Below are 115,343 nucleotides of genomic sequence, written 5' to 3'. Positions count from 1 at the left end.
GCCAGCCGCAGCCGGGCTTGAAGGGCAGCTGGCGGATCTCGAAGATCTGCTGCAGGTACCACTCGGAGTTGAACGTTGGTCGACTGGTGTCGGCCTCGACATTGTGTTTGTCCAGCAACTCGCCGGCCGCGCGGTTGATGAAAAACCCGGCATTGCCGCGGCTGACCAGCAGGCCCTGGGCGACCAGGCGGTCGTAGGCCTCGACCACGGTGAAGGTACTCACCGAGTAGGTCGCGGCAAAGGCGCGGATAGACGGGACCTTGGCCCCAGGCTTGAGCGTCTGGTTGTCGATCAGCTCGCGCAAGCCGTCGATGATCTGGTTGACCAACGGAGTGGGGGCGTCTGGGTGTAATTCGAACATTCGAGGGCCTTTCAGGGTGCGTAGCGTCAGGTGCCTGCAGGGTGTACTGCATTGGCAACCTGTACAGTGCAGTGCGAGATTCATGCCACTGTGCATGGCTCTCTGCGTCGGACATTTTTACATTAGGTGTCGGATATCGCCACATAAAGCATGTTCAGTTCGCTCGAAGGGCAAACCTTCGGGCGCGTCAGCAGGCCGCCATGGATGGCCTGCGTGTGTTTGCTCACACCATCCTGCCCGCATTAGCACTGATGTACAGGTGAGGCCGCTAGCCATCGGGGTCTCACAGTTTTCCTTGGATAAAAAGAAGCACGGGGTACACAACTGATGGACGCAACATCCACAACCACCACCGCGAAAGGCGGGCACGAGAGCAAGCTCAGTGCCTCCCTCAAGTCGCGCCACCTGACGATGATGTCGATCGCCGGGGTTATCGGCGGCGCCTTGTTCGTCGGTTCCGGCAGCGTGATTCACAGCGCCGGCCCGGCCGCTGTCCTGGCCTACTTGGCAGGGGGCATCCTGGTGGTGCTGATCATGCGCATGCTCGGCGAAATGGCGACGTCCTCGCCTGACACCGGCTCGTTCTCCACCTACGCCGACCGTGCCATTGGCCGTTGGGCAGGTTTCACCATCGGCTGGCTGTACTGGTGGTACTGGGTCATCCTCATGGCGTGGGAAGCCTATGTGGCGGGCAAGATCCTGCATGGCTTCTTCCCTGACGTCAGTGTCAACGTGTTCGTGCTGGCCACGACCCTGCTGCTGATCACCGTCAACTTCTTCAACGTCAAGCATTACGGCGAGTTCGAGTTCTGGTTTGCCTTGATCAAGGTGATCGCCATCGTCTGCTTCCTGGTGGTGTGCACCGCAGCGGTGATGAACGTCTGGCAGTTCGGTGAAGTGCGTGGCATCAGCCACCTGACCGCAGAAGGCTTCATGCCCAACGGCATCACCACGGTGATTGGTGCGTTGCTCGGGGTGATGTTCGCCTTCCTCGGCGCAGAGATCGTCACCATCGCCGCGTCCGAAGCCAAAGACCCGGCCGCGCAGATCGTCAAGGCCACCAACTCGGTGGTGTGGCGTGTGTGCTTGTTCTACGTTGGCTCGATCTTCCTGATCGTCTGCCTGGTACCGTGGAACGACCCGCACCTGGGCGTCTCGGGCTATGGCGCCTACCGCCGTACCCTGGAGCTGCTGGGCGTGCCGTATGCCGAGTTGCTGATGAACTTCGTGGTCCTGACCTCGGTGAGCAGCTGCCTGATCTCCGGTCACTACACTGCTTCGCGCATGCTGTTCTCGCTGTCCCAGCGTGGCGACGCGCCGTCGTTCTTCAAGATCACCCGCGCCGGCACCGGCGTACCGGTGTACGCAATCATGGGCTCGTGCGCCGTGGCGGTGGTGTGTGCGCTGATCAACTTCAGCGAAACCCTGCGCCCGAAAGACGTGCTGGACACCCTGATGAACACCACCGGCATGATCGCGCTGCTGGTGTACCTGGTGATCGCCTTCTCGCAACTGCGCATGCGCCGCAAGCTGATTGCCGAAGGCAAGGAAGTGCGCCTGAAGATGTGGCTGTTCCCGTGGCTGACCTACCTGGTAATCGCGTTTATCGTGGCTGCCCTGGTGACCATGGCGTTCATGCCTGACTACCAGATCCTGGTGATCTCCACCGGTATTGCTGCCGCAGTCGTGGTAGCCATGGGTGTGGTGCATCAGGTCCGTAGCGCCAAACGCCACTAAGCTTCAGTTGTGGTTCGAAACGGCCGGCTCCCTTGGGGACCCGGCCGTTTCGCGTTGTTGGGCCGGGTGTTTGTCCGGCGGCATGTGGAAACGCTGGTTCATCCACGGCGAGCCGAGGAGGGCGGCAGCGGCGATCAGGGCCAGTATGGCGAGGGCCAGGAATGTTTTCATGGGCAGGCGCATATAAGGACTGACTTCAAGGATAGACGCTCGGTTCCGGCCCGCGAATAGACCCTAAGTGCCACTACTTGGCTTATGCTGGGCACATTGCCCGCCCAAAGGAGCCGCACATGGCCTGGTCCGCCACCCAGTATTCCCTGTTCGAAAACGAGCGCACCCGCGCCGTACGCGACCTGCTGACCGCCGTGCCACCGCGACCGGTCCGCCATGCCACCGACCTGGGCTGCGGCCCGGGCAACTCGACCGAGGTGCTGCTGCAGCGCTACCCCGATGCCCAGGTGACGGCGTTGGACAGCGACCCGGACATGGTCGAAAAGGCCCGGGAGCGCAAAAGACTGTGTGTACCACGCGTGCGCTGCGCCATTGCCGACATCGCCCAGTGGGCGGCGCCAGAGCCGCAAGACCTGATCCTAGCCAATGCCTCGCTGCAATGGGTGCCGGACCACGCTTCGCTGTATCCGCACCTGCTCAGCCAGCTGAGCGAGGGCGGCAGCCTGGCGGTGCAAACCCCTGACAACCTTGACGAGCCAGCGCACCGGCAACTGCGCGAAATCGCCAGCAAAGGCCCCTGGGCCGCTAAATTCGCCGATTTCCAGCTACCGCCCAGGCACAACGCCGCGTTCTATTACGACCTGCTCAGCCCGCGGAGTGCGCGGGTGGATGTATGGCGTACTACGTACCATCATGCGTTGGAGGGTGGCGCCGAAGCGGTGGTTGAGTGGTTCAAGGGCTCGGCTTTGCGGCCTTACCTGGCCAGGCTGGACGAACAAGAGCAAGCCGCCTTCCTGCAGATGTACCTGCAGGCGATGCAACACGACTACCCACCGGCCACCGATGGTAAGGTGCTGTTGCCGTTCCCGCGCTTGTTCGTGATCGCTACGCGGTAGGGCGGCGCCGGCGCCCGAGCACGTAGCCGTAGATGGCCAGGTTGGCCAGTAGGACGATGGCGCCCAGCAGCCATTGGATCTGCGGCGTCAGCCCGGCCGGATAGATCAGCGGCCAGATGTAATGTTCGACGAAACCGCCGTGGTAGCCCGCGTCGCCAGCGGCGAAGCGCATGCGGTTTTCCCAGTCGGTCAGCGGGCATTCCAGGTGCAACCCTTCTACCGCCAAGCCCCAGGCCAGGGCGGGCAGGTGGACGAGCAGGGCGGGGCGCCACTTGAGTACCATCAGCCCACCGAACAGCACCCACAAGATGAAGGCCAGGTGCAACAGCACCAGCGCGTCGGCGGCAAATCGAAAGAGCATGGGGCGTGATCCTCGCGACCTTCGTGATCCTCGCGATCCTTGTAGGAGCAGCCTTGTGCTGCGAAGAGGCCGGTACAGGCACCATACATCAATGCTGCCTGCACCGGCCTCTTCGCAGCACAAGGCTGCTGCTACCAAGCAAACATTGGGGATGCAGCTTTACAGCCCTTCCTCAACCATTTGCAAGAACGTCGCCACCACCCGCCGCGTACGTTGCTCGCTGAGGCACACCAGCGTCTCGGTCAAATGCCGCTGACAGTCGACAATCGGCAACGCACACACCCGCGCATCCGCGCCAAACTCCGCCGCCGACACAACCCCCACGCCAATCCCCACCACCACCGCTTCGCGCGCCGCCTCCCGGCCTTCCACCTGGATCGCCGGCCGAATCCGCAGCCCGGCGCGCTGCATTTCTTCTTCCAGCGTCTGCCGCGTCACCGACCCAGGCTCCCTCAGCACCAGCGGGGTGTCATCCAGGTCCGCCAGGCTGATCGAGCCCCGGCTGGCCCAAGGGTGATGGTGGCTGACGAAGGCAACCATTGGGTCGCGGCGCAGCGGCAGGCAGTGCAGGCGCTCATCGTCGACGTCCCGTCCCAGCAGTGCCAGGTCCGCCTGGTAGCTGAACAGCCGGGCCAACGATTCATCGGTGTTGCCGGTTTCGATCTTCACCTGGATGCCCGGGTAACGCTGGCAGAACCGCGCAATCTGCGGCAGCACGTGCACCGGCGCGTCCACCGCCAACACCAGGCTGCCGGTGTGCAGGGCGCGTGAGTCCTGCAGCAACTCGTGGGCTTCGGCTTCGCAGGCGAACAGGCGTTGGCTGATGCCCAGCAGGCGCTCGCCCAGGTCAGTCAGTTGCACCGAACGCTTGTTGCGGTGGAACAGCAGCACGCCAAAGCGCTCTTCCAACTTGCGCACCTGGTCGGAGACAGCCGGCTGGGTCAGAAACAGTTTTTGCGCGGCACGGGTGAAGCTGCCGTGCACCGCCACCGCGTGAAAGGCCTTGAGTTGAGCGTGGGACACCGACATGACGACTCCAGTAACAAGCTGGGCTTATGAGTGAAATACGATAAATCGATTTTATTTATCAGTCACCAGCTGTTTCCATACCTCCCAGCCCCGCCGCAGCCACAAGCGCCGGTCGGGGCCATGGTGCTGATACAGCGCCATCTGACCCGATGACGGGCCCCCGCCATCGCTGTGCGTAACACAAGAACAAGACAGGCGTTTCTTCACATTCTGCCGGCACACTTGAGCAAGAGGTCAGACTCACATGAACCATTCCCTAGCCACGTTCAAACGCTGGCGTATGCAGGTTTTCGCAATCACCTGGCTGGCCTACGCCGCCTTCTACTTCACCCGCAAGGCGTTCTCGGTCGCCAAGCTGGGCATCGCCGAAGACCCAAGCTTCATGCTCGACAAGGCGGCCATGGCCAACCTTGACGCGATCTACCTGGCCGCCTATGCCGTGGGCCAGTTCACCTGGGGCATGCTTGCCGACCGCTTCGGCCCACGTGTGGTGGTGCTTGGCGGCTTGCTGATCTCGGCTGCGGCGGCGGTGGTGATGGGTAGCTACGCCACCTTCCCGATCTTCGCCACCTGCATGTTGATCCAAGGCCTGGCGCAGTCCACCGGCTGGGCCGGTTTGTGCAAGAACATCGGCAGCTTCTTCCCTGCCGCGCAGCGCGGGCGGGTACTGGGGTTGTGGAGCTCGTGCTATGCCTTTGGCGGCCTGGTGGCCTCGCCGTTTGCCGGCTGGTGGGCTTACACCCTGGTCGGCACCTGGCACGCCGCGTTTTTCTCCAGTGCCGTGGTGGTCGCCCTGGTGGCTGTGCTGTTTTTCTTCCTGCAGCGCAACAAGCCAGAAGACGTCGGCTTGCCTGCCGTAGAGCCCGAGCCACAGAGCATGGCACCGGGCGCGAACCTGTGCAGCGTCTGGGCGCCGTTGCGCGAGATCCTGCGTAACCGCACGGTGTTGACCCTGGGCCTGGCCTACTTCCTGCTCAAACCGGCGCGCTACGCCATTCTGCTGTGGGGGCCAGTGATCGTCTTCGAGCAAATGCCGTCGGTGGGCAAGGTCGGCGCGGCGATCATCCCCACGGCCTTCGAACTGGCTGGGCTGCTGGGGCCGATCATGATTGGCCTGGCCTCCGACAAACTGTTCGGCGCACGGCGCATGCCGGCGTGCGTGATCAGCTTGGTGCTGTTGACGGTGACGCTAGCCGCGTTCATGGCGGCCATGCACACCGGCAGCGTGATGCTGGTGGTGGGCCTGCTGTTCGTCATGGGCCTGACCTTGTATGGCCCTGACTCGATGATCAGCGGCGCTGCGGCCATCGACTTCGGCACCGCCAAGGCAGGTGCCACCGCAGCAGGCTTCGTCAACGGCTGCGGCTCGGTGGGCGCCGTGCTTGGCGGGCTGCTGCCGGGTTATTTCGACGGCGTCACGGTGTTCATCGTGTTCGCCGGTTGCGCACTGTTCTCGGCGCTGGTGCTGCTGCCGCACTGGAACAGCCGCCCGGCCACCGCGGTGCAGCGCAACGACGTGGCACCAAACACCAGCATGGCAATCAAGCCACTGCGTACCTAAAGGAAAGTGAGCGAATGAGACCCTTCTGGCTGCAACAGGCCCTGGATTCGGCGCAGGAAGCGGCGTGCCCGCCGCTGCAAGGCGACAGCCGTTGCGATGTGTGCATTGTCGGCGGCGGCTACACCGGCCTGTGGACTGCGTTGATGCTCAAGGAGGCGGTGCCGGCGCTGGATGTCGTGCTGATCGAGGCCGACATCTGCGGCGCTGGCGCCAGTGGTCGCAATGGCGGTTGTGCGCTGTCGTGGTCGGCCAAGTACTTCACCCTCGAGCGCCTGTTTGGGGCGGCCGAAGCGGTGCGCCTGGTACACGAGTCGGAACGCAGCATCGGTGCCATCGGCGCGTTTTGCGCGGTCAATGGCATCGACTGTGACTACCGCCTGGACGGCACGCTGTACACCGCCACCAACTCGGCCCAGGTCGGTGCCACCGATGCGGTGATCGCCGCGCTGGAGCAGCAGGGGGTGAATTCGTTCCAGCGGCTGCCGCTGGACCAGGTGCAACGCCTGGCGGGGTCGGCGCGACACCTGGAAGGCTGGTTCTCCCCGGCCGCCGCCACCGTGCAGCCCGGGCAGTTGGTGCGCGGCCTGCGGCGGGTGGCGTTGCAGCGTGGCGTGCGCATTCACGAAGGCACGGCCATGACGGGCCTGGCGCACGGTGCGCCGGTACAGGTGCGCACGGCCCACGGCACGGTGCACGCCGACCGTGTAGTGTTGGGCCTCAATGCCTGGATGGCGCGGGCGTTCCCCCAGTTCGAGCGCAGTGTAGCGATTGTGTCCAGCGACATGATTATCACCGAGCCGTGCCCGGAACTGTTGCGCGAAATCGGCCTGGACAGCGGCGTCAGCGTGCTCGATTCGCGCATTTTCGTGCATTACTACCACAACACCTCCGATGGCCGACTGATGCTCGGCAAGGGCGGCAATACCTTCGCCTATGGCGGGCGCATGCTGCCGGTATTCGACCAGCCCTCACCCTACCGGCCGCTGCTGCGTGAAAGCCTGGGCGAGTTTTTTCCGGCGTTGGCGGACGTGCCCTTGGCGGCCAGCTGGAACGGCCCGTCGGACCGCTCTGTCACGGGCTTGCCGTTCTTTGGCCGGTTAGACGGGCAGGGCAACGTGTTCTATGGCTTTGGCTATTCCGGCAGCGGCGTCGGGCCGTGCCACATGGGGGGGCAAATCCTGTCGTCGCTGGCGCTGGGGCTGGACAACCCCTGGACCCGCTCGCCATTGGTCCAGGGGCCGCTGGGGCTGTTTCCGCCAGAGCCGATTCGCTACCTGGGGTCGCTGATGGTGCGCAATGCCATTCGCCGCAAGGAGCGCGCCGAGGACCGCGGGCTGCGGCCACGGCACCTCGATGTACGCCTGGCACGTTTTGCGGCGGCGGCGGGGAAGGCCGACAAAGCATGAGATTTCTTGTCGATCACATGCCCGAGGGCGTATAAACTGCACCCACTTTTGGCCGGTCGCTTCCTGAACTGGCCGTTGAAACAAGAGAGTCGACATGGGCGCACAGTGGAAAGCCAAACATAGAGAAACAGCGGCCAATGCCAAAGGCAAGATCATGGGCAAGCTGTCCAAAGAGATCCAGATCGCTGCCAAATCGGGCGCAGATCCCGACATGAACCCGCGCCTGCGCCTGGCGATCGTGCAGGCCAAAAAGGCCTCGATGACCCGCGAGACCCTGGACCGGGCAATCCGTAAAGGTGCTGGCCTGGACGGTGATGCCGTGCAGTACCACGCGGTCAGCTACGAAGGTTTCGCGCCGCACCAGGTGCCGCTGATCGTCGAGTGCCTGACAGACAACATCAACCGTACCGTCGCGCAGATCCGCGTGCTGTTCCGCAAGGGCCAGTTGGGTGCGAGCGGTTCGGTAGCCTGGGACTTCAACCATGTCGGCCTGATCGAAGCCACCCCGACCGAAGGTGCCGACCCGGAAATGGCCGCCATCGAAGCCGGTGCCCAGGACTTCGAGGAAGGGGAAGAGGAGGGTTCGACCCTGTTCATCACCGACACCACCGACCTGGACGCGGTGCAAAAGGCCCTGCCGGAGCATGGCTTTACCGTGACATCGGCAAAGATCGGCTACACCCCGAAGAACCCGGTAAGTGCTGCCAGCCTGAGCGCTGAGGCATTGGCCGAGGTCGAGGCGTTCCTCGAGGCGATCGATGAGAACGATGACGTGCAGAACGTCTATGTCGGCCTGACCGACTAAAAGCCGGGGCCGCTTTGCGGCCCATTCGCGGGGCAAGCCCGCTCCCACAGGCCTCCGCTAACCTCAAACACGGCGGGGCTCTGTGGGAGCGGGCTTGTCCCGCGAATGGGCCGGTGAATTTGAAGGGGAGCCTGCATGAACTCAACTTTTGCCTCCCTGAGTCTCGCCCATCTACGCACCCTCGACTGCCTCCTGCAGCTCAAGAACCTCAGCCACGCCGCCGAGCGCCTGGGTGTCAGCCAATCTGCCCTGAGCCGTCAACTGGCCCACCTGCGCGAAGCATTCGACGACCCGCTGCTGGTGCGCCAAGGCCGTGGTTACGTGCTCAGCGAGCATGCCGAAGCCCTGGTCGAGCCACTGCGCCAGGTCCTAGAAGAGCTGCACGCCCTGCGCCAACCGGCTGTGTTCGACCCCGCTCGCTGCGAGCGCCGTTTCTGCCTGGCGGCCTCGGACTACGTCGCCGAGCATATGCTGCCGCTGCTGGTGGCGGCGCTGGAGCACGAAGCGCCCGGCGTGTCCCTCGAATACCGCACCTGGCAGGCTGGCCAGTACGCGTTGCTGGCCAGTGGCGAGATCGACCTGGCCACCACCTTGTTCGACGAGTCGCCGCCCAACCTGCATGGTCGTCTGCTCGGCGAGGACCGCGCGGTGTGCCTGATGCGCCGCGACCACCCGTTGACCGCCCATGAAACGCTCAGCCAGGCAGCGTATCTGGCGCACAAGCATGTGCGCATTTCCGGGGGTGGCGACAAGGACAGCTTCATCGACCGCCACCTGCGCGCCCAGGGCCTGCAGCGGCGGGTCAGCCTGGAAGTGCCGTTTTTTTCGGCCACCGTGCAGGTGATCGGCAATAGCCAGGCGGTGGCCACGGTCCCGGAGCACATCGCCCGGCAACTGTGCCGTTTGCATGACCTGGCCTGGCGACCGTTGGGCTTCATCGATCACAGCCAGCGTTACTGGGTGGTCTGGCACCAGCGCCTGCAGGCCTCGGCCGAGCACCGCTGGTTGCGCAACCGGGTATTCGAGCTCTGGCGCCAGTCCCAGTTCGGCGTGCAAGGGGGGCATGCGCCAACGCCATAGGAGGTATGCACGAAGCGGGGTTCTTTGCAGGGCGGGTGGCACCTAGACTGATGGGCCTGTATTGCCAGTGCCCAATGGAGACCGCCCGTGACCCCAGAACAATTCCGCCAGTACGGCCACCAATTGATCGACCTGATCGCCGACTACCGCCAAACCGTGGGCGAACGCCCGGTCATGGCCCAAGTCGAACCGGGCTACCTGAAAGCGGCCCTGCCGGCAGGCGCCCCGCAGCAGGGCGAACCTTTCGAGGCGATTCTCGACGACGTCAACAACCTGGTCATGCCAGGTCTGTCGCACTGGCAGCACCCGGATTTCTACGGTTACTTCCCGTCCAACGGCACGTTGTCATCGGTGCTGGGCGATTTTCTCAGTACCGGCCTGGGTGTATTGGGCCTGTCCTGGCAGTCCAGCCCAGCCTTGAGCGAGCTGGAAGAAACCACCCTCGACTGGCTGCGCCAGTTGCTCGGCCTTTCAGGGCAATGGAGCGGGGTGATCCAGGACACCGCCTCGACCAGCACCCTGGTGGCGCTGATCTGCGCCCGCGAACGGGCCAGCGATTACGCGTTGGTCCGCGGTGGCCTGCAGGCCCAGGCCAAGCCGCTGATCGTTTACGTCAGCGCCCACGCCCACAGCTCGGTGGACAAGGCCGCACTGCTGGCCGGTTTTGGCCGTGACAACATTCGCCTGATCCCCACCGACGCGCAGTTCGCCCTGCAGCCAGACGCGCTGCGGGCGGCGATAGAGCAGGACCTGGCGGCAGGTAATCAGCCTTGTGCGGTCGTCGCGACCACCGGCACCACCGCCACCACGGCACTCGACCCACTGCGCCCGATTGGTGAAATCACCCAGGCCCATGGCCTGTGGTTGCACGTTGACTCGGCCATGGCGGGGTCGGCGATGATTCTGCCCGAGTGCCGCTGGATGTGGGACGGCATCGAGCTGGCCGACTCGGTGGTGGTCAACGCGCACAAATGGCTGGGTGTGGCCTTTGATTGTTCGATCTATTACGTGCGCGACCCGCAGCACCTGATCCGGGTGATGAGCACCAACCCCAGCTACCTGCAGTCGGCGGTGGATGGGGAGGTCAAGAACCTGCGTGATTGGGGTATTCCACTGGGCCGGCGGTTCCGCGCTTTGAAACTGTGGTTCATGTTGCGCAGCGAAGGCGTCGAAGCGCTGCAGGCGCGCTTGCGCCGTGATTTGGATAACGCTCAGTGGCTTGCTGGGCAGGTCGAGGCGACACCGGGTTGGACGCTATTGGCACCCGTGCAGTTGCAGACGCTGTGCATCCAGCATCGGCCGGCGGGGCTGGAAGGGGAGGCGCTGGATGCGCATACCAAGGCTTGGGCCGAGCGGCTCAATGGTTCTGGGGAGGCGTATGTAACGCCGGCTACCCTTGATGGGCGGTGGATGGTGCGGGTGTCGATTGGCGCATTGCCGACCGAGCGGGAGCATGTTGAAAGTCTGTGGCAGCGGCTGCAGGAAGTGATCAAGGGCTGAAAACGCTGGGGCCGCTTTGCGGCCCGTTCGCGACGCAAGGCCGCTCCTACAGGGATTTGCGCACACCTGTGGGAGCGGCCTTGCGCCGCGAATGGGCTGCGCAGCAGCCCCCTGCGATCGATCAGTGGCTTGCAGTCTGCAAGCTGCCTTTACGGCTGGCTTCGTACGCGGCCTTTTCCATCGGCTTGGCTTGCGGGTTGCCGAGGTCTTCCATCGACAGGCGATGGGTTTCCGGTGCGATGTACGCCGCCAGGGCGCAGATGCAGGTGATGAAGAACGCCATGCCACCCACGACCAGTGGAATGTTGTCCGAGCCCGGTGGCGCCACCAGGGCGAACAGCGCCGGCAGCATGGCCGTCAGCATGGTGCCGATGTTCTGCGCAATGGCCATGGCCGAAACACGGTAGCGGGTCTGGAACAGCTCAGGGTAGAAGCTTGGGAACACCGCGTTGTAGCCCTGGTAGACCATGCCCCACATCACGATCGAGGCAGCGAAGGCCAGCGGTACGTTCTGGATGCTGATCGCATACAGGTAGACGAAGGCCAGCAGGCCCGAACCCAGGCACCCGGCGATCATGGTCGGGCGACGGCCGATCTTGTCGGAAAGGTTGCCGACGAATGGAATCACCAACACCGCGACGATGTTGCCGACCACCGGAATCCACAGGTACACGCTCTTGTCGAAGCCGATGCCATAGGCCGGCTGCACCGCGTAGGCCGCACCGAAAATGGTCGCGACGACCGGGATCACGTTCATCAGGGCCATGAACATCACCAGCACCATGTGTTTCCAGCTGTGGCGGAAGGCCTCGCTGACTGGCGATTTGGCAACTTTATCCTGCTTCTCTTCCTTCACGAAGGCAGGCGTTTCGTGCACTTCTTTACGGATGATGAAACCGGCGATCAGCACCACGGCGCTCATCAGGAACGGAATCCTCCAGCCCCAATCGTTGAAGGCTTCACTTGGCATGAAGTAGGCCAGTGGCAGGAACACCGCCGCCGCCAAGACCTGGCCGGCTTGTACGCCCTGCAGGGTAAAGCTCGCGTAGTAGCCTCGTCGGCCGAACGGCGCGTGCTCCATGATCATCGAACTGGCACCGGAGATCTCGCCGGCTACCGCGAAGCCCTGGACCAGGCGCAGCAGCACCAGCAAGGCGGGGGCGAGGATACCGATGTCGTGGTACGTCGGCAGCAGGCCGACAGCCATGGTCGACACACCCATCAGGAACATGCACAGCAGCAGTACGTTCTTGCGCCCGCGGGTATCACCCCAGTGGCCGAGCACGATGGCGCCGACCGGGCGGGCCAGGTAGCCGACACCGTAAGTGGCCAGCGAGGCGATGATCGCCATTTTCGGGTCGGTGTTAGGGAAGAAGATTTGCGGGAAAATCAGGGCCGCAGCCTGTGCATAGATGAAAAAGTCGTAGTACTCGAGTGCCGAGCCTATCCATCCACTGGCGGTCGCTTTCTTGGCTTGAGAGCTGGAGTGAGCCATCGGTGTCTCCGTTGTTCTTGTTGGTTCCCGCACGGCGCAAGGCGAGCGTGGGGTTATCTCGGGAGTGGGGTCAAACGTGAAGTGCGGGCGTATTCCGCGCCAAGGCTGTGACAGGCAGCCAGGAGACAGGTGCGGATCGCAAGGCGAGAGCAGTGTTCATAGGTCGGTACCCGGTTTTATTGAACTTATTATGTTGTGGCGTTGGGCTTGGTAGCGCAGGTTCTGCCGAACGACCGTCTGGCAAGAAGGCGGCGGTCGGTGTGCCTGCGTCTGGTTTCATGTTGACCACGGGGTGGCGGTCTAGCAATTCGCGAAATCCGGTTTTGTTCGGTAATCGAACACAAAACTAACCATTCCGTACAAAGAGATTGATGAGGCGACTTTACCTGCGAATAATCCATCATGCCAGGCACCGTTACCGTGGTTTTCCTGCGCCGTCGTCCCCTAACAACAAGGAACTCCCGCCATGCAGCGTTCGATTGCCACCGTGTCCTTGAGCGGCACTCTGCCGGAAAAGCTCGAAGCCATCGCCGCCGCCGGTTTCGACGGCGTCGAGATTTTCGAAAACGACTTGCTCTATTATGCCGGCAGCCCGCGTCAGGTTCGCCAGATGTGCGCGGACCTGGGCATCGCCATCACCCTGTTCCAGCCGTTCCGCGACTTTGAAGGCTGCCGCCGCGACCGGCTGCAGCGCAACGTCGACCGCGCCGAGCGTAAGTTCGACCTGATGCAAGAGCTGGGCACCGACCTGGTGCTGGTGTGCAGCAACGTCCAGGCCGATGCCCTGGGCGACGAGCAACTGCTGGTGGACGACCTGCGCCTGCTGGCCGAGCATGCCGGCAAGCGTGGCCTGCGCATCGGTTATGAAGCGTTGGCCTGGGGGCGTCACGTCAATACCTACCAGCAGGTCTGGAACCTGGTGCGCCAGGCCGACCATCCGTCGCTTGGGGTGATCCTCGACAGTTTCCATACCTTGTCGCTCAAGGGTGACCCGAGCGCGATCCGTGACATCCCGGGCGACAAGATTTTCTTCGTGCAGATGGCCGACGCACCGATCCTGGCCATGGACGTGCTGGAGTGGAGCCGGCATTTCCGCTGCTTCCCGGGGCAGGGCGAAATGGACCTGGCCGGCTTCCTCGCGCCGATCCTCGCCACCGGCTACCGCGGCCCGCTGTCCCTGGAAATCTTCAACGACGGCTTCCGCGCCGCACCGCCGCGGCAGAATGCCGCCGACGGCTTGCGCTCGCTCCTGTACCTCGAAGAGCAGACCCGCCTGCGCCTGGAGCAAGAGGCCGTGGCGGTGGAGCCGGGCGTACTGTTCAACCCGCCGGCGGCCAGTGCCTATGATGGCGTGGAGTTCCTCGAATTCGCCGTCGACGAGGCGGTGGGTGCGCGCTTGAGCAACTGGCTGAAACGCCTGGGCTTCGCCGATGCCGGCAAGCACCGCAGCAAGGACGTGCAACTGTTGCGTCAGGGCGACATCAACATCGTCCTCAATGCCGAACCTTATTCGTTTGGCCACAACTTCTTCGAGGCGCATGGCCCGTCGTTGTGCGCCACGGCGTTGCGGGTCAAGGACCAGCAAGCTGCCTTGAAGCGCGCTACGGCCTTCCGTGGCCAGCCGTTCCGTGGCCTGGTCGGCCCCAACGAGTGCGAAGTACCCGCCGTGCGCGCGCCCGATGGCAGCCTGTTGTACCTGGTAGAACAGGGCACTGCTGGCCAGACCCTGTACGACACCGACTTCAGCCTGGACAAAACCGCCACTGCCAGCGGTGGCCTGCGCCGTATCGACCACATGGCCCTGGCACTGCCGGCCGAGTCGCTGGACAGCTGGGTGCTGTTCTACAAGAGCTTGTTCGACTTCGCCGCCGACGACGAAGTGGTGCTGCCCGACCCGTACGGCCTGGTCAAGAGCCGTGCGTTGCGCAGCCAGTGCGGCACCTTGCGCCTGCCGCTGAACATTTCCGAGAACCGCAACACCGCCATTGCCCACGCATTGTCCAGTTACCGCGGCTCGGGTGTGCATCACATCGCCTTCGATTGTGATGACATCTTCCGTGAAGTGGCGCGTGCCAAGTTGGCTGGCGTGCCGCTGCTGGAAATCCCGCTCAACTATTATGACGACCTGGCGGCGCGCTTCGACTTCGACGACGAATTCCTCAGTGAACTGGCGTATTACAACGTGTTGTATGACCGCGATGCCCAAGGCGGCGAACTGTTCCACGTGTACACCGAGCCGTTTGAGGAGCGCTTCTTCTTCGAGATCATCCAGCGCAAGGGCGGCTATGCCGGGTATGGCGCAGCGAACGTCGCAGTGCGCCTGGCAGCCATGGCCAAGGCCCGCAGCGGGGCAGCGCGCAAGCCGGTGCTGTAAGCGTCTCAAGTGGCAGTCGCGTTCTGTGATTGTCACAACCCTGTGGGAGCGGGCTTGTCCCGCGAATGGGGCTACGCGGTTTATGGCACCGGCTTTGCCGGTGTTCGCGGGGCGAGCCCGCTCCCACAAGGGGCGGCAACTCGCTTGCAATGCCACACAGGGTTCACCGCCCTTCGGCCACCATCAACAACGCCTGCGGCACCGCACTTTGCGGGTGCTGCGGCTCCTGCAGGCTGACCAGGCGCAGCCCGGCCATGTCCAATGCATTCAGCCAACTGGCCAAAGTGCGGAAGTACCAAGGCATCGGCCGCCAGTCCCCGGCAAACCCTGCGAATGACTCTTCCCGCCAGCCATCCTGATAATCCCCCGCAGCCACACTCCAGGGGTGCAACGTCTGGATCACCACTGCACCACCCGGAGCCAGCAGCCCATTCATCGCCGCCAACAAGGGGATGACGTCCTGCTGCAACAACGCAAAATTGGCACAAACCAAATCGTAGTCACGGCCAACGCTGACGTCGCCCTCGGCCAGCTGTGCGTAACTGGCAAGGTGTACCTCGGCGGAGCCTGCCGCACGGGCCGCCTCCACCAGGGTGTTGTCGCCATCCACGCCGACCGCCTCGATGCCGCGATCGGCCAGCGCCCGCAGCAACCAGCCTTCACCACACCCAAGGTCGAGCACGCGCTCGGGTTGCCGGCTGAGAATGGCCAGCAGGATAGCCTGGTCGGTCACCTGCCGACGGCTCTCGATGGCGCCACTGCGCACCGCGTCGATCCAGGCTTGGGCGTTGTGCTGCCAGCTGTTGAGCAGGTGCGTTTCGGCGTCGAGCATGGGTAGTCCCTCATCGCTGGGCTCGCTGTCTAACATCACTGTGCCCCCGCCAAGAGGTGTGTTGCAAGGCCCGCCATTGCGCAGGCAATCAGTACGCTGATCACTCCGCGCCTGAAGCGGAACAACGCGACTGCCGCGGACACTGCAATTACCGCTGAAGGCCAGTCGAAAGGCCCGCTGAATCCTGCAGGCCAGAGTACGTGGTAGCCGAAGAACAAGGCTAGGTTCAGGATGACACCCACGACGGCGGCAGTGATGGCGGTCAGTGGCGCTGTAAACTTCATCTCGTTATGAGTCGACTCCACCAGTGGGCCGCCTGCGAGAATGAACAGAAACGAGGGTAAAAAAGTGAACCAGGTGACCAGGCACGCCGCTGCCGCACCCGCCATGAATGCATGCTCGGCCCCCCACATGGGGTGCTGGTAGCCGCCGACGAACCCTACGAAGGCGACTACCATGATCAGCGGCCCAGGCGTGGTTTCACCTAATGCCAGGCCATCGATCATCTGTGTGGGTGAGAGCCAGCCGTAGCTGCCGATTGCACCTTGGTAGACGTAGGGTAATACGGCGTAGGCGCCGCCGAATGTCAGTAGCGCCGCTTTGGTGAAAAACCAGGCCATCTGCGTCAGCGTTCCATGCCAGCCAAACACCGCAGCCAACATGCCCATGGGCAGTAGCCACAGGGCGCCACCTATCAGCAGTAGGCCCAGCAGGCGTTTCCAGTTGAAACGTGCATGTTCGGGAGGGGGCGTGCCATCGTCGATCAAGGCAGCGCCGTGGTGCGCAGTGGCAGCGCTGTGGCCCCCGCCGAGCACGAATGCATTCGGCATAAGGCGCCCGCCGATGTAACCCAGCAATGCAGCCAACAAAACGATGAGCGGGAACGGCACGTTCAGCGCGAAAATAGCCACGAAGGCGGCCGCTGCGATTGCCCACAACCAACCGTTTTTCAGCGCTCGCGCTCCGATACGGTGGGCCGCGTGGACAACGATGGCGGTCACTGCCGGTTTGATGCCATAGAAAATGCCCGCCACCACCGGCACTTCACCGTAGGCGATGTAAACCCACGAAAGGCCTATCAGGATGAATAGCGACGGCAGCACGAACAATGTGCCGGCAATCACCCCGCCCCAGGTCCGATGCATCAGCCAGCCGATGTACGTCGCCAATTGCTGGGCCTCGGGGCCGGGCAGCAGCATGCAATAGTTGAGCGCATGCAAAAAGCGCCGTTCGCTGATCCAGCGGCGTCGCTCGACCAATTCCTGATGCATGATCGAAATTTGCCCTGCTGGGCCGCCGAAGCTGATGAAGCCCAGCTTCAGCCAGAACAGTAAGGCTTCAAACATACTGACGGGTGGAGCAGAAGCGGTGTCGACAGACTCAGGACTGCGCTCAGCCATCGTGTTTCCCCCACTCACTGAGTATTCGTCGTATCACTGCAGGCCAATGTCATGGCTTGCCAGGTTTGCGCATCGGCGGGTATCAAGTGCTCGATGCGCAGCGATGCCACTGTTATATCCTGAGACATGCCAAACGTCGTGAACGTCGAGAGAAATTTCAACTCGTCTTGGCTCGAGCGCAGCCGAGTCAGCACCACGGGCGACGACGATACGAATGCGGTACCCGCTTCGGGTGTCGGCAGTTGCGCCAATAGGCTCGCCAGCGCCGCGTTGCCGGCGGCTTCGCGTGAGGCACGTTGCCAAGCGATTGTGCGGACTTCCTCCGTGTTGACCAAGGTATGCCCGTTCGAAAGGACGATCGTAGTTACGGGTTGCCCCTTTTTTGCTGCTCACGGCTGTGTTTGTGTCCGTGGGGCCGCTTCTGTACATCGTGTTTGAAGGCTTTGGCAGGCGCTCGGCACATCATGCTCACGAGGGGCGTGATGCACGATGCCCTGTCTGTCTATGCGGTCTGTGTGGTCGTGCTGTTCCTGAAGATGCTGGCGATCTCATGCTACCAAGGCTATTACCGCCTGCGTTACAAGGCCTTAAGCGCCACCAACAATCTCAAGCTTAAACAAAGCCAGAGCAGGTCAGTTACTCACCATCAACTCCGGCCCAAGGTAATTGTTGACCAGCTCGATATCGTCGTCCCCCAGGCTGCCCACCGATGACGCCAGGCGCAGGCGTGACATCAGGTAGTTCAACTTGGCCTCGAACAGGTCATGCCGTGCGTCGAACAGCAATTCCTCCGCATTAAGCACATCCGAGTTGGTACTGGTACCGCCCTCCTTGAAGCCTTTGCGTGTTGAAGTCAGCGAACGTTCGTTGGACGCGACGGCCTTTTCCAGCGCATGGATACGCATGGCGCCACTCTGCACACCTCGGTACTCACGGGTGGTGCCGGAGATGACTTCCTGGCGGGTGGCGTCGAGCTCGTCCAGCGCTTTCGAACTGTTGGCGCTGGCCTGGCGGGTCAGCGCGCTGGTGCTGCCGCCGCTGTACAACGGGATGTTCAGTTCCAAGCCGATCGAGCTGTACTGGTTGCGCTGGTTCAGCTCTGAAATCGATTGGCTGCTGCCCGCGGTGTAACCGGCAACGAAGTCCAGGGTCGGCCAGTGCCCGGCCTTGGCCCGGTTCACCTCTTCTTCTGCCAGTTCGTAGCTGTGCCGGCGGGCGTGAATCAGCGGGCTGTCGGTTTGTGCTTTGACCAGCCAGTCCTGCAGGTTGCCCGGTAGCAGCGGCGGGGTGGTGAAGCCTGGCTGCAAGGTGGTCAGCGATGCCGGGGTTTCACCGATGTACTCCTCGAGCTTGCGGCGGGCGTTGACCAGGTTGTCCTGCGCCTCGATCAGGTCGGCTTCTGCCAGGTCGCGGCGAGCGACCGATTCGTCGATGTCGGTCACCGTGCCGGCGCCCAGCTCCATGCGCCGTTTCGCTGACGCAAGCTGCTCCTCGAAAGCGTTCAGCTTGGCCCTGGCCAGGGTGATGGTTTCGCTGGCCAACAGCACATCGAAATAACTGTCTGCCAGGCGCACCGCGGCATCCTGGCTCTTGGCATCGAACACCGCGACGCTGTAGTCGGCACGCTGTTGGCCCTGGCGGTATTCGGCCATCTTCTGCTTGTTGAACAGCGGTTGGCGCAGGCGCACGCTGGCGCCTTTGGAGTCGTAGTTCAGGTCGTTGTCCTGGCCGCTCTGACGCTGCGAGCCATTGACCTTATTGTAATAGGCCGTGGCATTGATCTGCGGCAGCAGGCCGGCTTGGCCGATGGCCCGGTTTTCCAGGCCTGCTTGTTTCTCATGCTCGGCGGCATGGTAGATGGGCCCTTGGTACTGCAGCAGGTCCCAGGCTTGCTTCAGGTCCATGGCACTGGCTGGTAAGGACAACCCCAACAGGCACAACATCAGGCAGTGGCGGTTCATCTCATTGCTCCTTGAACGCGCTGTCGACGCGTTCGAGCATGGGTTTGAGCAGGTAGCTGAGCAGGTTGCGCTCGCCGGTCTTGATGGTGACGGTGGCCGGCATACCGGGGCGTATGTGGTTGCTGCCCAGCAAGCTCATGCCGGCGGGTGAAACGTCCACCTGCGCCAGGTAGAACGGCTGCTTGCTTTCTTCATCGAGCAGGCGGTCGGCAGAGATGGTTTTCACACGGCCGGGGATGTTTGGGGTCTGAGCGTGGTTGAAGGCCGGGAAGGCGATGTCCACGGCAAGCCCTGGGACCATTTTGTCGATGGCCTGCACCGGGATCATCGCGTCGACCTGCAACGGCTCGTCGAGCGGGACGATTTCCATCAGCTTGGCGCCAGGCTGGATAACCCCGCCGACCGTGGCGATGCCCAGCGCCTGGACCATGCCATCGATGGGTGAGCGGATCACCGTGTGAGTCACTTCGTAGTCCAATGCACGCAAGCGGTCGGCCAGGGTGGTGTTTTCCTTGGCGGTGTCGGTCAGTTGCGACTCGACCTCTTTCAAGTAATCGTGCTGGCGCTGAAGCATGCGTAGCTTGATCTCGGTGGCCTGGCTGCGCACCCGGGCGATGTTGTTGAGGTTCTCGGCCTGGCCGGCGGAGAGGTCGGCGTTGCTGCGCTCCAGTTCCAGCAGGCGGTTGCGCGGCACATAACCTTCGGCGGCCAGCACGCGGGTCCCTTGCAGCTCCTGGCCGAGGAAGTTGATCTGCGAGGCGCGGGCGCCGTACACCTGCTGCAGGCCTTTGAGCTGCACGGCCGATGCCGCCAGGTTCTCTTCGAGGATGCTGAGCTCGCCCGCCAGGCCGGCGCGGCGGGTGTCCAGCAAGCGCTGCTGCAAGTCCATGGCAGCCAGCAGGCGTGGGTCTGCGCTGAAGCGCTTGAGCAGCGCGGGGTCGAAGGTTACCGAGTCGCGGTTGTCGCGCTCGGCTTCGAGGCGGTTTTCCACGGTCTTGCTGACAATGTACTGGGCGCTGACTGCGCCCTGTTCGGCCACGGCTCGCAGGGCATCGAGGCGAACCAGTTCCTGGTCCTTTTTCACCACGTCGCCTTCGCGCACCAGGATCGCCTCCACGGTGCCGCCGCTCAAGTGCTGCACGGCCTTGCGATTGCTGGTGACCTTGACCGTGCCGGTGGCCACCACGCCGGCATCCAGCGGCGCCAGCCAGGCCCACAGCAAAAAGCCGCCGAAGCCGGCCAGCACCAGCCACAGGCCCCAGCGCACCGGCTTGCCGGCATCCAGGTCGATCAGGCGCTTAGCCTCGGCAGGGATCAACTCGGTCGGTTGGCTCATGTGCATGATCGGTTACTCCCGTACTTTTACCGAAGCCAGCGGCGCTGCTGCGGCCGCCGGTATCACGCTTGCCTTGCGCAGGGCGGCAAAGACTTCGTCGCGCGTGCCCAGCATCTGCACGCCGCCGTCACGCAGCATCAGCACCTTGTCGACGGCGCACAGCACGTTGGGCCGGTGAGAAACCAGCACCACCGTGGCGCCACGGCCTTTGAGTTCGCCCAGGGCATCGACCAGGGCCTTTTCCCCAACATCGTCAAGGTTGGCGTTGGGCTCATCCAGCACCACCAGGTTAGGTTCGCCATACAACGCACGGGCCAGGGCAATACGCTGTTTCTGGCCACCGGAAAGCGGGCTGCCATCGGTGCCCAGGCGGGTGTCGTAGCCCTGCGGGAAGCGCAGGATCATCTCGTGCACGCCGGTGCTCTTGGCTGCGCGGATGACCGCATCGCTGTCCACCTCGGCAAACCGCGCGATGTTGTCGGCGATGGTCCCTTCGAACAGTTCGACGTCTTGCGGCAGGTAGCCGAGCCACGGGCCCAGTTCGCCTTTGTTCCAGGTGAACATGTCGGCGCCGTCCAGGCGCACCTTGCCGGCCTGGGTCGGCCAGACGCCAACCAGCAGGCGGGCGAGGGTGGACTTGCCCGAGGCGGAGGGGCCGATGATGCCGAGGCTTTCGCCCGGCGCCAGGCTGAAGCTCACCCCGCGCAGAATGGTGGTGTTGGTGCCGGGGGCGCCAGCAAACACGTTCTCCACGGCGAGCATGCCCAGGGGCCGTTGCAGCGACATGCTCGGTGGGCGGCGTGGGTAGTCCTGCAGCAGCTCGGTCAGCCGCCCCCAGGCTGAGCGGCAGCCAAGCAGTTGCTTCCACGAGGCGATGACTTGTTCCACCGGCCCCAGTGCGCGACCGGTGAGGATCGAGCAGGCGATCATCATGCCCGGGGTGATCTTGCCTTCGATCGCCAGCAGCGCACCGGTGCCGAGGATCAGCGATTGCAGGGTGATGCGCACGAAGCGCCCGGTGCTGCTGATCAAGGCCGCACGGTCGGACGCCAGCGTCTGCATCTGCAGGATGCGCAGATGGCTCTGGTACCAACGCTTGCTGATCGACGGCAGCATGCCCATGGCCTCGATGACTTCGGCATTGCGCAGGTTGTTGTTGGCGTAGTTGGCAGACGACAGCGCCGCGTGGTTGGCCTCGGCCAACGGCTTGTGGGTGGCCTTTTCGGTGAGGTACGCCAGGCCGGCGAGGATCATCGAGCCGATCATCGTGACCAGCCCCAGCAGCGGGTGGATCAGGTAGCACACCAGCAGGTAGATGGGCGTCCACGGTGCATCGAAGAAGGCGAACAGGCCATTGCCGGTCAAGAACTGGCGGACCTGTGCCAGGTCTTGCAGGGCCTGGGCCGGGTTGCCACCGGCGCGGTTCAGATTGCGCTCGAAGGCGGCGCTGAAGATGCGCCGGTTGAGGTCCATGTCCAGGCAGTTGCCGACCCGGATCAACACGCGGGTGCGGATCATTTCCAGGGCGGACATCAGCAGGAACAGCCCGACCACCAGCACGGTGAGCATCGTCAATGTGGTGACGTTACGGCTGACCAGGGCGCGGTCGTAGACCTGGAGCATGTAGACAGCTGGCGTCAACATCATGACGTTTATCACGCCGCTGAAGCCTGCCAGTGAGTAGAAGCTGCGGCGCAGGCGAAAGAGCGCCTCGGCCAGCTCGGAACGGGTGCGCGGCTGCTTGTGCATCTGGGGCCTCCCTCTGTACCAAACCGGAGGCCGTTGCGGCGCTCTGGACTGCTCTAGATGTGGCTTCTGGACGGCACGCAGGCGGGTCGCTCTGTAGGCGAATCATCCGAAAACGCTGCGGTGCCCCACAAGCACGAGCGTAGGTTGCAACGAAATATCTTGTAATATCATTTCGCTCTATAAATTCTTTGAACTTTTTATAAGTCAAGTAAAAACAGCGAGTTGCAACGCATTATCATCGAGAGTCATTTTTTCGACGGCTTATTGACAAGGTTTGAACCTACGACTTTAGTCTTGATTATTCGGGCCGCTCCAACGGGCCGCGCTTGACCAGAAGTCATCGCACCACCGATCCCGGAAAACCGAACCACGAACTGCGCACGTCAGCACTGACTGGGCGCGGGATGGACCCTGTTGCCCTGTGTCTTTCTCCCGATAGATCGAGGGCAATCTAAATGGCTAATTTCAGCAAGTCGGACCTGGAGTTCATCCTCAAGCAGATCTTCATCGCCGAAGCCCACGCCAAGGGCGCCAATCTCATCGATCTGCTGCCCAACAGCCAGGTGCCGTTTGGCTTGCGCACCGTGGACGGCAGCTACAACAACCTGGTGGCCGGGCAAAGTGAGTTCGGTGCCGCCGACAATTCCTTCCTGCGTTTGCTTGATGCGTCCTACCGCGCGGCCTATGCCGGCACCGGCACGGTGGTCGACGGGCAGCCGCGCACCATCAGCAACCTGATCGTCGACCAGACGCCGAACAACCCCGCCGCCGTAGAAGCCAATGGCGGCGCGGCGCCGGTGATGAGCCCTGGCCTCGATGGGGTGTTCGGCACGGCTGACGACAAGCCCGTGTTCTTCATCCCCAACCAGTCTGCAGACGCGGGCCTGACGGCCGGTTTCAACGCCTGGATGACTTTCTTCGGCCAGTTCTTCGATCACGGCCTGGACTTGGTGACCAAGAGTACCACCGACATCGTGTTCATCCCGTTGCAGCCGGACGACCCGTTGTACGTGCCCAACAGCCCGACCAACTTCATGGTGCTGCCACGTGCCGTGCGCACGGCCGGCGCGGATGGTGTGCTGGGCACGGCCGACGATGGCCAGCCCAACACCACCTCGCCGTTCGTGGACCAGAGCCAGACCTACAGCTCGCACCCCTCGCACCAGGTGTTCCTGCGCGAATACATGCTCAACGCCGCGGGCGACCCGATTGCCACTGGGCGGCTGATCACCAACCGCGATCTCGGCGCCGACGGCAAGTTCGGCACGGCCGACGATGGCAATGGCGAAAATGGCGGCATGGCCACCTGGGCCGTGGTCAAAGCCCAGGCCCGCGACCTGCTCGGTATCAACCTGACCGATGCCGACGTACACAGCGTGCCGCTGCTGGCGACCGATGCCTATGGCAACTTCCTGCGCGGGCCCAATGGCATGCCGCAGGTGGTGATGCGCGTCAGCAATGGCGCTGATGGGGTTGCCGGCACGGCCGATGACGTAACCCAACTGGTCGAGGGCAATCGCGCCGCGCCGATCAGCCTGGCCAATGCCGTCAGCACCGGGCACGGCTTCCTCGACGATATCGCCCACAACGCCGCGCCCGTCGTGGTCGGCGGCGTGCTGCAGGCCGACGGCGACACCGCGGTGGGCAACGCGCAGCTGGTGGGCCCAGGTGGCAACAACCTGACCTACGACAACGAACTGCTCGACGCCCACTACATCGCCGGCGACGGCCGGGTGAACGAGAACATCGGCCTGACCGCCGTGCACCACGTGTTCCACTCCGAGCACAACCGCTTGGTCCAGCAATCCAAGGACACCATCCTCGCCGCAGGCGACCTGGCCTTCCTCAACGAATGGCTGGTGGATGACGTTGCCGTGCTGCCGACCACACCTGCCGCCATCGCCGCGCTGGTGTGGGATGGCGAACGCCTGTTCCAGGCCGCCAAGTTCGGCACCGAGATGCAGTACCAGCACCTGGTGTTCGAGGAGTTCGCCCGCACCATCCAGCCGCAGATCGACGAGTTTCTGGCGCCTAACGGTTATGACACCTCGATCAACCCGGCCATCCTCGCCGAGTTCGCCCACGTGGTGTACCGCTTCGGCCACTCGATGCTGACCGAGACCGTCGATCGCTTCGACCCCGAGTTCAACCCCGTCCTTACCGACCCCAACAACCCCGACCAGCAGCTTGGCCTGATCGCTGCCTTCCTCAACCCGCTGGCATTCGCTGGCAGCGGGGCGACGGCCGATGAAGCGGCAGGGGCAATCATTCGCGGCGTGACGCGCCAGGTCGGCAACGAGATCGATGAGTTCGTCACTGAAGCCCTGCGCAACAACCTGCTGGGCCTGCCGCTCGACCTGCCGGCGCTGAACCTTGCCCGTGGGCGCGACACCGGCATCCCCTCGCTGAACGAGGCGCGCCGTGAGTTCTATGCCGCGACCGGCGACAGCCAACTCAAGGCCTACATCAGTTGGGTCGACTTTGCCGACCACCTCAAGCACCCGGCATCGCTGGTCAACTTCATCGCCGCCTATGGCACCCATGCGACGATCACCGGGGCGACCACGCTGGCCGACAAACGTGCCGCCGCTGTGGCCTTGGTGTTCGGGGGCGATGACGCGCCGCTCGACCGCCTGGACTTCCTCAACGGCACCGGCGCCTGGGCCAACGTGACCCGGGCCGGCAAAGACGGCGTGCTGGGCACTGCGGACGACGTGAGCGGGGTGACCATCACCGGTGTCGACACCATCGACTTCTGGGTCGGTGGCCTGGCCGAGCAGAAGATGCCGTTCGGCGGCATGCTGGGTTCGAGCTTCAACTTCGTCTTCGAAACCCAGTTGGAGGCGCTGCAGAACGGCGACCGCTTCTACTACTTGTCGCGTACAGCGGGCCTGAACTTCGGCACGGAGCTTGAAAACAACTCCTTTGCCAAGCTGATCATGCTCAACTCCGACGTCACGCACCTGTCCAACACGGTGTTCCTGACGCCGACGTTCACCCTCGAAGTGAACCAGGCCAACCAGTTCACCGGGCTGGGTGCCGACGGCAAGGCCGACCCTACCGGCGGCATCATGATCTACGGCCAGGAAATCGTCCCGCTGGTGATCCGCGACAACCCGGATACCGTGGGCCCCGACAGCAACTACCTGCATTACACCGGCCTGGACCATGTGGTTCTGGGGGGCACTGCGGGCAATGACATCATCATCTCCAGCGAGGGTGACGACACGCTCTACGGCGACGGCGGCGATGACCGCCTCGAAGGGGGCGCCGGCAATGATGCGGTGCTGGGTGGCGCGGGCGATGACATCATCACCGATTCGTTCGGCGACAACCGCCTGGAAGGCAACGCCGGCAACGATGTCATCGTCGCCGGCAGCATGGGCGTTGCCGGCAACCTGATCCTGGGCGGCGATGGCCAAGACTTCATCATCACCACCGAAGACATCAGCACCACGTTCGGCGGCCAGGGCGACGACTTCATCCTCGGCGCCAAGACCAACCTGCCGCCCACCGGCAACGAAGGCGATGACTGGATCGAGAAGGGCACCCAGGACGGTGCGCCCGGCGACAACTTCGCGCCGCTGCTGGGTGACGAAGTGGTCGGCAACGACATCTTCGTCGGGGGTGGTGGCTTCGACGAGATGATCGGCGAAGGTGGCGATGACATCTTTGTCGGCAGCGATGCCCAGGACAAGATGGACGGCATGTCCGGTTTCGACTGGGTCACCTACAAGAATGACCAGGTCGGCGTCACTGTCGACCTGAGCCTGGCCGCGCTGGCGCAGCCCCATGGCAACGCGCCGAACCAGAACGCCGGCGTGTTCAACCCGGTCGGCGCCTCGCCGGCCTCGATCCTCGACCGCTTTGCCGAAGTCGAAGGGTTGTCCGGTTCCAAGTTTGGCGATGTGCTCAAGGGTGACGACGTCGATGCAGTCACCATCCTCAACCACGGCGGTGCCACTGGCAGTGCGCTGACCAACGTGGCGCTGATCCACGGGCTGCAGCAGTTCCTGGCTGACGCGGGTTTGCCCACCACCGGCTTTGCCACCGGCAACATCATCCTCGGTGGCAATGGCAGCGACCTGATCGAGGGCCGAGGCGGCGATGACCTGATCGACGGCGACAAGTGGATCAACGTGCGCATCGCGGTGTATGCCGCCGGCGACGTCAACCATACCGGGCCGGAAATCGCCAGCTTCGACAGCATGGTCGACATGATCCCGTTCATGCTCGACCGCACCTATAACCCAGGCCAGCTCAAGGCCGTGCGGGAAATCCTGCCGGGCACTTCGACGGGCGGCTCGGCGTTCGATACCGCTGTATTCTCCGGTGTTCAGGCCGACTACGTGGTTACCCAGAACAACCGTGGCACAGCCGATGTGTCGGACGATGTGTGGACGGTGACCGACACCGTTGCCGGGCGTGACGGCGTCGACACCCTGCTGCATATTGAGCGCCTGCAATTTGCCGATGGCCAGCGCGTGCTGGTGACTGGGGTGAATGCGCAGCCAACCGGCAGCCCGACTGTCACCGACAACAACGCTGGCGCGATCACCGTGGGCGACATGCTGACCGTGAGCATGGCCGGGGTGCGCGATGGCGACAATGTGTCGCTGACCAATCCGCAAGGCGTGCTCAACAACACCTCGGTGTCCTACTACTGGCAGTTCGAAGCGGACCCGGGCAGCGGTGTGTTCGAGGACATCATCCTGCTGCCGGCCGGCGACCTGGCGTTCCAGAGCGCCGATGGCACGGCGTTCAAGGTCTCGCCAGACCTTGCCGGGCTGTCACTGCGGGTGAAGGCGATCTACCAGGATGCGCACGGCACCACTGAAGTGCTGTTCTCGCAACCCACGGCCGTGGTCGAGGCGGGCGCCCCCGTGGTGCCGACCGCGCCGACGCCGGTGGTTGACGCCAGCGAAGGTGGCGCGGGCCTGCACATGGTCCGTTCCGACCTCAACTTCATTCTCGCGCAAATCAAGATCGCCGAGGCTGATGCTGCCGGGCAGGACATCCTCTCGCTGATACCGAACATCCGTGCACCCCTGGGGCTGCGAGCAGTCGACGGTTCGAACAACAACCTGATGAACCTCAACGGCATCAACAACACCCAGTTCGGGGCGGCCGATAATGTCTTCCCACGCCTCACCGACCCGGTGTTCAACCCCGCTGAAGGCGCGCCAGCCGGCTTCTTCGGCCCAGGCTCGCCGGCCATTCCAGGGTCGTCCTACCAACAAACCAGCGGCGCAGTGTTCGACTCACAGCCGCGTACCATCAGCAACCTGATCGTCGACCAGACCTCGAACAACCCGGCTGCCTATGCCACGGCCTATGACCCTGGCGCCGATGGCGTGCTCAACTTCGGCACGCCGGGTAACGACGATGTGCTCAAGGATGGCGTGCGGGTCGTCGCCAGCCCCGGCCTGGACGGGCAGTTCGGCACCAATGACGACCACGACGTGTACCTGTTCGAGAACACCACGGCGGATGCCGGGCTGTCTGCGCCGTTCAACGCCTGGATGACCTTCTTTGGCCAGTTCTTCGACCATGGCCTGGACCTGGTCACCAAGGGCGGTTCGGGTACCGTGTACATTCCGCTGCAACCGGATGACCCGCTGTATGTGCCGGGTGGCCACACCAACTTCATGGTGCTGACCCGTGCCACCAATCAGCCAGGGCCGGATGGCATTCTCGGCAACGCCGACGATATCCATGAGCACAGCAACACCACCACGCCGTTCGTGGACCAGAACCAGACCTACAGCTCGCACCCGTCGCACCAGGTGTTCCTGCGTGGCTATCAGATGACAGACCATGGCCCCGTCGCCACGGGCCGGTTGATCACCAACCGCGACCTGGGCGCTGATGGCAAGTTCGGCAGTGCCGACGACAGCGAAATCGGCGGCATGGCGACCTGGAAAGTGGTCAAGGCGCAGGCCAATGACCTGCTCGGCATTCACCTCACCGATGCCGACGTCAACAACGTGCCGCTGCTGGCGACCGATGCCTACGGCAACTTCATCAAAGGGCCAAATGGCTACCCGATGGTGGTCATGAAGGGCGCCGATGGCCTGGGCGGCACGGCGGACGACGTGCTGGTCGAAGGCAACCCGTTGGCGCCGATCGACCTGACCAACGCCGTGCGCACGGGGCACGAGTTCCTCGCCGACATCGCCCACAATGCAGTGCCCGTGTTCAACGGCGGTGTGTTGGCACCCGATGCCGGTATCCAGGTCGGCAACGCCGTCCCGGTCAACCCGCAGACCGGCGCCAACCTGGCCTACGACAACGAGTTGCTGGATGCGCACTACATCGCGGGCGACGGCCGGGTTAATGAAAACATCGGCCTGACCGCCGTGCACGCGATCTTCCACGCCGAGCACAACCGGCTGGTGGCGCAGACCAAGGACACCGTGCTCGACTCGGGCGACGTGGCCTTCCTCAACGAGTGGCTGCTCAACCCTGTCAACGCACTGCCGGCCAGCCAGGCCGAGATCGATGCACTGGTGTGGAATGGCGAGCGGTTGTTCCAGGCAGCCAAGTTCGGTACCGAGATGCAGTACCAGCACCTGGTGTTCGAGGAGTTTGCCCGCACCATCCAACCGCGTGTCGACCTGTTCTTCGCCCCGACCCAGGTGTACGACGTCGACCTCGACGCCTCGATCGTCGCCGAGTTCGCGCACACCGTGTACCGCTTCGGCCACTCGATGCTGACCGAGACCGTCGACCGTTTCGACATCGACTTCAACGTGGTCAAAGACCCCTCCAGCGCCGACCCCGACCAGCAGTTGGGCCTGATCGCCGCGTTCCTCAACCCGCTGGCGTACGCCGCCAGTGGCGTCACCCCCGAGGATGCGACCAGTGCCATCGTGCGCGGGGTTACCCGCCAGGCCGGTAACGAAATCGACGAGTTCGTCACCGAGGCGCTGCGCAACAACCTGCTCGGGCTGCCGCTCGACCTGCCGGCGATCAACATCGCCCGTGGCCGCGATGTCGGTATCCCTTCGCTCAACGCCGTACGCCGCGACATCTATGGGCAAACCGGCGATACCCAACTCAAGCCGTACACCAGTTGGGTCGATCTGGTGCAACACCTCAAGCATCCGGAGTCGTTGATCAACTTCATCGCCGCCTATGGCACGCACAGCACCATCACCGGGGCAACCACCCTGGTGGACAAGCGTGCGGCGGCGATGGCGCTGGTGTTCGGTGGCGACGGTTCGCCGCTTGACCGGCTCGACTTCCTCAACGGCACCGGGGCCTGGGCCAACGTGACACGGCCCGGCAAGGACGGCGTGCTGGGCACGGCCGATGACCTGAAGGGCGTCACGGTGACCGGTGTCGACGCCATCGACCTGTGGATCGGCGGCCTGGCCGAGGCAAAAACCCCGTTCGGCGGCATGCTCGGTTCAACGTTCAACTTCGTGTTCGAGAACCAGCTGGAAAAACTCCAGGACGGCGACCGCTTCTACTACCTGGAGCGCACCGCTGGCCTGTCGATGAACGCGGAACTGGAAAGCAACTCGTTCGCCAAGCTGATCATGGCCAACACCTCGGCCACCCACTTGCCAGGGCTGGTGTTCTCGGACCCGGCGTTCTACCTCGAAGTGGACCGCAGCAAGCAGTACAACGATGGCCTGGGCAATGCCGACCCGCTGGGCGAGAACGGCCAGCAGGTGGTGTTCCGCGACAGCCCGCTGACCGCAGGGCCGGACAGCAACTACATCCGCTATGCCGGTGACGAGCACATTGTGCTGGGTGGCACCAACGGCGCCGATGTGCTCGTCTCCGGCGGGGGGGACGACACGGTCTGGGGCGATGCCGGCAATGACCGCATCGAAGGCGGCAACGGCAACGACCAACTGCGCGGCGGTGCTGGCGACGACATCATCAGCGACATGGGCGGTGACGACAATATCCAGGGCGGCGACGGCAACGACGTGCTGCACGGCGGTAATGGCATCAACCTGATCATAGGCGGTTTCGGCAACGACTTCATCGTCACCGGTGAAGACGCCTCCGAGGCCATCGGCGGCCAGGGCAATGACTTTATCCTGGGCAGCAAGGCCAACGAACAGGACATGGGCAACGAAGGGGACGACTGGATCGAGAAGGGCACCTCGGACGGTGCCCCTGGCGACAACTTCGACCCGCTCGGCAACGACCCGATCATCGGCAACGATGTGTTTGTCGGTGGTAACGAGAACGACAAGTTCAACGGCGAAGGGGGCGACGACATCATGGTCGGCAGCCTCGGCTTCGGTGACCGCTATATCGGCGGCTCCGGCTACGATTGGGCGACCTTCAAGGGGCTCGCCCAAGGCGTGACCATCGACTACAGCGACCGCTTCTTCGATGTGCCGCCGGTACCGGGTTCGGGGGCATCGGCGCTGGTGCGTTTCGACATCATGGAGGGCCTGTCAGGCTCGGCGCACGGTGACTTCCTGCGCGGCGACAACGAAGATGCCGCCTCGCTGCCCACCGCCGGTGCCAATGGCAGCGTGCTGACCAACATCAGCCTGATCAACGGCCTGGCCGATCTGCTGGCCGCTGGCGCGACGTTCTACGACGGCGGCAACATCATCCTTGGCGGCAGCGGCAGCGACCTGATCGAAGGCCGCGGCGGTGACGATATCCTCGACGGTGACAAGTGGCTCAACGTGCGCATCAGCGTACGCGCCAACAGCGATGGCACCGGCCCGGAAATCGCCTCGTTCGACAGCATGGAACCGATGGTGCCGTTCATGCTCAACGGCACCTACAACCCTGGGCAACTGGTGATCACGCGGGAGATCCTGAAAGGCACTGACAACTTCGACACTGCGCTGTTCTCAGGCGTGGCGACGGACTACAACGTTGTGGTCGACGGCAATACCGTGATTGTCACTGACCTGGTAGCAGGGCGTGACGGCGTCGATCGGCTGACCGGCATCGAGCGGCTGCAGTTCTCCGACCGGGCCATCGCCTCCGGTGTCGGCACGGCCGCCAACGCAGGCCCGTCGGGCCACTTGGTGATCCTCGACGATGCCACCGGCGTACGCGATGACACACCGGTGGCTGGCCAGCTGCTGCGGGTCACTGACCTGGCCGTGCACGATGCGGACAACACCAGTGCAAGCAACCCGACCGGCGCGGTCAACGGCCCAGTGGCTTACTACTGGCAGGTTGAGCAATTGCCGGGTTCTGGGGTGTATGAGGACATCACCTTCGTCGCGGCCGGCGAAGTGTCGCGGGCCATCGGCAGCACCTACCGGGTGACCGACGATGTGGCGGGGCTGAGCATTCGGGTGCGGGCGGTGTATCAGGATGCCAAGGGCACCCTGGAAATCGTCGACTCGGCGCCCAACAGCGCGCCGAGCGCCGGGCCGGCCGTGACCGGCTTGCTGATACAGAACCAGACGCTGACGGCCAACCCGGCCACCATTGTCGATGCCGACGGCCTGAGCAACCCGCAGTTCACCTTCCAGTGGCAATCGAACCGGGGCGTTGGCTGGGTCAACATTGCCGGTGCCATTAACAGCACCTTCGTCCTGACCCAGGCGCAGGTGGGGCAGAACATGCGGGTGGTGGTCAGCTACGTGGATGACTTCGGCGTGCACGAAAGTGTTGCCTCCGACATCCTCGACCCGGTGGCCAACGTCAACGATGCACCGACAGGCGCGGTGCTGATCAGCGACACCACACCGGACCGCGGCCAGGTGCTGACCGCGCTCACCGCTGGCATTGCCGACCTCGACGGGCTGGGTGCGTTCAGCTTCCAGTGGCAGCAAGGCAGCGGCAGCAGCTTCAGCAACATCGTCGGCGCAACGGCGGCCACCTTCACCCCGGGCTTTGCCCAGGGTAACCAGCAACTGCGGGTGATCGTGCGCTACACCGACGGCTTCGGCACGCTGGAGACGTTGACGTCGGCAGCAACCGCGCCCGTGGTAGTGCCGCCCGGTGTGACCCTGGTCGGTACCAACGCGGCCAACACCCTGACCGGTGCGGCGGGTAACGACGTGATCTCGGGCCTGGGCGGTAACGATACCCTCAACGGATTGGGCGGTGCGGACCAGCTGTTCGGCGGCCTGGGTAATGACGTGCTCAACGGCGGTGACGACCCCGACATCCTCAACGGCGACGATGGCAACGACACCCTCAACGGCGGGCTTGGTGCGGACGCCATGAACGGTGGTGCCGGCAACGACACGTTCGTGGTCGACAACGCCGGTGACACGGTGACCGAGGCGCTGAACGGCGGGACCGACCTGGTGCAGACCAGCCTGGCAAGCTACACGCTGACGGCGAATGTCGAGAACCTGACCTACACCGGCAGCAGCAGCTTCACCGGCACCGGCAACGCTTTGGCCAACACCCTCACTGGGGGGGCAGCCAACGATGTGCTCAATGGCGGTGCGGGGGCCGACCGCCTGGTCGGTGGCGTCGGCAATGACACCTACGTGGTCGACAATGCCAACGATGTGGTGGTCGAAGCGTCGGGTGCCGGTACCGATACCGTGCAGACCTCGCTGGGTACCTACACCCTGGCCGGCAACGTCGAGAACCTGACCTTTACCGGGGTGGGCAACTTCACCGCCACGGGTAATGGGCTGGCCAACCTCATCAACGGCGGGGCAGGTAATGACACGCTCAATGGTGACGGCGGCAACGACATCCTCAATGGCAACGCGGGCAACGACACGCTCAACGGTGATGCCGGCAACGACCAGCTGTTTGGTGGGCTGGGCATCGATACCTTGAACGGCGGCGGTGGCGATGACAGCCTCGATGGCGGTGATGGCAATGACTCACTGCTGGGGGGCGCTGGCAACGACACGCTGCTGGGTGGCCTGGGCAACGACACCCTGGACGGTGGTGTCGGCGTCGATTTGCTGCAGGGTGGCGATGGCAACGACACGCTGTTTGGTGACGTCGGCAACGACACCTTGCTGGGCGGGGCCGGCAACGACTTCATCAACGGTGCCGCTGGCAACGATACGGTCACAGGTGGGGCGGGCAACGACACGATGATTGCCACTGACGGCAATGATGTCTTCCAGTTCGCTGCAGGCTTTGGCAACGACCTGATCATCAACTTCGATGCCATCGCGTCGGGCGGCCAGGACCGGCTGGACATCACCGCGCTCAATATCACGGCTGCCACCTTCGCTGCCAGCGTCACCATCGCCGATGTCGGCGCTGATACGCTGGTCAGCATCGGCGCTGCCGACTCGATCCGCCTGGTGGGGGTGGCCGACGCCACGACGGTGACGGCGGCAGACTTCATTCTGGCGGGGTGAGTGGCTGAGCGTTCGTGCTCTCAGGATTGACGCGTTCCCGTGTAGGAGCAGCCTTGTGCTGCGAAGAGGCCGGTAACAGCACAGCGTATTTTTGCTGCTGTCACCGGCCTCTTCGCAGCACAAGGCTGCTCCTACCGGGTTCGCGCATGACGAAGGGGTATGGAAGCGACCGCGGTTCACTCACGGCTCAATGCGGCATGCAGTTTCAGCTCTTCATCGATAAAGGCCGCAATCATCGCCCGGTACACCCGTTCCACCACGTCGGGCGACGCCCCGGTATCGCTGGCAATTGCACGCACCTTGGCAATCACCTGCTCGACCCGCGCCGGTGCGCGCACATCGTCGCTGGTCTTCTTGAAGGTGGCTGCCTGGGCGACCAGTTGGCCGCGTTGGGCGAGCAGCGCGACCAGGTTCTGGTCGATGTGGTCGATGCGCGAGCGAACGTCCTCGATCGATGTGCAACGTACGTCCATGTAGGGGGCTCCATGTTGATGGGCAAGCAAGTCGACCGACATTAGCACAGGCGCAGCTCAATGCCCCACCAGCTCACCCAGCAACCGCTGCTTGTACGCGTGCAGCACCGCACTGTCGCGCTCACGCGGGTGCGGCAGGTCGATGTGCAGGTCCTCTCGGATTCTGCCAGGGTGGGCATCCATCACGATCACCCGGTCACCCAGGTACAGCGCCTCCTCGATGTCATGGGTGACCATGATCACGGTGCACCGCTCCTGCACCCAGATGCGCTGCAGCTCTTGCTGCAGCCTCACCCGGGTCAGGGCATCGAGGGCGCCGAGCGGCTCGTCGAGCAGCAGCACCTTGGGTTTGTTCACCAGCGCCCGGGCAATGGCCGCGCGTTGGGCCATGCCCCCGGAGAGCTGGTGCGGGTAGGCGTGTTCGTAACCGCTCAGGCCCACCAGCTCGATATGCTCAGCCACCAGGCGGGCCTTGTGCGTGGCTGGCATGGTGTGGTTTTTCAGGGCCAGGGCGATGTTCTGCTGCAAGGTCATCCATGGGAACAGGCGGTGGTCCTGGAACACGATGCCGCGTTCCAGGCCCGGCCCGCGTACGGGTTGCTGGTCGAGCAGGATCTGCCCGTGATAGTCCTGGTCGAGGCCGACGATCAGCCGCAGCAGCGTGGACTTGCCACAGCCGCTGGCGCCGACAATGCTGACGAATTCGCCAGGTTGGATGTTCAGCTCGATGTCCTTGAGCACTTGCATCGGCTTGCCCTTGAGGGCGTAGGTTTTGCTCAGGCCACGAAGGGTCAGTGCGCCGTGGGTGGCGGTGGTGGGTAGAGCATGGGCGATGGCGTTCATGGTCGGGCCTTTCAACGGGTCGGGCGCCAGCGCAGCAGGCGGCGGGAGAGGAGGGTGCAGAGCCAGGACATCAGGTACCCGCACAGGCCGATGCACAGCACGCAGACCACGATGATCTCCATGCGCGCGCCGGCTTCGGCGGTCATCATCAGGCTGCCGAGGCCGGCACCGGAAGACAGGAAAAGCTCGCTGCCGACCGAGGTCACCCAGGCGAATGCCAGTGCCTGCAGCACGCCAGCGGCGATGCCCGGCAAGGCGGCAGGCAGCAGGATCAGGCGCAGCTGCTGGGCGCGGCTGAGCATCAGCACGCGGGCGGCTTCACGGTGCTGGCCCTCGACCTGGCGCAGGCTTTCGAAGGTGTTGATCACCATGGGGTACAAAGCCGCAAGGCTGACGATCAGCAGCTTGGCGCTTTCGCCGTTGCCCAGCCACAGGGCGATCAACGGGATCCAGCCCAGCATCGGCACCTGGCGCAGGGCATGGAACAGCGGCGCGATCAGGCGGTTGGCAGGGGCGGACAGGGCCATCAGCGCGCCCAGCCCGATGCCACCGACAATGCCCACCGCCAGGCCGGTGCAGGTGCGCACCAGGCTTGCCCACAGGTTGATCAGCAGCTCGCCGCTGCCCAGCAGTTCGACCCATGCCAACCCCACCTGCGCCAGTGGCACGAAGGCGTAGGCGCCGGCGGCGTCCTGGCGCGAGGCGTATTCCCAGGCGCCGAGCAGCAGCAATGGCAGCACCAGGCCTCGGGTGTTGTGTAGCTTCATTACTGCCTCCTCAGCGGCTTTGCCAGCCAGACAAGCGCCGCTCCACGCGGCGCAGGGCAAAATCCAGGGTGAAGCCGATCACACCGGTGATCACCACCCCGACCATCACGACATCGATACGCAGCATCTGCCGGCCCATTTCGATCATCTGCCCCAGCCCGCTGTCGGCGGCCAGCAGCTCGCAGGCCACCAGTACCACCCAGGCGCGGGTCAACGCCACGCGCAGGCCGGTGACGATCGCGGGCACGGCAGCGGGCAGGGCAATACGGCCGACCAACGTGGTCCAGCGCAGGCGGTACACCGCTGCGACCTCGAAGTGACTGCGCGGGATCGCGCGTACCCCTTCACAGGTGGCCAAGGCCACGGGGAAGAACGCGGTCTTGGCGACGATGACGATCTTGAAGGTTTCATCGACGCCAAACAGCAGCACGAACATCGGGATCAAGGCGATGCTGGGCACTTGGCGAAGCGTGTGAAACAGCGGTGCGCAGTAGGCCTCCACGGTGTATGACAAGGCCAGTGCCGTGCCGAATGCCAGGCCGCCGAGCGCGCCGCCGACAAAGCCCAGGGCCAGACGCGAAAGGCTGCCGGATAGGTGCTCCTGCAGCTCGCCGGTGGCCAGCAGTTCGGTGAAGCTGTGCCAGACCTCCAGCGGTGGCACCAGCAGGTTGACAGGGAACAGCCCAGCGTTGGCCAGCACGGCCCAGAGTGCGAGCAGGGCTGCAGGTGAGATCAACCAGGAGAGGGGCGAGAGCAAGCGCATGGCGGGCCTTGGGGGAGCAGACGATACAAAGGGCTATCGCAAGAGCTGTGCCAGGCGCTGAAGGCCCGGAAATACGGGGGATGAAAAGGAGGTGATGCTGGAGCAGCACAGGGCTGCTGCTCCAGCAGCAGGTCGTCAGCACTACGTTCTGGCTTCTTCGCGGGCAAGCCCGCTCCCACAAGTACGCAGAGTACAAAGATCGCAAGCGAGTTGCTGACCCTGTGAGAGCAACTGTCTTGTGGTGCTTGTTCTGGCCTCATCGCTGGCAAGCCAGCTCCCACAGGTGCGGCGCTAGCTTTGGAGGCTACACGGTTCGGGTGGGAGCGGGCTTGCCCGCGAAGATGCCAGCGCGGTCGCTGATCAGAAATCGTAACTGACGCTGGTGTAGTAGAACGCCCCCTGCGCTCCCTCGGGGCTGGTGATGGAATACTTCGGCACCCCATACAGCTGCGCGCCTTCGAGCTTGTCTGGGTGGCTGTCGAACAGGTTGATCGCGCCCGCCGACAAGGTCAGTCCCAGGTCGAAGCGGTACGACACATCCAGGTCGGTCACCCACTGCGCCGCAAACGTCTGGTCCAGCGCCGGGTTGGCGGCGTTGCGGCTCTGCCATTCGCCATAACGGCGTTGGGCCACGGTGACGCTCCAGCCGTCATACAGCCAGTTGGCGCTCAGGGTCAGTTTGTCCTTGGGCGTACCGTCCTCGATCAGGCCTTGGGTGTTGCGGCCGATGATCTGGTTGCCGGGGATGCTGCCCACGTCGTCCAGCCCGGTGATACGGGTGTTGTTGCGCGCATAGCCGCCGTTGAAGTCCAGCCGGCCCCAACCGCCCAGCTCTAGCTGGTAGTGGCCGGCCAGCTCGAAGCCATCCGTGCGGGTGTCGGCGATGTTGGTGTAGAACGCCGCACTCTGGATATTGGCGTAGGGCGTGCCGGCAAAAATCGGCGTGACCACTGACGACGGCAACTGGTCGGACAAGGTGATGCGGTTGTCGATGTCGATGCGGTAGGCATCCAGCGTCACCGAAGCGTTGGGCAGCGGGCGCCAGACCAGGCCCACGGAGAAGTTGGTCGACTCTTCGGGCTTGAGCGACTTGCCACCCAACAGCGCCGCTTCCGGGCTGTCGGCTCGCAGGGTGCGCTGTTGCACCTCGACCCAGTTGCCACTGCCCGGCGGTTGCTCCACCACCTGCACGCTGAACGAGGACAACCCGCTCTGCACCAGTGAAGGCGCGCGGTAGCCGGTGCTGGCGCTGGCCCGGGCGGCGATTTCGGGTGTGAAGTCATAGCGCAGCGACAGTTTGCCGTTGGTGGTGTCGCCAAAGTCCGAGTAGTGCTCGCTACGTACCGCCACGCCGGCCTGGAATTTCTCGGTGAACTGGGCTTCGACATCCAAGTAGGCGCCGATCACCCGGCGGTCGAGCGAGACGGCATCGACCTGGGTGATGCCCGAGTAATAACCGGGAATACGCCGGCCAGAAACCGGGTCGACGGTGTTGAACAGCGGCCCGTTGGACCAGCCGGCGGCGTCACCCTCGGTCAGGTCGAAGTTCTCCTGGCGCCAGGCCAGCCCTGCTGAAACGGTCAGTGGCTTGAACAGCCAGTCGTTGGCGAAGTCGCGTGTCCAGTCCAGGGTCAGGTTGGTCTGGTCGGCTTCGCGCCGGCCGGTGTAGATGGTCGAGGGGCTGGCGGTGCCCCAGCTGGGGTTGATGGCGTCGCGGTCGGTGGAGTCGACGCGGTTGTTGCCGTAGTTCAGCGCCAGGTCGAAATTGCCCAGTGCTTCATTCTCCAGGCGCAGGCCACTGGTGACGGCGAAGTCTTCCAGGCCATAGCGGGTTATTGGCAAGCGGCCGTCGGGGTAGCGCGCCAGCGCCACGCTGCCGTAGTTGTTACGCAGGGTGGTGGGCGGGTCGAAAAAGTTCTCGGCGTCGGTGTTCTTGTGCGCGTAGGTGGCGAAGCCATAAGCGCTAAGGCCCTCGCTCAGGCCCATCTCGGCGTTGGCGGTGAAGTTGTACTGGTCCGAGACGTTGCCCGAGCCCCAGCGCCAGTTGCGGTAGCGGTTGTTCTGCTCACGCGGGGTGTCGATGCTGGTCGAGCCGGGATAGAACAGGCGGTTGTCGTCGCGCGTGTCGCTGGCTGGGTCCTGGCTGCCAGCGTCGAAGGCCAGGGTAAGGAAGCCGTCGTTGGGCAGGGTAAAGCCTTTCCAGCCACTGAGCTTGCGTTGCAGGCCATCGCCTTTCTTGTAGCCGCCGAAGCGGTAGCCGGCGTTGCCGCCGTCGTCGCGTTCCTTGAGGACGATGTTGATCACCCCGGCGATGGCGTCCGAACCGTATTGGGCGGCGGCGCCATCGCGCAGGATCTCTACCCGCTCGATGGCCGACAGCGGGATCAAGCTGAGGTCCACTGCCGCCGCGCCGCGGGCGTTGACCAGGCCTTGGCGGGTAACGTTGGCGCTGGTGTGGCGGCGTTTGCCGTTGACCAGCACCAGCACCTGGTCGGAAGCCAGGCCGCGCAGCGAGGCGCCCTGGGCGATGGAGCCGGCAAAGGCGCCTTGTGGCGATTGCGGGAAGCTGAACGACGGTGACAAGGCCGTGAGCGCGGCGGACAGGTCGCTGGCGCCGGTTTCCTGCAGTTTTTCGCCACTCAGGACGTCGACGGGCGCAGCGCTTTGCAGGGCGGTGACGTCGCTGCGGTGGGTGCCGACCACGACCACGGTGTCGAGGTTGGTGGCGGGTTCGGCGGCGAATGCGGGCACGGCAAGGCTGCCGATGGCCAGGGCGATGGCGCTGGCCAAGGGGGTGTGGTGGGGCATGGGGATGTCCTTTTAGAAGGCGTGGGTGCCTTGGGGCTGCACAGCAGCCCCAAAGGCAGAAAAATCAGAAGCGGCTGGTGACACTCAGCCCGACCGTGCGTGGGTCGCCATAGGTGATCACGTACTGCCCGGCAGTCCCGTTAGGCCGGCCATGCACCTGGTAGCGGCGGTCGGTGAGGTTGTTGACGAAGCCGGTCACGCTCAGCTTGTCGTCGGGGCTGAACCAGGTCAGGCGGGCGTTGGCCAGGGTGTAGTGGGGCTGGCTGAGGGTTTCGTCAGCGCTGCTCTGGCGGTCGGCAAGGAAGTATTCCTTGTCGCGGAAACTCACGTCGCCGCCGGCTACCAGCTTGCCGCCGACCTGCAACGGAAAGGTGTAGTCGGCACCCAGCGACACCACGTTGCGTGGCGAGCGCACGAAGCTGTTGCCGCTGTAGTCGCCGGTCACCGCGCCAGTGGTGGGGTTGGTGTTCTTGAAGTCGGTGTATTCGGTGTCGAGGAAGGACACCGCCGCACGCACGTGCAGGCGGTCGGTCGGCTGGCCTTCGATCTCCAGCTCCGCCCCTTTTACCTTGCCCTTGGCGCCGTTGGTCAAGGCGGTGGTGAGCACGCCGTTGTTGACCGTCAGCAGGTTCACCTGAATGTCCTTGTAGTCGTAGTAGAAGACGTTGGCGTTAACCGTCAGGCGGCGGTCGAACCACTCGGATTTCAGGCCCAACTCGTAGGCATCCAGCTCTTCCGGGTCCACCGTGGTCAGCTGTGCAAGGCTGGTCGATAGCCCTGTGTTGAAGCCACCAGAGCGGAAGCCATGGGCATAGCGGAAGAACACCCGCAGGTTGTCGTTGATGCGGTACTCGGGGGTCAGGTCGTAAGTCCAGGCTTCCCAAGTCTTGTCTTCCTGGCGATTGCCGTTGGTGCCCACGCCTGCCAGCGGGATCAGCGGGCCGTTGGCGGTGGTGCGGGTCAACTGGGTCAGGTCCAGGTCGATGTCTTTTTTCTCCTGGGTCCAGCGCAGGCCACCCGTCACGCTGAAGTCATCGGTGAAGTCGTAGGTGAGGTTGCCAAACAGCGCGTAGCTGTCGGTGCGGTGGTCATAGCCCAGGTCGCGGAACGCGGTGGTGCCGACCTGGTTCGAACCGGTGCCGTTGGGTGTCGGGCCCGGGGTGACGATGCGCTGGGCCGCGCTGTCGAGGTCCTCATGGAAGTAGTGCGCGCCTGCCAGCCAGTGCAGCGGGCGGTCTTCCGGCGATGCCAGGCGCAGCTCCTGCGACCACTGGCGGTAGCTGTTGTCGGTGATCGACGCGCCGTTGACCTCGTATGGGGTGTAGTCGGCGTCGCTGGTCGAGCGGTTGCGGATGTAGTCGTAGGCGCTGATCGAGGTCAGGGTGTAGTCGCCCAGGTACCAGTTGAAGGTCAGCGACGCGCCGTCGTGGTCGAGGCGGTAGTCCTCGTTGACGTTGAGCGAAATGTCGCGGCCATTGGGGCGCTCGTAACCGACGTTGTAGTAGCGGCCCACCGGCAGCGAGCCGTTGCTGCCATCGCCCTTGAACTGGCGGCTGTGCAGCTTCAGCAAGGCGTCCAGGTCGGGGTTGAGCTGGGCGAGGAACTGCAGGCGGATGGCTTTCTTGTTGACGTCGCCATAGGTGTTGCCGTCGAAGTCGTTGTGCTGGAAGCCATCGCGTTCTTCGGAGTACAGCGACACCCGGCCGGCCAGTTTTTCGTCCACCAGCGCGCCGCCGATGGCACCGGTGAGGATCCGTTCGTTCTTGCTGCCGACGCCGACTGTGCCGTAGCCGTCGGTGTCGAAGGTCGGCTTCTTCGAGATCACGTTGACCGCGCCCGCCGTGGTGTTCTTGCCATACAGGGTGCCCTGCGGCCCGCGCAGGATCTCGATGCGTTCGAGGTCGAACAGCGGGCCGCCGCCGGCGATCGGTGCATTGAGGTAGACGTCGTCGGCGTAGATGCCCACTGGGTAGACCGTCGCGGCGCCGGTGTCACCGGTGCCCAGGCCACGGATGTACCACCGCGGCCGGCCATCGCCGTCGGGGTTCTTGGCCGAGGCGTTGGGCACGAAGGTGGTGATGTCGCCCATCGAGCGCACGCCGTCGGCAGTGATGCTGGTGCCCTTGATCGCCGACACGGCGACCGGGACTTCCTGCAGGGTCTGCTCGCGGTGCTGGGCCGTGACGGTGACGGTTTCCAGGGCGGGCTCGGTCTTGGCGTCTTCGTTGGCGGCGACGGCCTGGCCGCCGGTGCCGGCCAGCAGCAGCGCGAGGCTGATCTGGCGGGCCAGTGGGTGGAGCTGGTGCATGGTGAATCTCCCCGTATGTAAAGCGTTGTTGGGGAGAGCTAGAGCAGGGACTGTGCCATGTTTGTAAGTTTTTGAATTATATGAATTTAATTGGTTTTTTAGGGGGCTGTTGCCGGTAGGGCAGCAGTGGGGTGCTTGGCGGGTGCTGCTGGGGCAGCAGCGTTTGGTTGAGCGTGTTGGGGCCGCGTTGCGGCCCTATCGCCGGCAAGCCGGCTCCCACCCGAACTGTGTAGCCTCCAAGGCTAGCGCCGCACCTGTGGGAGCGGGCTGGTCCCGCGAATGGGGCGCATAGCGCCCCCAGGGTCACACAGCCAACCGCGAAGTCGAGCCGATCACACGCTCCAGCACGCTGAAGTCGATCCACTCCCGCACATCGAACCGGCGCGGTATGAACCCCCACCTGAACAGGAACTCGGTAAAGTCCTGCAGCGCATCGATCGAGCGGCTGTCCAGGGTCGTGCGCAAGCGCCGGTGGGCATCGTCGCCATAAGCCGCGGCCACCCAGTACTCGCTGGTGTTCAGCTCACGGGCAAGGAAGCGCCGGGTCTCTTCCGGGTTGGCCCACGCCCACTGCTCGGTGCGCAACACCGTGTCGACCAGTGTACGGCTGGCATCGAAGTGCTCTTCCAGCAAATGCCGGTCCACGGTCAAGGTGCGCGGTGTGCCGTTGTTGCTGCGGATCAGCGGGTCGGGGTGGCTGCCGGTATCGACGACTACACGCAGGCCAAACTCGTGGGCCAGGTGCACCGCATGGGCGCCCTTGAGGAAGATCGCGTCGATGTCGCCGCGCAGCAGGCCGATCAGTTCGTTGTTGCGGCGGCTGAAACGGCTGGTGTCCAGGCTCACTTCGGCGCCATACAGGTGCTGCTTGGCGTCGTCGCTGTAGGTACCGCCGTAGGGGTAGTCGACCAGTTCGACATCCGCCACGCTCAAGCCTTCGAGCTTCAGCGCGTTTTCCAGCCCGCGCAGGGCCTGGGCGCGGGTGAAATCGATCTGCACGTTGGCCCACTTGGGCAAGCCGAAGCGGCGGTTTTTCAGGTCGCGGATACTGCGCACACCGCTTTCTTCGGTGGTCAGGATCAGTTGCACTTCATCGCTCCACGACAACCCCAGCACGCGGGTCTCGACACCACTGGCGTAGGCCCAGATTGCTGGGATGTTGCCGCCGTGGCGTACTGAGTTCTGCAGGTGGTGGTCGTAGTGGGCTTCGCGCACTTCCCGTTCGCTGGATTCGCGCAATGACTGGATGTTGGTGCCGAACGGCGCAAAGGCCTCGGCCAGGCGCCCGGATTGCACGGCGATGCCGAGCCCGGTGGGCACAGGGCTGTGGGTGTACCAGAGCGTTTCCAATGGCTTGGTCATGGGGTAACGGGCTTCCTGTCCAGGGGAGTGGGGGCCAGCAAGTGGTCCAGGGGTTGGCGGGCGATCCAGTCACGTACCTCGAACCGGTTGGGGATGAAGCGCCAGCGTTTGAGAAATTCGACAAAATCCTGCAGGGCGTCGATAGCCTGGTCATCCAGGCGGGTGCTTAGGCGCAGGTGGGCATCGGCGCCGTACGCGACCGTGACCCAGTATTCGCTGCTGTTGGTTTCACGGGCCAGGTAGCGGCGGGTTTCGTCCGGGTGTTGATGGGCCCAGCGTTCGGCGCGCAGTACGGACGAGAGCAGGGTGCGCACCACCTGCGGGTGTTGCGCCAACAGGTGGCTGTCCACGGCGAGGGTGCGCGGCGTGCCGTTGTTGCTGCGGATCAACGGGTCGGGGTGGCTGCCGGTGTCTATGACCGTGTGCAGGGCAAAGGCATGGGCCAGTTGCACGGCGCTCGCGCCCTTGAGAAAGATCGCATCGACCTCGCCGCGCAACAGCCCGGCCAACTCCAGGTTGCGGCCTTCGCTTTGCGTGCTGGACACCGGTGTACCCGCCACATTGCGCACTGGGCGGTCGCTGAAGGTGCCGTCGTAGCGGTAGTTGACCAGCGCGACGTCGCCCACTTGCAGGCCTTCGAGTTTCAGGGCGTTTTCCAGCCCGCGCAGGGCTTGTGCGCGGGTGAAGTCGATCTGCGCCGAGGCCCAGTCGGGCAGGCCGAAGCGCCGGCCCTTGAGGTCCTTGACCGTGTGGATGCCGCTGTCCGGGCGGGTCAGGATCAACTGCGCTTCATCGGCCCACGACAGGCCGATCACACGGGTTTCGCGGCCTTGCGCGCGGGCCCAGATGGCCGGGATGCTGCCACCGTGGCGGACCGAGTTGAGCAGGCTGTGGTCGAAGTGCGATTCGCGCACGGCCTGCTGGTCGGCTTCGCGCAGGGATTGTACCTGGGTGCCAAGGCTGGCCAGGTCATCCTGCAGCCAGCCTTGCTGCACGGCGATGCCCAGGCCGGTGGGGACTGGACAGCGGGTGTACCAAAGGGTATCGAGGGGTGTGCTCATGTTCCGGCTCCGTCGGGTTCAGGCGCTGGCCTTGAAGGGGGTGGTGGCGGCAGCCTGTTGCACCAGGGGCAGCACTTCCTGGCCGATGCGCAAGGCTTCTTCCAGGTGCGGGTTGCTGGCCAGAATGAACGTGCTGAAACCCGCATCACGGTATTCGGCCAGGCGCTCGGCGATGTTCTGGTGGCTGCCCACCAGGCCCACGGTCGGGCCGGGCTTGGCCTTGGCGAAGCCGGCCCACAGGTTGCGCGCCAGGATCAGTTCGTCGAAGCCTTGCAAGCCTTGGTGATAGGCCGCCTGGCGAGCGCCGCCGACCGAGTCGGAGCCGGTCACGAAGCCCTTGGCCGAGGCGCTGGCCTTGCCTTCCAGGCGCTCGAACTGCTGGCGCAATTCCCGCCACGCCTGTTCCTCGGTCTCACGGGCGAACAGGTCGACGCGCAGGCCGAAGCGCACGGTGCGCCCTTGTTTGTCGGCCAGTTCCCTGACCCGCTCGATGTGCGGTTTGAGCGTGTCGATCGGCTCGGCCCAGTTGAGGTACACATCGGCGTGGCGCGCCGCCACGTCCAGCGCTGCATCGGAAAACCCGGAGAAGTACACGCCCGGTTTGCGCTCGTGCTGCAGGCCGGGTGGCAGGCTGCCGTTTTCCAGGCGATAGATGTCGCCGTCGTAGGAAAATTTGTCCTGTGCCCATAGGCCCTGGATCACGTCGAGGAACTCACCGGTGCGCTTGTAGCGCAGGTCATGTTCGAGGAAGTCGCCGTTGGCCCGCTGGCTGGCCGGGTTGCCGCCGGTGATGATGTTCCAGTCCAGCCTGCCACCGCTGAGGTTTTGCAGGATCGCAGCCTGCTGTGCCGCATAGGCGGGCAAGGTCCAGGTGGCCTGGAACGCGATCAGAAAGCGTATGCGGCGGGTTTCGCGGGCCAGCGCTGCAGCAGCGATCCACGGCTCGGGGCCGGTGGGCAGCAAGGCACCCTCGAAACCTGCCAGCTCGGCGGCCTTGGCCACCTGGGCGATGTAGTCGATGTAGGTAAAGCCGTCGCTTTCGCCGTTGGGCAGGCGACCGGGGGCGATGTTGCCGGGGCGGTGCTGCGGGTTGCCACGGTTGTGGCGGTCGGTGGACAACTGCGGGCCATCGGTGCCCAAGGGCAGGCGCCAGAAAAATTCGGTGGTCATGGGGGCTCCTGAAGGGGAGGTTGTGCGGATGGGGAGGGTGGTGCAACGGCTGTGCCATGCGTGGCGTTGGGCTTGTGCGGCGGGGGCTTGCGGTGCAGGAGATGGGTGGGGTGCTGCTGTGGCAGCAACCGGGAAGCAGTGGATGCTGGGAGAGCAGCATGGGGGCTGCGGGGGGCAGGGCTTGAGTTTTGCGGTGCCTGGGAGATCGAGCGCCGCCCGCGCGGCGCATCGCGAGCAACGCTCGCTCCTACGTTTGTTTCGGGCCAATCATTCCTGGGGCAAACGCGCGCGACCGCCTTGGCTAATGGCTCGGTACTGCGTCGAACAAACAAGGCGTTCGCGCGCGCCTGTCACAGGCGTTATTGGCCGAAAACAAACGTAGGAGCGAGCGTTGCTCGCGATGCGCCGCGCGGGCGGCGCTCGATCTCCCAGGCGCTGCACCTCCCAAACCTTACACCTGGCACGACTCGCCCCTCTCGGCCACAACCTCCCCGGCACTGCGCAAGTACGCCTCATACAACGCCGCATAAGCCCCCCCACGCTCAATCAGCTCGGCATGCGCCCCTTGCTCCACCACCTGCCCATGGCGGACCACGGCGATGCGGTCGGCATCGCGGATGGTCGCCAGGCGGTGGGCGATGATGATCGCCGTGCGCCCTTGGCAAAGCCGCCGCAAGGCCTGCTGGATACGCCGCTCGGTGTGCACATCCACCGCCGAGGTGGCCTCGTCTAGCACCAGTACCGCCGGGTCGGCCAGGTAGGCGCGCACCAGGCACACCAGTTGCCGTTGGCCATGGCTCAGGTGCGCGCCCAGGGGCCCGACTTCGGTGTGGTAGCGCTGCGGCAGGCGTTCGAGCACTTCGTCTGCACCCAGTTCGCGGGCGGCTGCCACCAGGCGTGCATCGTCGGCACCAGGTGCTGCCAGGCGCAGGTTGTCGAGGATGCTGCCGCTGAACAGCACGTTGTCCTGCAGCACCACGCCGACGTTGCGCCGCAGGTCATGCTGGGCCAGTTCGCGCAGGTCGATGCCGTCCAGTTTCACGGCGCCGCGTTGCACTTCGTAGAAACGCGTCAGCAACTGCACCAAGGTACTTTTGCCATGCCCGGACGGGCCGACGATGGCCAACACTTCACCGGCGCGGATGTGCAGGTCGAGGCCATCGATCACCGGGCGCGGGCCGTTTGGGGTGTAGGCGAAGCCTACCTGTTCGAAGTCCACCTGGCCGCGTGCCCTGGCCAGCGGGCGGTGTGATTGCGGGTCGAGTACCTGTGGGCGGGTGTCGAGCAGCAGGAAGATCCGCTGCGCCGACGCACTGCCGGTGGCATAGCGCTCGAACAGGTCCGACAGCTCTTGCAGTGGCCCCAGGAACAGGAACACGTAGAACAGGCTCTCGGCCACCTGGCCGACAGTGACCTTGCCTTCGGCCAGGCCGTGGGCGCCTACCAGCAGCAATACGGCCATGCCTGCCGTGCTCAGCAGTGCCGTGAACGGCGCGAACCAGCCGGCGCGCAGGCTGCCGCGGATCAGGGCCTGATTGAAGTCCTCGAGCAGGCGCCGGTAGCGCGTCTGGTTTTTTTGTTCCTGGCCACATTGCTGAATCAAGCGCACGCCGCTGACGCTCTCGACCAGGTGCGCGGTGAAGCGGCTGCGCTGTTCGGCGACCTTGGCCCAGTTGCGTTGCGACACCCGTTTGAAGCGCCAGGTGGCCAACGCCAGCAGTGGCACCGTGGCGGCCAGGCTGTAGAAGAAGCTCGGCTCGATGCGCCACAGCATCACCGCCGCCAGGCCGCAGCGCAGCAGGGCGCCGAGCAGTTCTGGCGGGCCTTGCACCAACAACGGTTCGAGCGCATCGACATCACGGTCAACGCGAGAAATGATGCGCCCGGCGCGGGTCTGGTCGAAGTAGCTCACCGACAGCGCCTGCACGTGGGCAAACACCTTCACCCGCAGGTCGTTGAGCACGCGGATCGCCGCCCGCCCAGCAATGAACTGCGACACGCCTGCCAGCAGGAAGCGCCCCAGCCAGCTGGCCGCCAGGCCCAGGCCGAGCCACAGCACCAGGCGTTCGTCCAGCAACCAGTGATCGGCGCTGGCCACCAACCCCTTGTCGAGCAGCTCGCGGACGAACCAGGGCCGCAGGAACACGGTGAACACCAGCAGCAGTTCGATGCCGATCACCGCCAGGATTTGCCGGCGAATGGGCCGCAGCAGCGGCAACAGGCGGTGGAACATGCCACGGTCCAGGGCCTGGCGCGCCAGGTGCTGCTCGATCTCGATATCGCTGGGGGCGTTGTTGGGTGCATTACTCATGGTCGATCCCCAGCAGGTCGCGGTAGTGGGCATTGTTCGCGCTCAGCTCGGCATGGGTGCCACTGGCGCTGATGCGGCCGTTCTCCAGCATCAGTACCCGGTCGGCCAACAGCAGGGTCGAAAGGCGGCTGGTGATCAGCAGCAAGGTCGGCCCCTGGCCCGTGTCACCGCGCAGGCGGCGGATGTTGTGCAGCACCTGGCGCTCACCCAGGGCATCCAGGGCGCTGGTGGCGTCGTCCAGGCACAGGATGTCCGGCGCGCCGAGCAGTGCGCGGGCAAGGCACAGGCGTTGGCGCTGGCCGCCGGAGAGGGTCACGCCACGGTCGCCCAACGGCGTGTCGAGGCCATGGGGCAAGCGTTCGAGTACATCGTCTGCCGCCGCCAGGCGCAGCCCTTCGCGCAACTCAGCGGCGCTGGCATCGGCTGCCGCCAGGCGCAGGTTGGCCGCCAGGCTGTCAGAGAACAGGAAGCTTTCTTGCGGCAACACCTGGACGCGTCGGCGCAGGTCGGCCAGGTCGAGCGCGCGCACATCCTGCCAGCCCATTGCGTCACTGCCGACCAGCACGGCGCCGCCTTGCACGTCGGCCAGGCGCGGCAGCAGGCTGGCCAGCAGGCTCTTGCCGGTGCCCGTGGCGCCGACCAGTGCCACCACCTCGCCGGGCTGCAGGGTCAGCGAGCAGTCCTGCAGGATGGCGCGCTCGCCCGTAGGGGCGCTGACGCGCACCTGGGCCAGTTTCAGGCCCAATGGCCCAGGGGGCAGGGTGGCCTGGCCGCCAAGGATCGCCGGTTGCTCGTCCAGCAGTTGCCAGATGCGCTCGGCGCTGGCGCGGGCATCGGCGAAGGTCTGCATGACCCGGCCGATGCCTTCGATACGGAACACCAGCGTGGTGGCCACCAGCAGCGAAGTGACCAGCTCGCCGATGCCCAGCGCGCCCGCCGCCACGCGGTGGGCGCCGTACACCAGGATCCACACATGCCCCAGCGCTACCACCGCCTGTGGCAGCGGGATGCGTGAGCTGGCATAGGCCAGGGCCGCGCGCGCGTGGCCGGTGAACACGCCAACCTGGTGGGCGAACCGCTCGATGCGCTGGCCCTCCAGGCCGAACGCCTTGATCACGCGCACGCCACCGATGCCTTCTGCCAGGTCCTGGCTGACCTGGTCGTAGGCAGCGCCCACGGCGCGATCGAGCGTGACCAGGCGATCGGTCTGCACGACGAACAGCCACAGCCCGGCCCCGGTCAACAGCAGCGGCACCAGGCCGAGCAGTGGGTCATACCAGCTCAGCAGCCCCACGGCGGCCATTACCACCAAGGGGGTTTCGATGATCTGTCGCCAGAAGGTGATCAGCGCATCGCGTACCTTGTCGGCGTCGCGGGTGGTGCGGGTCACCAGTTCACCCATGCCGTGGCGCCAGTGGTAGCCCAGGTGCAGGCGCTGGACCTGCGTGAGGATGCGCTCGCGCAGGCGCGTCAGCAGCGCCTGGCTAAGCACCAGCGACAGCACCGCGGCGGCGTATTGCAGCACACCACGGCCCAGGGCGATGGCCAGCAGCAGCCACAGCCAGTGCCAGGCCACGGCGGCATCCAGGCTGCCGTCGGGCAGGCGTACCACAGCGCGGCCAGCGCTGACATCGTCGACCGCGTGGCCGATCAGCCATTGCTGCCAGACCAGGCCAAGGTTGCCGGCGATGTACAAGGCGGTCACGAGGCCGAAGCGCCAGGGCATTTCACGGTAGATGGCCAGGGCGCGAAGAAGAGGGTGGTTCATGTAGAGGCTCGGTACTGGGGCTGCTACGCAGCCCATCGCAGGCAAGCCAGCTCCCACAGTGACGGTGGCGTGGCTTGGTGTGTGGGCGCTGGCTTGCCTGCGATGGGCCGCGCAGCGGCCCCCAGGGTTAGGTTCAACGGCGCGTTGCGCCCTGGGTTTCCTTGGCATTGAGCACGGCGGTGTACTCCCCTGGGTCGGCGCCATTGAGGTAGTAGTTGCCGACGTTGTGCAGCCGCCAGCGAATGGGGTCATGGGTGGTATGCACCCGGGCGTTGCGCCAGAAGCGGTCGAGGTTCCACTTGCTCAACGAGGCACTGGCCCCGAGCAGGGAAAACAGGTCGCTGGAGATCTTCAGTGACGCCGCATCGGAGTGGGCGCGGGCAGTGGCCACCGAGAGAATCAGTTCATCCTGCAGGGCTTTGTCCTCCGGGTCGCGCTCATGCGCGTCGAACACCCGTGCGGCATCGCGCAGTACCGACTCGGCACCGCGCAGCGCCACGGCGTACTCGCCAATCTGGCGAATCACGTGCGGCTCGTCACTGGCGCGGTCCACGCCACTTTCCACCCAGGCCCGGGCATGCTCGCGCAGGTAGTCGACGCCTGCCTGCAGCGCGCCGGCGGCGATACCGGTGTCGATGGCGGCATGAAGAATCTGCGGGAAGGTCAGCCCTGTGCGCTTCATCGGGCCGGTTCGCCGCGACAGGTAACGCTCGTCGAGCACGATCTCGTCGAAGTTGACCGTGCCGCTCACCGAGTTCTGCTGGCCGAAGGCCTGCCAGTCATCGACCAGGGTCAGCCCAGGTGTGTCGCGGTGCAGCAGCACACCGACGCCGCCGTCTTCGCTGGCGGCCGTCAGCGAGATCCAGTCGGCCAGGTAAGAGCCGGTGGAGTAGAACTTGCTGCCATTGAGCACCAGCTTGCCATCGGCGCGGCGCTCGACCCGGGTTTTCAGGGCGAACTTGTTCTTGCCGCCCACCTCGGCCAAGGCATTGCCGAAACGCTTGCCGGCCAATACGTCGGCGATCAGGCGGTCGCGCACGTCGTCGGCGTAGCTGGTGAAGATGCCGCGCAGCATCACGTTGTGGATCTGCAGCAGTTGGCCGACACCGCCGTCTGCGGTGGAGATCAGGCGCACGGTTTCGACGATGGTTTGCACCGAAGCGCCAAGGCCGCCGAATTCGGCCGGTACGGCGATGGCGGTGAGACCGCTGCTGGACAGCAGGTCGGCCTGGCGGCGCGGCAGCTGGCCGTTGTTGCTGGGGTCGGCGGCGAGCACGGCGATTTGCGCGGCGACCTCGCGGGCGGCGGCGATGGCTTCGGCTTCGCTGGTCAGGCGGTGGATAGGGCTGGGTTCGATGGCGCTCATGGGTCGTCTCGCAAGGGTCTTCAAGGGCCAGTGCGCCTGCTTCGCGGGCAAGCCCGCTCCTACAGGTGAAGTGCCGGTTTCAAGGGCAATGAAGGTCCTGTGGGAGCGGGCTTGCCCGCGAATGGCCGCACCGCGGTCCCATAGCCTTGAGCAAGTTCTTTGCCATGACTCACCAGGCCCCGTGTTGCTTGGCTTCGGGCCGCGCCTGCTGCCCCAGCAACAGCTCGCCTGCTGATCTGGCAGCACCCCGCCCGCAATCCTGCTCCGTGCCCAGCACCCAACGCCTGTAAATGACACTCAAGTCCCCGTAAATAAAGGCCTCCAGCGGTTGGCACGCACGCTGCAATAGCGCTTTCACGACGCCCAAGGAGCCACCCCATGACACTCGCTAATGCCGCAACGCAAACCGACGACCCCACTGCCCTGGACCGCATCTGGTTTACCCGCTGCCCGGTGCCCACCGCTTCGGGCATCGCCTACAAGCTGGGTTGGCTGGACGAAGAATTCGCCCCCGACGGCCTGCCGGTCTCGACCCTGCAGGAAACCCGTCAGCTCGGCCATCACCACTACGATCACCAGCTCCCGGGGCTGTTTCGCGAAGGCGGCAACGTGCCGGCCTTGGCCGCCCGTGCAGCAGGCTCACCGAGCCGGCTGATCGGCCTGACCTGGATCGAGGAATGGCAGACCATCCTGGTCCGCCCGGACTCAGGCATCCGCAACGCCGCCGACCTGCGCGGCAAGCGCCTGGCACTGCCGGCCTGGGCTGACAGCCGCCCCGGTAGCATCGCCCGGGCCATGAGCCTGCACGGCTATAAAGGCGCCCTGGCCTCGGCCGGCCTGCACCTGGACGACGTGCAACTGGTGGAAGTGGCGCTGCTCGACCAGGCCAGCGCCGCCACCCCGCAGCTGGGCCTGCAGCGCCTGTGGTCGGGCCTGGATTACCTGGCGCGCGGCGAGGTCGATGCCGTCTACGTCAAGGGCGCGGCCGCTGCCGATGCGGCGCGGCGCCTGGGCCTGGTGGTGGGCGTCGATCTCGACCTGCTAGCCGACCCGCGCCACCGAATCAACAACGGCACGCCAAGGCCGATCACCGTGCACCAGAGCCTGCTCGACAACCACTTCGAGCTGGTCGCGCGCTTCCTGGCCCAGACCCTGCGCGCTGCCGAATGGGCGGCCGGCAACCGCGATGCGCTCAACAGCTTCCTCGAGGACGAGACCCGCGCCGGCAGCCAGGGTGTTGCCGATGCTTATCGCGGCGCGTTTCACACCACCTTGGCGCCGGACCTGTCCGAGCAGCGCCTGGCGTTTCTGGGCACGCAAAAGGACTTTCTCTACCTGCATGGCTTCCTCGAAGCCGACTTCAGCATCGCCGACTGGGTCGACCCACGGCCCCTGCAGGCTGCCCATGAACTGCTGGCCCAGCGCCGCGCCTGACTTTGCATCCGCCTCCGGAGATTGAACATGACCGTACTGATCAACGAACGCCCCGTCACTGCCGAACTGCAAGCTTTCATCGACCAGGTGGTCGCCGAAGCCGAAGCGGCGTTTACCGTATTCCGCGAGACCAACACCATCACCGCCAATGGCACTGTCGGCTTCATCGAGCGTGTGCCCGGTGAAGACCTGCTGGTGTCCGTCAACTACGGCGGCCCGTGGAACCACCGCAAACCGCTGCAGGCGACCGTGACCGACTTCTCCGGCAACGTGATCGTCGGCAAGGGTAAAGGCGGGCTGGGGCGCTACACCAAACTGTTCCAGACCCACGCTGACATCACCACGATCTCGCATGTGCACAGCCCATACCTCGGCGCCTGGGCCCAGACCCACCGTACCTTGCCGTTCCACTACGTGCCGGTGCAGCGCTATCAGCTGGCGCGGGAGCTGCCGGTGTACATCGACCGGCGCCAGGCCGAGGTGGACTTCATCCTCGACAAGATCGCCGAAAACCCGTTCAACCTGGCCATTCTCGAAGCCAATGGCGGCTCGACGGTGTGGGGTAAGCAGGGGCTTCGTGCGACGGCCGAGTTCATCCTGCTGTTGGAAGAAGGCGCGCAGATTCAGCTGCTGGCCGATGCGCTGGGCGGTTCGCGGCCGTACGGGCCTGGGGTGCTGACGCAGCAGTGGAAGATGAGTGGGTTATACGAGCGCGCTACCGAGCTGGGGCTGGTGCCGGGTATCGATCGGCGCAGCTGATTCGCAGTTCCAAGCCCACCACGCCCTCCTTTGTAGGAGCAGCCTTGTGCTGCGAAGAGGCCGGCCCGCCAGATGCAGTTGCTGCGCCTGGACTGGCCTCTTCGCAGCACAAGGCTGCTCCTACAGGGGGACGAGTGACAGTTTGGTATTTCACTCCAAGCAAGGACCACTCCCATGGCAGTAAAAATCCTCTGGTACCTCACCACCCCCGACGGCCCCTATCCCTGGGAGCCCGAAGGCCGCTGGAAAACCGACTTCGAGCACCTCAAGCAACTGGCCATCGCCGCCGATCGCCTGGGCTTCTACGGCTCGCTGCTCGGCTCCAGCCCCAACGAAAGCCTTGCGGTATCGGCCGCGCTGATCGACGCCACGTCACGCCTGCGCTTTCTGGTCGCACAACACCCAGGCGAGCTGTCGCCTGCGGTGTTGGCCAAGTGGGCACTGACCTTCGACCAGTTTTCCAACGGCCGCTTGCTGTTCAATGTGGTCAACGGCAACGACGCCGGCCTGGCCACGCTGGGCGTACATTACCCTCACGATGAACGTTACGACTTCAGCCTGGAGTACTGGCGCGCGTTCCAAGGCTTTTACGCCGGTGAAACGGCAGGCTACGACGGCCGTTACGTCAAGCTCTCGCCACGCTCACCTGCGGCGGCCAGCCACCCTTTGGGCGGTTGGCACCCACCCAAGCAAAAGCCTGGCATCCCGCTGTGGGGCGCGGGCACATCGGCGCCGGGCGTGGCCCATTCGGTGCAGTTACTTGACGTCTACTTGAGCTTTGCCGATACCCCGCAAAAGCTAGGCGACAAGTTCCGCAGGGTGGCCGCCGAGGCAGCAAAAATCGGCCGCGAGCTGACCTACGGCACACGCCTGCAAGTCATCGTGCGCGAGACCGAAGAAGAAGCCTGGGCGCATGCCGAACGCCTGCTGCAGCGCACTTCGCTGGCCACCGCCCGCGCGGCCATCGAGCGTCAATTGCCGGCAGGGCAGACCCTGGACACCTACGTCAGCGACGACCCGCGCATTCAGCGCAACCTCGACAGCATTCGCGCCGGGCGCCTGCCCACTGCCCGCGAGCTGGAGATCTACCCCAACGTCTGGCTGGGCCCCAGCCTGTTCGGCTTCAACATCCTTGGCCCGGCTGCGGGCACCTACCTGGTCGGCAGCGCCGAACAGGTGGCCGAGCGCATCCGCGAGTACGAAGCCCAAGGAACGTCGGCGTTCATCCTGTCGGGCTTCCCGCTGATCGACGAAGCCCACCGGGTGGCCGACCTGCTGTTCCCGCTGCTCGACCTGGACCACGGGTTCGAGGTGCCGCGCCTGAGCGCCCGCACTAAGCCGACCGTAGCCCAACCGGCGTAAGGAGAAGGTGATGAGTGAGTTTTCGCGCCGGGTGTTTCTCGGCAACAGCCTGGCCGTCGGGGGCGGCCTGCTGCTCGGTGGCGGGCTGCTCAGCGGCTGCGATGGCGGCGCGCCCGCTGCCACGGCTGACGGTATCGCATTACCCACCACGCCGGTACATGGTGGGCGGTTGCGCGTGGGCATCATCGACGGTGACCAGGCGGGCAACCTCGATGCGCACAAGCCGGTGGGCGGCGGCATCATCCGCGGCTGGGCGCTGTACGCCAAGTTCTGGGAATGGAACCCGGATGTCAGCACGCGCCTGGCCCTGGCCGAGTTCGCCGAACCGAATGCCGATGCCAGTGCCTGGACCATCCGCCTCAAGCCAGGGCTGGAATTTCACCATGGCAAAAGCATCACCGCCGACGACATGCTGTTCTCGATCCTGCGTTTGACCGACCCGCAGTTGGCCTCGCCGTTTGCCGGGCTGGTCGGCGCCATCGACCGCCAGGCGCTGCGCAAGCTGGATGCGCGTACGATCGAGATCCGCTTCAAGCAGGGGCAAAGCTTCTATCCCTTGGATGAAACGCTGATCAGTTTCGGCGGCATCGTGCCGACCGATTATCATCCGTTGACCAACCCGGTCGGCGCCGGGCCCTACAAGCTCAAAAGCTTCATCCCTGGCCAACGCTCGCTCTACACCCGCTTCGAAAACTACTACAAACCCAACCGCCCTTATGCGGATGAGCTGGAGATCATCGAATTCAAAGACCAGGTCTCGCGTGCGGCGGCCTTGCGCGCAGGGCAGATCGACGTGGCCAGCGGGGTGCAGGCCGAGCACAGTGCCTTGCTCAAGGCTGACCCGCGCCTGCGCCTGTACGCTTCGCCCAGCACCTCGTTTACCGGTTTCAACCTGAACCTGGCCAAGGCGCCATTCCAGGACGTACGTGTGCGCCAGGCGTTCCGCCTGCTCGCCGACCGGCAAGAGCTGGTGGCGCGTGGGCTCAATGGTTTCGGCCGTATCGCCAACGACCTGTATTCGCCACACGACCCGACTTACAACCACACGATCGCCCAGCGCCCGTACGACCTTGATCAGGCCCGTTCACTGCTGCGCCAGGCCGGGCAGGACGACTTGCGTGTCGAGCTGACCACCACACCAGGGCCAGGGGTAAACGCGGCGTTGGTGTTTGCCCAGCAGGCGCAGAAGGCGGGGGTGCAGGTCAAGGTCAACCAGGTCGACGGCTCGGTGTTCAATGGCCCACAGCGCGAGCAGTGGCAGCTGTCACCGGGTTCGACGCCGGCCCGCGGTTTCCTCGCCTCGGCGCTGCACAACGATGCGCCGCAAGCCATCTACAACCGCAGCAATTTTCACGACCCACGGTTTACCGAACTGTATGGCCAGGCGCTGGCGCAGCCCGACCTGGAGCGGCGCAAGGCCTTGGTGCATGAAGCCCAGGTAATCCAGCACGAACGTGGCGGGCTGTTGATCTGGGGCTTCTCGGACGTGCTCGATGCAGCGTCCGCCAAGGTCGGCGGGCTCGCCCCCGAACAGACCACCTTCGCCTCCTGGCGCTTCGACGAACTCTGGTTGAACCATGCCTGATCACGCTCACCGTTCCCCACGTACGCCGGCCTGGCTGGCCTGGTTCATTGGCCGTCTGGGCTACGGCCTGCTGACCGCCTGGGTCATCAGCCTGGTGGTGTTCATCGCCACCCAGGCGCTGCCCTCGGACCCGGCGCGGGTCATCCTTGGCCCCGATGCGCCACTGGACAGCATCGTGACCTTGCAGCGCCAGCTGGGCCTCGACCAGCCGATCCTGGTGCAGTATCTGCGTTGGTTAGGGGCGGCATTGCGCGGTGACCTGGGCATCTCGCTGGACTCGCAGGTGCCGGTGGCACAGCTGCTGTTCGGGCGGCTCGGCCACACCCTGGCCTTGCTGGCCGGCGTGCTGGCGCTGGTGGTGCCAATGGCGCTGACCCTGGGCGTGAGCCTGGCGCTGCGCCGTGACCGGCCGCTGGACCGCTGGGGGTTGTCGGCCTTGATCCTGTTGAAGGCCACGCCGAGCTTTCTGCTGGCCATCGGCCTGGTGCTGTTGTTTTCCATGCCCGGCATGGGCTGGCTGCCGGCGGTGTCGATCCTCGACCCGCAATTGCCCTTGTGGCGGCAGTTGCCATCGTTGGTGCTGCCGGTGGTTGCCCTGAGCCTGTCGGCGCTGCCGTACCTGACACGGATGGTCCGCGCCTCGATGATCGAGGCGCTGGAGTCCGACTACGTGGTGGCCGCACGCTTGCGCGGTATACCGGAGCGGCGCATCGTCTGGCGCCATACCTTGCCCAACGCCCTGACCCCGGCCATCCAGGGCGTGGCGCTGACCCTGCGCACGCTGGTCGGCGGCGCGCTGTTGGCCGAAGTGATCTTCAGCTACCCCGGCATCGGCACGGCCCTCAATGCGGCGATTCAGATGCGCGACCTGCCAATGATCCAGGGCGTGGTGCTGGTCATCACCCTGGCTGTGGTGCTGATCAACCTGCTGGCCGACCTGCTGACTGTCCTGCTCACCCCCAAGCTGCGCACCGCGCGCCGGGTCAAGCTGATCCGCCGCAACCGGCGCGGCATTCGCCCGTGGTGGCGACGCGCACGCCGTACACCTGCCCAGGAGGCAACCCATGACTGAGACCCGCTGGCTGGCCGACCCGCAGGTGCGGCGCGGCGCCGTGATTACCGCGCTGGTGATGTTGCTGGCGCTGCTGGGCCCCTGGCTCGCGCCGCATGCGCCGACGGCCATGGTCGGGCCGGTGTATGGGCCGCCGACTGCCGGTGCGCCGCTGGGGCATGATTTTCTTGGCCACGACTTGTTGTCTCGCTTGCTCAGCGGGGGCGTGTCGGTGCTGTGGATGTCGGTGGCGGCGGCCACCCTCGCGCTAGTCGTCGGCGGCAGCCTTGGGTTGTTGGCCGGTTTTTCGCGCCGCCGCCTGGACCAGGCGATCAGTTGGGCGGCGGATGTCTCGCTGGCCTTTCCGGACCTGATTCTGGTGTTGCTGATCGTCTCGATGCTCGGCCGTGCGCCGTGGCTGATCGTGTTGACCGTGGCCATCGCGTTTACCCCAGGGGTCGTGCGCCTGGCGCGTGGCAGCGCGGTGGCGGTGGCGGGCCAGGAGTTCGTCGAGGCGGCGCAGATGATGGGCTACTCACGTTGGCGCATCCTGTTCAGCGAAATCCTGCCGAACATCCTGACGCCGCTGCTGGTGCATTTCGGCAACATGCTGACCTGGGCGGTGGGCATGCTCTCGGGCTTGAGCTTCCTGGGTTATGGCGTAGCGCCGCCGGCGGCGGACTGGGGGCTGATGATCAACGAAAACCAGGCCGGCCTGCTGGTACAGCCCTGGGCAGTATTGGCACCGGCGCTGCTGATTGCCGTGTTCGCCTATGGCACCAACATTCTGGCGGAAGGTATCGGCCGGGTCAGTGCACGTATTGGGGAGAAGCAACCATGACGGCGGCGTTGAAAGTCGACAGCGACGTGTTGCGGGTCAGCAACCTGCGGGTGGAACTGGCCGGGCAGGTCGATGTGCTGGCCGATGTCTCGTTCAGCCTGGCGGCGGGAGAGATCGTGGGGTTGGTGGGCGAGTCCGGTTCGGGCAAGACCACCCTGGCCACGGCCTTGCTGTGCCATGCGCGGCAAGGTGCGCGGATTACCGGCGGGCGCATTGCGGTGGCGGGGCAGGCGGTGTTGGAGCTTGAGGGCGAAGCCTTGCGCCTGGCGCGGGGCGGGTTGGTGGGCTACGTCGCCCAAGACCCGGCCACAGCGCTGAACCCGGCTCTGCGCATAGGCGCCTTGTTGCGTGAAACCGTGTTGGCGCATCAGCCCAAGCTGACTGCAGATTCATTGCAGCAACGCATCAATGAGACCCTGGTGGATGTCGGCTTGCCAGACGACGCAGCCTTTCTGCGGCGTTTTCCTCATCAGTTGTCCGGGGGGCAGCAACAGCGGGTGATGCTGGCACTGGCGTTTGTCCTGCGGCCGAAACTGATCGTGCTCGACGAGCCGACCACGGCGCTCGATGTGACCACCCAGGCGCATGTGCTGGAAACCCTCAAGCGCCTGTGCCGGGGGCACGGTGTGGCGGCGTTGTACGTGACGCACGACCTGGCCGTGGCGCGCGACCTGGTTGACCGGGTGATGGTGATGTATGCCGGGCGGCTGGTGGAAGTGGCGGGGCGCGAAACCTTGTTCAAAGCACCGGCACACCCTTACACCCGTGCCTTGCTCGCGGCCATTCCTGATATTGCCCGACGCCAGCCGCTGCAAGCCATCGCCGGCCATGCACCGGCGCCGGGGCAGCGGCCTGCGGGCTGCGCGTTTGCCCCGCGTTGTGCCAGGCGACGTGCCGAGTGTGCGGTAATCGAGCCTTCGCTGCTGGCGTTCGAGGGCGGTCAGCAAGTCGCTTGCCTGGCGCCCTACCGTGAGCCGCTGCCCCTCGGCGAGCAGGGTGTCGAGGTAGCAGCGGCGCCCAGCGCAGAGGTGTTGCTGGAGGTGCAGGGGCTGGATGTGGCTTACGACCGACAAGTGCTGTTCGATGTTTCACTGCAGGTAGCGCAAGGCGAATGCCTGGCGCTGGTGGGCGAGTCCGGGTCGGGCAAGACCAGCCTGGCCAGGGCCATCGCGGGGTTGGGCGAGAACGTTCAGGGGCAACTGCGTTACGGCGGCGAGCCGCTGGCGTTCACCGCACGTCAACGGGATGCACGGCTGCGTCACCAGATCCAGTACGTGTTCCAGAACCCCTACCGGGCGTTGAACCCTCGGCAGACGATCGCGCAGACCCTCAGCGCGCCCCTGGCGCATTTCTTCGCTGTACGTGGCGATGAGGCGCGTCATCGGGTCGAAGCGGTACTGGCGCGGGTGTCGCTGCCGGCGCGTGTGGCCGATCTGTATCCGCACAGCCTGTCAGGGGGAGAACGGCAGCGCGTGGCGATTGCCCGGGCGTTGATCTGTGAGCCACGGCTGTTGGTTTGCGACGAGATTACCTCGGCGTTGGATGTGTCGGTGCAGGCGTCGATCCTGGCATTGCTGAGGCGTTTGCAGCGTGAAGGGCTGACCGTGTTGTTCGTCACCCATGACTTGGGGGTGGTGCGGGCGATAGCCGACCGGGTGTTGGTGTTGCGCCAGGGCAGGGTGGTGGAAGAGGGGGCGGCTGAGCAGGTGCTTGGGCGGCCGGTTGATGGCTATACCCGGACCTTGGTGGAACATTCGCCTCGGTTGCAGGTGGGCGTCTAGGTGCATGGCTTTGGGTGGGGCGGCGCCTGTGAGATCGAGCGCCGCCCGCGCGGCGCATCGCGAGCAACGCTCGCTCCTACGTTTGTTTTTGGCCAATAACGCCTGTGACAGGCGCGCGCGAACGCCTTGTTTGTTCGACGCGATATCGAGTCATGCGTCAAGGCGGTCGCGCGCGTTTGCCCCAGGAATAATTGGCCCGAAACAAACGTAGGAGCGAGCGTTGCTCGCGATGCGCCGCGCGGGCGGCGCTCGATCTCCCAGGCGCTGCAAGGCCCAAGGCATGCACCTGGCACCCCAGATGCAATCCCCAGCTGGGCACCATCACCCAGCAAATCGCGCCTGCCGCCGCCGCACTTCCTCCCGCACCGCCGGAATCACCCAGCGCCCGTAATCCACCGTGTCGTACAACGGGTCATACCCGCGGTTGAGGAAGGTGCTCACCCCCAAATCGACATAATCCAGCAACGCCTGGGCGACGGTCTCCGGCGTGCCCACCAGCGCCGTGGTATCGCCATAAGCCCCCACCGCTGTCGCCGTCGGCATCCACAATGCCCGGTCATGCCGGTCCGCCCGGGCGGCGGCGGCGAGCAGGCGTTCGGAACCGGTGCCCTTGATGCGCTTCTGCCAGGGGCTGTCCGCCGCAAACTGCGGGTTGGCCTTGATCTGCGCGAGGATCTGCTCCGCGCGCTGCCAGGCCAGCTCCTCGGTGGCACCCAGGATCAGCCGCACCGACAAGCTCACCCGTGGCGCCGCCACGCCAGCGGCACTCGCCGCAGCCTTGAGTTTGGCGATCTGCTCGGCGACGCCGCTCAGCGGTTCACCCCACAGGGCATACAGGTCGGCATGTTTGACGGCGATCTGGTAAGCGATGTCGGACGAGCCTCCAAAGGAAATCGGGATATGCGGCTGCTGCAGCGGCTTAACCGGCGAAAAAGCGCCCTTGATGGTGAAGTAGCGGCCTTCGAAGTCGAAGGGCTCTTCGGCAGTCCAGGTGCGCCGGACAATCTCCAGGTACTCGTCGGCGCGCTGGTAACGCGCGGTCTTGTCCAGCAGTGTGTCGCCTTCTTGTGGCTCGGCCGTGATGCCGGTGATCGCATGCAGGCGAATGCGCCCGCCGCCGGTGGTGTGGTCGAGGGTGGCGAATGCCCGCGCGGCCACCGTCGGCGCAGTCAGGGCAGGGCGGTGGGCGATCATGAAGCCGAGGCGCTCGGTGTGCGCGGCCGCATAGGCGGCAATCTGCAGGCTGTCGGCACTGCCTGGGCCGCTGGCGATCAGTACCCGGTCGAAACCGGCATGCTCATGGGCGCGGGCGTGGTGGCGGATGAACGGCAGGTCGAAGTCGGGCGAGCGCACGCCGCGGGTCTCGGACCACTGGCGGGGGAAAATCATGCCGACGAATTCAATGGACATGGCGATGGCCTTTTACGTTGAGGAAGGGTCAGAACTGGTAATCGACCTGGGCCAGCAAGGTGCGCCCAGGCATGGGTTGCAGGAAGGTGTTGGTCGAGCCGGCCAGGCCGCTGACGAAATTCAGTTCGTCGGTGACGTTGAGCATGCGCAGCGTCACGCCCCACTGTGGCTGGCGGTAATACGCGGCAAGGTCGAGGTTGTATTCGTCGGGCACCTTCACCGTCTTGCTCAGGTTCAGGTACCAGCTGCTGGTCCACCAGCCAGAGAGCTCCACGCCGAACCCGGAATCGAAGCGGTAATCGACATAGCCGCCGGCGTTGTACTCAGGAATCTGCACCGCATCGAACTTGCCGGACGGGCGCTGGTTGAGGCTGTTGTTATCGCCGAACACGGTGCCGTTGTCGGGGATGAACCCTGCGGAGGCGAACCCGGCCTGGCTGGTGAACTCGTTGTAGGCACTGATGCGGCTGAGGTTGAGGCCGCCGCGCAGGTGCGGGTCCTGGTAGCGCAGGGTCGCTTCCCAGCCTTTGACGATCAACCGGGCGATGTTGTTGTTGCTGTCTGGCGACTGGTCGCGCGCCTGCTTGTAGGCGGCCAAGGTGAAGAACAACTGGTCGGGCATGGCCTCGACCTTCAGCCCCACTTCGTGCAGCACGCTAAGGCTCTCGAACGCCAGTGGGTTGAGCTGGTTGGCCCCGGCGCCACTGCCCCAGCCCAAACCATTGGTGAAGAACCCGGTGTTGACGGCGAGGGAGCGGTCGAAGGTGTAGTACAGGGTGCTGTTATCGGTGGGTTTGAAATAGGGGCTGACCTGTACCGAGAACAACCGGTAATTGTCCGAGTCCTTGCGCGGGTTGCCGCCCGCGAGCACGAAGGGGTTTTCGATACGGGCATCGATCCAGCTGCGGCTGGCCCCCACGTTCAGCCCCACGCGCTCGCCCAGGCGCAGGTTGTGCTGGCTGAACAGGGTTTGGGTGGTCCAGGTGCTGTCGGCGGTGTAGGGCGCTACCGATTCAGCGTACAAACCGTGCCCTGCCGGGTACATGGCGGGCAGGTTGAGCCAGCCATAGTAATTGGACAACTGTGGCACGCCGGGCTGGCCGATCCAGGCTCCGTTGCCACCGGCGGGGTTGCGCCCACTCAGGCCAAGCAGGTCGCCAGGGTTTTTCAGCGTCGGGTCGAGGGTGAGGTCGTAGGCGTTGATGGTGGAGCCAAAATTGTTGTTGGCGGCGATCGACTCGTTGGTCTCGCGGCGGTAGATCAGCCCGGTGTTGCTGTCGTCGACCAGCGTCAGGCCGCCCAGCTGCCATTGGCCACGGGCGCGGAACTCGAAGCGGTTGTCGAAGATGTCGTCCTTGCCCTGCACCTGGAACGCGCCCACCGCGTCGGTGGTGTCGGTGGAGTGCTGGTAGAAAGTGCTGTTGGCCAGGGTGATCGACGGGGTCAGGTCGCCCTCGACGCGCAGTTGTGTGGTGAAGCGCCGCGAGCGGTTCTGGTCCTGTGCGCGCTGGCCGGTCTGTGACGACAGCGAGGTCTGGCCATTGCCTGCCAGCGACGGGTCGTACACCCAGCCGCGCAAGCTGCCTGGGCTGGTCTGGGTATTGGGTGAGGCGCCCTGGAAGCTGCCATCGACCACCTGGTACTGGCCCTGCGCGTTGCGCTGGCGCTGCACCCAGCCGAGTACCTGGGCATCGCTGGCACCCGATGACAGCACCGGCGACCACAGGCTGTTGCCGTTCTGGATGATCGGCGTGGCGCGCCCGGCGTTGTACCTGCCATGGTCGACCAGGTCCTGGGTGGCGCGGTTCCAGCCGTGGGTGATGTTGTAGTCGTAGTAGTCGTCGTAGGCGGCGTTCCAGTCCACCCGCAGGTTGTCGTTGCGCCAGGCGAGGGCGCCGTAGAACGCGTCGAAGTTGTTGTCGACGTTGTCGTAGAAGGTTTCCTGGCGCTGGCGGGTGATGCTGACCCGGTAGGCCAGGCTGTCATTGAGGGGGCCGGTGTTGTCGAGGCTGAATTGGGTGGCATCGCGTGATTCGCCATCGGGGATCCAGCTGCCGATTTCGCCACTCAGGCGGGTGCGGAAGCGGTTGAAGTCGGGCTTCTTGCTTAGGTAGTTGATGTAGCCGCCGCTGCCACTGACCGATCCGTAGGTGACTGATGAAGGCCCGGCGACGATGTCGGCGCCTTCGTAGGCGTTGAAGTTGGCGGGGTGGCGTACGCCGTAGGCGCGTTGGCCATCCTGGAACACCTCGGAGCTTTGCCCGCGCATTTGCGGGGCGATGCCGGCGTTCTGGCCGCCGCCACGGGTGATGCCGGGGGCGTATTTGACCAGGTCGTCCGAGCTCTGGATCGGGTCGCGGGCCAATTGCTCGGCGTTGATCTGGGTGACCGAGCGTGGCGTGTCGAGGACTTTGCTTTCCAGGCCGCCGTAGATCGAGGCCGGTGGGCGCGTGGGCAGGGCGTCGTCGTCAGCCTGTTCGGCTTGGACGGTGACGGTTTGCAGTTGGGTGTCCTCGGCGTAGGCCAGCGGTACGCTGGCGGCGAGGATGGCCAGTGCCAGGGCGCTGGGCTGGAATGTCGGGTGCAGCAAGGCAACGCGGAGCATGGGGCTGAGCCTCGTTCTGTTCGGGAATGGGAAAAGCGAGGGCGCAGCCGCGCCTGCGGTTATTGGGTGCCTATGGCGACTGCCGGGGGCGCTATGCGCCCCTTGTGTGGGGCTTGCTCTGCGAACACGGGCGAAGCCCGTGCGATCCACTCGGGGTACCTGCTTCGCGGGGCAAGCCCGCTCCCACAGAAGAGCGTGCTGGCCTAGTGTTTAGCTCCTGAGCCACAGGCTCTCGAACCGCCAGGTACTGAACAGCGACTGCTCCGCCTGCGCCCCACCGACCCGTGTGCTGACGCTGTCGAGCAAGTCGGCAAAGCCCCAGATCAGCATGCCGCCGCGTTCGTACTGGATGCGTTGGGCGCGGTGCACCAGGGCTTTGCGTTTCTCAAGGTCGGGCTGGGCCATGGCAGCGAGAAAGGCCTCGCTGAACGCCGGGTCGTGGAAGTGAGTCTTGTTGGCCACGGCGAACGGCGCGTCGGTATGGATGGCGCTGGCCAGAAACGGCGCACCGATGCTGCCCCCAGTGCTCAACGTCCAGTCGTCGCGCTGCGGCCCCTGGAACGTCGCCAGGTCGACCTGGCGTACCGTGATCGTCACGCCGATGCGCCGTGCCTGTTCGGCCAGCACCAGGGCCGAGGCAAGCCCAGGCCCTGGGGTCGTGACCAGTTCCACCTGCAGGCCTTCGTGGCCCGCGTCCTGGAGCAATTGCGCCGCCCGTTGTGGGTCATGCGGGCGTGGCCCGAGGCTGTGGTCGAAGGTGGGGTCGAAAGGGGCGTACAGGTCATTGGCCACCCGGCCCTGGCCATTGAGTGCCCGGCGCACCAAGTCCTCTCGGTCTGCCAGCAGGCGAAACGCCTCACGCACCCGCGGGTCGTCGAAGGGCGCTTTGGTGGTGTTCATGTCGAACGACAACCAGTTGCCGCTCACCGACTTCAGCAGGCGCAGGCGTGGGTCGGCCTGCAGCACTTGCAGGTGCTCGGTGGACATGACGTTGGCCATGTCGATCTGCCCGGCGCGCAAGGCCGCCAGGCGGCCGGTCTGGTCCTTGAAGTCGATGATCTCCAGTTCATCGGCATACGGTTTGCCGGGCTTGTAGTAATTGTCGAAACGGGTGAACAGCGAGCGTTGGCCCGGGGTGAAACTTTTGAGTTTGTAAGGGCCGGCACCGACCGGGTTGGTGACCGGGTGGTAGTCCACCGGTACGATGCCGCCGAAGTTGACCCACGTCTCGGGCAACGGCAGGTAGCTGCGGCCTTCGCGAAAAGCCAGGCGCACGGTGCGATCGTCGAGCTTGACCAGGTTGTCGCGGTCGACCCAGTGCAGCAGCGCCGCATAGGGCGAGGCCAGCTGCGGGTCAGTCAGGCGCCTGATGGAGAAGATCAGGTCGTCGGCGTCGATGCTCTTGCCGTGGTGAAACTCCAGCCCAGGCTTGAGCCGCAACGTCCAGCCGCTGGCGTCGGCATTGGGCTCGGCGAACTCGGCCAGGGCCAGGCGCGGCTGCATCTGCTCGTCCCACTCCCACAGCTTGCTGTACAAGGCAAAGCCGCGGACGATGCCGCTGCCGACCGGTTTATGGGCGTCGAGGTTGCCGCTTTGGTTGCCATCGATGATGCCAAGACGCAGGCGCCCGCCATGGCGTGGCTGGTCAGCAACCGCGTCGCCGGGGCTGTCGCTTGGGCCGCAGCCGGCCAGCAGCCCACCGGCTAGTACGCCGGCATGGCCAATGAAGGCGCGCCGGCTCAATGGGTAACCGTCCCAGGCCATGGCGTCAGCCCCCGTTGCTGGCGTGCAGTTGCACGGGGGTGGGCGCCGGGCGGGCGAGGGCGGCGCGCTGGCCACGGAAGTGCGGCAAGATATGCTCGCCGAGGCGGTAGGCTTCTTCCAGGTGCGGGTAGCCGGCAAGGAAGAACAGGTCGATGCCGATGCCGTGGTACTCGCGGATGCGCGCCACCACGTTGGCGTAGCTGCCCACCAGCGCGCAGCCTGGCGGGATGCCGATATAGCCGAAGCCGGTCCACACGTTGGGGTGGATGAAGAAATCGTCGAAGGCCTGCTGCTCGTCCTTGTCGCTGTAGCCGTGCTCGTAGCTCAGCTTGCGTGCGGTGCGCAGGCCAGCATGGGCGGCGCGGGCCTTGACCGTGCCCTTGGCCACGCCTTCGTCGAAGAAACGTTTGGCCTCGGCCCGCGCGGCCTCTTCGGTCTCGCGGGCAATCACGTCGATGGATAGGCCGAAGCGAATGTCGGTACGCCCCCACTTCAAGGCGCGGGCGCGGATGTCGGCGATCAGCGCGGCAATCTCGTCCGGGTGTTCGGCACGCATCAGGTAGAAGTCGGCATGCTTGGCGGCGAACTCGCGCGCGGCCAGCGAAGAACCGGCGGTGCAGATCAGCGGCAGCTCGGCTTTTTTCAGCGGCCCGCGCAGCCCGCCGCCCTCGGCACGGTAATAGGTGCCCTCGTAGTGGAATTGCTCGTTGTGCCAGTAGCCGCGTACCACGTCCATGAACTCGGTGGCGCGGGCGTAACGCTCGTCGTGGCCCTCGAAGTCGCCGACCTGGCGCTGGATGGCATCAGAGCCGCCGTTGATGATGTTCCATACCAGCCGGTTGCCGGTGGCGCGCTGGTAGGTCGCGGCCTGTTGCACGGCCACCCAGGGCGTGTAGTGATAAGGCTGGAACGCGGTGACGAACTTGAGCGTGCGGGTTTCCCGTGCCAGCAGCGAGCACACGGTCCACGGCTCTTCGCCGGTGGGCGCATTGACCATCAGTGCGCCGCCGAAGCCGTTGATTTCCGCAGCGCGGGCGATTTGCCCGAGGTAATCGATGTAGGTGAAGTGATCACCTACCGCGAACCCGGACACCGCACCGCTGCTGTCGCCACCTGCGTGCCAGTCGCCGCGGTTGCGCGGGTCGCCAGGCAGGTACTGGGTTTCGCCATGCAGTGGCAGGCGGGTGAAGAATTCGATGCTCATGGGGTGGCCTCCTTACTGGACGCTGGGGCTGCAGTTGGGCGTGACCGGCTGGCCGCTGATGACCTGGCGGGCGAAGGGGATCGAGTCCTTGAGTGAGGCGTTGACCGTTTCGCTATGGCCCAGGCCTTTGTACAGGTGGCCCTGCACCACCGAGCCGGCCTTGCAGGCATCCTGCATCAGTGCAACCTGGGTCGCGGCGGCAGGGGTCTTGTCCTCGGCGCCGGTGCCGATGAAGATCGGCTGGGCCAGTTTGAGGGTGGGGTACGACACTTGGGCCAGCCACGGTTTGAGCTGGTCGCCCTGGTAGTCCTTTTTGGCGTTGGCGGGGGTCAGGCCGGTGCCGACCACATCGCTGACCAGTGCCGACAGGCAACTGGTGCGCGCCTGCTCGAACAGCGGCAGGGCCTTGTCGGTGTAGAAGTCGCGCGGGTCGATGCTCGGGTCGTACTGCTGTGCGGCGAGCAAGGTGTAGAAGCCGTAGGCCAGGGCCGGGTCGACCTTGTTCTGGTCCTGCTCACCGACGTTTTTCGACCCCACGGTGTAGATCACGCCGGTGCCGATGCTGCCCTTGACCCCCAGTTTGGGTGCATAGGTTGCGGCATAGGCACCGGCTGCAAAGGCACCAGCGCCACCCTGGGATTGGCCGATGATCAGGACCTTGTCGGCCAGCCCCGGCACGCCGGCGACCACGGCCTTGGCGGCATCGAGAATGCCGTAGGCGGCCATGCGGTTGTTCAGCAGCGGGTGGCCACCGGGTACACCCAGGCCTTGGTAGTCGGTGGCGACGATGGCATAGCCCTCTTCGAGCCAGCGGTTCAGGTACTGCACATCGCGGTAGGAACGCCCGGCCCAGGACGGTGCGCAAATATCCGCCACCCCGACGGTGCCGTGGCCCCAACTGGCGACCGGCCAGCCACCGGCGGGCGCCGGGCCCTTGGGAATGAACAGCGCGCCAGAGACCACGATTGGCGTCTTGCCGTCGATGCCGTCCAGCGAGGTGTAGAGGATGCGCTGGGCACTGGCGGCGTTGGGCAAGCTCAGCGCTGAGTCCAGCGGCTCGCTGCGCAGCAGTTTACCGGGGGTGGCCGGGATTGCCTTGGACCAGGTGTAGAAGCTCGAAACGCGGCCGTCGCCTTGTTGCGGGTCGGGTTTGGGGGCGTAGGTGTCGGCGGCCAGGGCGCCAATGGAAAAGGCCAGGGCACTGAGGCCGAAAACGATGGAAACAGGCAATTTCATGGAAGATGTTCTCAAGGTTGTTGGCTGATTTGAGCGTCCAGGGACGGCCAGTAGTGGGTGAGCTGCAGGTCGATCAGCGCCTGGCGGGTGAAGCCTGTGGCCAGGTCGCTGCTGATGTCGTAGGGCGTGCGGATCAGGCGGTTGGCCAAGGCGTATTGGCCCAGGGCGTCGTAGTGGGCTTTGAGTTGGGCATCGCTTTTCGGCGCCCAGCGCGCTTTCCAGGCCACCGGGTCGTCCTGGTCATCGCGGCGCAGCACGCTTTCGGCCACCCCGGCGCGGGACGACAGCGCGTAATAGGCGTCGCGGTTCTGCGCTTGGGAGATCCACCAGGCCGCGCGCACCCAGGCCGTGGCCACCAGCTGCGTAAGGTCGGCGTGCTGCTGCACGAAGCGGTCGGTGCCCCACAGGTCGGACACCAGCCGCCAGTCGTTGGCGCCTTGCTTGGTCGACCAGAGAATCCGCGCCACACCTTTGTCTTCCAGGGCGTAGGCTTCGTTGAGCAGCACGGCGGCATCGACCTTGCCGGCCGACACGGCGGCGGCACCGACCTGCGGGTTGAGGTTGGCGATCTTGAAGTCGGTCAGCTTGAGGCCCTGGCTTTCCAGGAAGTTGCTGAAGGCAAATTCCCAGGGCCGCCCGCGGTGCAGGGCCAGGCGCTTGCCTTTGAGGTCCTGGATGCTGCGCACCGCAGAGCCGCTGGGCACCACCAGGTAAATGTTGTTGCCGCTGCCACCCGGCACGATCAGCTTGCCGGGCACTTGGCCGGCGCCAGCGATGACCGAGGGCAGGTCGCCGCGTACGGCGAAGTCCAGGCTGTCGTTGCTGAAACCTTCGTTGATTTGTGGCCCCGCGCCGGCGTGGGGCAGGGCGGTCCATTGCAGCTTCACGCCGCGGGCGGCCAACTGCTGTTCGAGCCAGCCGTCTTCGATCACCCGCCCCGGGATGCCCCCGAAGACCGGCGCGCCGCCTTGGGTGAAGGCAACGATGGCGATGCGCACCGCTGCCGGTGGCTCGGCGGCCAATGTGGTCAGGCTGAGTAACAGGCCGCCCAACAGGGCCAGGCCGTGACGCCAGAGTGTGTTCATGTGCGGCTCCAAACAAGGGTTCAACAGGTCTGGGCCGCGTGCTGCAGCGAACCAGGCATTGCCAGGCCAGGAGCGAAATGCATGCCAGTCTTCGAAAAGGCGGCTGCAGGCCGTTAACGGCGGGGCCTTCAGCACATGGGAGGGGCGCGGCGTGCAGCCCAGCCTGCTGATCGGCACGCAGGGCAGTGCTGGCGCGTTGCTGCTGCAGCAGCAGTCGGTTGTTGGAATATCAGATATTTAAAAATGGAATATATAAATATTAATTAATAATTTTTTGATCTAATTTGTTTCGGGCACTATGGGGCTGCGCGTCAATTGCCAGGAATGCCCCCATGTCGCTGATCACCCACCCTAATGCCCGAGAGCTGACCAAGTCGGTACGTGCCACCGTGCTTGTGTTCAAGGACCCTCGCTCCCAGGAGCTGCTCAGCCGTATCGAGCGCCTGGCGCCCAGCGAGGCCAATACCCTGATCATCGGCGAAACCGGAACCGGCAAAGAACTTGTCGCTCGCCACATCCATCAGCTGAGCCGCCGTGGCCGCGAACCGTTCGTGGCGGTGAACTGCGGTGCCTTTGCCGAAACCCTGGTGGAAAGCGAACTGTTCGGCCATGAGAAAGGGGCGTTCACCGGTGCCACCTCGAACAAGGCCGGTTGGTTCGAGGCGGCTAATGGCGGCACGCTGTTTCTCGACGAGATTGGGGACCTGCCGTTGAACATGCAGGTGAAGTTGCTGCGGGTGCTGCAGGAGCGCGAAGTCGTGCGGCTGGGCTCGCGTACACCGATCCCGATCAACGTGCGCCTGGTGGCCGCGACCAACGTCAACCTGGCCGACGCCGTGGTGGCGGGGCATTTTCGCGAAGACCTGTTCTACCGCCTGCACGTCGCCACCATCCGCCTGCCACCGCTGCGTGAGCGGCCCGGCGACATCCTGCCCTTGGCAGAATTTTTCATCGAAGAGCATTGCCGGCGCCTGGGTTATGAACGTGCGTCGCTCAGCCCGGATGCAGAGCGCAAATTGCTGGCTCACAGCTGGCCGGGCAACATCCGCGAGTTGGAAAACGCGATCCACCATGCCTTGCTGGTATGCCGCTACCAGGTGGTAGCGCCCGCAGACCTACACTTGGTGGACATGAGGCCGCAAGGTGCGGCCCAGGTGTATGCCACGCAGGCCAACGCCCCGGCCGCGCTCGCGGCGCCGCCTAACCTTGAAAGCGCCTTGTTGGCGTTGTTCGAGCAGAACGTGCCGAACCTGTATGAGCACATCGAGGAGACGGTGTTCCGGGCGGCGTATCGGTATTGCCACGGGAACCAGCTGCAGACCGGGCGGTTGTTGAACATCAGCCGCAACATCGTGCGGGCGCGGCTGGAGAAGATTGGCGAATTGTCGAAGGCATGAGGTGCCTGTATCGGGGCTGCTGCGCAGCCCATCGCCGGCAAGCCTGGCTCCCACAGGTACTGCACATGGCTTGAGGTCTGTGCAGTCGAGGTGGGAGCCCGGCTTGCCGGCGATGGGCCGCATAGCGGCCCCGATTTGGCGCGGTTATTTGATAAAGCGAACCTGGCTGTTGATCTTCTCGATCACCGCCCCTTTGCGCGCGTTGAAGCGGGCCTTGTTCTGTTCGAACAGGTTATTGCCCTTGGTGTCGATGGAAATGATCAGCGGGCCGAACGCCCGTACCCGGTTGACCCACAGGGTTTCAGGCATCCCCAGGTCTTGCCACTCGGCACGTTCGATCTCTTCTACCTGCGTTGCAGCCAGCACCGCACAGCCCCCTGGGAACACCGCATGCACGGCTTTGTTTTCCAGGCAGCCGGTGGTGGTTTCCGGCGCCATGCCGCCTTTACCAATAATCAGCTTGACGCCGGTTGGCTCGATGAACTGCTTTTCGAACTTCTCCATGCGCATGCTGGTGGTCGGGCCAATGGACACCATCTCGAAACTGCCATCGTCTTTTTTGCGCACGATAGGCCCAGCGTGGAAGATCGCACCACCGCGCAAGTCAACCGGCAACTCCCGCTTGAGCTCGATCAACCGACGGTGCGCGACGTCGCGGCACGTCACCAACTGGCCGGTTAGATAAACCACGTCGCCGACATTGAGGTTGGCCAGGTCTTCGTCTTTGATCGGGGTGGTCAGGAGCTTTTTCACAGTACTACCCCTTCGTGCGAGAGGATGTCGTAGGACAGGTCGGCGTTGATGCGGATCTTGCCGCGGCGGTGCGCCCAGCAACCGGTCGATACCGGCGTGGGGTTGAGTGCAAATCCATTGTGCGGGCTGCCATGGAAGGAGAGTGGCGAGTTTAGCGGCGAAGACGAGTAAGCTGCGAGCAGTCATCCGACTTCGCCTTGCTCGGTATCGTTGGTCCGCACCAGTTGGGCCGTATCAGCATCGCCCATCCAGTAAATGGCGAGTTCGATGCGGGCCATGCAGGCACTGTTTTCAGCAAACCGCAGTGCTGGCACCACGTTATACTCGGCGCTTTTTGCCCATGGCCGGAGACACTAATGCGCCAGGTTTTGCTCATCGTCGATGTTCAATCCACTTTCAGCCCGCCCGAATGGCTGGTCGACGGTTTGCGGCGGTTGTCGGCGAATATCCCGACCATCGCCTCGGTCGAACTGCACGATGAGCAGGCCACGCCGTTCCAGCGTCAGTTGGGCTGGCACCCGGCAGCCGAGGACGAGAGCCTGGTCGAAGCGGACCAGGTGTTCGTCAAGCATGGCTACGGGCAGACCGTCGAAACCCTCGAATACATCAAGCAACTGGGCGTGGAGCGGGTGCTGGTGTGCGGCATGCAAACCGAAACCTGCGTGCTGGCCGCAGGCTTTGCGCTGTTCGATGCGGGGCTCACGCCAACCCTGGTGACCGACATGACGGTAGGGTCGTCGCTGGACAGGTCCGGGAAGATGGGCATCGACTTGTGGAAGCACCACTTCCGCCAGGTGACGACGTCTGCCGAGGTGCTGGCCGCGCTGGCAATGTGAGCACAGGAAGTGCAATCATTTTGCCATCTTGCCACGCCAATGAGTATCATTGTCGATTGATGGCAGCCTCGATACACCTCGATTGAGAAGGATCTCCATGCTGAAACAGTCTTACCTTGTCGGCGCTATGCTGCTGCCGCTTGCAATGAGCTGGTGTGGCTCGGCGCAGGCCTTCACCGATGGCACTGACCGCTCCGTGACCTTGGAAAAGGTCGAGCAGACCTTTGTCGTGCAGAAGGATGGCAGCCACCGCCTGGACGTCGACAGTGTCTTGCTGATCAATGACGAACGCGCCATCAAGGCCCGCGCCCAGCAGCCGGTGAGCTTCAACCGCTCGCTGGAAACCCTGGAAGTGATCGAGGCCTACACGCAAAAGCCCGATGGGCGCAAAGTGCGGGTGGATGCCGCGCACATCAAGGAACAGCAAGAGCAGGCGTCTGCGCAGGCGCCGATGTTTCAGGACAGCGTCAACAAGGTCATCATCTTCCCTGAAGTTGCGGTGGGGGATCGCCTGGTTCTGCATTACCAGCGCAACCGATTCACGCCGCTGTTCCCGGGGCAGTTCGAAGACATCACCGTGCCGGAATTCCACCCGGTCGAGCAGTTCACGCTGACCTACGACATGCCCGAGGACATGCCCCTGCAAGCGGACGCGCGCAGCTTCAAGGCGTCGATGCCGGCGGCTGCACCCGGGCGCACGGTCTACCGCTGGGACTACGTGCCGGCGGACCGGGCGCGGATCGAGGCCAGTGCGGTGTCCTACCTGGACTACGGGCATTATCTGGCCGTCTCGACCTTCACCGATTTCAAACAGTTCGCCGAGGCCTATCAGGCACGGGCCAAGGTCGAGGTCACGGCACCGATCACCGAGTTGGCGCACCGTCTGACGGCCCACTTACCTACCGCACGGGAAAAGGCGCTGACGCTCAGCGACTGGGTGCGTGAGAACATTCGCTATGTCGCCGTGTATGTCGGTGCTGGCGGGGTGGTGCCACATGCCGCGCAGACCGTGCTGGAAAACCGCTACGGTGATTGCAAGGACCATGTGGCGCTGCTTGAAGCGCTGCTGGCGGCGGCGGGTATCAAAAGCACACCGGCCTTGATCAACCTGGGCAATGCCTATGTGTTTCCCAAGGTCCCTGCGCTGGGGGTGTTGAACCACGTGATCACCTACGTGCCGAGCCTGGACCTGTATTTGGACTCCACCGACCCTTCGATTGCCGCAGGCTACCTGCCGCTGGGCACATTGAACAAGCGCGTGCTGCTGACTGCCACAGGCGAGTTCGGGCGTACCCCGGCCATCCAGCTCAACAAGGTATCCAGCGACCTGAAGTTCAAGGTCAACGGCAAGGGAGCGGCGGATTTCACCAACGTTGCCACCGTGCAAGGCTGGGCCAGCGAGGTCAGCCGTTATGGGGTTAAATCGATGAAGCCGGCCGACCGTGAACTGCTCGTCGAAAAAGTGCTCGGCGCCTATGGGCAGCGCGGCAGCGGCACGTTCGAGGTACGCCCGCCGAGCGCCACTGGCGAGTTTGTCAGCACCGTTGATGGGCGCACGGAAAACCTCGTCAACCTGCCCGGGCCGGTGGGGGTGGTGGCCTTGAGCAGTCTGGCAGGGGGCATCTCGCAGAACGTCTACAGCTTTGCCATGGAGAAGGAACGCAGCCAGCACTTCGTGTGCATTTCCAACGACACCGTGGAAACATCGCGCTTCGAATTCCCATCGGAGGTCAGCGTGCTGGCGATCCCCAAACAGGTGCGTCTGCAAGACGCCAATGTGGAATACAGCGCGCGTTACGCCCAGGAGGGGAATGCGGTGGTGATCGAGCGGCACTTCAAGTTCAGCCGCCCGAACGTGGTGTGTTCACCCGAGGATTTTGCCGCCATGAAGCCGACGCTCGAGGCGATGGTCAAGGACCTGCAGAGCCAGATCATCGTGCAAGCGAGCTAGCCCCCAGGTCGTACGCCAACAGCAACGCGCCTGGCTTACTCGGCCGCCAAGCGCCCCTTCACCCGGTCAGCCTTGTACTGCATGGCCACTGCTGGCGCAGGCTTGGCTGCACCGGTTTCCAGCCACTGACGCATGCGGCTGGCATCGGCGAAGTGGGTGTACTTGCCGAAGGCATCGAGGATCACCATGGCCACCGGGCGGTTGTCCATGCGGGTCAGCAGCACCAGGCAGTGGCCAGCCTCGTTGGTGAAGCCGGTCTTGGTCAGCTTGATGTCCCAGTTGCTCTTGTTCACCAGGTGGTCGGTGTTACGGAAGCCCAAGGTGTAGTTGGGCGCGCGGAAGGCCACGGTCTTCTCGCGGGTGGTCGACAGTTCGCTCAGCATCGGGTACTTGCGCGACGCCATCAACAGCTTGGACAGGTCGCGGGCGCTGGACACGTTCTGCGTCGACAGGCCAGTCGGCTCGACATAGCGGGTGTGCGCCATGCCCAGGCTGCGGGCTTTGGCGTTCATGGCCTTGATGAACGCCGGGTAACCGCCGGGGTAGTGGTTGGCCAGGCTGTTGGCCGCACGGTTTTCCGACGACATCAGGGTAATCAGCAAGGTCTCGCGGCGGTTCAGCTGGCTGCCCAGGCGCACCCGCGAATACACACCCTTCATCTCCGGGTTGTTGGCGATGGTCATGGTGAGCATTTCATCCATGGGCAGCTTGGCGTCCAGCACCACCATCGCCGTCATCAGTTTGGTCACCGAGGCAATGGGCACCACGCGGTCGGCGTGGCTGGCATACAGTTCCTGATTGGTGTTCAGGTCGATCAGCAAGGCGCTGCCCGAAGCCAAGTGCAATTTGGCCGGGTCACGTTGCACCTGGGCCGGGGGTTGTGCAGCAGCAGTCGACGGGAGGGTCGCGGTACCTGTGAGCAACAGCAGCAGGCTGAGGATGGACAGGGATGTTTTCACGTTGAGGCTCACTAAAAGTTGGTATGTCGTTGGCTGTGCAAGGGTTTTCCCCCAAAAAACCGCTGCATTGTGGAGTATGGCCTAAACCGTGTCGAATGCCTTATGACTAAAGGGCGTAACGTGAACGAAATTTAATCCTGTACCAATTCTGTACCAATTACCTGCTGTTCAAGCTTGGCCAATTCGGACCAATCGTTGGCTGAATTCAGCCACTTTGCGTACGTCGTCAACAGCACCTGGACCGAGTGCCCGAGCTGCCCCGCGATGAAGGCAGGGTTCATCCCAGACATGAGGCACATCGTGGCATATGTGTGCCTGCAGTTGTACTGAGGACGCGCAGGAAGCTTCAATGCCGCGATAGCCTCATTGAAGTGTACCCCGGGAGTATCAGTGCCCTTCATGTACGGCGATGAGCCGGAAGGCTGAAAGACGTAGGATGACTCTGTAGAGACTCGGCGCTTCTGTCTGGATCGATAGTGTGCGATCTCCTTTGCCTTGGCCAGGGCGCCCAAAGCTCGACTGTTGAGCATCACGGTTCGGGTGTACTTCGTCTTTGTTCGTTCGACCACTTGCTTTTCCACCACGATCCGGCAGACGTGTGCCGTCCTCTTGTCGAAGTCAATCTCGTCCCAACGCAGCGCCATGACCTCTCCAGTGCGCATGCCAGTGTAGAAGGCAAACTCATAGAACGCGGCGAACACCTGGTTGCATCGGGAGAAGTTCGCATACATCCACGCGATCAGAGCATCAGCTTCTTCCACCGTGAACGGGTCCACCTGCTTCTTGTTCTTCTGAGGCAGTTGGATTGCAGCAGCCGGGTTCCTGTCTACTACCTCGTCATACACTGCTGCTCGGAACATCGCCTTTACCCTGGCGATAGCGGCGCGTTTGACTGTCGAACTCTTCCACTGGGTCTTTGCGACTACCTCCCTCAGCACCATCGGTGTAACTGCCTTGATCGGCAGCGTTGCCAGATGGGGCATCCAATAGTTGTTCATTAACCCCTTGTAGTTGACACGGGGGTCGTGCACTACTTCCAGGCTGTTTAGCCAGGTCTGGGCGTACTCGCCGAACATGATTTCATTCACATGCGCGAGATAGCTGGACGTGGGGAATAGCTCGGCATACCGCTTCTCGTCCAGCACCCCGTGTTTGGCAAGGCTGATTACTTGAGCGCGTAAATCGGCTGCCGCTTTGATCCCCTTGGCGGTTTGGGGATGCGCGAGAGTTTCGGACCGACGCTCACCGTTCCAAGTAAAACGGATCCGGATGGATTTACCGATGAGTTCGACTCCAGTGGGTAGCCCCAGCTTCCTTCCAGCCACGCTTCATATCTCCTGATGCTGTAAAAAATCCGGCCGTCGATCTTCTTCCAGACCCCCTCGGGGATCACGCCGCGGCTTCGCTTACCTTCCAATGCGCGCTTGGTCGTTCCGACCAGCTCTGCCATCTTCTCCTCAGGGACCTTGTCGGATACATAGGCCACCGGCTGGCGATCTTCGTTTTGCATAATGGTCTCCACGCCGCCGATGGCGGCAGGTTGGTGGTCAGGCGGGGATCTTCTTGAGCACGGCGTCAGCCACTTTGATAGCGGCCTGGGCGTCGTTGACGTAGGCCGGATTGAAGCCGCCGGCGTAGTGAATCACTCGCTGGCAGGAATCCAGCTCTTTGCGAACTAGGCGCAGCGCGTGCACCAGCTCTTCCTGCAGGGCTCCCTCGGCTCGGCCGATGTGCCAGAACTCCTGACCCCAATGCCCAGCAGGCGGAGGGTTGCTGTTCTGCTTGCCGAAAACCATGGCTCCGAGGATTGCGTCACAGAGCAGGCGCTTATAGATGTTCTCGCCATCTAGCCCCAGGCCGCCGCGACGGCGCAGAGTGCTCACGACCTCGTCGACGTTGAGGCCGCTGTCCTTGAGCACAATGTCGAGCTCTGGCTTGCCGGCGGTGTAGATCACCAGGGCCAACTTGGCATCGGGCCAGAGGTCGGCGGCCAGGCGCTCCAGGCAGTCGTTCGCTGTGTTGTGGAAGCGTTCTGTTGCGGACATAGGTCATCCTCGCCCGCGCACGTTGGCGGGCTTGAGCAGTAGGGGGAGGGGTTAGGCTCGAGCTTCGAACAGTTCGATTTGCGCTGCCGGGGTGTCGCGGATGCTGATTGCCTCGGCGATGCGCTGCTGGGCAACATCGATGTACCCAAGCGGGTTACCATGTTCGTCGGTGTCTTTCTCGATGCCGATGAAACGTCGGCCCAGCTGGACGCAGGCAACGCCGGTCGTGCCGCTGCCCATTGTGTTGTCGAGCACCATCTGGCCAGGATTGGTGTAGGTGGCGATCAGGAAGCGCATCCAGCTGACTGGCTTTTGGGTTGGGTGGAAGTTTGCCGTCTGCTTGTCGCTCGAGAAGAATTGAACAGAGCGCGGGTGCCGGTCCGTCGAGTCATACTCGGTGAGCGACAGGGCCTTGCCGTAACACTCCGAGTTGACCGTCTTCCGCTTCGCCGTGCGCCGCTCGTGGCCGGTTGTCATCTGCGGGTTGTACACCGGCTGGCGCCGGTAGAAGACCTGGGCGCTTTCGTGCGCCCGCAGAGGCTGCTTTTTCGCATTGAGGAAGCCGGTGGCGTTGCCCTTCTCCCAGATCCACTCGTAGCGGTAGTCTCGGGGGTTGCTGGCGACCACCAGCGAGCTGAACGGCTGGGCTGCGCAGAGGACGATGGCCGCCTCTGGCTTGGCGATTCTCAAGTACTGCTCCCAGAGGGGGGCGAATGGGATCACCGCATCCCAGGCACACTGCGTAGTGCCGTAGGGCAGATCAGCCAGCACCAGGTCGACGCTGGCATCTGGGATCGACCTCATTACCTCCAGGCAGTCGCCTTGGTACAGGCTGACTTCGCTCATCGCGGCCCCCTGTAGATCAGGTAGGCCATGTACATCAGGGGCAGGATCATGGTTGGGTCTCCTGCTGGACCCCAAGCTCTCCCATCACCTCGGTGGCGATGGCAAAGCCAGGGCTACCAAGTGGGCATTCCTTGATGATGCGGTTCAGTCCATCGATCAGATCGCGGGCTGTGCCGATCATCATGTCGGCGTCGGCGTCCATATCCAGGCCGAGGGCTTCGCCAATGCTGCCGATGGAGACGCAGGCATCCAGCAGCATGCGCTTGCTGCGCTCGGCCTCCTTGCGCAGGGCCTGGATTTCGGTCAGCAGAGATTCGACGCCTGTAGCCAGGGTTCGATGGGTCTCGTCGCCGCAGAACAGTCGATCAGTGAGTAGGGAAGGTTGCGCCCACACTGGATTAGCTGGGCCACTCGGCAGGACGCCGGAGGAGGGGAATTGGTGTCTAAAACAGCTCGAAAACAACTCGATTCTATTGGTCGAAAGTCGTCCTAACTCGCAGAACCATATTAGACAGTTCGAAGGTGTAGGCCGCTAACGGCGCGGCCTGAGGGTCGATTCTCACACTACTGCCGCAGTACTGGATGAAAAACTAGTCGCGCCCCCAATGCTCATCTACAACGATGTTTCGGTTTGCATCCCGCTGCACGAGCGACTGCCGCTGAGTGCCCTTGTAGTCAGTTTCATCGCGGCGCTCTACCCAGCCAACCACTTCGCCTTGGGCATTGAGAATTGTGTACTCGTACACGTCTTCTTCAGCCATGGACCCCTTCTGGTAATGCCGGCCCGAATGCAGGGTGTCGCCACCATTCAGCTTCAGTTTTTTCTTCCACATTTCTTGCTCTCCTTGAGCTGCGAAGGGTGGCAAGAACGTAGCATCTGCTGGTAGTGCGCACCATAGTTGTCATCGAAAATCGGTTCCAAAACTGAAACGGCGACCCTTGCAGTATGCGGCCTGTAGCCGTGCCGTTTCGTCATTGTTTTGGAATCGATTTCGCCGCTGGCGCCGTAAGGGTTGGGCGTTTGTACCACGGTCTTGAAAACCGCTGAGCAGAACCTACACCAGGACCGCACCTGTGACCAGGCTTGATCGGCCTCTACGAACGACTGCTTTCGACCCATTGCAGTCATTCATGGAAAAGAGTTGGGGCCAAGAGCGAACCATGAGAACCGATGATCGTATGAGGCACGACCTTTCAAAGTCGCGAATCATCAAGCCGGCAGGATGCGCGTCCAGTAACGGGTAAGTTGCTGGATTCGGATTGGCAACGAACGGGCGATAGTGTTCAATGTCAGCTCAATATTACCAAGCGAATACGAACCCGACACCCGCAAATGGCTGACCTCGGGCGCGCAGCCAAGATAGCCGGGGCAATAGCGCTGCAACTCATCGATCAGTATGTCCAGCCTCCAGCCTTCCACTTCCAGCCGCCCCTGGGCCCAGGCCTCTTCGCCTCTTTTCAACGCCTGCGAGCCCCTCAGTCTCTGACGATCAAAAGTCACTGATTGTCCTTGCTCGATCACGACCACATCGTCAGCCTGCTCAGGACGTACCGCCACGGCATGCTCGTAGACGCTAAGACGCGTCAGCCCGTCGAGCTGGCGCACGGCGAAACGAGTGCCCAAAGCGCGCAGCTCACCTTGGGCACTGCGTACCAGGAACGGGCGGGAGTCTTTGCCTGTAGTGACATGAATTTCCCCGGCCCGAAGAATCAGCAGGCGGGTGCTGGCGTCGAAGACAACATCCAGCGCAGTATCGGTATCGAGCACCAGCAAGGTTCCGTCAGCAAGTACCTCTTGGCGCTGTTCACCGATGCGGGTTTTAACGTCGGCCATCCATTTTGGCACAATGCCATATCCCTGCCATGCCAATGAACTCGCCCCGGCACCCAGCAGCAGCCCTTTGAGAAGGGTGCGGCGATTTGGGCCGCTTTCGCGCAGGGTGGACTTTTCCATGACGTCCCAAGTCAATTGCTGCGGCATGCGGCCAAGGCGTGCCTGCAATTCGGTCAACTGCTGCCATGCCCACTCATGCTCCGCACTTCGGCAGTGCCAACGTTGCCACTGTGCGCGCAGTGCCGGGTCATCAGGGCTCGCGGACAGTTGCGCGAACCACTGCGCAGCATGGCGAAGCGCTTGGCGCTGGGCGTCGTTGGTCACCATGGATTGTGCACGAAATACAAGAGGCAACGTTCGGTGGCTCGGGCCATGTATTTGGTGACTGAGCTGGCGGACACCTGTAGTTGTTCCGCAATTTGAGGGTAAGTAAGCCCTTGCACCTGCGACATCAGAAACGCCGTTTTCGCCTTCACGCCCAGTCCGTCAAGCATGCGATCCAGCTCCAGAAGTGTCTGAAGCAGGGCAAGTCGTTCCTCGGCCGAGACTTCGAACGACTCAGGTTGTGCTGCGAGCACTTCGAGATAGGCACGCTCTACTGACTGGCGGCGAAAACTGTCGATCATTACCCGCTTGGCGATGGTTACCAGGAAATGACGTGGCTCATTGAGCGTGGCCGCCAGGGGTTCACGGCGCTCGGCGAGTAACACGCGTACAAAGGTGTCTTGGGCAAAGTCGGCCGCCGCTTGCGAACACCCGGTGCGCTTGCGCAGCCAGCTTATCAGCCAGGGTTGATGGTCGTTGTAGAGCGTCGCGATAGGGTTGCCAGACGACATGTCGGTGCCAAGCAGAGAATAAGAATTAATCGCAATATAGTAAAATGGTAGCCTTAGGGCAATCGACTTTCGGGCCAAAACAACGGAGCCAAAAAATTTTCAAAACGCGTTGTCACTTTGCCCCCGGCAGCGCGACTCCTTTTGCAGATACCTCATAAAACGCCGACAACCGCATTAGGAGAAAGCATGCAGCATCCCCTTCCTGGCATGTTCACCGCCAAATTGAACACCCAAAGCGCGCTGTACCTTGTCATGTTTGGTGTATCGGTGTTGATGGCCACTCCAGCGCTTACCCGTGCTGCCGAAAGCCAAGAAACAGCTCGTACGCAGCATCAGCAGGAGTTTGCTATCGAGGCCGGATCGCTGGCTACCGTATTGAACCGCTTTGCGACCGAAGCAGGCGTTGTCTTGTCGTTTGACAACGGGCTTACCGAAGGTAAGCAAAGCCGGGGCATCAACGGCCGTTACAGCATCGATCAGGGCTTTTCAGTCTTGCTGAGCGGTTCTGGATTGCAGGCGGTCGCTGGTGGGGGTAACAGCTACGTGGTATTGCCGGCCACTCCGTCGGGCTCAATGCAATTGGGCGTGACCAACGTAACAAGCTCGGGGCTGGGCGCCATCACCGAAGGGTCGAGATCCTATACGACCGGTAGCACCAACACAGCAACGAAGATGAGCCTCTCGCTGCGAGAAACACCGCAGTCAGTCAGTGTCGTCACGCGTCAGCAAATGGATGATCAAAACATGCAGTCCCTCGAAGACGTTGCCAGGGCTGCCACGGGTATCAATACAACCAAGGATTTCGGTACCGAACGATCACGCTATTTCTCCCGGGGTTTCCAGGTCAACGACCTGCAATACGACGGCGTACCGACTAGCATTTCCGAAAGCTACTCGATGGACGTGACCTCTGTTAACAACATGGCCATCTACGACCGGGTAGAGTTTGTGCGCGGCGCCAACGGCCTGATGCAGGGTGCGGGAAACCCTTCGGCGGCCATCAACTTGGTGCGTAAGCGGCCAACGGATACCTATAAGCTCAAAGCAGAAATCGGCGGCGGCTCCTGGGATCATTACCACAGCCAGATCGACGTGAGTGGGCCTTTGAACGAACAGGGCACGCTGCGGGGCAGGACCGTACTGCTATACGATGCCGGCAATAGTTTTGTAGACCGTGCCGACAAAGAAAACCAGTTGTTCTACGCCATTGGCGAAGCCGACTTGAGCGAAGATACGACGGTAAGCCTTGGGACCGTGTTGCAGAAGGATTATCACGGCGGTTATGACTGGGGCGGCTTGCCTACTCAACTCAATGGCCGCTTCTATCCACTGTCGCGTTCGGCTTCTTTTGCGCCAAGCTGGGCACATCTGAACAAAATCAATCGCACGGTATTTGCTGACATCAAGCATGCGTTCAATGATGACTGGAAACTGACCGTCAATACTAACTTCATGTGGTCGAATGCCGATTTTCTCGGGCTCTACGGCAACAACATTGGTAACGACCAGTTCCGGCTGGCCACCAACGATACAAAATACGACGACGAACAAATCAGCCTTGATGCCGCGCTGAACGGTGCATTCTACCTGCTCGGTCAGCGCCACGAACTGGTGTTCGGCGCTAACGCGCGCAAAGACCGGTTCATCAACGAGTCGCGCTACAACAACAACCCAAGCGTGGTCGATATTCTTGATTTTTCCCCTTCACAAGTGGCTTCGCCCACCTACAGCTACGAGCGTATCCAGTACCGCAACGTACGCAAGGACAAAGGGCTTTATGCCGCCACCCGACTGAACCCCAGCGATGATCTGCATGTGATCTTGGGCAGCCGTTTCAGCTGGGTTGACTACACGTCTTCTGACTATGAAGACCGTTTCAAGGAAAATGGAAAAGTCATACCCTATGCTGGCGTCGTCTATGACCTCACTGACGATGCCTCGGTTTACGCCAGCTACACCGAGATTTATCAGGTTCAAAGCAACTACGACATCAACAACAAACTGCTCAACCCCATCACCGGCAGCAACTACGAAATCGGCCTCAAGAACGAGTTCTACGACGGGCTGCTCAATACGTCTGTGGCGGTATTCCAGGTTGACCAAAGCCACTTACCCCAAGCGGTTGTTGGCGCACCACGTATCTGCGGGCCAGGACGTAGCTCAACGTGTTACGAGGAGGGCGGCAAGGTCCGCAACCGAGGATTTGAGGTAGAGGCTTCTGGAGAAGTTCTCCCCGGTTGGAACGCCGTGCTCGGATACACCTACAGCCACCCTGAATATATTGGCGGAACCCGTAAAGGTACCGACTACGCCACCGAAACCTCCCCGCGCCGGTTGGTTAAACTTGCGACCAATTATCGTTTGCCCGGCGAGCTGGGCGATTGGCGTGTAGGTGGTAGCCTCTATCATCAGAGCAAGGTCTATCTAGGTAATGTGGAGCAGGGAGCGTACAACCTCGTCGATCTGAACGCTAATTACCAGATCAACAAAAACCTGAGCGCGCAGCTGAACCTGAACAACGTGTTCGACAAGCATTATTACTCCGCCATCTATAACTCGAACCTGGGCAATTACTACGGCGAACCACGCAACTTCGCCGTGACGCTGCGGTACGAAAACTGAAAAGATCTGGTCTCGCCGCAGCAATGTGGTTTGCGGCGAGATTACAAATATGCACTGAACATGGACCTACCACCCTATGCGAGTGGCTGCTATGGGTCGAAAGCGGACAGTCAGCGACAGCTACCAGGTGATACCAATTTTGATACCACTGATGGGGGAAGAAGGGGGGCGGAGGGGCGTTTCGCCCAATAAAATCAACCTTTTAGCACCGCCAAAAACCCCTGAAAAACTGCATGGTGATGTTGGCGGTAGACGTCAGCCAGGGCTCTTGGAGGGGGGCGATCCGAAGTTAGGTCGAGCCAGTGCTGAGGTTGTCTTAGGCGCTTTGTACAGCGCTGCAGGCGGGCGAAAGGGGTCCAAAATCAGTTCCAAAACAGAAAGGGCGACCCTTGTAGAATGCGGGTTACAGCCCGGTAAATCTCGATTCGTTTCGGAACTGATATTTCCGCCTAGGCCGCGTGAGGTGGCAATTCTTGTACCGGATTGCAAATCCGGGAAAAGGTCTGTTTTAGGTCTCGAAACTGCGAGCCAGCCTCTGCAGCGCTACCGTAACGTTCGCACGTCGAATAGGTATGATCCGATAACTTCTGCACGCCGAGCGAAGTGCTGGATCTCTTTTCCTTTGAACAGCTCGTGTCGAGGTGTGCGCTCGGCGATGACGTCTCGAATGGCGTCATAAAACTGCTCGTAGACGATCGAATAGCCAAGCTCTTTGAAGGTCGCGCGCAAGGCCTGGTGAAAGCGTTCTTCGTCGTTAGGGTGTCGGGTGTGCCAGGTGTCCCTGTGTAGCCACGGTAGGAGAAATAGCTTGAGTGCCTTCATGTCCATGGGGAGCTTCCTGCAGCTTCGGAAAACGCGATTCTAGCGACGCACAAATCGATTCCAAAACTGAAACGGCGACCCTTGCTGTATGCGGCCTGTAGCCGTGCCGTTTCGTCTTTGTTTTGGAATCGATTTCGGAGCTGATGCCGCATGGTTTGGGCACTTAGCCCACGGTCTTGAAAACCGCTGAGCAGAACCTACACCAGGACCGCACCTGTGACCAGGCTTGATCGGCCTCTACGAACGACTGCTTTCGACCCATTGCGGACATTCAACAGAGGCTACAATACAGCACCAAATCACCAACAACTGCCTGCCCTACTGTTCGTCTTCCTCAATAAAGCTCGCAATCGCATCAAGGTGTTGTATTGGGAGCGTCGACAGCCAGTCTCTGCCTAGCGTTCGTGCGCCAGTCGCCATGAAGGCGAGAGCTGTAATTTCTCCACGCCGCGGCACGGCGTGATAGAAGGCACGTGTCAGGCGCCCGAAGACCCTCGATAAGTGCTGCCCCTGCCTGAGGGCCTAAAGCATTGGTTAGGGGCCGTCAGCATCCTGCCCCGGGGCGACGGAATGCTGCATCCTTAAAATGAATCGCTGGGTTTCGGGCAATAGTTTCTGGAACACCTCGTCCAGTTCCGGGGCAATCTGGATATCCCCGCCTCGTAAACCCTGGGCAACCTGATCCTGGTAACGCTCAACAAAACGCTGCCGGATGTGCAGTGCCTCGGGGGTATCGTTGGCGACAAGTTCTTCAAGAACCCCTTGCACTGCCTGCATGAACACCAAGCTGCGCTTGTACTGCTGGTCTCGAAGCCTGGATTGCTCGAGCGCTGCTGCATAATGCTCATCCATGACCTCAACCCTTGCCTGCAACAGGTCATTGGTGCTCTGCAACGCCTCAAACGCTTTTGACATTCCAGTCGTCTGTCCGCCCTCGGCGCGCCCGCCCGCTTTCGCGACTTGGGAGAGTTGTTGGTACATCAGTTCAATCATTGTCTCCTGACGCTCTACAACGGCCCTGAGCTGCACTGCCTCCTCGAAATACTGCCGTAGATGCCCCCTCAGCGGCTCCAATTTTTCATTGGCGCACGCCGCTCCCGCATCCCAGCCTTGCGAGTAGCCGTGGGAATGCCCTTCATCGAAGCCCTCCTTGCGCCCTTCTCGCTGCCCCTGGCTGCGCCCGACATGCAAGTTGGAGATCGCATGGTCCAGCGACCCGGTATAACCGCCATCCAGGCCGCCACCGCGCCTGCCCGCACCCCAGTTGTGATCCATCTGCCACCTCCTATGATCCACCTGTCGTTAGCATGCCCACCGGCGAAGTCTGGCACAGGGTGGCGGCTGAATGTCAGCGTCGTACAGCGCTCGGAATCGAGCAACATTGGTGTGGGTAGCCTTGGGCTGGCCATGTCCTTGTTGCTGCCAGTACCATCAAAGTGCACCGTGACGTGCAATGAATCATTCATGCCATTTCCCTATGAACATACGTCGGATCAGTCCGCATTCAACTTCAGAATGTGATCACGTATTGCAAACCCGGCCTGGTCGATGAGTGGTTCCCAGAACTCACGCCCCCTGGTCATGAGTGGCGATCCTCGCAAAGCGTCCGCCGAGGCATGCAGTGCAAGCACCCCGAACTCTTCAGCCATGCTGGTGACGCTGCGCTTACGCCTGTCCAGGTTGTCATACGGTTTCTGATACCACGTCGCGATCTGGAACTCGACACCCTGCTCTTCGAACTTGGCGTACAGATGAGAGACCAGTGAAATCATGGTTTCGTGAATCAGGCCAGGATCAACGCCCTGTGTTTCCAGGAAAGCCTGGGTAGCAATCTGGGCAACCGCAGACAGATCTTCGTGGGTATAGCCAGACATCGGCGGGAAAACGCCATCCGGCAATTCCATCTCGGCACCTAAGTCGTGGCAGGTATTTTCATCATCTTGCATGAAGGGCTCCAGAGCAGTTCAGCTCATGAAAATGAATGCCGACAAAGTGCAGTTGAACACATGCAGCCCTTGCTGGGCGAGTGTGGCCAGGCTTATCCAGCGCTCGTAACGTCGGTCGAGGGCTCCATCCTGGCTCGCGAGTTTGCCCACGAACGTGCCGCACAGCAGGCTGACGTCAGCCAAGACTGGCTGAACGCTGCCGATATACCCACCACAGGGATCATCGAGTCAGCCGCAGACGACATCTGGAACATGAACCCCTAGCCAGAAATGCAGGCACAAAACCGACACAAGCAGGTGAATTCACGCGCTATCGCGAAGCAGTCTTGAACTGCCGGGTGCTGTCCTTGCACCCCATGGATGCAACCGTGAACAACACCTCATACCGCGTGTATGCACTGGCATAAATGCTCGATGGCCTAGGCCCCTTGTCCACGGTCTTGCTGTATGCAAGCACCGCATCGCACGCGATAGCATCCACGACCTGGTTGCTGACACTAGCCGCACGCTGGCGCATCCCCAGCTCGAACTGCGCATCATCCAGAACAACCGGCGTACGCGCTGGCGTGGTCGCCAATGCAGCGTAAGTCCCTTGGGTTTCCCCCAGCAAACGTACGGCAATCGTGATACCGCCACCGTTCTCGATCCGCGGATACCCGGCAAACCGCGCAGTGAACTTATCCGTAGCCGCCAACTGGCTTACCGTACGACCCACCACTTTGGCCCAGTATTCATTTGGCGGATTGGACGGCTCATAAGCTGGCGCCCCTCGATCATAGGGCTTGCCCGCCATCCTGAGCTGCTCCTGGCGCAAGAAGTAGCTGGAGCGGCATTTATTACTAATCTGCGCCTCCAGCGGCCGACCAGACTTTGCGCTGTAAAGCAAAGCGGATGCGCATTGCAGCTCGAACTGCCCATTGAGGTACAGTGGCTCACCGGTCCCCAGCGGGCTTATAGTGGGGATAAGGTTGACCGCCCCCCCACCTGCACCACCCGCAACCCCGGTGACAAGGGCATTAGGCATCATCGAGGTCAGCGAATTGACAGCCTCGTCCGAAAAGCGAATCTTGGTGGTCCCGTCCGGCATCTGCTCGGTGGTTACACAGCCCGCCATTCCCGCAGTCGCCAGCAGGAGCAGGATGAGTTTGTACTTGGTCATGCTTGTGTCCTTACTTTGAAAATCGAACCAATTTATCAACCCCACCTGCCTTCAAGGTGAGGTCTTAGTTTACCGTGGCATTACTGGCTTAAAGTTCCACGGCAACAACGCTTCGAAGTCCTGATAGGGGTCGATGATGTACAGGACATGACAGGTGATCATGAAATCGTTCCTTGATTTGGGATCGCTATTTTAGGGGGGGGCAACGACGGGTCAAGAGCAATGACAATCGCTCACGTGCGGATGTGATTCTTGAGTCGCTCTTGGTTTGGTACCTCGAATGGCTGCAAAGGGTCGAAAGCGGACAGTCAGCGACAGCTACCAGGTGATACCAATTTTGATACCACTGATGGGGGAAGAAGGGGGGCGGAGGGGCGTTTCGCCCAATAAAATCAACCTTTTAGCACCGCCAAAAACCCCTGAAAAACTGCATGGTGATGTTGGCGGCAAGGGATGAGGACTGGTGGCGGAAAACCGCTGTATGTGCGTACAGCCAGCTCGTACCAATTTTTGTACCAATGGCTGTGTTTTCCAGTGGGATGCAGTGTGGCGGTATGGGCTGGAAGGCCCGTAAATACGGGCTTTCCTCACTTTCGAAAACTCGCCAAACCCCAAAAAACATCTGTGGAGTATGGTCGAAGTGCTGTCGATTGCTCGTTGAAGCGACCCGGCGAAATGAAAAAAGCTTCATGCTGGATCGGTTCTGCCGCCTCCGCTCGTCGGATCACACGGGCAAAAAAAGACCCGCCAAGCGGCGGGCCATAAGGTAGGGAGCAACGCACAACAAATACTGTCAAGCGACCAGGGTATCTGGCTGCAGCTGGTCGGCCAGGGCTTGAGCCGAGGCTCGGGTCGCCAAGGGGCCGCTCACGGGTTCACCGTTACGCACCAAGTACCAGCAGGCCAGCAGGCCTTGCTGACGCAGTGAAGGGGGGACGGCGCTGCCGACGACGGACATGATCTGGATAGTGGCCATGTGGACCTCCTGTAAAACATGGCCCTACCTTACGCAGCGGCCGCAGCGGTTTGAAATTAACTGAGTTGATAGTGATCATTGGTTTTATCAACGGTCACCAACGGGGTGGCCCGTAGTACACCGGGGGCGGGCCGTAATAAGGGCGATAGCCCGGTGGCGGCGGGGCCGGTGCATAGTAGGGCTGGTAGTACACCGGCTGCGGCGGCGGCTGTACGTAGACCGGCTGCGGCGCGTAATAGACTGGCTGGCGCTCCACATACACGGTGCGATCACGACCGCCATAAACCGTTGCCCCCACCACGGCACCGACCACCGCCGCGCCTAACAGCGGGCCGGGTCCATACCAACCACCGCCACCGCCATGGCCACCATGGGCAGCAGCTTGTCCGCTGATGGCCAGGGCACCGACCAGCAGGGCGATTACGGGAATGTGACGGTTCATAAAGCGTCCTCGCAGGGCAACCCCACAGATGGGGCCCTATTACTATGACTCCTGCCTCTGTCAGCTGAGCACAGGGAAACGGTAAAGGTTGTGTAAGGGACGACAAGCGGCTGCGTCTGATACGCTGAACAAACGATTCAGTTCTGAAAATGGAGCAGGTTATGTCGACAACTCCCAGCAGAGACACAGTGCTGTGCATCTCCCTGGCCGGGCGGCCTGGCACCTTCGGCGTGCGTTTCCACAACCACCTCTACCAACAGTTGGGGCTGGACTACTACTACAAGGCCATGAGCACAGACGACCTGCCCGCGGCGGTCGCAGGCATTCGTGCCTTGGGTATTCGTGGGTGCGGGGTGTCGATGCCTTACAAGGAAGCTTGCATGGCCTTGGTCGACGAGGTGGACCCGTCCGCTGCGGCAATCGAGTCGGTCAATACCCTGGTCAATACCGGTGGCCACCTGAAGGCCTACAACACTGATTACCTGGCGGTGCGGCAGTTGCTGGCGCAACACGGGGTCGACCCGACGACTGCGTTTGCTCTGCGCGGCAGTGGTGGCATGGCCAAGGCGGTGGCGAGTGCCTTGCGTGACGCGGGCTTTACCCAGGGCACGATCGTCGCGCGCAATGAACAGGCGGGGCGGCAACTGGCGGATGTTTGTGGTTATCGCTGGGTGGCTGAGCTCGGCGACCTGTGCCCGCCGATGCTGATAAACGTGACGCCGATCGGCATGGCTGGCGGGCAGGAGGCCAACGCGCTGGCCTTTAGCGAGCAGGCCATTGCGGCGGCCGAGCGGGTGTTCGATGTGGTGGCGATGCCGGCGCAGACGCCGCTGATTCGCCGGGCCCAGGCATTGGGCAAGCCAGTGATCACGGGCCTAGAGGTGATTGCGCTGCAGGCGCTGGAGCAGTTCGTGCTGTATACCGGCGTGCGCCCTACGCGTGAGCAAGTAGAAGCAGCCGTCGCATACGCGCGCGACCCTCTGTAGGAGCAGCCTTGTGCTGCGAAGAGGCCGGTACAAGGATCATCAATCTCTGATCGCTGCACCGGCCTCTTCGCAGCGCAAGGCTGCTCCTACAGGAGGGGCGCGCTATGTTGCGTCAATCAGAAGGCTTTGTGCCCCTTGTCCAGCTGTTCATCCACCAGCGCACGGCCATGGGCCAGCGACACATGCTGGGCATTCTCAAGGTCTGAGAAGAATTTCATCGGCATCGAGATGCGCTTGCTGGTGTGCCCTTCAGGGTCGGTGATCAGGCAGCCGGCGGCATAGGGCAGGGGGGAGTCGGGGTGGGGCATCACACTGGCGGTGATGGTGTACTTGCGGTGCTCACAGTGAAGAGATTGCATCGTCCTTACCTCGCTGTGCTTATGAAGCGGTTACCTTCATATACCACAGCAAGGGGCCGGGAGTTCCCGGCCCGACGAGCGAATAGCGGTGTGCCTCAGCCCTTGAGTTCGGTCGGCTGGATCACTTCGATCCAGTAACCGTCCGGGTCCTTGACGAAGGCCAGGTGGTTCATGCGGCCATCTGCCAGGCGTTTCTGGAAGGGCACGTCGAGTGCTTCGAAGCGCGCGCAGGCCTCACGCACGTCCGGCACCGAAACGCAGATATGGCCGAAACCGCGTGGGTCGGTGTTGCCGTTGTGGTAGGCAAAATCGGCGTCGTTTTCGGTGCCGTGGTTGTGGGTCAGCTCCAGAACGCCTGGGATCGACTTCATCCACTGATGGCGCTCGGCGTCATCGGCAGGGATCTGTGCCGGGTCGACCAGGGCCAGGAAGTACAGGCTGAAGGCGGCTTCCGGGAAGTCGCGCTTGTCCACCAGGCGGAAGCCCAGAACACGGGTGTAGAAGTCCAGCGACTTCTCGATGTCCTTGACCCGCAGCATGGTGTGGTTGAAGACGAACTTGGAGGTGGCGGCGTCCGGCTGCGCGGTGACGCCAGGCAGGGTTTGCAGATCGTGCAGGCTCATGGGAACTCCTGAGACGGGGCCGGTGCGCGGCACCGGCAAAACAGACAGGCTGGCCATGATACGGCAGTGAAGCGATTGCGCAAATGAAAGCGCCCTGCACGAGGCAGGGCGCTTGAATTAGAGGCCCGCATGTGCGGGCGCGTGGGGTCGCTAGTCCTTTAGCTGTCTCGATACTGAGCCAGCGCTTGTGAAAAAAGTGTGAAGTCCATGTGGACGTTTCATCAGCGTACCCAGCTTTCAACGGTGGCAGCGCCGTACTCTTCTTTCCAGGCTTTCAGCCCGCGATGGTTGCCGCCTTTGGTCTCGATCAGCTCGCCCGTGTGCGGGTTTTCATAGACCTTGACCACGCGTGGGCGGCGCTGTTGTTTGGGGGCTGCGGCAGTAGGGCGGGTGGCAGCCTTGGGGTCGAGGATGGCGATGATATCGCGCAGACCCTTGTCATAGCTTTTCATCAGGCCGACTAGTTTCTGCTCGAATTCGATTTCGCGTTTGAGGCCGGCATCCTTTTTCAGCGCTTCCAGTTGAGCCATTTGTTCCTGAAGCGCTTTTTCGGCAGCTCGAAACTCTGCAAGTCTGGACACTGTAATCACTCCTGTACGTCTTTCGTGGCAGGGCGTGACGAACATTGAAGAAGAACAAAACGCCGGCCACGGGGTGGGTTCCGCTGTTCGCTGATATCGAGTGTAGTCATTCATCGCTACTGGGTAAACTGCAAACTTTTTATAAGTAAGCACGGAACTTTACAGGTTTTTCATGCGCCAGTTTTTGACGACTTCGACGGGGCTGGCGACTGGCTCTAGACCAAGGTCCAATAGCCCGGAATAGAGCCTTTGAGCGATCCTTTCAGATGATGCTCGGCGACTGTTCGAGCGTGTCGCAGTACCGCAGCAGGTGTTTGCTGCAGGTTGTTTTTCGCCTTTCTTTCTGGATATTTCCTCGCATGTTTGCCCCCCTCCCTCACGCCCCTGGGCGCCGTGTTGTCGGCCTGTTCCTTTTGTGTGCCGGCGTCAATGCCCAGGCCGCCGGTTTTCTTGAAGACAGCAGCGCCAAGGTTGAAGCGCGCAATGTCTACTTCAACCGGGATTTCCGTGACGGCTATAGCAGTTCCAGCCAGGGCGCGTCCAAGCGCGAAGAGTGGGCGCAAGGCTTTATTCTCAATGTTCAGTCGGGTTACACCCAAGGGCCGGTAGGGTTTGGCGTGGATGCGCTGGGCATGGTCGGTTTCAAACTCGACTCCAGCCCTGCGGACAGTAACAGCGGCCTGTTGCCGTCGTCTGGCCATGATCCACGGCACTCGGCTGATCAATACGCGAAGATGGGCTTGGCGGCCAAGGTCAAGGTGTCCAGCACCGTGCTCAAGTATGGCTCGATGATGCCGGATGTACCGTTGCTCAAGTACAACGATGGGCGCTTGTTGCCGACGATGTTCCATGGCGCGATGCTCACCTCCGAAGAAGTGCGCGACCTGAAGTTCACCCTGGCCCGCCTGGACAAATACACCGCGCGTGATTCCACCGATCGCCAGGACATTCGCGTGCACTGCAAGAACAAGCGCTATGCCTGCGACATCGAAGCCGACCACTTCGACCTGGCAGGCCTCGATTACCGTTTCAATGACCGCGTCAGCGCTCAGTATCAAGTGGCCAAGCTTGAAAACATCTATCGCCAGCACTTCCTCGGTCTGGTGGCCAGCCAGCCGCTGGCGGTAGGCAGCCTGTCGGCCGACCTGCGCGTGATCAAGAGCGACGACATCGGCAATGCCCGCGCCGGCGACATCGACCACCGCGCCTTCAGTGGCATGCTCGGCTACAGCCTGGGCGGCCATAAGGTCAGCGCCGGCTGGCAGCGCATGTACGGCGAAAGCGCCATGCCTTACTTGGATGGCAGCAACCCGTATCTGGTCAACTACGCCCAGGTCAACGACTTTGCCGCCGCCCAGGAGCGTTCCTGGCAGTTGCGCTACGACTATGACTTCAAGGCACTGGGTGTGCCCGGCCTGACCTTCTTCACCCGTTACATCAATGGCGACCACATCAAAGTCCCGGGCAGTACGGCCGAAGGCAAGGAATGGGAACGCGACACCGAGTTCAAGTACCAGGTGCAAAGTGGCACGTTCAAAGACGTCAGTGTGCGCCTGCGTAATTCCACCTACCGCAGCAACTATGAGAAGTGGGCGCGAGATATGGATGAGACTCGCGTCATTGTAAGTTACAACTTTTCCATCTTCTGACGGGGCGCTTTGCCAAGCGTGAGTGGCTGATCGACAATGGCTGACTGGCATTGGTGAAAGGGCAGGGCAATGAAAGACCTGTTGTTGATTGGCATCGGCCCGGGTGACCCACGCCAGGTCACCTATGAAGCGGTCGACGCGTTACGTCGTGCCAGCGTGTTCTTCGTGCTCGACAAGGGCACGGAGAAGGACGAGCTGGTGCGCTTGCGCAAGGCTATTCTGCAGCGCTATCGGCCTGAAGGCGGCTACCGGCTGGTGCAGGTCGCCGACCCTTCCCGCGATGGCCAGGCGCTAGATTACGTGGGTGCTGTTCAGGATTGGCACCGGCAGCGGGCCGCGCTGTACAGCCGGTTGATCGCGCACGAGATCGGTGCCGACGATGTCGGCGCCTTTCTGTTATGGGGTGAGCCTGGCCTGTACGACAGTACCCTGCGCATGCTCGATTGGGTCCGCGAAGGCGGGCTGGCGCTGCGACTGCAAGTGATTCCCGGCATCAGCAGCGTCCAGGCCCTGGCGGCCCGCCACCAAGTACCGCTCAACCGTATCGGTGAGCCGCTGACTGTATTGCCTGGGCGTCGCCTTGCCGAACAGGAGCGTATCGACAATGTGGTGGTGATGCTCGACGGGCAGTGCGCGTTTGCCTCACTGGATGACCCGGGTTTGATGATTTACTGGGGGGCTTACCTGGGCACCGCAGATGAGGTGCTGATTGCCGGGCCTTTGCAGGCGGTGAAGGCGCAGATTCTGCAAGTGCGGGAGGAGGCGAGGGGGCGCAAGGGGTGGATTATGGACACGTATCTGTTACGCCGTGAACTGTAGCTGGCTGGAGCCCCCACAATCGTTAAAGACCTGTGGGAGCAACTGTCTTGTGGTGTTTGTGCCGGCCTCATCGCTGGCAAGCCAGCTCCCACAGGTCTGGCGCTAGCCTTTGAGGCTACACAGTTCGGGTGGGAGCGGGCTTGCCCGCGAAACACGCCACACGGGCATCAGGCCGTACCCAGTATGTCCACTACCTTGTTGCGCAATTGCTCGATGCTGAACGGCTTGCCAATCAGGTGCATGCCTTCCGGCACGTTTACGTTCTCGGCATAACCGCTGGCAAACAACACCGGCAGCAGTGGACGAAGTTCGCGTGCGCGTTGCGCCAGTTCATCGCCGCGCATGTCCGGCAGGCCCACGTCTGTCATCATCAGCGCCAAAGTCTGCGCAGGGTCTTCGAGCACCCGCAGCGCTGCGGCGGCGTCTTCCGCTTCGATGACCGTGTAGCCCAACTCGTCGAGCACTTCGACCATCAGCATGCGTACGATGTCGTCGTCTTCGACTACCAGAAGATGCATGGTTTGGATCCTGTGAAAATGAATGTCTTTATTCTGTACGCCGGTCGACGGCAGAAGTTCCCGAGGATACCGATCCCTGCAATCAGATGGAACGATTCGCGCCTGCAACCTTCAAATGCTGGCTAAATGCCCTGCCAGCCCCAGCAAAGCTGGTTAGACTCGCTATTACCGGTGAGCGCGGCGGCAGACAATTATAACGGTCTTGGTGCCACACTTTTTCATGGATTCTTTTCGCTCGGGCGTTTTCAGATGATTCAAGTAGCCTCGATTGACCAGCAAAGCTTTCGCAAGCTGCTGAGTCGCAACATCGGCCTGCCCCTTGGGGTCGGCCTGCTGGGCGCAGTGGCGTTCGTCGCGGTGATCAACTACCTGCTCTCGGCCATGCAGTGGGTCGAGCATACGGACCGCGTGATCGGCAATGCCAACGAAACGGTCAAGCTGTCGATCGACATGGAAACCGGCATGCGCGGCTTCCTGATCACCGGCGACGAACGCTTTCTCGACCCCTACGAGGTGGCCAAGCCGAAAATTCTCGGCAGCCTGCAGAGCCTGCGCGGCATGGTTGAGGACAACCCGCAGCAGGTTGACCGTATTGATCGGCTGTTGGCCCTGCAAAAGGCCTGGAATGACTTCGGCAGCGAGATGATTACCCTGCGCCGCAGCGAGGGCAATTACCAGGCATCGATCGGCAATGGGCGCGGCAAGCGCATCACCGATGAAATCCGCAAGGAATTCGAAGGCCTGATCGACACTGAGCAGCAACTGCGCATGGCCCGCAACGAGAAAGTCAGCTCGGTCACCGTGACCGCGATCTCGGCCTTCGTGCTGTTCATCGTCGGCCTCAGCGCCTTGCTGGCCTACCTCGGGCGCCGCGACCTGCTGGCGCTGTCGAGCAGCTATGACGAAAACCTGCAGGCCCAGCAGCGTGCGGCCGAGCGCCTGGAGCACCAGGCCTGGTTGCGTAATGGCCAGACCCAGTTGGCCCAGCAGGTGCTCGGGCAACTGACCCTGCCCATGCTGGGCGACAATATCCTGCGCTTCTTTGCTACGTACTTGGGCAGCGTGGTGGGCGCGGTGTATGCGCGCGACGAACATGGCCGCCTGGTGCGCGTGGCCACCTATGGCCTGAGCGCCGAGGAGCAGGCCCGTGAGCAGATCAAAGGCGACCACGATGGCCTGTTGGCCCAGGCCGTGCGCGAAGGCCGGCTGTTGTGCCTCGACGACCTGCCCGAAGACTACTACCGCCTGAGCTCGGGCCTCGGCAATGGCTTGCCGCGCAGTGCATTGCTGATGCCCGCCACCGATGATGGGCAGATCAATGGTGTGATCGAGCTGGGCTTCCTGCGCCCCTTGCAGCCGCGTGATGAAGAGCTGATGGAGCGGGTCGGCGGCAACCTTGGCATGTCCATCGAGAGTGCGCGTTATCGCCAGCGCCTGCAGGAAGTGCTGGCCGAGACCCAGCAGTTGAACGAAGAGCTGCAAGTGCAGCAGGAAGAGCTGAAAACCGCCAACGAAGAACTCGAAGAGCAATCACGGGTGCTCAAGGAATCCCAGGCCCACCTGGAAACTCAACAGGCCGAGCTTGAACAGACCAACGAACAACTGTCCGAGCGCACCGACGCCCTGGACCGCAAGAACGATGAGCTCAGCCAGGCCCAGCAAGAGCTGCAGGCCCGCGCCGACGACCTGCAGCGTTCGAGCAAGTACAAGTCCGAGTTCCTCGCCAACATGTCCCACGAGCTGCGCACGCCGCTGAACAGCTCGTTGATCCTGGCCAAGTTGCTGGCCGAGAACGGCGAAGGCAACCTCAGCGCCGAGCAGGTCAAGTTCGCCGAATCGATCTACTCGGCGGGCAATGACCTGCTGAACCTGATCAACGACATTCTCGACATCGCCAAGGTCGAAGCCGGCAAGCTTGAAGTGCGCCCGGAGACCACTCAGCTGGAGCGCCTGGTCGAAGGCCTGCGCGGCATGTTCCTGCCGCTGGCCGAGCACAAAGGCCTGGCCTTCGAGGTCAAGGTCGAGCCGCAGGTACCAGTGACGCTGTTCACCGACCGTCAACGGCTGGAGCAGATCCTCAAGAACCTGCTGTCCAACGCCATCAAGTTCACCGACCACGGTCAGGTCAGCATGACCATCAGCCACGAGGCGGGTACCGGCATCATTTTCACCGTCCGTGACTCTGGCATTGGCATTGCCGCCGACCAGCAGCAGGCGATCTTCGGCGCCTTCCACCAGGTCGACGGCAGCAGCAACCGGCGCTATGGCGGCACCGGCCTGGGCCTGTCGATTTCGCGTGACCTGGCGCACCTGCTGGGCGGGCAGATCAATGTCGAGAGCAACCCGGGGCAGGGCAGCGTGTTCAGCCTGGTCATGCCCGAACGCTACGAACATGAGGGCGAGGAAGTCGAGGCCCTGAGCCTGCGCCCTGCGGTAGACACTCTGCCGCCAGCGCCCAAGGCGTCCAACGCCGTGGCGCCGAAACTGCCGGCACCGACCTTCGCCGATGACCGCGAGCGGGCCCCCTTCAATAACCGCTGCATCCTGGTGATCGAGGACGAGCCGAACTTCGCCCGCATCCTCTTCGACCTGGCCCACGAGTTGGGTTACAGCTGCCTGGTGGCGCATGGCGCCGACGAGGGCTTTGCGCTGGCGTCCCAGTACATCCCCGATGCCATCCTGCTGGACATGCGCCTGCCTGACCATTCTGGCCTCACCGTGCTGCAGCGCCTCAAGGAGCTGGCCGGCACGCGGCATATTCCGGTGCACATCATTTCGGTGGAGGATCGCGTCGAAGCGGCCATGCACATGGGCGCCGTGGGCTACGCGGTCAAGCCGGCCAGCCGTGAAGAACTCAAGGAAGTGTTCGCCCGCCTGGAAGCCAAGCTGACCCAAAAGCTCAAGCACATCCTGCTGGTGGAGGACGACGACCTGCAGCGCGAAAGCATCGCCCGCCTGATCGGCGATGACGATGTCGAGATCACCGCCGTGGCCATGGCCCAGGACGCCTTGGCGCTGCTGCGCGAGAACATCTACGACTGCATGATCATCGACCTCAAGCTGCCCGACATGCTCGGCAACGAGCTGCTCAAGCGCATGACTGCCGAGGACATCCGGTCATTCCCGCCGGTGATCGTCTACACCGGGCGCAACCTCACCCGCGAAGAAGAAACCGACCTGCTCAAGTATTCGCGCTCGATCATCATCAAGGGCGCCCGTTCGCCGGAGCGCCTGCTCGATGAAGTGACGCTGTTCCTGCACAAAGTCGAATCGCAGTTGTCCCATGAGCGCCAGCGCATGCTCAAGACCGCGCGCAGCCGCGACAAGGTCTTCGAAGGGCGCAAAGTGCTGCTAGTGGATGACGATGTGCGTAATATCTTCGCCCTCACCAGTGCCCTGGAGCACAAGGGCGCCATCGTCGAGATTGGCCGTAACGGGCGTGAAGCCATCGAGCGCCTGGAGCAGCATGACGACATCGACCTGGTGCTGATGGATGTGATGATGCCGGAGATGGACGGCTTCGAGGCTACCCGGCTGATCCGCCAGCAACCGCGCTGGCGCAAGCTGCCGATCATCGCCGTGACCGCCAAGGCGATGAAGGATGACCAGCAGCGTTGTCTGCAGGCTGGCGCCAATGATTACCTGGCCAAACCGATCGACCTGGACCGCCTGTTCTCGTTGATCCGTGTATGGCTGCCGCAACTGGAGCGAATTTGACTAGCGAGCGCAACACCGACATCGAGATCCGGCTGCTGATCGAGGCGATCTACCTCAAGTACAGCTACGATTTCCGCAACTACTCCGGCGCTTCGATCAAGCGCCGGATCCTGCATGCCCTGCGCCAGTTCGACTGCCTGACGGTGTCGGCGTTGCAAGAGCGGGTGCTGCACGATCCGGGCATGTTCATGCAGTTGCTGCAGTTCCTGACGATCCCGGTCAGCGAGATGTTCCGCGACCCGAGCCACTTCCTGGCCCTGCGCAACGAAGTGGTGCCGCTGTTGCGGACCTGGCCGTCGATCAAGATCTGGGTCGCGGGGTGCAGCACTGGTGAAGAGGTGTACTCGATGGCCATCCTGCTGCGTGAGGAAGGCCTGCTTGAGCGCACCATCATTTATGCCACCGACATCAACCCGCATTCGCTGGACCGGGCCAAGCAGGGTATCTACTCGATGCAAAGCATGCGCGAGTATGAAGAAAACTACCGCCTGGCCGGTGGCCGCCGTGACTTTGCCGAGTACTACACCGCTGCCTATGGCAACGCCATCATGGACAGCAGCCTGCGCGACAACGTGACCTTCGCCGACCATAGCCTGGCCACCGACAGCGTGTTCTCCGAGACCCAGCTGGTGTCGTGCCGCAATGTGCTGATCTACTTTAACAAAGACCTGCAAGACCGGGCCCTGGGCCTGTTTCATGAATCCCTCTGCCACCGGGGCTTCCTGGTCTTGGGCAGCAAGGAGTCGGTAGACTTTTCGGCCTACAGCCAGCGCTTCGAGCCGCTGGTGAAGCCGGAACGGATCTACCGTAAGACATGAACGGCGCACGGGCAGTGGTGATGGGGGCCTCGGCTGGCGGGGTGGCGGCCTTGTTGCAGGTGCTCGGTGCGCTGCCGTCGGCGTTCGCCATTCCGGTATTGTGCGTGCTGCACTTGCCGGACGGGCGGCACAGCCAGCTGGCCGAAGTGCTGCAGCGGCGGCTGCAGCGCCCAGTGCGCGAGGCCAGTGACAAGGAACGGATCAGCGCTGGGATGATCTACGTTGCTGGGCCGGGGTACCACCTCTCGGTGGAGCGTGACCTGACGCTGTCGTTGAGCCAGGAAGCGCCGGTGCACTTCTCGCGCCCGGCCATCGACTTCCTGTTCATGTCGGCGTCCGATGCCTACGGCGCCAGCCTGCTTGGCGTGCTGCTGACCGGTGCCAATGAGGATGGCGCCGCGGGCCTGGCCTACATCAACAACAATGGGGGCCGCACGATTGTTCAGGACCCTCGCGACGCACAGGTCGCGCTGATGCCGGAAGCCGCCTTGGCCCTGCACCAGCCCGACCATATCCTTACTCTGAGTGGTATCGGGCAATTGCTCGCGACCCTGGAAACAAGCGCATGCTAAGCCACACCATCGCCAAACTGCTGATCGTCGACGACCTGCCGGAAAACCTGCTGGCGCTCGAGGCCCTGATCCAGGGCGAAGACCGCGAGGTGCACCAGGCCCAGTCTGCGGAAGCGGCATTGTCGCTGCTGCTTGAGCACGAATTTGCGCTGGCCATCCTCGATGTGCAGATGCCAGGCATGAATGGCTTCGAACTGGCCGAGTTGATGCGCGGCACGGAAAAGACCAAGAACATTCCCATCGTGTTTGTCAGTGCGGCGGGGCGCGAGATGAATTACGCCTTCAAGGGCTATGAAAGCGGGGCCGTGGACTTTTTGCACAAGCCGCTCGACACCTTGGCAGTGAAGAGCAAGGTCTCGGTGTTCGTCGACCTGTTCCGCCAGCGCAAGGTGCTTGGTCGGCAACTGGAAGCCCTGGAGCGTAGCCGTCAGGAGCAGGAGGTGCTGCTTGGCCAGCTGGAGTTGGCGCGGTGCGAGCTGGAGCATGCGGTACGCATGCGCGACGACTTCATGTCGATCGTCTCCCACGAAGTGCGTACGCCACTCAATGGCCTGATTCTGGAAACCCAGCTGCGCAAGATGCACCTGGCACGGGGCAACCTGGAGGCCTTCAGCGTAGACAAGCTGCAGGCCATGGTCGAGCGTGACGAGCGGCAGATCAACAGCCTGATCCGGCTGATCGAAGACATGCTGGACGTCTCGCGCATCCGCACCGGCAAGTTGTCACTGCGGCCCAGGGTGTTCGATATTGGCCAACTGGTGCGCGGCCTGGTGGAAAACTTCAGCGCCCAGGCCACCGCGCTGGATACCCATATCGCGCTGCAACGTTGTGAACCGTTGCAGGGTGAGTGGGACGAATTTCGGATTGAACAAGTGGTGGCCAACCTGTTGTCCAATGCCTTGCGTTACGGTGAACGAAAACCGGTGCAGGTGCGGGTGTTCGCGGAGGGCGGCATGGCCTGGGTGCAGGTGCAGGATCACGGCATTGGCATCAGCGCCGTCAACCAGCAGCGCATTTTCCAGCAGTTCGAGCGCGTCGCAGCACACCAGGCCAGCGGTGGGCTGGGGTTGGGGCTGTTCATCTCCGAGCAGATCGTCCAGGCCCACGGCGGGCGGATTCTGGTGGACAGCGAGGAAGGCGAGGGCGCCACATTCACGTTGCAATTGCCGCTGGCAACGTTCAAAGAACAAAACGACCAGGCGCGGGCAACCTCTGCGTAAGCTTGGGGTCAGATGGCCAACTGTAAGAATTTCAAGGCGTTATCATGAGTGAAGATGCACAAGATGTGGTGCTGGTGGTCGAGGACGAGCCGGCGATTCGGATGATTTTGCGCGACTACCTGGCCGGCGAGGGGTATCACGTGCTGGTGGCCGAAGACGGCGAGCAGGCGTTCAAGATCCTGGCGAGCAAGCCGCACCTGGACCTGATGGTCACCGATTTTCGCTTGCCAGGGGGCATCTCTGGGGTGGATATCGCTGAGCCCGCAGTAAAACTGCGGCCGGAGCTGAAGGTGATTTTCATCAGTGGCTACCCGGCGGAGATTCTCGAGTCTGGCAGCCCGATCACGCGCAAGGCGCCGATCCTGGCCAAGCCGTTCGACCTGGATACCCTGCACGAGCAGATCCAGGCCCTGTTGCGCTGAGGCTACCCGGATGTAGGAGCAGCCTTGTGCTGCGAAGAGGCCATTGCAGCCATAGAGAAGTAGGTGCCCATGCCGGCCTCTTCGCAGCACAAGGCTGCTCCTACAACAGCGTGAACGTTAGCGCAGGGTTCGCTCAATGCCTCCCAGCAACAGGCTTTCCATCAACCCTAGCCCTTCGCCTTCCGGCAGGCGCCGCGCCTGCAGCAGGCCTGGCAACTGGTTGAGCAACGTCGCCAGCACATGCGCGGTCGCCGCCAGTGCTTCGCCTTTGAGGCTTGCCCGCGGTGCAATCAGGTGCAGCACCCCGGTTTCGTAACGCCTGCGCAGTAGCATCAGGCGCGCCTGTTGCGCTTCGCTCAAGCAGCAAAAATCCCGCTCGGCCAGGCGAAACTGCAACGGCCGCTCGGCATGCAACTGCCAATGCGCCGCAATCAGGCACGACAACGCCGAACCACCCCGTGCCATGGCCCTGCGCCCAAGGTCCAGGGTCGCCTGCAGCTCCTCGTACAACTCTTCGATCAAGTCGTACAGCAGGTCCTGCTTGCTGGGGAAGTGGTGATACAGCGAGCCCGCGGTCAGCCCGACGTGGGCCGCCAGTTCACGCATGCTGACCTGGCCGAAGCCCTTTTCGGCAAACAGCGCCATGGCCCGGTCACGTCGCTCTTCAAAATTGGCACAGCGCATTGCAGCGTTGACCGGGGGCATGGCACTTGCTCCTCAATAGGTGAAGAAACCGCGGCCGCTCTTGCGCCCCAGCCAACCGGCCGCGACCATTTCCTTGAGCAACGGCGCTGGGCGGTACTTGCTGTCACTGAAGCCCTCATGGAAGGCCTTCATGATTGCCAGCAGGGTATCCAGGCCGATCAGGTCGGCCAATGCCAGTGGGCCGATCGGCTGGTTGCAGCCCAGGCGCATGCCGGTGTCGATGTCCTCGGCACTGGCCAGGCCCTCTTGGCGCACGAAGATCGCTTCGTTGATCATCGGCACCAGAATGCGGTTGACCACAAAACCTGGGCGATTGCCGGCGCTGATCGGGGTCTTGCCCACCTTCTCGGTCACCAGCAAGGCCTGGGCATAGGTGCTGTCGCTGGTCTGCAGGCCACGGATGATCTCGACCAGGGCCATCATCGGCACCGGGTTGAAGAAGTGCACACCGATGAACCGCTCGGGGTGCTCGATGCTCGCGGCCAATTGCGTGACCGACAGCGACGAGGTGTTGGTGGCGATCAGGCAGTCGGCGGCCACGCTGGCAGCCACTTGCTGAAGGATGCGCTGCTTGAGCTGCAGGTTTTCGGTGGCTGCCTCGATCACCAACTGCGCGCCACTGAGTTGCGCGTAGTCGGTGCTGGTGCGGATGCGGGCTTTCGCCGCCTCGGCCTTTTCGGCGTCGAGCGTGCCTTTGCTGACCTGGCGCTCGAGGTTCTTGCGCAAGGTGGCTACGCCACGCTCCAGCGCGGCATCGGAAACGTCCACCAGCAGCACGTGATAGCCCGCCACGGCGCACACCTGGGCAATGCCGTTGCCCATGGTGCCCGCGCCGATCACGGCAATCTGTTCGATGTTCATGTGTCAGTTTCCTCAGACGCGCTCGAAGACTACGGCGATGCCTTGGCCGCCGCCAATGCACATGGTGGCCAGGGCGTAACGGCCCTGAATGCGGTGCAGTTCATGGATGGCCTTGGTGGCGATGATCGCGCCGGTAGCGCCGACCGGGTGACCGAGGGAAATACCCGAACCGTTCGGGTTGACCTTTTCCGGGTCGAAGCCGAGCTCGCGGGCCACGGCGCAGGCCTGGGCGGCGAAAGCTTCGTTGGACTCGATCACGTCCAGGTCCTGGATGCTCAGGCCGGTTTTTTCCAGCACCTTGCGGGTTGCCGGGATCGGCCCCAGGCCCATCAACTCGGGCTCGACGCCGGCATGGGCGTAGCCCACCAGGCGCGCCAGCGGTTTCAGGCCCAGGCGGCGCACGGCGTCACCATTGGCCAGCACCAGGCCGGCCGCGCCGTCGTTGATACCACTGGCATTGCCGGCGGTGACGGTGCCGTCTTTCTTGAACACGGTCTTCATGCCGGCCAGCTGCTCGGCGGTGACATCACCACGCACGTGCTCGTCGACGCTGAACTGTACGCTGCCTTTGCGGGTTTTCAGTTCCAGCGGGACGATCTGGCTGGTGAAGCGGCCTTCGGCAATGGCGCGGGCGGCGCGGCGCTGGCTGGTCAGGGCCAGCTCGTCCTGCATTTCACGGGTGATACCGTGCTTGGCCGAGACGTTTTCGGCCGTGATCCCCATGTGGAAGTGTTCGAAGGGGTCTTGCAGCACGCCGACCGTGTAGTCGATACCTTGCAGGTCGCCCATGCGTGCACCCCAGCGGGCTTGTGGCAGCAGGTACGGGCCACGGCTCATGGACTCGGCGCCCGCCGCCAGGGCCACATCGGTGTCGCCCAGCAGCAGGCACTGTGCCGCCGAGACAATGGCCTGCAGGCCCGAGCCGCACAGGCGGTTGACGTTGAACGCCGGGGTTTCCTTGGGGATACCAGCGTTCATCGCTGCAACCCGCGCCAGGTAGGCATCACGGGGTTCGGTGGGGATCACGCTGCCCATCACCACATGGCCGATTTGCCCAGCGTCCACGCCCGCGCGTTCGATGGCGGCACGCGTCACGGCGGTGGCGAGGTCGGCAAGCGGCAGGTCCTTGAGGGAACCGCCAAAGCCACCAATGGCTGAACGGACGGCACTGACGACGTAAATTTCTGCGCTGCTCATAGGGGCTCCGATTGCGAAGGCATGGCGGGACCGGGCCTGGCTCTGCGAGAATGGCGGGCGATCCCTTCGTTCATCCGAGTCTAGGCAAAGGCTCTGCCAGAGCCTATGCCGGATCTGTTCAATCAACCTGGCACTTTTTGCCACTCAGCATAGACAGCGAAATCCGCCATGCGCGATAGCGATACGGTCGCCGTGTACTTCCTCGAAGCCATGCTTCATGCCCTGCGCGAACGCCCGGACGTGCGCGATGCACACCTGCGTGCGGTCGGTATCGATCCGCAACTGCTCGAACAGCCCCAGGCGCGCGTGCCGGCCAAGGCATTCGCCCAGCTGTGGCTGGCCCTGATCGAACTGTTGGACGACGAGTTTTTCTGCCTCGACAGCCACGGCATGCCGCTGGGCAGCTTTGCCCTGATCTGCCGTGGCCTGATTCAGGAGCCGAACCTGGAAAAGGCTTTGCGTCAGTGCATGGGCGGTTTTGGCCTGTTCCTGCGTGACCTGCGCGGTAGCCTCACGCTACGCGGCGGCAGGGCGGTGATCAGCGTGCAGTCGAGCATTGCCGACCCCTTGACCCGTGTGTATGCCGAAGAAACCTACCTGGTGCTGATGATCGGCTTGCTGTGCTGGCTGGCAGGGCGGCGCATTGCCATCGACCGCACCGAGCTTGCGGTATCGCGCCCCGCGCAGGACGATGACCTGCTGCTGTGGGGGCCTGACCTGCGCCTGGGCAGTGGGCGTACCGAAGTGGAGTTCGACAGTGCCTACTTGCGCCTGCCGGTAGTGCAGGACCTGCCGGCCTTGAAGACCTTTTTGCGCAGCGCCCCCCAAGGCCTGGTTATTCGCTTTCGCAACCAGAACGGCCTGGTGGCCGAGGTCTATCGCCACCTGCGCGCACGCCGCTACGGGCAATGGCCAACGTTGGCCGCGTTGGCGCAGGTGCAGGGGGTCAGCGCCAGTACCTTCCGCCGTCAGCTGGAACGGGAGGGCCGTTCGTACCAGCAGATAAAGGACGAGGTGCGCCGGGCGATGGCCTTCGAGCACCTGCGCGAAGGTGTGCTGAGCATCGCCGAGGTTGCCGAGCAGGCCGGGTTCCAGGAGCCCAGTGCATTCCACCGGGCGTTCAAGAAGTGGACCGGGCACAGCCCCGGCAGCTACAGGGTGCGTTTGGCAAGCAGCCCTGTAGCCGACAGGTCGACGACAAGGCCTGAGCAGCCTGTCAATCCTGCAGCTGTGCCGCCAGTGCCTTGACGCGCTTCAAATCGCCGTTCGCCACCTTGGCGACCCCGGTGCCGTACTCGGCATCGGCCTTGTACAGGAAGGACAGGATGATGTGCTTGCTCTGATCATCCGCCGCGGCCAGTGATTGGCCAAAGCTATTGATCAGATCGCGCTGTTCGCTTTTCGAGTAAGCGCGGAACAGTTCACCCGCCTGCTTGAAGTTCTGTTCGCGGGTAATGCCCTGCTGTTGGGTTGTGCCGCTCAGGGCCAGTTGGCTTGCGCGGGCCGAATCACTGGTGCCGCGCGGCTGCAGCCGGCTTGGCTGGTAGTTGACCATGCCGCTGGAGCGGCCAGGGTTTAACGCACCGTCCTGGTTGCCATTGCTGACGGCGACTCTCGGCTGATTGATCGGCAGGCTATTGGCGTTGGCCCCAACCCTGTACAGCTGGGTATCGGCGTAGGAGAACAGTCGGCCTTGCAGCAATCGATCTTCGGATGGCTCGATGCCTGGGATCAGGTTAGAGGGGGCGAGGGCGACTTGTTCGGTTTCCTGGAAGAAATTGCCAACGTTGCGGTTGAGCACCATCTGGCCGACCCGATGCTCGGGCACGCCGGGCCAGACTTTGGTGGGGTCCAGTGGGTCAAAGTCGAAATCGGTCAACTGCTCGGGCTTCAATGTCTGAATATAGAGGTCCCACTTGGGGAACTCACCACGACCAATGGCGGCGACCAGGTCTTGGGTCATGTGGTTGAAATTTTTGCCCTGGATTTTCTCGACGGCCTTGGGGTCGAGGTTTTCCTGCCCTTGCAGGCTCTTCCAGCGGAACTTCACGTAGGTCGTGTCACCCTTGGCGTTGACGAATTTGTAGGCGTGCACGCTGTTGCCATCCATGTGTCGATAGCTCTTGGGCGTACCTTCGTTGGAGTAGAGCAGGGTGAGGGTGCGGGTGGCCTCGGGCATGTGCGAGAACAGATCGAAACGCCGTGCATCGTTACCGAGGTTACTGCGTGGGTCGGGCTTGAAGGCGTGGACCATGTCCGGGAACTTGATCGCGTCGCGAATGAAGAAGGTCGGGAAATTGTTACCTACCAGGTCCCAGTTGCCAGTACTGGTGTAGAAGCGTGTGGCGAACCCGCGTGGGTCGCGCAGGGTTTCCGGTGAATGCAGGCCATGTACCACGGAAGAGAGGCGCACGAATACTGGAGTTTTTTCACCTGGGGTGAACAGCGGGGCTTGCGTCAATGACCGCAGATCTTCAGAGGCGGTGAATTCACCGTGGGCACCGGTACCGCGGGCGTGTACGACACGCTCTGGGATGCGCTCGCGGTCGAATCGCTGCAGCTTCTGAATCAAATGCACATCTTGCAACAGCGTCGGCCCGCTGGCACCGGCAGTCTGCGAATGCTGGTTTTCACCAACCGCAGCGCCGTTGTCGCGGGTCAACGGCGTGGCCTGCAGGTGAGTACTGGCGAACAGTGCCGCGCACAGCAGGGTCAGGCTGCGCGTAGGGTGGAGGGTTACGCTCATCGGGGAGTACTCGGTTATTGATCGAATGCCCGATGCTAGTAACGCCGCAGACATGGCGCAGTAGGCGACCTCACTTCATCCTGTGGGACCTTTCACTCCCTGTTCAGGCCGGCACCATCGCAAAGCCGACGCCGAAGCGGTTCCAGGCATTGATGGTGGCGATGGCCAGCGTCAGGTTGACCACTTCCTGCGGCTCGAAATGTGCTTGCAGCGCTTCGTATTCCGGTTGTGGCGCACCGCGCTCCGGCAGCCGGGTCAGGCACTCTACCCATGCCAGTGCGGCACGTTCACGCGGCGTGAAGTAGGCGGTTTCCTGCCACACGCTCAGCGTTTGCAGGCGTGCTTCGGTTTCGCCGGCCTGGCGTGCGTCATTGGCATGCAGGTTGACGCAGTAGGCGCAGCCGTTGATCTGCGAAGCGCGCAGGCGCACCAATTCGAGCAGTGAATTCTCCAGGCCGCACTTGGCCAGGGCCTGTTCCAGGCCGACCATGGCTTTGTAGGCTTCCGGTGCGTGCTTGGCCCATTCGATACGTGTATTCATGGTGTTCTCCAGAAGGTGTTGGGTGGTCATGGCGCTACCTTAGCGCTGTGCAGCGATCAGCCCGATAGCCAATCGCACACTTTGCCCGGAGGCCAATCGGGCCATTCAGGTGCCCACTGAGGGGCATCCAATCTCTTCATTTCTGCCAAGGCCGGCAAGCCGGGATAATGGCCAGGTCTTGCAGAAGGAGTACCGATTCATGTCCGAAGAACGCTATATGCGCGAAGCCCTCGAACTGGCCCGCACCAACATTCAGGCCGGTGGCCGGCCCTTTGGTGCAGTGCTGGTCTACCAGGGGCAGGTGGTGGCGCGCGCGGTCAACGAGATCCACAGCACCCAGGACCCGACCGCCCACGCCGAGATGCAGGCCATCCGCAAGGCCGCGCATGCCTTGGGCCAGGCTCGTCTGGACGGTGCCGAGGTCTACGCCAGCGGTCACCCGTGCCCGATGTGCCTGGCGGCCATGCACCTGTGCGGCATCGAGCGTGCCTGGTTTGCTTATGACAACGATGAAGGCGAGCCTTTCGGCTTATCCACGGCTGCGGTGTATGCGCAGATGGCGCGCCCACCGCAACAGCAGAGCCTGCCGTTGCGGCCGCTGAAACCCAGTGGCGAAGCCGGCCTGTACCTTGAGTGGAAGCAGGCCAACACGCAATGAGAACTGCCTTGAATCTGTTGCTGGTGGTGCTGCTGGCGCTGAACTTGCGCCCGATCCTCACCAGCATCGGGCCGCTGCTCGAACCCATGCGCGCCAGTACCGGCCTGGGCTACCAGCAGGCCGCACTGCTGACCGCGCTGCCCGTGCTGTGCATGGGACTGGTGCCGTTGTTGCAACCTTGGTTGCGGCGCTGGGTCAGCGAACATGGCGGCATGCTCGCCGGCTTGTCGGCCATTGCGCTGGCGTGCTTGTGGCGCCTGCAACTGGACAGCGCCTGGGCATTGATTGCCAGCGCGGTGGTCGCCGGCCTCGGCGTGGCGGTGGTCCAGGGCATGATGCCGGGGTTGGTCAACCGTTGGTTCCCGACCCGCCTGGCTGGGGCCATGGGCATGTATTCCGCGGCCTTGATGAGTGGTGGCGGCCTGGCGGCGGTGCTTGGCCCGCATATCAGTGGGTACTTTGGCCATTGGCAGGCCGGGCTGGGCCTGTGGGCGATCCCGGCGCTTGTGGCGCTGCTGGCCTGGACGCTGCTGCGGCCACGGCAGGCTACGCCGACGCTGGCGGGTGCCACGGGCGGGCATTGGTTCGGCACCCGCCGTGCCTGGTTGCTGGCGGTGTATTTCGGCCTGATCAATGGTGGCTATACCAGCATGGTCGCCTGGCTGCCGGCCTATCACCTGGAGCACGGCGGAACCGCCCAGGGCGGTGGTGACCTGGTGGGGCTGATGACAATCTTCCAGGTTGCCGGCGCGCTAGGCCTGCCGTTGTTGCTGCGCCGCTGGGTCGACCGTCGGCCTGGGTTATGGCTGGCGCTTTCGATCCAGCTGGCCGGCTTCCTTGGGCTGTTACTGGCGCCCACGCTGAGCATGGGCGTGTGGGTGGCGATGATCGGCTTTGGCCTGGGGGCGTGCTTCAGCCAGAGCCTGACACTGACGCTGGAGCACCTGAAAACACCCGCCGAAGCGGGGAGCCTGGCGGCCTTTGTCCAAGGGATCGGTTTCATCATTACCGGGATCGTGCCGTACATCACGGGCGGGTTGCGCGACGTCAGTGGCGACTTCCAGGCGTCGTGGGTGCTGTTGACCGTGACGGTGGTGGCGATGTTGCTGGTGACGGCCTGTTTCGCGCCACGCGGCTATGCGGCAGCCATTGCCCGTTCGGCGCCGAACGGCCAGGCCGCGTCGGTTAGCTAAGGCGCTGCAGGGTATCGCGAACGCGGTCGAGGGCAGGGTCGATGTCGAGCAGTTCGATGGCGCCGAAGCCCATTACCAGCCCAGCGCGCACAGGTACGTCACTGAAGAAGGGCGCCAGCGAGTAAAGGCCGACCTCCACCTTGCGTGCGAGGTTTGCCAGCAGTTCGACATCCACCCCCGGCTTGGCCAGCGCGCTCAAGTGGAAACCGGCGCTGGCCGGCACGGGGCTGAACCAAGGCGCCAGGTCGCCGCCCAGGCGGGCGAGAATGCGCTCGCGGCGGGCACTGTAGACATCGTGGCAGCGGCGGATGTGCTTGTTCAGATGGCCCTCGCTGATGAAGCGCGCCAGTGCCCATTGCAGCAGGGTCGGGCTGTGCCAGTCGCTCAGGTGCTTGGCCACGCAGGCGGCTTTCAGCACGGCGGGCGGCAACACGGCGTAGCCCAGGCGCAGCTCCTGCAGCAGGGTCTTGGAGAAGGTCCCGACGTAGGCTACCAGGCCATGCCGGTCGAGGCGCTGCAAGGCGTCGGCGGGTGGCCCCAGGTAGCGGAATTCGCAGTCGTAGTCGTCCTCGATGATCAACGCGCCAAGCTCGGCGGCGCGTGCCAGTAACGTCCGCCTGCGCGGCTCGCTCATCGGCATGCCGAGGGGGAACTGGTGTGACGGGGTCACGTAGATCAGCCGCGTGCCGTCGGCGATCTGCTCGACGCACATCCCTTCATCATCCACCGGTACCGATTGCAGGCGTGCGCCCAAGGCCAGAAACAGTTGACGTGCCGGCGGGTAACCTGGGTCTTCCATGGCCACCGGGCAGCCCGGTTCGATCAGTACCCGGGCGATCAGGTCCAGCGCCTGTTGCGCACCATTGCATACCAACACATCCGCTGCGTTGCAATGTACGCCGCGGGCATAGGCGATGTGGTGGGCGATGGCTTCGCGCAGCTCAGGCAGCCCCTGGGCAGAGAACTGCCGCTCGGGGTGCCGCTGGCTGCGGCGCAGGGCGTAGTTCAGGCAGCTGCGCCACTGGTCGAACGGGAACTGCGTCTTGCTCGAAGCGCCGCCAACGAAGTCATAGCGCGACGGTGCTTGCAGTTGCGGCCTGCCCAGCACCGTCGCGCGTTGCTGCCAGCGTTCGAGGGATGCCGCAGCCGCCAAGGGGACGGCCGTTGCCTCGCTCGAACGCAGGGGGTGGCGCGGAGTGATGAACGTACCGCGACCGACCACGCCACTGAGCAGGTTGTCATAGGTAAGCCTGGAGTACGCCTCGGCCACGGTCTTGCGCGACACGCCCAGTTGTTCGGCCAGCAGCCGGGTGGGCGGCAATTGGCTGCCGGCCGCCAGGTGGCCACTCTCGATGCCCGCGCGCAGTTGCTGGTAGAGCTGGTCGGCCAGGCCTTTACGGCCTTCCAGGCGGATGTGCAGTTCCATGAAACGATCCGGTGCAGGGGAGTGCTGAGGATAGCGGATCGCACTTCAACGTACAGTGCCAATGCACCGTGTTGCGCCTACAAGCGTGCCGTGCTGACCGTGATGTAGCCTTTGTCGGGCAGGGCGATGCGTATCACCGTTTCATCGGCCGGTGCCTTGTGCTTTTGCTTGATACGCACCCCGTCAACCGCGGCCGCTCGCATCCGGTGGGTGATGGCGCGGCCACTGGCGTCGAAGAAGGCTTCGCTGGCCAGCAGCTCGATGCGCTCGATCAACTGGCGGGTGCGCTCGTCGGTGGCACAGAAGAACAGCACACCCGACAGGTGCGGGTCGTCATCAGGGTTGCTGACCTTGTGGGCCAGCAGTTCACGCAGGGTGTGGCGCAGTTCGGCGGTGGGGCGAGCGGACTGGTGCATGCGGGGCCTCCTCTGGGTCGTCCAGAGGGGATCATGTTTTCAGCTGTCAGGCGCGACAAGTAGGGCATTTCTGACGTAGTTGTGGGGGATTTCTGAAAGTGTTTCAGCCTTGGGATTTTCTGCGCTTATGAGATCGAGCGCCGCCCGCGCGGCGCTCGATCTCCCAGGCGCTGCACATCTAACGTCATACCTATCCCGCCCCCAAACCCGCATCGACAATCTCAACCCAATGCCGCACCGGCGTGCGCCCGGCCCCACCAAGGTGGGCCTGGCAACCGATGTTGGCGGTAACAATGACCTGCGGCCTGCCGCTCTCCAAGGCATTCAATCGATTGTCCCGCAACTGCCGCGACAGCTCAGGCTGGGTCAGCGAATAGGTCCCCGCCGACCCACAGCACAAATGGCCATCCGGCACCGCGGTCAGGGTAAAACCGAGGCGAGTCAGCAGGCCTTCTACCGCACCGCCAAGCTTGAGCGCGTGCTGCAAGGTGCACGGACAATGAAAGGCCACACGCTGCTCGGCGCACAGACCAAGCTGCTCGACCGGCGCTTCGCACAGCACTTCCACCAGGTCGCGAGACAAGGCACTGACCCGCGCCGCCTTGGCGGCATACCGCGGGTCCGCCTCCAGCAAGTGGCCGTAGTCGCGCACGAACGCGCCGCAGCCGCTGGCCGTTTGCACGATGGCTTCAGCCCCCGCCTCAATGGCCGGCCACCAGGCGTCGATGTTGCGCCGGGCGCGGTCCAGGCCTTGGGCCTGGGCATTGAGGTGGTAATCGACCGCACCACAGCAACCGGCTTCGCGAATCGGTTCGACGCTGATCCCCAACCGGTCCAGCACGCGCGCGGCAGCGGCATTGGTATTGGGCGACAGCGCCGGTTGCACGCAGCCTTCGAGCATCAGCACCCGGCGGGAATGCCGTGGCGCCGGCCGTACGCCGGGTGCGGTCACCCGGGCGGGCAGCTTGCTTGTCAGGGCCGCCGGCAGCACCGGGCGCAAGGCTTGCCCAGTGCGGCACAGGGCCTTGAACAGCGCAGGGCGCGGCACCACCGCCCGCAGGCCCCCGTGCAGCAGGCGCTGGCCGAGCGGGCGTGGCACTTGCTGTTCGACCACGGCGCGGCCGATGTCCAGCAAATCGTGGTATTTCACGCCTGAAGGGCAGGTGGTTTCGCAGTTGCGGCAGGTCAGGCAGCGGTCCAGGTGGAGTTGCGTGCTGGCGGTGATCGGTGCGCCTTCGAGCACTTGTTTGATCAGGTAGATGCGCCCGCGAGGGCCATCCAGCTCGTCGCCGAGCAACTGATAGGTGGGGCAGGTGGCCGTGCAGAAACCACAGTGCACGCAGCTACGCAGAATGCGTTCGGCCTCTTCGGCGCGGGGCAGGCGTTTCGCGACTTCACTCAGGTTGGTTTGCATGGTGTGCCCTCATAGGTCTGGGTACAGGCGGCCCGGGTTGAAGATGCCCTGGGGGTCGAGTTGCTGCTTGAGGGCTTTGTGGTAGCGCAGCAGGGCGGCGGGCAATGGTGCGCTGCTCTGTTCGCCAGGTGCGTAGCACGTGGCATGGCCGCCGACGTTGGCAACCGCTGCGCGAATCGACTCCACTGGCGCGCTCGACTTCAGCCAGCGCTGCGCGCCGCCCCAGTCGATCAGTTGGCGCCCGGGTAGATTCAGCTCCCCAGTGGCGTTGGGCACGGACAGCCGCCACAGTGGCGCCGGGTCGTCGAAAAAAGCCAGGCGCTGTTCGCGCAGGTCGGTCCAGAAGCAGCTGTCGAGCACGTCACCTCCCAGGCGTTGGCGTGCCGACTGCACCGAGCCTTCACCCCCTTCCAGGCGCAGGTACAGCGCCTCGCCGTCATGGCAGGCAGCGCTGATCGGCAGCGGCTGCTGGCCCCAGGTGGTAAGCGCCGCCAGCGCCTGGTGACGGTCCATCGGCAGGCATAGGCTCAGGCATTGGCGCGGGCGCGGCAGTACTTTCAGCGACACCTCGGTCAGCAGGCCAAGGCAACCGAAACTGCCTGCCATCAGCCGCGAGACGTCATACCCGGCGACGTTCTTCATCACTTCACCCCCGAAGCGCAGTAGCTTGCCGTGGCCAGTGATCACCCGGGTACCGAGCACATGATCGCGCACCGCCCCGGCCCATGGCCGCCGTGGCCCGGACAACCCCGCCGCAACGACACCGCCGAGGGTCGCTTCGGGGCCGAGGTGCGGGGGCTCGCAAGGCAGCATCTGGCCCGCCTCGTGCAGCGCTGCCTCGACTTCCTGCAGCGGCGTGCCGGCGCGTGCGGTTAGCACCAGTTCGGTGGGGTCGTAGCTGACGATACCGCGATGGCCGCGGGTATCGATGACTTCCCCGGCGACCGGGCAGCCGAGCATGGCCTTGCTGTTGCCGCCCTGGATTCGCAGCGGTGTGCCCAGGATCAGTGCCTGGTTGACCTGCTCCAGCAGGGCCTGACTGATGTCGCGGTCCTTGCCCATCAGAAACGCTCCAGGTTGGGGAAGGGCAACTGCCCGTGGTGCACATGCATCGCGCCGAATTCGGCGCAGCGGTGCAGGGTGGGGATGTTCTTGCCAGGGTTGAGTAACCCTTGCGGGTCGAAGGCGGCCTTGACGGCGTGGAACAGGGTGATTTCGTCGCTGTTGAACTGCGCGCACATCTGGTTGATCTTCTCCCGCCCGACGCCGTGCTCGCCGGTGATGCTGCCGCCTACCGCCACGCACAGTTCGAGTATCTTGCCGCCAATGGCCTCGGCGCGTTCCAGTTCGCCGGGCAGGTTGGCATCGAACAGGATCAGCGGGTGCATGTTGCCGTCGCCGGCATGGAACACATTGGCCACGCGCAGGCCGTACTGTTCGGACAGTGCGCTGATGCCCTTGAGTACGCGGGGCAGTTCGCGGCGTGGGATGGTGCCATCCATGCAATAGTAGTCGGGTGAAATGCGCCCCACCGCCGGGAAGGCATTCTTGCGCCCGGCCCAGAAACGCGCGCGTTCTGCCTCGTCGCAGGCCAGCCGCACCTCGCGTGCGCCGGCCTGGGTCAGCACGGCCGCGACACGCTCGCAGTCGTCATGCACATCGGCTTCGACACCATCGAGTTCGCACAGCAGGATCGCCGCCGCATCCACGGGGTAGCCTGCGTGGATGAAGTCCTCGGCAGCGCGAATCGCCAGGTTGTCCATCATCTCCAGCCCGCCGGGGATGATCCCGGCGCCGATGATCTCGGCCACTGCCCTGCCGGCGTCCTCGACGCAGTCGAAGCTGGCGAGCAACACCCGCGCCACCTGGGGCTTGGGCAGCAACTTGACGGTCACTTCGGTGACGATGCCGAGCATGCCTTCGGAGCCGGTGAACAGTGCCAGCAGGTCGAAACCGGGGCTGTCGAGGGCGTCGCTGCCCAGAGTCAGGCGTTCACCCTCGACCGTGAGAATCTCCACCTTGAGCAGGTTGTGCACGGTCAAACCGTACTTGAGGCAATGCACGCCCCCGGCATTTTCGGCCACGTTGCCGCCGATGGAGCAGGCGATTTGCGAAGACGGGTCGGGGGCGTAGTACAGGCCATAGGGCGCGGCAGCCTGGGAGATGGACAGGTTGCGTACCCCGGGCTGAACACGCGCGAAGCGCCCCTCGGGGTTTATCTCCAGAATGCGGTTGAAGCGCGCCATTACCAGCAGGATGCCTTTGGCCAGTGGCAGGGCACCCCCGGACAGCCCGGTGCCGGCACCGCGCGCCACCACCGGTACGCCGCGTTGGTGGCAGAGCTGCAATAAGGTCTGAACCTGTTCCAGGCGTTCAGGCAGCACCACCAGCAGTGGCACCGTCCGGTAGGCGCAGAGGCCGTCACACTCGTAGGGTTTGAGGTCTTCTGCGCGATGAAGAATCGTCAGGTCCGGCTGCGCATCGCGCAGGGCCTTGAGCAGGGCGGGCAGGTCCACGTCAGGCAGCGCTCCATCGACCCGCTCGTCGTAGAGGATGTTCATTGGGCTCACTCGGCGGCAATTGTTATTGTCGTTGGAAGCGTATCACCCCTTCAGCCTGCGTGTGCCCGCAGCACACCCACGCCTGCTAAATCTGCGAAGAGAAGCAGGCGTGGGTGTGCTGAGTGCAAGGTTTCAATGATTTGCTACAGGATCGTCCTGGGAGAGAATGGCCCGGGCCAGTTCTTCGTCATTGGCCTGCAGACCGGGATGGTCCTTACGTGCCTGTTCCAGCGCCGATTCCACGTAGGCGCCGCGGATAGCACCGCCGCTGGCGACGAAGGCAGACAGCTCGTCACGGGCCGGGATGATCCGTTTGTCGTCCTTGAAGGTCGAATACAGCGAAGCGGAAACACCGGCCGAGGTGGCCACGTCGCCCGCATCGACGCGGGCCAGGGCAGCACCGGCAGGCAGCAGGAGCAGCAGCGCGGGGGCGAGGAATAGGTGGCGCATAGTGTGTTCTCCAGTAGCGTCAAGCCCAAGGAAATAAACCACTCACTGAGTAAGAGCGCTTGGGAGTGCGAGTAGTTCAATCTTTGCCTGGGGACTGTCGCACGCGCTGGTCATGCACGGTCTTGCGTCTTGTGGAGCAGCCTTGTGCTGCGAAGAGGCCGGTACAGACCACAGTAATTCGTGGCTGGTACCGGCCTCTTCGCAGCACAAGGCTGCTCCTACCGGGGCCGCGCATCAACGGCGATAGTAGCGGTGATCGTCCTGATAGCGGTGATGCATGGCCCGTTCATGGCGGCGCTCCCAATCACGACGGCGTTCCCAATCGCGTCGGCGCTCGGCTTCGCGGCGGGCTTGCTCGCGGCGCCATTGTTCGCGGCGCCAGTCGCCTCTGCGATCGTGCCAACGATCATCGTGCCAGTCGCGGTCATCATGGGCGAGCAACGGCGCCGTGTGTTCACCCGCCAGGCTGGCCACGGTCGGCCAAGGGTTTTCTGCCGGTTGCTGTAGCGCCTGAACGGTTGCGGCCGGGGAGACCGCGTTCGAGGTCTTTATCTGTGATGCTGATGCCGAGCCCACCGCCGCGAACGTGAACAGGCTGAGAAGCATCAACCGTGCGACATGCATTTTCATGAGCGAAGCCAACCTCTGGTTCTATTTACCTGTGCAGATAGACCTTTAAATAGGGAAAAGTTCTAGAGGTGATAGGGGTGATTGATTTGGCGCCTATGAGATCGAGCGCCGCCCGCGCGGCGCATCGCAGCACAAGGCTGCTCCTACATCTGTTTCGGGCCAATATTCCTGGGACATGGGCGCGCGACCCTTGTCAGCCCTATCGCACTATCAACCCCCACCCGCCACAAACACAGCCCGCAAATGCCCCCGATAACTGTCAAACGCGGCAATCACCCCGGCCACCACCTCCGCTTCCTCATCAGCCTCCAGTGCCAACCCATCAAGCTTGGCGACAAACTCACGCCAGTGCAGGCCGCGGCCATCGGGGTGGGGCGCCAGGTG

93 protein-coding genes and 4 pseudogenes (2 of these 97 running past the window's edge) are annotated in these 115,343 nt (G+C 63.3%); 34 read left to right on the top strand and 63 right to left on the bottom strand.

Translation table 11 applies throughout. The features are described 5' to 3' along the window. Positions 1-361: the beginning of an aminotransferase-like domain-containing protein gene (locus HU764_RS16270; RefSeq protein WP_027593793.1), read on the bottom strand. It extends 1,064 nt beyond the left edge of the window; the window shows 361 of its 1,425 coding nt (coding positions 1-361); it begins with the start codon at positions 359-361; the stop codon falls past the left edge of the window. A 327-nt stretch (positions 362-688) separates the two neighbouring features. Between HU764_RS16270 and HU764_RS16265 the strand changes: the two genes are divergently transcribed. Further along, positions 689-2,098 (top strand): amino acid permease, encoded by a 1,410-nt coding sequence (locus tag HU764_RS16265; RefSeq protein WP_186678713.1) that lies wholly within the window; start codon positions 689-691, stop codon positions 2,096-2,098. Between the two features lie 3 nt (positions 2,099-2,101). On the opposite strand, the gene HU764_RS16260 is transcribed toward HU764_RS16265, so the two are convergent. Continuing rightward, entirely contained in the window at positions 2,102-2,281 is a 180-nt protein-coding gene (locus tag HU764_RS16260; protein WP_099429838.1) for a hypothetical protein, read from the bottom strand. Positions 2,282-2,388: 107 nt separating this feature from the next. Here HU764_RS16260 and tam point away from each other — a divergent pair, with 107 nt between their 5' ends. Continuing rightward, positions 2,389-3,165 carry a trans-aconitate 2-methyltransferase gene (gene tam, locus HU764_RS16255; protein WP_186678710.1) on the top strand — a complete coding sequence of 259 codons (777 nt, stop codon included), beginning with the start codon at positions 2,389-2,391 and terminating at the stop codon, positions 3,163-3,165. Here the strand turns inward: tam and HU764_RS16250 are convergent. Further along, the gene (locus tag HU764_RS16250; RefSeq protein ID WP_186678708.1) at positions 3,155-3,526 is read right to left on the bottom strand and encodes a DUF2784 domain-containing protein; all 372 of its coding nucleotides are present in this window, start codon (positions 3,524-3,526) and stop codon (positions 3,155-3,157) included. The two genes, tam and HU764_RS16250, sit on opposite strands and share 11 nt — an antisense overlap. A 159-nt stretch (positions 3,527-3,685) precedes the next feature. Next, entirely contained in the window at positions 3,686-4,555 is an 870-nt protein-coding gene (locus tag HU764_RS16245) for a LysR substrate-binding domain-containing protein (RefSeq protein ID WP_085273296.1), read from the bottom strand. A 244-nt stretch (positions 4,556-4,799) separates the two neighbouring features. On the opposite strand from HU764_RS16245, the gene HU764_RS16240 reads away from it, so the two are divergent. The 5 genes from HU764_RS16240 (at position 4,800) to HU764_RS16220 (ending at position 10,907) form a co-directional block, all read left to right on the top strand. After that, entirely contained in the window at positions 4,800-6,116 is a 1,317-nt protein-coding gene (locus HU764_RS16240; RefSeq protein ID WP_186678705.1) for an MFS transporter, read from the top strand. Between the two features lie 14 nt (positions 6,117-6,130). Beyond that, positions 6,131-7,522: an FAD-dependent oxidoreductase gene (locus HU764_RS16235; protein WP_186703329.1), complete on the top strand. Its 1,392-nt coding sequence runs from the start codon at positions 6,131-6,133 to the stop codon at positions 7,520-7,522. Between the two features lie 94 nt (positions 7,523-7,616). Then, complete coding sequence (locus tag HU764_RS16230) at positions 7,617-8,327, top strand: YebC/PmpR family DNA-binding transcriptional regulator (protein ID WP_186678697.1); 711 nt, start codon at positions 7,617-7,619, stop codon at positions 8,325-8,327. Positions 8,328-8,462: 135 nt separating this feature from the next. After that, complete coding sequence (locus HU764_RS16225) at positions 8,463-9,407, top strand: LysR family transcriptional regulator (protein WP_186678695.1); 945 nt, start codon at positions 8,463-8,465, stop codon at positions 9,405-9,407. Positions 9,408-9,494: 87 nt separating this feature from the next. Further along, the gene (locus HU764_RS16220) at positions 9,495-10,907 is read left to right on the top strand and encodes a DOPA decarboxylase (RefSeq protein WP_186703328.1); all 1,413 of its coding nucleotides are present in this window, start codon (positions 9,495-9,497) and stop codon (positions 10,905-10,907) included. A gap of 121 nt (positions 10,908-11,028) precedes the next feature. Here HU764_RS16220 and HU764_RS16215 read toward each other — a convergent pair whose 3' ends face one another. Beyond that, a complete protein-coding gene (locus tag HU764_RS16215; RefSeq protein WP_027593782.1) occupies positions 11,029-12,402 on the bottom strand; it encodes an MFS transporter in 1,374 nt (457 codons plus the stop codon). Between the two features lie 466 nt (positions 12,403-12,868). Here HU764_RS16215 and quiC point away from each other — a divergent pair, with 466 nt between their 5' ends. Beyond that, entirely contained in the window at positions 12,869-14,776 is a 1,908-nt protein-coding gene (gene quiC / locus HU764_RS16210) for a 3-dehydroshikimate dehydratase QuiC (protein ID WP_027593781.1), read from the top strand. A gap of 163 nt (positions 14,777-14,939) precedes the next feature. On the opposite strand, the gene HU764_RS16205 is transcribed toward quiC, so the two are convergent. The 3 genes and pseudogenes from HU764_RS16205 to HU764_RS16195 all read right to left on the bottom strand — a co-directional run. Next, positions 14,940-15,608, bottom strand: a complete 669-nt coding sequence (locus tag HU764_RS16205) for a class I SAM-dependent methyltransferase (RefSeq protein WP_186678691.1) — start codon at positions 15,606-15,608, stop codon at positions 14,940-14,942. Positions 15,609-15,643: 35 nt separating this feature from the next. Continuing rightward, on the bottom strand, positions 15,644-17,008 hold the full coding sequence (chrA, locus tag HU764_RS16200; protein ID WP_186678689.1) for a chromate efflux transporter: 1,365 nt from the start codon (positions 17,006-17,008) through the stop codon (positions 15,644-15,646). Positions 17,009-17,022: 14 nt separating this feature from the next. Further along, positions 17,023-17,352: pseudogene (locus tag HU764_RS16195) on the bottom strand (helix-turn-helix domain-containing protein); the annotation flags it as partial. A gap of 26 nt (positions 17,353-17,378) precedes the next feature. Between HU764_RS16195 and HU764_RS27760 the strand changes: the two are divergent. Further along, positions 17,379-17,465, top strand: a pseudogene (locus HU764_RS27760) (DUF2834 domain-containing protein); the annotation flags it as partial. Positions 17,466-17,490: 25 nt separating this feature from the next. Further along, positions 17,491-17,601, top strand: a pseudogene (locus tag HU764_RS27755) (MAPEG family protein); the annotation flags it as partial. A gap of 39 nt (positions 17,602-17,640) precedes the next feature. On the opposite strand, the gene HU764_RS16190 reads toward HU764_RS27755, so the two are convergent. From HU764_RS16190 to HU764_RS16180, 3 genes are read right to left on the bottom strand one after another with little or no spacing between them, the layout of a single operon-like run. Further along, complete coding sequence (locus HU764_RS16190; RefSeq protein WP_186703326.1) at positions 17,641-18,969, bottom strand: TolC family outer membrane protein; 1,329 nt, start codon at positions 18,967-18,969, stop codon at positions 17,641-17,643. Position 18,970: 1 nt separating this feature from the next. Continuing rightward, complete coding sequence (locus HU764_RS16185; protein WP_085273305.1) at positions 18,971-20,311, bottom strand: HlyD family type I secretion periplasmic adaptor subunit; 1,341 nt, start codon at positions 20,309-20,311, stop codon at positions 18,971-18,973. Between the two features lie 6 nt (positions 20,312-20,317). After that, complete coding sequence (locus HU764_RS16180; RefSeq protein ID WP_186678674.1) at positions 20,318-22,054, bottom strand: type I secretion system permease/ATPase; 1,737 nt, start codon at positions 22,052-22,054, stop codon at positions 20,318-20,320. Positions 22,055-22,509: 455 nt separating this feature from the next. Between HU764_RS16180 and HU764_RS16175 the strand changes: the two genes are divergently transcribed. Beyond that, complete coding sequence (locus HU764_RS16175; protein WP_186703325.1) at positions 22,510-33,336, top strand: peroxidase family protein; 10,827 nt, start codon at positions 22,510-22,512, stop codon at positions 33,334-33,336. Between the two features lie 176 nt (positions 33,337-33,512). On the opposite strand, the gene HU764_RS16170 is transcribed toward HU764_RS16175, so the two are convergent. The 12 genes from HU764_RS16170 to HU764_RS16115 form a co-directional block, all read right to left on the bottom strand. Next, positions 33,513-33,809: a chorismate mutase gene (locus tag HU764_RS16170; protein WP_186678668.1), complete on the bottom strand. Its 297-nt coding sequence runs from the start codon at positions 33,807-33,809 to the stop codon at positions 33,513-33,515. A gap of 57 nt (positions 33,810-33,866) precedes the next feature. Further along, on the bottom strand, positions 33,867-34,652 hold the full coding sequence (locus tag HU764_RS16165) for an ABC transporter ATP-binding protein (protein WP_186678665.1): 786 nt from the start codon (positions 34,650-34,652) through the stop codon (positions 33,867-33,869). Positions 34,653-34,663: 11 nt separating this feature from the next. Then, positions 34,664-35,419, bottom strand: a complete 756-nt coding sequence (locus HU764_RS16160) for an ABC transporter permease (RefSeq protein ID WP_186703324.1) — start codon at positions 35,417-35,419, stop codon at positions 34,664-34,666. Between the two features lie 10 nt (positions 35,420-35,429). After that, positions 35,430-36,182, bottom strand: coding sequence for an ABC transporter permease (locus HU764_RS16155; RefSeq protein WP_186703323.1), 753 nt, complete (start codon positions 36,180-36,182; stop codon positions 35,430-35,432). A 360-nt stretch (positions 36,183-36,542) separates the two neighbouring features. Continuing rightward, the gene (locus tag HU764_RS16150; RefSeq protein ID WP_186703322.1) at positions 36,543-38,990 is read right to left on the bottom strand and encodes a TonB-dependent receptor plug domain-containing protein; all 2,448 of its coding nucleotides are present in this window, start codon (positions 38,988-38,990) and stop codon (positions 36,543-36,545) included. A gap of 64 nt (positions 38,991-39,054) precedes the next feature. Continuing rightward, positions 39,055-41,298 (bottom strand): TonB-dependent receptor, encoded by a 2,244-nt coding sequence (locus HU764_RS16145; RefSeq protein WP_186678658.1) that lies wholly within the window; start codon positions 41,296-41,298, stop codon positions 39,055-39,057. Positions 41,299-41,601: 303 nt separating this feature from the next. Then, on the bottom strand, positions 41,602-42,660 hold the full coding sequence (locus tag HU764_RS16140) for an ABC transporter substrate-binding protein (RefSeq protein ID WP_027593764.1): 1,059 nt from the start codon (positions 42,658-42,660) through the stop codon (positions 41,602-41,604). After that, positions 42,657-43,721, bottom strand: a complete 1,065-nt coding sequence (locus HU764_RS16135; protein WP_186678656.1) for an ABC transporter substrate-binding protein — start codon at positions 43,719-43,721, stop codon at positions 42,657-42,659. The genes HU764_RS16140 and HU764_RS16135 overlap by 4 nt, the downstream gene beginning before the upstream one ends. Positions 43,722-43,739: 18 nt before the next feature. Further along, positions 43,740-44,891 (bottom strand): LLM class flavin-dependent oxidoreductase, encoded by a 1,152-nt coding sequence (locus tag HU764_RS16130; protein WP_186703321.1) that lies wholly within the window; start codon positions 44,889-44,891, stop codon positions 43,740-43,742. Between the two features lie 451 nt (positions 44,892-45,342). Beyond that, positions 45,343-47,202 (bottom strand): ABC transporter ATP-binding protein, encoded by a 1,860-nt coding sequence (locus HU764_RS16125; protein WP_186703320.1) that lies wholly within the window; start codon positions 47,200-47,202, stop codon positions 45,343-45,345. After that, positions 47,195-48,970, bottom strand: coding sequence for an ABC transporter ATP-binding protein (locus tag HU764_RS16120; RefSeq protein ID WP_186703319.1), 1,776 nt, complete (start codon positions 48,968-48,970; stop codon positions 47,195-47,197). The genes HU764_RS16125 and HU764_RS16120 overlap by 8 nt, the downstream gene beginning before the upstream one ends. Before the next feature lie 133 nt (positions 48,971-49,103). Continuing rightward, positions 49,104-50,336, bottom strand: a complete 1,233-nt coding sequence (locus HU764_RS16115) for an acyl-CoA dehydrogenase family protein (RefSeq protein ID WP_186678643.1) — start codon at positions 50,334-50,336, stop codon at positions 49,104-49,106. Positions 50,337-50,714: 378 nt separating this feature from the next. Between HU764_RS16115 and HU764_RS16110 the strand changes: the two genes are divergently transcribed. The 7 genes from HU764_RS16110 (at position 50,715) to HU764_RS16080 (ending at position 59,149) form a co-directional block, all read left to right on the top strand. Continuing rightward, complete coding sequence (locus HU764_RS16110; RefSeq protein ID WP_186703318.1) at positions 50,715-51,770, top strand: ABC transporter substrate-binding protein; 1,056 nt, start codon at positions 50,715-50,717, stop codon at positions 51,768-51,770. 27 nt (positions 51,771-51,797) lie between these two features. After that, positions 51,798-52,529: a class II aldolase/adducin family protein gene (locus HU764_RS16105; RefSeq protein WP_099453605.1), complete on the top strand. Its 732-nt coding sequence runs from the start codon at positions 51,798-51,800 to the stop codon at positions 52,527-52,529. 174 nt (positions 52,530-52,703) lie between these two features. After that, complete coding sequence (locus tag HU764_RS16100; protein ID WP_027593756.1) at positions 52,704-53,891, top strand: LLM class flavin-dependent oxidoreductase; 1,188 nt, start codon at positions 52,704-52,706, stop codon at positions 53,889-53,891. Positions 53,892-53,901: 10 nt separating this feature from the next. Next, complete coding sequence (locus HU764_RS16095; RefSeq protein WP_186703317.1) at positions 53,902-55,476, top strand: ABC transporter substrate-binding protein; 1,575 nt, start codon at positions 53,902-53,904, stop codon at positions 55,474-55,476. Next, positions 55,469-56,548: an ABC transporter permease gene (locus HU764_RS16090; protein WP_186703316.1), complete on the top strand. Its 1,080-nt coding sequence runs from the start codon at positions 55,469-55,471 to the stop codon at positions 56,546-56,548. Before HU764_RS16095 ends, HU764_RS16090 begins: the two co-directional genes overlap by 8 nt. Next, a complete protein-coding gene (locus tag HU764_RS16085; RefSeq protein ID WP_186703315.1) occupies positions 56,541-57,368 on the top strand; it encodes an ABC transporter permease in 828 nt (275 codons plus the stop codon). The genes HU764_RS16090 and HU764_RS16085 overlap by 8 nt, the downstream gene beginning before the upstream one ends. Further along, on the top strand, positions 57,365-59,149 hold the full coding sequence (locus HU764_RS16080; protein ID WP_186703314.1) for a dipeptide ABC transporter ATP-binding protein: 1,785 nt from the start codon (positions 57,365-57,367) through the stop codon (positions 59,147-59,149). The genes HU764_RS16085 and HU764_RS16080 overlap by 4 nt, the downstream gene beginning before the upstream one ends. A 321-nt stretch (positions 59,150-59,470) precedes the next feature. Here HU764_RS16080 and HU764_RS16075 read toward each other — a convergent pair whose 3' ends face one another. The 6 genes from HU764_RS16075 to HU764_RS16050 form a co-directional block, all read right to left on the bottom strand. Next, entirely contained in the window at positions 59,471-60,559 is a 1,089-nt protein-coding gene (locus tag HU764_RS16075; RefSeq protein WP_099429803.1) for an LLM class flavin-dependent oxidoreductase, read from the bottom strand. Between the two features lie 28 nt (positions 60,560-60,587). Beyond that, positions 60,588-63,164 carry a TonB-dependent receptor gene (locus HU764_RS16070; RefSeq protein WP_186703478.1) on the bottom strand — a complete coding sequence of 859 codons (2,577 nt, stop codon included), beginning with the start codon at positions 63,162-63,164 and terminating at the stop codon, positions 60,588-60,590. Positions 63,165-63,374: 210 nt separating this feature from the next. Next, positions 63,375-64,928: an ABC transporter substrate-binding protein gene (locus HU764_RS16065; RefSeq protein ID WP_186703477.1), complete on the bottom strand. Its 1,554-nt coding sequence runs from the start codon at positions 64,926-64,928 to the stop codon at positions 63,375-63,377. 4 nt (positions 64,929-64,932) lie between these two features. Further along, complete coding sequence (locus HU764_RS16060; RefSeq protein WP_186703476.1) at positions 64,933-66,132, bottom strand: LLM class flavin-dependent oxidoreductase; 1,200 nt, start codon at positions 66,130-66,132, stop codon at positions 64,933-64,935. A gap of 12 nt (positions 66,133-66,144) precedes the next feature. Next, positions 66,145-67,368, bottom strand: a complete 1,224-nt coding sequence (locus tag HU764_RS16055) for a lipase family protein (protein WP_099429799.1) — start codon at positions 67,366-67,368, stop codon at positions 66,145-66,147. Positions 67,369-67,379: 11 nt separating this feature from the next. Further along, a complete protein-coding gene (locus HU764_RS16050) occupies positions 67,380-68,453 on the bottom strand; it encodes an ABC transporter substrate-binding protein (protein WP_099430933.1) in 1,074 nt (357 codons plus the stop codon). Between the two features lie 332 nt (positions 68,454-68,785). On the opposite strand from HU764_RS16050, the gene HU764_RS16045 reads away from it, so the two are divergent. Further along, positions 68,786-69,850, top strand: coding sequence for a sigma-54 interaction domain-containing protein (locus HU764_RS16045; RefSeq protein ID WP_099429798.1), 1,065 nt, complete (start codon positions 68,786-68,788; stop codon positions 69,848-69,850). 144 nt (positions 69,851-69,994) lie between these two features. On the opposite strand, the gene ttdB is transcribed toward HU764_RS16045, so the two are convergent. Further along, positions 69,995-70,603, bottom strand: coding sequence for a L(+)-tartrate dehydratase subunit beta (ttdB, locus tag HU764_RS16040; RefSeq protein ID WP_186703475.1), 609 nt, complete (start codon positions 70,601-70,603; stop codon positions 69,995-69,997). Beyond that, positions 70,600-70,695, bottom strand: a pseudogene (locus HU764_RS27985) (L(+)-tartrate dehydratase subunit alpha); the annotation flags it as partial. The pseudogene HU764_RS27985 and the gene ttdB, both read right to left, overlap by 4 nt. Positions 70,696-70,959: 264 nt before the next feature. Between HU764_RS27985 and HU764_RS16030 the strand changes: the two are divergent. Continuing rightward, a complete protein-coding gene (locus tag HU764_RS16030; protein ID WP_027593733.1) occupies positions 70,960-71,439 on the top strand; it encodes a cysteine hydrolase family protein in 480 nt (159 codons plus the stop codon). A 97-nt stretch (positions 71,440-71,536) separates the two neighbouring features. Beyond that, positions 71,537-73,390 carry a DUF3857 domain-containing transglutaminase family protein gene (locus tag HU764_RS16025; RefSeq protein ID WP_186703474.1) on the top strand — a complete coding sequence of 618 codons (1,854 nt, stop codon included), beginning with the start codon at positions 71,537-71,539 and terminating at the stop codon, positions 73,388-73,390. Positions 73,391-73,425: 35 nt separating this feature from the next. Here the strand turns inward: HU764_RS16025 and pbpG are convergent, their stop codons facing one another. The 9 genes from pbpG to HU764_RS15985 form a co-directional block, all read right to left on the bottom strand. Beyond that, positions 73,426-74,349 (bottom strand): D-alanyl-D-alanine endopeptidase, encoded by a 924-nt coding sequence (gene pbpG, locus HU764_RS16020; protein WP_027593731.1) that lies wholly within the window; start codon positions 74,347-74,349, stop codon positions 73,426-73,428. A gap of 131 nt (positions 74,350-74,480) precedes the next feature. After that, positions 74,481-75,614 carry a tyrosine-type recombinase/integrase gene (locus tag HU764_RS16015; protein WP_338109085.1) on the bottom strand — a complete coding sequence of 378 codons (1,134 nt, stop codon included), beginning with the start codon at positions 75,612-75,614 and terminating at the stop codon, positions 74,481-74,483. Then, entirely contained in the window at positions 75,515-75,859 is a 345-nt protein-coding gene (locus HU764_RS27980) for a hypothetical protein (RefSeq protein WP_338109076.1), read from the bottom strand. Before HU764_RS27980 ends, HU764_RS16015 begins: the two co-directional genes overlap by 100 nt. Positions 75,860-75,896: 37 nt before the next feature. After that, a complete protein-coding gene (locus HU764_RS16010) occupies positions 75,897-76,394 on the bottom strand; it encodes a hypothetical protein (RefSeq protein WP_186703472.1) in 498 nt (165 codons plus the stop codon). 51 nt (positions 76,395-76,445) lie between these two features. Next, entirely contained in the window at positions 76,446-77,240 is a 795-nt protein-coding gene (locus HU764_RS16005; protein WP_186703471.1) for a DNA-methyltransferase, read from the bottom strand. Between the two features lie 46 nt (positions 77,241-77,286). Beyond that, on the bottom strand, positions 77,287-77,634 hold the full coding sequence (locus HU764_RS16000) for a hypothetical protein (protein ID WP_338109075.1): 348 nt from the start codon (positions 77,632-77,634) through the stop codon (positions 77,287-77,289). Positions 77,635-77,830: 196 nt separating this feature from the next. Continuing rightward, positions 77,831-78,073: a hypothetical protein gene (locus HU764_RS15995; protein WP_186703470.1), complete on the bottom strand. Its 243-nt coding sequence runs from the start codon at positions 78,071-78,073 to the stop codon at positions 77,831-77,833. Between the two features lie 377 nt (positions 78,074-78,450). Then, the gene (locus HU764_RS15990) at positions 78,451-79,401 is read right to left on the bottom strand and encodes a FecR domain-containing protein (protein ID WP_189662446.1); all 951 of its coding nucleotides are present in this window, start codon (positions 79,399-79,401) and stop codon (positions 78,451-78,453) included. Next, the gene (locus HU764_RS15985) at positions 79,395-79,910 is read right to left on the bottom strand and encodes a sigma-70 family RNA polymerase sigma factor (protein WP_186703469.1); all 516 of its coding nucleotides are present in this window, start codon (positions 79,908-79,910) and stop codon (positions 79,395-79,397) included. The genes HU764_RS15990 and HU764_RS15985 overlap by 7 nt, the downstream gene beginning before the upstream one ends. 186 nt (positions 79,911-80,096) lie before the next feature. On the opposite strand from HU764_RS15985, the gene HU764_RS15980 reads away from it, so the two are divergent. Next, on the top strand, positions 80,097-82,532 hold the full coding sequence (locus HU764_RS15980) for a TonB-dependent siderophore receptor (protein ID WP_225935664.1): 2,436 nt from the start codon (positions 80,097-80,099) through the stop codon (positions 82,530-82,532). Between the two features lie 543 nt (positions 82,533-83,075). Here HU764_RS15980 and HU764_RS15975 read toward each other — a convergent pair. The 3 genes from HU764_RS15975 to HU764_RS15965 all read right to left on the bottom strand — a co-directional run bounded on the left by HU764_RS15975 (position 83,076) and on the right by HU764_RS15965 (position 85,300). Continuing rightward, positions 83,076-83,360 carry a hypothetical protein gene (locus tag HU764_RS15975; RefSeq protein WP_186703468.1) on the bottom strand — a complete coding sequence of 95 codons (285 nt, stop codon included), beginning with the start codon at positions 83,358-83,360 and terminating at the stop codon, positions 83,076-83,078. A gap of 528 nt (positions 83,361-83,888) precedes the next feature. Then, a complete protein-coding gene (locus HU764_RS15970) occupies positions 83,889-84,629 on the bottom strand; it encodes a FliH/SctL family protein (RefSeq protein ID WP_186703467.1) in 741 nt (246 codons plus the stop codon). A gap of 218 nt (positions 84,630-84,847) precedes the next feature. Then, entirely contained in the window at positions 84,848-85,300 is a 453-nt protein-coding gene (locus HU764_RS15965) for a hypothetical protein (protein WP_179053003.1), read from the bottom strand. Between the two features lie 60 nt (positions 85,301-85,360). Between HU764_RS15965 and HU764_RS15960 the strand changes: the two genes are divergently transcribed. Continuing rightward, positions 85,361-85,564 carry a hypothetical protein gene (locus tag HU764_RS15960; RefSeq protein ID WP_225935663.1) on the top strand — a complete coding sequence of 68 codons (204 nt, stop codon included), beginning with the start codon at positions 85,361-85,363 and terminating at the stop codon, positions 85,562-85,564. Between the two features lie 46 nt (positions 85,565-85,610). On the opposite strand, the gene HU764_RS15955 is transcribed toward HU764_RS15960, so the two are convergent. The 3 genes from HU764_RS15955 to HU764_RS15945 form a co-directional block, all read right to left on the bottom strand. Further along, positions 85,611-86,459, bottom strand: a complete 849-nt coding sequence (locus HU764_RS15955; protein WP_063912471.1) for a hypothetical protein — start codon at positions 86,457-86,459, stop codon at positions 85,611-85,613. Positions 86,460-87,252: 793 nt separating this feature from the next. Further along, positions 87,253-87,435 (bottom strand): hypothetical protein, encoded by a 183-nt coding sequence (locus HU764_RS15950; protein WP_027593730.1) that lies wholly within the window; start codon positions 87,433-87,435, stop codon positions 87,253-87,255. A gap of 94 nt (positions 87,436-87,529) precedes the next feature. Beyond that, a complete protein-coding gene (locus tag HU764_RS15945; protein WP_027593729.1) occupies positions 87,530-87,877 on the bottom strand; it encodes a hypothetical protein in 348 nt (115 codons plus the stop codon). Between the two features lie 161 nt (positions 87,878-88,038). Between HU764_RS15945 and HU764_RS15940 the strand changes: the two genes are divergently transcribed. Continuing rightward, complete coding sequence (locus HU764_RS15940; RefSeq protein WP_186703466.1) at positions 88,039-88,863, top strand: shikimate 5-dehydrogenase; 825 nt, start codon at positions 88,039-88,041, stop codon at positions 88,861-88,863. A gap of 116 nt (positions 88,864-88,979) precedes the next feature. Here HU764_RS15940 and HU764_RS15935 read toward each other — a convergent pair whose 3' ends face one another. The 3 genes from HU764_RS15935 to HU764_RS15925 all read right to left on the bottom strand — a co-directional run bounded on the left by HU764_RS15935 (position 88,980) and on the right by HU764_RS15925 (position 90,426). Next, positions 88,980-89,222, bottom strand: a complete 243-nt coding sequence (locus tag HU764_RS15935; protein ID WP_099429788.1) for a hypothetical protein — start codon at positions 89,220-89,222, stop codon at positions 88,980-88,982. Between the two features lie 95 nt (positions 89,223-89,317). Then, on the bottom strand, positions 89,318-89,845 hold the full coding sequence (gloA, locus tag HU764_RS15930; RefSeq protein ID WP_186680490.1) for a lactoylglutathione lyase: 528 nt from the start codon (positions 89,843-89,845) through the stop codon (positions 89,318-89,320). A gap of 221 nt (positions 89,846-90,066) precedes the next feature. Then, the gene (locus HU764_RS15925; protein WP_027593725.1) at positions 90,067-90,426 is read right to left on the bottom strand and encodes a histone-like nucleoid-structuring protein, MvaT/MvaU family; all 360 of its coding nucleotides are present in this window, start codon (positions 90,424-90,426) and stop codon (positions 90,067-90,069) included. Positions 90,427-90,785: 359 nt separating this feature from the next. Here HU764_RS15925 and HU764_RS15920 point away from each other — a divergent pair, with 359 nt between their 5' ends. Together HU764_RS15920 and cobF are read left to right on the top strand one after the other, a co-directional pair. Then, complete coding sequence (locus HU764_RS15920) at positions 90,786-92,075, top strand: OprD family porin (protein WP_186703465.1); 1,290 nt, start codon at positions 90,786-90,788, stop codon at positions 92,073-92,075. Between the two features lie 69 nt (positions 92,076-92,144). Then, positions 92,145-92,894 (top strand): precorrin-6A synthase (deacetylating), encoded by a 750-nt coding sequence (gene cobF, locus HU764_RS15915; protein ID WP_186703464.1) that lies wholly within the window; start codon positions 92,145-92,147, stop codon positions 92,892-92,894. 167 nt (positions 92,895-93,061) lie between these two features. Here cobF and HU764_RS15910 read toward each other — a convergent pair whose 3' ends face one another. Beyond that, positions 93,062-93,412, bottom strand: a complete 351-nt coding sequence (locus tag HU764_RS15910) for a response regulator (RefSeq protein WP_186680497.1) — start codon at positions 93,410-93,412, stop codon at positions 93,062-93,064. Between the two features lie 249 nt (positions 93,413-93,661). Between HU764_RS15910 and HU764_RS15905 the strand changes: the two genes are divergently transcribed. Genes HU764_RS15905 through HU764_RS15885 form a run of 5 tightly spaced genes read left to right on the top strand, consistent with a single transcriptional unit; the run spans position 93,662 to position 100,161 of the window. Next, the gene (locus HU764_RS15905) at positions 93,662-97,129 is read left to right on the top strand and encodes a response regulator (RefSeq protein WP_186703463.1); all 3,468 of its coding nucleotides are present in this window, start codon (positions 93,662-93,664) and stop codon (positions 97,127-97,129) included. After that, a complete protein-coding gene (locus HU764_RS15900) occupies positions 97,126-97,947 on the top strand; it encodes a CheR family methyltransferase (RefSeq protein ID WP_027593720.1) in 822 nt (273 codons plus the stop codon). The genes HU764_RS15905 and HU764_RS15900 overlap by 4 nt, the downstream gene beginning before the upstream one ends. Continuing rightward, positions 97,944-98,519 carry a chemotaxis protein CheB gene (locus HU764_RS15895; RefSeq protein WP_027593719.1) on the top strand — a complete coding sequence of 192 codons (576 nt, stop codon included), beginning with the start codon at positions 97,944-97,946 and terminating at the stop codon, positions 98,517-98,519. The genes HU764_RS15900 and HU764_RS15895 overlap by 4 nt, the downstream gene beginning before the upstream one ends. Then, on the top strand, positions 98,513-99,739 hold the full coding sequence (locus tag HU764_RS15890; RefSeq protein WP_186680501.1) for a hybrid sensor histidine kinase/response regulator: 1,227 nt from the start codon (positions 98,513-98,515) through the stop codon (positions 99,737-99,739). The genes HU764_RS15895 and HU764_RS15890 overlap by 7 nt, the downstream gene beginning before the upstream one ends. 44 nt (positions 99,740-99,783) lie before the next feature. Next, the gene (locus HU764_RS15885; RefSeq protein ID WP_099429781.1) at positions 99,784-100,161 is read left to right on the top strand and encodes a response regulator; all 378 of its coding nucleotides are present in this window, start codon (positions 99,784-99,786) and stop codon (positions 100,159-100,161) included. Positions 100,162-100,278: 117 nt separating this feature from the next. On the opposite strand, the gene HU764_RS15880 is transcribed toward HU764_RS15885, so the two are convergent. Genes HU764_RS15880 through HU764_RS15870 form a run of 3 tightly spaced genes read right to left on the bottom strand, consistent with a single transcriptional unit; the run spans position 100,279 to position 102,924 of the window. Further along, on the bottom strand, positions 100,279-100,866 hold the full coding sequence (locus tag HU764_RS15880) for a TetR/AcrR family transcriptional regulator (RefSeq protein ID WP_099453692.1): 588 nt from the start codon (positions 100,864-100,866) through the stop codon (positions 100,279-100,281). A 12-nt stretch (positions 100,867-100,878) separates the two neighbouring features. After that, entirely contained in the window at positions 100,879-101,727 is an 849-nt protein-coding gene (locus tag HU764_RS15875; protein ID WP_186703462.1) for a 3-hydroxybutyryl-CoA dehydrogenase, read from the bottom strand. A 12-nt stretch (positions 101,728-101,739) separates the two neighbouring features. Then, a complete protein-coding gene (locus tag HU764_RS15870) occupies positions 101,740-102,924 on the bottom strand; it encodes an acetyl-CoA C-acyltransferase family protein (RefSeq protein ID WP_027593714.1) in 1,185 nt (394 codons plus the stop codon). A 168-nt stretch (positions 102,925-103,092) separates the two neighbouring features. Between HU764_RS15870 and HU764_RS15865 the strand changes: the two genes are divergently transcribed. Beyond that, on the top strand, positions 103,093-104,172 hold the full coding sequence (locus HU764_RS15865; protein ID WP_186680506.1) for an AraC family transcriptional regulator: 1,080 nt from the start codon (positions 103,093-103,095) through the stop codon (positions 104,170-104,172). On the opposite strand, the gene HU764_RS15860 is transcribed toward HU764_RS15865, so the two are convergent. Next, entirely contained in the window at positions 104,141-105,670 is a 1,530-nt protein-coding gene (locus HU764_RS15860; protein WP_186703461.1) for a catalase, read from the bottom strand. The genes HU764_RS15865 and HU764_RS15860 overlap by 32 nt on opposite strands. A gap of 103 nt (positions 105,671-105,773) precedes the next feature. Beyond that, a complete protein-coding gene (locus tag HU764_RS15855) occupies positions 105,774-106,211 on the bottom strand; it encodes a carboxymuconolactone decarboxylase family protein (RefSeq protein WP_186703460.1) in 438 nt (145 codons plus the stop codon). Positions 106,212-106,410: 199 nt separating this feature from the next. Here HU764_RS15855 and HU764_RS15850 point away from each other — a divergent pair, with 199 nt between their 5' ends. After that, complete coding sequence (locus tag HU764_RS15850) at positions 106,411-106,869, top strand: nucleoside deaminase (protein ID WP_027593711.1); 459 nt, start codon at positions 106,411-106,413, stop codon at positions 106,867-106,869. Next, positions 106,866-108,062: a cyanate transporter gene (locus HU764_RS15845; protein ID WP_186680512.1), complete on the top strand. Its 1,197-nt coding sequence runs from the start codon at positions 106,866-106,868 to the stop codon at positions 108,060-108,062. The genes HU764_RS15850 and HU764_RS15845 overlap by 4 nt, the downstream gene beginning before the upstream one ends. Here the strand turns inward: HU764_RS15845 and pdxR are convergent. The 8 genes from pdxR to HU764_RS15805 all read right to left on the bottom strand — a co-directional run. After that, positions 108,055-109,488, bottom strand: coding sequence for a MocR-like pyridoxine biosynthesis transcription factor PdxR (gene pdxR, locus HU764_RS15840; protein ID WP_186703459.1), 1,434 nt, complete (start codon positions 109,486-109,488; stop codon positions 108,055-108,057). The genes HU764_RS15845 and pdxR overlap by 8 nt on opposite strands. 77 nt (positions 109,489-109,565) lie before the next feature. Then, positions 109,566-109,904 (bottom strand): hypothetical protein, encoded by a 339-nt coding sequence (locus HU764_RS15835; protein WP_027593708.1) that lies wholly within the window; start codon positions 109,902-109,904, stop codon positions 109,566-109,568. Between the two features lie 190 nt (positions 109,905-110,094). Then, positions 110,095-111,318, bottom strand: coding sequence for a glycolate oxidase subunit GlcF (glcF, locus tag HU764_RS15830; protein ID WP_186703458.1), 1,224 nt, complete (start codon positions 111,316-111,318; stop codon positions 110,095-110,097). A gap of 9 nt (positions 111,319-111,327) precedes the next feature. Continuing rightward, entirely contained in the window at positions 111,328-112,380 is a 1,053-nt protein-coding gene (gene glcE, locus HU764_RS15825) for a glycolate oxidase subunit GlcE (RefSeq protein WP_186680519.1), read from the bottom strand. Then, complete coding sequence (gene glcD, locus HU764_RS15820) at positions 112,380-113,879, bottom strand: glycolate oxidase subunit GlcD (protein ID WP_186680521.1); 1,500 nt, start codon at positions 113,877-113,879, stop codon at positions 112,380-112,382. The genes glcE and glcD overlap by 1 nt, the downstream gene beginning before the upstream one ends. Before the next feature lie 132 nt (positions 113,880-114,011). After that, complete coding sequence (locus tag HU764_RS15815; protein WP_099429773.1) at positions 114,012-114,329, bottom strand: DUF2388 domain-containing protein; 318 nt, start codon at positions 114,327-114,329, stop codon at positions 114,012-114,014. A gap of 234 nt (positions 114,330-114,563) precedes the next feature. After that, a complete protein-coding gene (locus HU764_RS15810; protein ID WP_186680523.1) occupies positions 114,564-114,959 on the bottom strand; it encodes a hypothetical protein in 396 nt (131 codons plus the stop codon). Between the two features lie 210 nt (positions 114,960-115,169). Beyond that, positions 115,170-115,343, bottom strand: partial view of a biliverdin-producing heme oxygenase gene (locus HU764_RS15805; RefSeq protein ID WP_186703457.1) — the 3' end only. 423 nt of this gene lie beyond the right edge of the window; 174 of the gene's 597 nt are visible here — the last part of the coding sequence; its start codon lies beyond the right edge, outside the window; it ends in the stop codon at positions 115,170-115,172.

This window comes from Pseudomonas kermanshahensis (assembly GCF_014269205.2).
Classification (GTDB): Bacteria; Pseudomonadota; Gammaproteobacteria; order Pseudomonadales; family Pseudomonadaceae; genus Aquipseudomonas; species Aquipseudomonas kermanshahensis.
Note: the sequence above shows the minus strand (reverse complement) of the source record. Positions and strands in the feature narration are given on the sequence as shown.

What these genes read in the sequence shown, in the direction of transcription:
- HU764_RS16225 (WP_186678695.1), top strand. Translation starts at nt 8,463, where the DNA reads ATGAACTCAACTTTTGCCTCCCTGAGTCTCGCCCATCTACGCACCCTC.
- HU764_RS16095 (WP_186703317.1), top strand. Translation starts at nt 53,902, where the DNA reads ATGAGTGAGTTTTCGCGCCGGGTGTTTCTCGGCAACAGCCTGGCCGTC.
- HU764_RS15970 (WP_186703467.1), bottom strand. Translation starts at nt 84,629, where the DNA reads ATGGATCACAACTGGGGTGCGGGCAGGCGCGGTGGCGGCCTGGATGGC.
- HU764_RS15835 (WP_027593708.1), bottom strand. Translation starts at nt 109,904, where the DNA reads ATGCACCAGTCCGCTCGCCCCACCGCCGAACTGCGCCACACCCTGCGT.
- HU764_RS16075 (WP_099429803.1), bottom strand. Translation starts at nt 60,559, where the DNA reads ATGTCCATTGAATTCGTCGGCATGATTTTCCCCCGCCAGTGGTCCGAG.
- HU764_RS16245 (WP_085273296.1), bottom strand. Translation starts at nt 4,555, where the DNA reads ATGTCGGTGTCCCACGCTCAACTCAAGGCCTTTCACGCGGTGGCGGTG.
- HU764_RS16010 (WP_186703472.1), bottom strand. Translation starts at nt 76,394, where the DNA reads ATGTCCGCAACAGAACGCTTCCACAACACAGCGAACGACTGCCTGGAG.
- HU764_RS15905 (WP_186703463.1), top strand. Translation starts at nt 93,662, where the DNA reads ATGATTCAAGTAGCCTCGATTGACCAGCAAAGCTTTCGCAAGCTGCTG.
- HU764_RS16005 (WP_186703471.1), bottom strand. Translation starts at nt 77,240, where the DNA reads ATGAGCGAAGTCAGCCTGTACCAAGGCGACTGCCTGGAGGTAATGAGG.
- HU764_RS16180 (WP_186678674.1), bottom strand. Translation starts at nt 22,054, where the DNA reads ATGCACAAGCAGCCGCGCACCCGTTCCGAGCTGGCCGAGGCGCTCTTT.
- HU764_RS16190 (WP_186703326.1), bottom strand. Translation starts at nt 18,969, where the DNA reads ATGAACCGCCACTGCCTGATGTTGTGCCTGTTGGGGTTGTCCTTACCA.
- HU764_RS15980 (WP_225935664.1), top strand. Translation starts at nt 80,097, where the DNA reads ATGCAGCATCCCCTTCCTGGCATGTTCACCGCCAAATTGAACACCCAA.
- glcF (WP_186703458.1), bottom strand. Translation starts at nt 111,318, where the DNA reads ATGCAAACCAACCTGAGTGAAGTCGCGAAACGCCTGCCCCGCGCCGAA.
- HU764_RS15865 (WP_186680506.1), top strand. Translation starts at nt 103,093, where the DNA reads ATGCGCGATAGCGATACGGTCGCCGTGTACTTCCTCGAAGCCATGCTT.
- HU764_RS16160 (WP_186703324.1), bottom strand. Translation starts at nt 35,419, where the DNA reads ATGAAGCTACACAACACCCGAGGCCTGGTGCTGCCATTGCTGCTGCTC.
- HU764_RS16125 (WP_186703320.1), bottom strand. Translation starts at nt 47,202, where the DNA reads ATGAGTAATGCACCCAACAACGCCCCCAGCGATATCGAGATCGAGCAG.
- HU764_RS16060 (WP_186703476.1), bottom strand. Translation starts at nt 66,132, where the DNA reads ATGAGCATCGAATTCTTCACCCGCCTGCCACTGCATGGCGAAACCCAG.
- HU764_RS16235 (WP_186703329.1), top strand. Translation starts at nt 6,131, where the DNA reads ATGAGACCCTTCTGGCTGCAACAGGCCCTGGATTCGGCGCAGGAAGCG.
- cobF (WP_186703464.1), top strand. Translation starts at nt 92,145, where the DNA reads ATGAAAGACCTGTTGTTGATTGGCATCGGCCCGGGTGACCCACGCCAG.
- pdxR (WP_186703459.1), bottom strand. Translation starts at nt 109,488, where the DNA reads ATGGAACTGCACATCCGCCTGGAAGGCCGTAAAGGCCTGGCCGACCAG.
- HU764_RS16175 (WP_186703325.1), top strand. Translation starts at nt 22,510, where the DNA reads ATGGCTAATTTCAGCAAGTCGGACCTGGAGTTCATCCTCAAGCAGATC.
- HU764_RS15815 (WP_099429773.1), bottom strand. Translation starts at nt 114,329, where the DNA reads ATGCGCCACCTATTCCTCGCCCCCGCGCTGCTGCTCCTGCTGCCTGCC.
- HU764_RS16030 (WP_027593733.1), top strand. Translation starts at nt 70,960, where the DNA reads ATGCGCCAGGTTTTGCTCATCGTCGATGTTCAATCCACTTTCAGCCCG.
- HU764_RS16265 (WP_186678713.1), top strand. Translation starts at nt 689, where the DNA reads ATGGACGCAACATCCACAACCACCACCGCGAAAGGCGGGCACGAGAGC.
- HU764_RS16215 (WP_027593782.1), bottom strand. Translation starts at nt 12,402, where the DNA reads ATGGCTCACTCCAGCTCTCAAGCCAAGAAAGCGACCGCCAGTGGATGG.
- HU764_RS16150 (WP_186703322.1), bottom strand. Translation starts at nt 38,990, where the DNA reads ATGCCCCACCACACCCCCTTGGCCAGCGCCATCGCCCTGGCCATCGGC.
- HU764_RS16240 (WP_186678705.1), top strand. Translation starts at nt 4,800, where the DNA reads ATGAACCATTCCCTAGCCACGTTCAAACGCTGGCGTATGCAGGTTTTC.
- HU764_RS15945 (WP_027593729.1), bottom strand. Translation starts at nt 87,877, where the DNA reads ATGAACCGTCACATTCCCGTAATCGCCCTGCTGGTCGGTGCCCTGGCC.
- HU764_RS16165 (WP_186678665.1), bottom strand. Translation starts at nt 34,652, where the DNA reads ATGAACGCCATCGCCCATGCTCTACCCACCACCGCCACCCACGGCGCA.
- HU764_RS15935 (WP_099429788.1), bottom strand. Translation starts at nt 89,222, where the DNA reads ATGCAATCTCTTCACTGTGAGCACCGCAAGTACACCATCACCGCCAGT.
- HU764_RS16230 (WP_186678697.1), top strand. Translation starts at nt 7,617, where the DNA reads ATGGGCGCACAGTGGAAAGCCAAACATAGAGAAACAGCGGCCAATGCC.
- HU764_RS16100 (WP_027593756.1), top strand. Translation starts at nt 52,704, where the DNA reads ATGGCAGTAAAAATCCTCTGGTACCTCACCACCCCCGACGGCCCCTAT.
- HU764_RS16205 (WP_186678691.1), bottom strand. Translation starts at nt 15,608, where the DNA reads ATGCTCGACGCCGAAACGCACCTGCTCAACAGCTGGCAGCACAACGCC.
- HU764_RS15895 (WP_027593719.1), top strand. Translation starts at nt 97,944, where the DNA reads ATGAACGGCGCACGGGCAGTGGTGATGGGGGCCTCGGCTGGCGGGGTG.
- HU764_RS16045 (WP_099429798.1), top strand. Translation starts at nt 68,786, where the DNA reads ATGTCGCTGATCACCCACCCTAATGCCCGAGAGCTGACCAAGTCGGTA.
- HU764_RS16085 (WP_186703315.1), top strand. Translation starts at nt 56,541, where the DNA reads ATGACTGAGACCCGCTGGCTGGCCGACCCGCAGGTGCGGCGCGGCGCC.
- HU764_RS16140 (WP_027593764.1), bottom strand. Translation starts at nt 42,660, where the DNA reads ATGACCAAGCCATTGGAAACGCTCTGGTACACCCACAGCCCTGTGCCC.
- HU764_RS15975 (WP_186703468.1), bottom strand. Translation starts at nt 83,360, where the DNA reads ATGGACATGAAGGCACTCAAGCTATTTCTCCTACCGTGGCTACACAGG.
- HU764_RS15955 (WP_063912471.1), bottom strand. Translation starts at nt 86,459, where the DNA reads ATGACCAAGTACAAACTCATCCTGCTCCTGCTGGCGACTGCGGGAATG.
- HU764_RS16185 (WP_085273305.1), bottom strand. Translation starts at nt 20,311, where the DNA reads ATGCACATGAGCCAACCGACCGAGTTGATCCCTGCCGAGGCTAAGCGC.
- HU764_RS16145 (WP_186678658.1), bottom strand. Translation starts at nt 41,298, where the DNA reads ATGCACCAGCTCCACCCACTGGCCCGCCAGATCAGCCTCGCGCTGCTG.
- HU764_RS16025 (WP_186703474.1), top strand. Translation starts at nt 71,537, where the DNA reads ATGCTGAAACAGTCTTACCTTGTCGGCGCTATGCTGCTGCCGCTTGCA.
- HU764_RS15875 (WP_186703462.1), bottom strand. Translation starts at nt 101,727, where the DNA reads ATGAACATCGAACAGATTGCCGTGATCGGCGCGGGCACCATGGGCAAC.
- HU764_RS16130 (WP_186703321.1), bottom strand. Translation starts at nt 44,891, where the DNA reads ATGACCACCGAATTTTTCTGGCGCCTGCCCTTGGGCACCGATGGCCCG.
- HU764_RS16110 (WP_186703318.1), top strand. Translation starts at nt 50,715, where the DNA reads ATGACACTCGCTAATGCCGCAACGCAAACCGACGACCCCACTGCCCTG.
- HU764_RS16170 (WP_186678668.1), bottom strand. Translation starts at nt 33,809, where the DNA reads ATGGACGTACGTTGCACATCGATCGAGGACGTTCGCTCGCGCATCGAC.
- HU764_RS15950 (WP_027593730.1), bottom strand. Translation starts at nt 87,435, where the DNA reads ATGGCCACTATCCAGATCATGTCCGTCGTCGGCAGCGCCGTCCCCCCT.
- HU764_RS15845 (WP_186680512.1), top strand. Translation starts at nt 106,866, where the DNA reads ATGAGAACTGCCTTGAATCTGTTGCTGGTGGTGCTGCTGGCGCTGAAC.
- HU764_RS15810 (WP_186680523.1), bottom strand. Translation starts at nt 114,959, where the DNA reads ATGAAAATGCATGTCGCACGGTTGATGCTTCTCAGCCTGTTCACGTTC.
- HU764_RS15985 (WP_186703469.1), bottom strand. Translation starts at nt 79,910, where the DNA reads ATGTCGTCTGGCAACCCTATCGCGACGCTCTACAACGACCATCAACCC.
- quiC (WP_027593781.1), top strand. Translation starts at nt 12,869, where the DNA reads ATGCAGCGTTCGATTGCCACCGTGTCCTTGAGCGGCACTCTGCCGGAA.
- HU764_RS16055 (WP_099429799.1), bottom strand. Translation starts at nt 67,368, where the DNA reads ATGAAATTGCCTGTTTCCATCGTTTTCGGCCTCAGTGCCCTGGCCTTT.
- HU764_RS15990 (WP_189662446.1), bottom strand. Translation starts at nt 79,401, where the DNA reads ATGGTGACCAACGACGCCCAGCGCCAAGCGCTTCGCCATGCTGCGCAG.
- HU764_RS16260 (WP_099429838.1), bottom strand. Translation starts at nt 2,281, where the DNA reads ATGCGCCTGCCCATGAAAACATTCCTGGCCCTCGCCATACTGGCCCTG.
- gloA (WP_186680490.1), bottom strand. Translation starts at nt 89,845, where the DNA reads ATGAGCCTGCACGATCTGCAAACCCTGCCTGGCGTCACCGCGCAGCCG.
- HU764_RS16065 (WP_186703477.1), bottom strand. Translation starts at nt 64,928, where the DNA reads ATGGCCTGGGACGGTTACCCATTGAGCCGGCGCGCCTTCATTGGCCAT.
- HU764_RS16115 (WP_186678643.1), bottom strand. Translation starts at nt 50,336, where the DNA reads ATGAGCGCCATCGAACCCAGCCCTATCCACCGCCTGACCAGCGAAGCC.
- HU764_RS15855 (WP_186703460.1), bottom strand. Translation starts at nt 106,211, where the DNA reads ATGAATACACGTATCGAATGGGCCAAGCACGCACCGGAAGCCTACAAA.
- HU764_RS15870 (WP_027593714.1), bottom strand. Translation starts at nt 102,924, where the DNA reads ATGAGCAGCGCAGAAATTTACGTCGTCAGTGCCGTCCGTTCAGCCATT.
- HU764_RS15880 (WP_099453692.1), bottom strand. Translation starts at nt 100,866, where the DNA reads ATGCCCCCGGTCAACGCTGCAATGCGCTGTGCCAATTTTGAAGAGCGA.
- HU764_RS15920 (WP_186703465.1), top strand. Translation starts at nt 90,786, where the DNA reads ATGTTTGCCCCCCTCCCTCACGCCCCTGGGCGCCGTGTTGTCGGCCTG.
- HU764_RS16105 (WP_099453605.1), top strand. Translation starts at nt 51,798, where the DNA reads ATGACCGTACTGATCAACGAACGCCCCGTCACTGCCGAACTGCAAGCT.
- HU764_RS16250 (WP_186678708.1), bottom strand. Translation starts at nt 3,526, where the DNA reads ATGCTCTTTCGATTTGCCGCCGACGCGCTGGTGCTGTTGCACCTGGCC.
- HU764_RS15910 (WP_186680497.1), bottom strand. Translation starts at nt 93,412, where the DNA reads ATGCATCTTCTGGTAGTCGAAGACGACGACATCGTACGCATGCTGATG.
- glcE (WP_186680519.1), bottom strand. Translation starts at nt 112,380, where the DNA reads ATGGGCAAGGACCGCGACATCAGTCAGGCCCTGCTGGAGCAGGTCAAC.
- HU764_RS15860 (WP_186703461.1), bottom strand. Translation starts at nt 105,670, where the DNA reads ATGAGCGTAACCCTCCACCCTACGCGCAGCCTGACCCTGCTGTGCGCG.
- HU764_RS16120 (WP_186703319.1), bottom strand. Translation starts at nt 48,970, where the DNA reads ATGAACCACCCTCTTCTTCGCGCCCTGGCCATCTACCGTGAAATGCCC.
- HU764_RS16135 (WP_186678656.1), bottom strand. Translation starts at nt 43,721, where the DNA reads ATGAGCACACCCCTCGATACCCTTTGGTACACCCGCTGTCCAGTCCCC.
- HU764_RS15890 (WP_186680501.1), top strand. Translation starts at nt 98,513, where the DNA reads ATGCTAAGCCACACCATCGCCAAACTGCTGATCGTCGACGACCTGCCG.
- HU764_RS15960 (WP_225935663.1), top strand. Translation starts at nt 85,361, where the DNA reads ATGCAGCCCTTGCTGGGCGAGTGTGGCCAGGCTTATCCAGCGCTCGTA.
- HU764_RS15965 (WP_179053003.1), bottom strand. Translation starts at nt 85,300, where the DNA reads ATGCAAGATGATGAAAATACCTGCCACGACTTAGGTGCCGAGATGGAA.
- HU764_RS16050 (WP_099430933.1), bottom strand. Translation starts at nt 68,453, where the DNA reads ATGAACACACTCTGGCGTCACGGCCTGGCCCTGTTGGGCGGCCTGTTA.
- HU764_RS15940 (WP_186703466.1), top strand. Translation starts at nt 88,039, where the DNA reads ATGTCGACAACTCCCAGCAGAGACACAGTGCTGTGCATCTCCCTGGCC.
- HU764_RS16155 (WP_186703323.1), bottom strand. Translation starts at nt 36,182, where the DNA reads ATGCGCTTGCTCTCGCCCCTCTCCTGGTTGATCTCACCTGCAGCCCTG.
- HU764_RS15885 (WP_099429781.1), top strand. Translation starts at nt 99,784, where the DNA reads ATGAGTGAAGATGCACAAGATGTGGTGCTGGTGGTCGAGGACGAGCCG.
- tam (WP_186678710.1), top strand. Translation starts at nt 2,389, where the DNA reads ATGGCCTGGTCCGCCACCCAGTATTCCCTGTTCGAAAACGAGCGCACC.
- HU764_RS16080 (WP_186703314.1), top strand. Translation starts at nt 57,365, where the DNA reads ATGACGGCGGCGTTGAAAGTCGACAGCGACGTGTTGCGGGTCAGCAAC.
- HU764_RS16070 (WP_186703478.1), bottom strand. Translation starts at nt 63,164, where the DNA reads ATGCTCCGCGTTGCCTTGCTGCACCCGACATTCCAGCCCAGCGCCCTG.
- HU764_RS16090 (WP_186703316.1), top strand. Translation starts at nt 55,469, where the DNA reads ATGCCTGATCACGCTCACCGTTCCCCACGTACGCCGGCCTGGCTGGCC.
- HU764_RS15995 (WP_186703470.1), bottom strand. Translation starts at nt 78,073, where the DNA reads ATGTGGAAGAAAAAACTGAAGCTGAATGGTGGCGACACCCTGCATTCG.
- glcD (WP_186680521.1), bottom strand. Translation starts at nt 113,879, where the DNA reads ATGAACATCCTCTACGACGAGCGGGTCGATGGAGCGCTGCCTGACGTG.
- chrA (WP_186678689.1), bottom strand. Translation starts at nt 17,008, where the DNA reads ATGGCTGAGCGCAGTCCTGAGTCTGTCGACACCGCTTCTGCTCCACCC.
- HU764_RS27980 (WP_338109076.1), bottom strand. Translation starts at nt 75,859, where the DNA reads ATGCAAAACGAAGATCGCCAGCCGGTGGCCTATGTATCCGACAAGGTC.
- HU764_RS15850 (WP_027593711.1), top strand. Translation starts at nt 106,411, where the DNA reads ATGTCCGAAGAACGCTATATGCGCGAAGCCCTCGAACTGGCCCGCACC.